This window comes from Burkholderia sp. GbtcB21 (assembly GCF_019091065.1).
In the GTDB taxonomy this organism is placed as follows: Bacteria; Pseudomonadota; Gammaproteobacteria; order Burkholderiales; family Burkholderiaceae; genus Burkholderia; species Burkholderia pyrrocinia_C.
The window spans coordinates 1-98,599 of record NZ_JAGXKA010000020.1 but is presented as its reverse complement, the minus strand read 5'-3'; the positions used below and the strand labels follow the sequence as shown (position 1 = coordinate 98,599).

The 98,599-nt window shown below is 68.4% G+C and carries 93 protein-coding genes; 47 read left to right on the top strand and 46 right to left on the bottom strand.

The window, feature by feature from the left end:
• Positions 1–159 precede the first annotated feature (159 nt).
• The 11 genes from flgK to flgB form a co-directional block, all read right to left on the bottom strand.
• Positions 160–2,091, bottom strand: a complete 1,932-nt coding sequence (gene flgK / locus KVT39_RS32140) for a flagellar hook-associated protein FlgK (protein ID WP_034179261.1) — start codon at positions 2,089–2,091, stop codon at positions 160–162.
• Between the two features lie 187 nt (positions 2,092–2,278).
• Positions 2,279–3,034, bottom strand: coding sequence for a flagellar brake protein (locus KVT39_RS32135; RefSeq protein WP_034179262.1), 756 nt, complete (start codon positions 3,032–3,034; stop codon positions 2,279–2,281).
• Between the two features lie 244 nt (positions 3,035–3,278).
• A complete protein-coding gene (gene flgJ, locus KVT39_RS32130; protein ID WP_034179263.1) occupies positions 3,279–4,277 on the bottom strand; it encodes a flagellar assembly peptidoglycan hydrolase FlgJ in 999 nt (332 codons plus the stop codon).
• Positions 4,278–5,456, bottom strand: coding sequence for a flagellar basal body P-ring protein FlgI (locus tag KVT39_RS32125; protein ID WP_217590965.1), 1,179 nt, complete (start codon positions 5,454–5,456; stop codon positions 4,278–4,280). It abuts the gene before it with no gap.
• Between the two features lie 5 nt (positions 5,457–5,461).
• Positions 5,462–6,151 carry a flagellar basal body L-ring protein FlgH gene (gene flgH, locus KVT39_RS32120; RefSeq protein ID WP_072437537.1) on the bottom strand — a complete coding sequence of 230 codons (690 nt, stop codon included), beginning with the start codon at positions 6,149–6,151 and terminating at the stop codon, positions 5,462–5,464.
• A 21-nt stretch (positions 6,152–6,172) separates the two neighbouring features.
• The gene (gene flgG, locus KVT39_RS32115) at positions 6,173–6,961 is read right to left on the bottom strand and encodes a flagellar basal-body rod protein FlgG (RefSeq protein WP_034179265.1); all 789 of its coding nucleotides are present in this window, start codon (positions 6,959–6,961) and stop codon (positions 6,173–6,175) included.
• Between the two features lie 34 nt (positions 6,962–6,995).
• Complete coding sequence (flgF, locus tag KVT39_RS32110; RefSeq protein WP_034179266.1) at positions 6,996–7,754, bottom strand: flagellar basal-body rod protein FlgF; 759 nt, start codon at positions 7,752–7,754, stop codon at positions 6,996–6,998.
• Between the two features lie 19 nt (positions 7,755–7,773).
• Positions 7,774–9,015 carry a flagellar hook protein FlgE gene (flgE, locus tag KVT39_RS32105; protein ID WP_034179267.1) on the bottom strand — a complete coding sequence of 414 codons (1,242 nt, stop codon included), beginning with the start codon at positions 9,013–9,015 and terminating at the stop codon, positions 7,774–7,776.
• Positions 9,016–9,042: 27 nt separating this feature from the next.
• Positions 9,043–9,783: a flagellar hook assembly protein FlgD gene (gene flgD, locus KVT39_RS32100; RefSeq protein ID WP_034179268.1), complete on the bottom strand. Its 741-nt coding sequence runs from the start codon at positions 9,781–9,783 to the stop codon at positions 9,043–9,045.
• A gap of 55 nt (positions 9,784–9,838) precedes the next feature.
• Positions 9,839–10,264 carry a flagellar basal body rod protein FlgC gene (gene flgC, locus KVT39_RS32095; RefSeq protein WP_006485701.1) on the bottom strand — a complete coding sequence of 142 codons (426 nt, stop codon included), beginning with the start codon at positions 10,262–10,264 and terminating at the stop codon, positions 9,839–9,841.
• Between the two features lie 42 nt (positions 10,265–10,306).
• Positions 10,307–10,795: a flagellar basal body rod protein FlgB gene (gene flgB, locus KVT39_RS32090; protein WP_217590964.1), complete on the bottom strand. Its 489-nt coding sequence runs from the start codon at positions 10,793–10,795 to the stop codon at positions 10,307–10,309.
• Positions 10,796–10,999: 204 nt separating this feature from the next.
• Between flgB and flgA the strand changes: the two genes are divergently transcribed.
• From flgA to KVT39_RS32075, 3 genes are all read left to right on the top strand, one after another.
• On the top strand, positions 11,000–12,331 hold the full coding sequence (gene flgA / locus KVT39_RS32085; RefSeq protein WP_217590963.1) for a flagellar basal body P-ring formation chaperone FlgA: 1,332 nt from the start codon (positions 11,000–11,002) through the stop codon (positions 12,329–12,331).
• Between the two features lie 118 nt (positions 12,332–12,449).
• Positions 12,450–12,779, top strand: coding sequence for a flagellar biosynthesis anti-sigma factor FlgM (gene flgM, locus KVT39_RS32080; RefSeq protein WP_034179271.1), 330 nt, complete (start codon positions 12,450–12,452; stop codon positions 12,777–12,779).
• Between the two features lie 77 nt (positions 12,780–12,856).
• Positions 12,857–13,297: a flagella synthesis protein FlgN gene (locus KVT39_RS32075; protein WP_034179272.1), complete on the top strand. Its 441-nt coding sequence runs from the start codon at positions 12,857–12,859 to the stop codon at positions 13,295–13,297.
• 49 nt (positions 13,298–13,346) lie between these two features.
• On the opposite strand, the gene KVT39_RS32070 is transcribed toward KVT39_RS32075, so the two are convergent.
• Positions 13,347–15,197, bottom strand: a complete 1,851-nt coding sequence (locus KVT39_RS32070) for a M24 family metallopeptidase (protein WP_217590962.1) — start codon at positions 15,195–15,197, stop codon at positions 13,347–13,349.
• 430 nt (positions 15,198–15,627) lie between these two features.
• On the opposite strand from KVT39_RS32070, the gene KVT39_RS32065 reads away from it, so the two are divergent.
• Positions 15,628–16,428 (top strand): helix-turn-helix domain-containing protein, encoded by an 801-nt coding sequence (locus KVT39_RS32065; protein ID WP_217590961.1) that lies wholly within the window; start codon positions 15,628–15,630, stop codon positions 16,426–16,428.
• A 51-nt stretch (positions 16,429–16,479) separates the two neighbouring features.
• On the opposite strand, the gene KVT39_RS32060 is transcribed toward KVT39_RS32065, so the two are convergent.
• From KVT39_RS32060 to KVT39_RS32045, 4 genes are all read right to left on the bottom strand, one after another.
• Positions 16,480–17,721 (bottom strand): multifunctional CCA addition/repair protein, encoded by a 1,242-nt coding sequence (locus tag KVT39_RS32060; protein ID WP_034179275.1) that lies wholly within the window; start codon positions 17,719–17,721, stop codon positions 16,480–16,482.
• Entirely contained in the window at positions 17,718–18,365 is a 648-nt protein-coding gene (locus KVT39_RS32055) for a glutathione S-transferase family protein (RefSeq protein ID WP_175749021.1), read from the bottom strand. The genes KVT39_RS32060 and KVT39_RS32055 overlap by 4 nt, the downstream gene beginning before the upstream one ends.
• A 64-nt stretch (positions 18,366–18,429) precedes the next feature.
• Positions 18,430–19,389 (bottom strand): complex I NDUFA9 subunit family protein, encoded by a 960-nt coding sequence (locus tag KVT39_RS32050; protein WP_105389535.1) that lies wholly within the window; start codon positions 19,387–19,389, stop codon positions 18,430–18,432.
• A gap of 348 nt (positions 19,390–19,737) precedes the next feature.
• Positions 19,738–21,690 (bottom strand): lytic transglycosylase domain-containing protein, encoded by a 1,953-nt coding sequence (locus KVT39_RS32045; RefSeq protein ID WP_034179278.1) that lies wholly within the window; start codon positions 21,688–21,690, stop codon positions 19,738–19,740.
• 8 nt (positions 21,691–21,698) lie between these two features.
• Between KVT39_RS32045 and KVT39_RS32040 the strand changes: the two genes are divergently transcribed.
• Positions 21,699–22,307, top strand: a complete 609-nt coding sequence (locus KVT39_RS32040) for a 5-formyltetrahydrofolate cyclo-ligase (RefSeq protein ID WP_217590960.1) — start codon at positions 21,699–21,701, stop codon at positions 22,305–22,307.
• Between the two features lie 86 nt (positions 22,308–22,393).
• Here the strand turns inward: KVT39_RS32040 and KVT39_RS32035 are convergent, their stop codons facing one another.
• On the bottom strand, positions 22,394–22,906 hold the full coding sequence (locus KVT39_RS32035) for a winged helix DNA-binding protein (protein ID WP_034179280.1): 513 nt from the start codon (positions 22,904–22,906) through the stop codon (positions 22,394–22,396).
• Between the two features lie 148 nt (positions 22,907–23,054).
• Between KVT39_RS32035 and pxpB the strand changes: the two genes are divergently transcribed.
• The 3 genes from pxpB to pxpA are packed head-to-tail and all read left to right on the top strand — an operon-like array spanning position 23,055 to position 25,595.
• Positions 23,055–23,711 carry a 5-oxoprolinase subunit PxpB gene (pxpB, locus tag KVT39_RS32030; RefSeq protein WP_175749024.1) on the top strand — a complete coding sequence of 219 codons (657 nt, stop codon included), beginning with the start codon at positions 23,055–23,057 and terminating at the stop codon, positions 23,709–23,711.
• Positions 23,708–24,775 carry a biotin-dependent carboxyltransferase family protein gene (locus KVT39_RS32025; protein ID WP_217590959.1) on the top strand — a complete coding sequence of 356 codons (1,068 nt, stop codon included), beginning with the start codon at positions 23,708–23,710 and terminating at the stop codon, positions 24,773–24,775. Before pxpB ends, KVT39_RS32025 begins: the two co-directional genes overlap by 4 nt.
• 55 nt (positions 24,776–24,830) lie before the next feature.
• Complete coding sequence (gene pxpA / locus KVT39_RS32020) at positions 24,831–25,595, top strand: 5-oxoprolinase subunit PxpA (protein WP_034179283.1); 765 nt, start codon at positions 24,831–24,833, stop codon at positions 25,593–25,595.
• 559 nt (positions 25,596–26,154) lie between these two features.
• Here pxpA and KVT39_RS32015 read toward each other — a convergent pair.
• The 10 genes from KVT39_RS32015 to KVT39_RS31970 all read right to left on the bottom strand — a co-directional run bounded on the left by KVT39_RS32015 (position 26,155) and on the right by KVT39_RS31970 (position 37,488).
• Positions 26,155–27,300, bottom strand: coding sequence for a TraB/GumN family protein (locus KVT39_RS32015; RefSeq protein WP_217590958.1), 1,146 nt, complete (start codon positions 27,298–27,300; stop codon positions 26,155–26,157).
• Positions 27,293–28,309 (bottom strand): peptide ABC transporter ATP-binding protein, encoded by a 1,017-nt coding sequence (locus tag KVT39_RS32010; RefSeq protein WP_034179285.1) that lies wholly within the window; start codon positions 28,307–28,309, stop codon positions 27,293–27,295. Before KVT39_RS32010 ends, KVT39_RS32015 begins: the two co-directional genes overlap by 8 nt.
• On the bottom strand, positions 28,306–29,304 hold the full coding sequence (locus KVT39_RS32005; RefSeq protein ID WP_034179454.1) for an ABC transporter ATP-binding protein: 999 nt from the start codon (positions 29,302–29,304) through the stop codon (positions 28,306–28,308). Before KVT39_RS32005 ends, KVT39_RS32010 begins: the two co-directional genes overlap by 4 nt.
• Before the next feature lie 2 nt (positions 29,305–29,306).
• Positions 29,307–30,224 (bottom strand): ABC transporter permease subunit, encoded by a 918-nt coding sequence (locus tag KVT39_RS32000; RefSeq protein ID WP_034179286.1) that lies wholly within the window; start codon positions 30,222–30,224, stop codon positions 29,307–29,309.
• A gap of 4 nt (positions 30,225–30,228) precedes the next feature.
• Complete coding sequence (locus KVT39_RS31995) at positions 30,229–31,239, bottom strand: ABC transporter permease subunit (protein WP_034179287.1); 1,011 nt, start codon at positions 31,237–31,239, stop codon at positions 30,229–30,231.
• Positions 31,240–31,357: 118 nt separating this feature from the next.
• On the bottom strand, positions 31,358–32,986 hold the full coding sequence (locus KVT39_RS31990; protein ID WP_034179288.1) for an ABC transporter substrate-binding protein: 1,629 nt from the start codon (positions 32,984–32,986) through the stop codon (positions 31,358–31,360).
• A 321-nt stretch (positions 32,987–33,307) separates the two neighbouring features.
• Positions 33,308–34,615, bottom strand: a complete 1,308-nt coding sequence (locus tag KVT39_RS31985) for an MFS transporter (protein WP_034179289.1) — start codon at positions 34,613–34,615, stop codon at positions 33,308–33,310.
• A 187-nt stretch (positions 34,616–34,802) separates the two neighbouring features.
• Positions 34,803–35,114, bottom strand: coding sequence for a high-potential iron-sulfur protein (locus KVT39_RS31980; protein WP_014895772.1), 312 nt, complete (start codon positions 35,112–35,114; stop codon positions 34,803–34,805).
• A gap of 138 nt (positions 35,115–35,252) precedes the next feature.
• Positions 35,253–36,362 carry an NAD(P)/FAD-dependent oxidoreductase gene (locus KVT39_RS31975; RefSeq protein WP_175749027.1) on the bottom strand — a complete coding sequence of 370 codons (1,110 nt, stop codon included), beginning with the start codon at positions 36,360–36,362 and terminating at the stop codon, positions 35,253–35,255.
• A gap of 145 nt (positions 36,363–36,507) precedes the next feature.
• Complete coding sequence (locus KVT39_RS31970) at positions 36,508–37,488, bottom strand: AAA family ATPase (protein ID WP_034179292.1); 981 nt, start codon at positions 37,486–37,488, stop codon at positions 36,508–36,510.
• A gap of 229 nt (positions 37,489–37,717) precedes the next feature.
• Between KVT39_RS31970 and KVT39_RS31965 the strand changes: the two genes are divergently transcribed.
• The 8 genes from KVT39_RS31965 to KVT39_RS31925 all read left to right on the top strand — a co-directional run bounded on the left by KVT39_RS31965 (position 37,718) and on the right by KVT39_RS31925 (position 45,848).
• Entirely contained in the window at positions 37,718–38,437 is a 720-nt protein-coding gene (locus KVT39_RS31965) for a nitroreductase (RefSeq protein WP_207921107.1), read from the top strand.
• Positions 38,438–38,583: 146 nt separating this feature from the next.
• Positions 38,584–39,072 carry a hypothetical protein gene (locus KVT39_RS31960; RefSeq protein ID WP_034179293.1) on the top strand — a complete coding sequence of 163 codons (489 nt, stop codon included), beginning with the start codon at positions 38,584–38,586 and terminating at the stop codon, positions 39,070–39,072.
• Between the two features lie 5 nt (positions 39,073–39,077).
• The gene (locus KVT39_RS31955; RefSeq protein WP_034179294.1) at positions 39,078–39,893 is read left to right on the top strand and encodes an endonuclease/exonuclease/phosphatase family protein; all 816 of its coding nucleotides are present in this window, start codon (positions 39,078–39,080) and stop codon (positions 39,891–39,893) included.
• A 342-nt stretch (positions 39,894–40,235) separates the two neighbouring features.
• Complete coding sequence (locus KVT39_RS31945) at positions 40,236–41,006, top strand: ferredoxin--NADP reductase (protein WP_034179295.1); 771 nt, start codon at positions 40,236–40,238, stop codon at positions 41,004–41,006.
• Between the two features lie 416 nt (positions 41,007–41,422).
• Positions 41,423–42,238, top strand: coding sequence for a quorum system sensor histidine kinase RqpS (rqpS, locus tag KVT39_RS31940; RefSeq protein WP_131947909.1), 816 nt, complete (start codon positions 41,423–41,425; stop codon positions 42,236–42,238).
• A gap of 7 nt (positions 42,239–42,245) precedes the next feature.
• Complete coding sequence (rqpR, locus tag KVT39_RS31935) at positions 42,246–42,902, top strand: response regulator transcription factor RqpR (protein WP_034179297.1); 657 nt, start codon at positions 42,246–42,248, stop codon at positions 42,900–42,902.
• 226 nt (positions 42,903–43,128) lie between these two features.
• Positions 43,129–44,535, top strand: a complete 1,407-nt coding sequence (locus tag KVT39_RS31930; RefSeq protein ID WP_034179298.1) for an amino acid permease — start codon at positions 43,129–43,131, stop codon at positions 44,533–44,535.
• Between the two features lie 287 nt (positions 44,536–44,822).
• Positions 44,823–45,848, top strand: a complete 1,026-nt coding sequence (locus KVT39_RS31925; RefSeq protein WP_034179299.1) for an XdhC family protein — start codon at positions 44,823–44,825, stop codon at positions 45,846–45,848.
• Between the two features lie 60 nt (positions 45,849–45,908).
• On the opposite strand, the gene KVT39_RS31920 is transcribed toward KVT39_RS31925, so the two are convergent.
• From KVT39_RS31920 to fliE, 6 genes are all read right to left on the bottom strand, one after another.
• Positions 45,909–46,643 (bottom strand): PepSY-associated TM helix domain-containing protein, encoded by a 735-nt coding sequence (locus tag KVT39_RS31920; protein WP_105389527.1) that lies wholly within the window; start codon positions 46,641–46,643, stop codon positions 45,909–45,911.
• Positions 46,644–46,912: 269 nt separating this feature from the next.
• Positions 46,913–47,230: an EscU/YscU/HrcU family type III secretion system export apparatus switch protein gene (locus KVT39_RS31915; RefSeq protein WP_217590957.1), complete on the bottom strand. Its 318-nt coding sequence runs from the start codon at positions 47,228–47,230 to the stop codon at positions 46,913–46,915.
• The gene (locus KVT39_RS31910; protein ID WP_217590956.1) at positions 47,227–48,588 is read right to left on the bottom strand and encodes a flagellar hook-length control protein FliK; all 1,362 of its coding nucleotides are present in this window, start codon (positions 48,586–48,588) and stop codon (positions 47,227–47,229) included. The genes KVT39_RS31915 and KVT39_RS31910 overlap by 4 nt, the downstream gene beginning before the upstream one ends.
• A 137-nt stretch (positions 48,589–48,725) precedes the next feature.
• A complete protein-coding gene (locus tag KVT39_RS31905; RefSeq protein ID WP_034179303.1) occupies positions 48,726–49,058 on the bottom strand; it encodes a flagellar protein FliT in 333 nt (110 codons plus the stop codon).
• Entirely contained in the window at positions 49,055–49,489 is a 435-nt protein-coding gene (fliS, locus tag KVT39_RS31900; protein WP_034179304.1) for a flagellar export chaperone FliS, read from the bottom strand. The genes KVT39_RS31905 and fliS overlap by 4 nt, the downstream gene beginning before the upstream one ends.
• 274 nt (positions 49,490–49,763) lie before the next feature.
• Entirely contained in the window at positions 49,764–50,108 is a 345-nt protein-coding gene (gene fliE, locus KVT39_RS31895) for a flagellar hook-basal body complex protein FliE (RefSeq protein ID WP_034179305.1), read from the bottom strand.
• Positions 50,109–50,358: 250 nt separating this feature from the next.
• On the opposite strand from fliE, the gene fliF reads away from it, so the two are divergent.
• The 6 genes from fliF to KVT39_RS31865 are packed head-to-tail and all read left to right on the top strand — an operon-like array spanning position 50,359 to position 57,208.
• Positions 50,359–52,125 (top strand): flagellar basal-body MS-ring/collar protein FliF, encoded by a 1,767-nt coding sequence (gene fliF, locus KVT39_RS31890; RefSeq protein WP_217590955.1) that lies wholly within the window; start codon positions 50,359–50,361, stop codon positions 52,123–52,125.
• Positions 52,115–53,110, top strand: a complete 996-nt coding sequence (gene fliG, locus KVT39_RS31885; RefSeq protein WP_034179307.1) for a flagellar motor switch protein FliG — start codon at positions 52,115–52,117, stop codon at positions 53,108–53,110. The genes fliF and fliG overlap by 11 nt, the downstream gene beginning before the upstream one ends.
• A complete protein-coding gene (gene fliH / locus KVT39_RS31880) occupies positions 53,103–53,786 on the top strand; it encodes a flagellar assembly protein FliH (protein WP_034179308.1) in 684 nt (227 codons plus the stop codon). The genes fliG and fliH overlap by 8 nt, the downstream gene beginning before the upstream one ends.
• Entirely contained in the window at positions 53,780–55,333 is a 1,554-nt protein-coding gene (gene fliI / locus KVT39_RS31875; RefSeq protein WP_217590954.1) for a flagellar protein export ATPase FliI, read from the top strand. The genes fliH and fliI overlap by 7 nt, the downstream gene beginning before the upstream one ends.
• A gap of 5 nt (positions 55,334–55,338) precedes the next feature.
• A complete protein-coding gene (gene fliJ, locus KVT39_RS31870) occupies positions 55,339–55,797 on the top strand; it encodes a flagellar export protein FliJ (protein WP_034179310.1) in 459 nt (152 codons plus the stop codon).
• A gap of 31 nt (positions 55,798–55,828) precedes the next feature.
• A complete protein-coding gene (locus tag KVT39_RS31865) occupies positions 55,829–57,208 on the top strand; it encodes a flagellar hook-length control protein FliK (RefSeq protein WP_175749033.1) in 1,380 nt (459 codons plus the stop codon).
• A gap of 155 nt (positions 57,209–57,363) precedes the next feature.
• Here the strand turns inward: KVT39_RS31865 and KVT39_RS31860 are convergent, their stop codons facing one another.
• Positions 57,364–59,004 carry a GMC family oxidoreductase gene (locus tag KVT39_RS31860; protein ID WP_217590953.1) on the bottom strand — a complete coding sequence of 547 codons (1,641 nt, stop codon included), beginning with the start codon at positions 59,002–59,004 and terminating at the stop codon, positions 57,364–57,366.
• 510 nt (positions 59,005–59,514) lie between these two features.
• On the opposite strand from KVT39_RS31860, the gene KVT39_RS31855 reads away from it, so the two are divergent.
• Together KVT39_RS31855 and KVT39_RS31850 are read left to right on the top strand one after the other, a co-directional pair.
• Entirely contained in the window at positions 59,515–59,979 is a 465-nt protein-coding gene (locus tag KVT39_RS31855; RefSeq protein WP_217590952.1) for a hypothetical protein, read from the top strand.
• A 39-nt stretch (positions 59,980–60,018) separates the two neighbouring features.
• Positions 60,019–61,461, top strand: a complete 1,443-nt coding sequence (locus tag KVT39_RS31850; protein WP_217590951.1) for a coniferyl aldehyde dehydrogenase — start codon at positions 60,019–60,021, stop codon at positions 61,459–61,461.
• Between the two features lie 72 nt (positions 61,462–61,533).
• Here the strand turns inward: KVT39_RS31850 and KVT39_RS31845 are convergent, their stop codons facing one another.
• Complete coding sequence (locus KVT39_RS31845; protein ID WP_081938356.1) at positions 61,534–62,556, bottom strand: serine/threonine protein kinase; 1,023 nt, start codon at positions 62,554–62,556, stop codon at positions 61,534–61,536.
• Positions 62,557–62,612: 56 nt separating this feature from the next.
• Positions 62,613–62,825, bottom strand: a complete 213-nt coding sequence (locus tag KVT39_RS31840; RefSeq protein WP_011353523.1) for a hypothetical protein — start codon at positions 62,823–62,825, stop codon at positions 62,613–62,615.
• Positions 62,826–63,639: 814 nt separating this feature from the next.
• Between KVT39_RS31840 and KVT39_RS31835 the strand changes: the two genes are divergently transcribed.
• Both KVT39_RS31835 and KVT39_RS31830 read left to right on the top strand, forming a co-directional pair.
• Complete coding sequence (locus tag KVT39_RS31835) at positions 63,640–64,521, top strand: DMT family transporter (protein ID WP_217590950.1); 882 nt, start codon at positions 63,640–63,642, stop codon at positions 64,519–64,521.
• A gap of 302 nt (positions 64,522–64,823) precedes the next feature.
• Positions 64,824–65,009 (top strand): hypothetical protein, encoded by a 186-nt coding sequence (locus KVT39_RS31830; protein ID WP_014895742.1) that lies wholly within the window; start codon positions 64,824–64,826, stop codon positions 65,007–65,009.
• A 107-nt stretch (positions 65,010–65,116) separates the two neighbouring features.
• Here the strand turns inward: KVT39_RS31830 and mgrA are convergent, their stop codons facing one another.
• Entirely contained in the window at positions 65,117–66,160 is a 1,044-nt protein-coding gene (mgrA, locus tag KVT39_RS31825) for an L-glyceraldehyde 3-phosphate reductase (RefSeq protein WP_217590949.1), read from the bottom strand.
• Positions 66,161–66,346: 186 nt separating this feature from the next.
• Here mgrA and KVT39_RS31820 point away from each other — a divergent pair, with 186 nt between their 5' ends.
• Entirely contained in the window at positions 66,347–66,553 is a 207-nt protein-coding gene (locus KVT39_RS31820) for a DUF3185 family protein (protein WP_034179318.1), read from the top strand.
• A gap of 144 nt (positions 66,554–66,697) precedes the next feature.
• On the opposite strand, the gene KVT39_RS31815 is transcribed toward KVT39_RS31820, so the two are convergent.
• Complete coding sequence (locus tag KVT39_RS31815) at positions 66,698–67,471, bottom strand: phytanoyl-CoA dioxygenase family protein (protein WP_034179319.1); 774 nt, start codon at positions 67,469–67,471, stop codon at positions 66,698–66,700.
• Positions 67,472–67,824: 353 nt separating this feature from the next.
• Between KVT39_RS31815 and KVT39_RS31810 the strand changes: the two genes are divergently transcribed.
• A complete protein-coding gene (locus KVT39_RS31810; RefSeq protein WP_034179320.1) occupies positions 67,825–68,166 on the top strand; it encodes a hypothetical protein in 342 nt (113 codons plus the stop codon).
• Between the two features lie 111 nt (positions 68,167–68,277).
• On the opposite strand, the gene metK is transcribed toward KVT39_RS31810, so the two are convergent.
• Complete coding sequence (gene metK, locus KVT39_RS31805) at positions 68,278–69,465, bottom strand: methionine adenosyltransferase (RefSeq protein WP_006482984.1); 1,188 nt, start codon at positions 69,463–69,465, stop codon at positions 68,278–68,280.
• 265 nt (positions 69,466–69,730) lie between these two features.
• Here metK and lpxL point away from each other — a divergent pair, with 265 nt between their 5' ends.
• Positions 69,731–70,615: a lauroyl acyltransferase LpxL gene (gene lpxL / locus KVT39_RS31800; protein WP_034179321.1), complete on the top strand. Its 885-nt coding sequence runs from the start codon at positions 69,731–69,733 to the stop codon at positions 70,613–70,615.
• 30 nt (positions 70,616–70,645) lie between these two features.
• Here lpxL and KVT39_RS31795 read toward each other — a convergent pair whose 3' ends face one another.
• Both KVT39_RS31795 and KVT39_RS31790 read right to left on the bottom strand, forming a co-directional pair.
• Positions 70,646–70,948: a HigA family addiction module antitoxin gene (locus KVT39_RS31795; RefSeq protein WP_105389518.1), complete on the bottom strand. Its 303-nt coding sequence runs from the start codon at positions 70,946–70,948 to the stop codon at positions 70,646–70,648.
• A gap of 13 nt (positions 70,949–70,961) precedes the next feature.
• A complete protein-coding gene (locus tag KVT39_RS31790) occupies positions 70,962–71,240 on the bottom strand; it encodes a type II toxin-antitoxin system RelE/ParE family toxin (RefSeq protein ID WP_034179323.1) in 279 nt (92 codons plus the stop codon).
• A gap of 417 nt (positions 71,241–71,657) precedes the next feature.
• On the opposite strand from KVT39_RS31790, the gene dapF reads away from it, so the two are divergent.
• The 8 genes from dapF (at position 71,658) to hslU (ending at position 79,829) form a co-directional block, all read left to right on the top strand.
• Positions 71,658–72,527: a diaminopimelate epimerase gene (dapF, locus tag KVT39_RS31785; protein ID WP_105389517.1), complete on the top strand. Its 870-nt coding sequence runs from the start codon at positions 71,658–71,660 to the stop codon at positions 72,525–72,527.
• Between the two features lie 37 nt (positions 72,528–72,564).
• Entirely contained in the window at positions 72,565–73,290 is a 726-nt protein-coding gene (locus KVT39_RS31780) for a DUF484 family protein (protein ID WP_072437587.1), read from the top strand.
• 11 nt (positions 73,291–73,301) lie between these two features.
• Positions 73,302–74,222 carry a tyrosine recombinase XerC gene (gene xerC, locus KVT39_RS31775; RefSeq protein ID WP_034179326.1) on the top strand — a complete coding sequence of 307 codons (921 nt, stop codon included), beginning with the start codon at positions 73,302–73,304 and terminating at the stop codon, positions 74,220–74,222.
• Between the two features lie 76 nt (positions 74,223–74,298).
• Positions 74,299–75,513 (top strand): class I SAM-dependent rRNA methyltransferase, encoded by a 1,215-nt coding sequence (locus KVT39_RS31770; protein WP_034179327.1) that lies wholly within the window; start codon positions 74,299–74,301, stop codon positions 75,511–75,513.
• A 193-nt stretch (positions 75,514–75,706) separates the two neighbouring features.
• Positions 75,707–76,780 carry a GTP-binding protein gene (locus KVT39_RS31765; protein ID WP_217590948.1) on the top strand — a complete coding sequence of 358 codons (1,074 nt, stop codon included), beginning with the start codon at positions 75,707–75,709 and terminating at the stop codon, positions 76,778–76,780.
• A 507-nt stretch (positions 76,781–77,287) separates the two neighbouring features.
• Positions 77,288–77,704: an RNA polymerase-binding protein DksA gene (gene dksA, locus KVT39_RS31760; RefSeq protein WP_006477498.1), complete on the top strand. Its 417-nt coding sequence runs from the start codon at positions 77,288–77,290 to the stop codon at positions 77,702–77,704.
• 234 nt (positions 77,705–77,938) lie between these two features.
• Positions 77,939–78,475, top strand: a complete 537-nt coding sequence (hslV, locus tag KVT39_RS31755; protein WP_006755256.1) for an ATP-dependent protease subunit HslV — start codon at positions 77,939–77,941, stop codon at positions 78,473–78,475.
• A gap of 10 nt (positions 78,476–78,485) precedes the next feature.
• Complete coding sequence (gene hslU, locus KVT39_RS31750; RefSeq protein WP_034179328.1) at positions 78,486–79,829, top strand: ATP-dependent protease ATPase subunit HslU; 1,344 nt, start codon at positions 78,486–78,488, stop codon at positions 79,827–79,829.
• A gap of 93 nt (positions 79,830–79,922) precedes the next feature.
• Here hslU and KVT39_RS31745 read toward each other — a convergent pair whose 3' ends face one another.
• Positions 79,923–81,992 carry a hypothetical protein gene (locus KVT39_RS31745; protein ID WP_217590947.1) on the bottom strand — a complete coding sequence of 690 codons (2,070 nt, stop codon included), beginning with the start codon at positions 81,990–81,992 and terminating at the stop codon, positions 79,923–79,925.
• 251 nt (positions 81,993–82,243) lie between these two features.
• On the opposite strand from KVT39_RS31745, the gene KVT39_RS31740 reads away from it, so the two are divergent.
• Entirely contained in the window at positions 82,244–83,362 is a 1,119-nt protein-coding gene (locus KVT39_RS31740) for a helix-turn-helix transcriptional regulator (RefSeq protein WP_131947194.1), read from the top strand.
• Between the two features lie 172 nt (positions 83,363–83,534).
• Here the strand turns inward: KVT39_RS31740 and KVT39_RS31735 are convergent, their stop codons facing one another.
• From KVT39_RS31735 to KVT39_RS31725, 3 genes are all read right to left on the bottom strand, one after another.
• Positions 83,535–84,077: a response regulator transcription factor gene (locus tag KVT39_RS31735; protein WP_011546464.1), complete on the bottom strand. Its 543-nt coding sequence runs from the start codon at positions 84,075–84,077 to the stop codon at positions 83,535–83,537.
• A 13-nt stretch (positions 84,078–84,090) separates the two neighbouring features.
• Positions 84,091–85,521, bottom strand: coding sequence for an ATP-binding protein (locus KVT39_RS31730; protein ID WP_175749041.1), 1,431 nt, complete (start codon positions 85,519–85,521; stop codon positions 84,091–84,093).
• A 91-nt stretch (positions 85,522–85,612) separates the two neighbouring features.
• Complete coding sequence (locus KVT39_RS31725; protein WP_034179332.1) at positions 85,613–85,837, bottom strand: cysteine-rich CWC family protein; 225 nt, start codon at positions 85,835–85,837, stop codon at positions 85,613–85,615.
• A 293-nt stretch (positions 85,838–86,130) separates the two neighbouring features.
• Here KVT39_RS31725 and argB point away from each other — a divergent pair, with 293 nt between their 5' ends.
• The 8 genes from argB to KVT39_RS31685 all read left to right on the top strand — a co-directional run bounded on the left by argB (position 86,131) and on the right by KVT39_RS31685 (position 96,189).
• Entirely contained in the window at positions 86,131–87,030 is a 900-nt protein-coding gene (gene argB / locus KVT39_RS31720) for an acetylglutamate kinase (RefSeq protein ID WP_006490510.1), read from the top strand.
• Positions 87,027–87,818, top strand: coding sequence for a pyrimidine 5'-nucleotidase (locus tag KVT39_RS31715; protein WP_034179333.1), 792 nt, complete (start codon positions 87,027–87,029; stop codon positions 87,816–87,818). The genes argB and KVT39_RS31715 overlap by 4 nt, the downstream gene beginning before the upstream one ends.
• A complete protein-coding gene (gene slmA, locus KVT39_RS31710) occupies positions 87,785–88,450 on the top strand; it encodes a nucleoid occlusion factor SlmA (protein ID WP_217590946.1) in 666 nt (221 codons plus the stop codon). Before KVT39_RS31715 ends, slmA begins: the two co-directional genes overlap by 34 nt.
• Before the next feature lie 230 nt (positions 88,451–88,680).
• Entirely contained in the window at positions 88,681–91,617 is a 2,937-nt protein-coding gene (locus KVT39_RS31705; protein ID WP_254640701.1) for an autotransporter outer membrane beta-barrel domain-containing protein, read from the top strand.
• Between the two features lie 261 nt (positions 91,618–91,878).
• Entirely contained in the window at positions 91,879–93,024 is a 1,146-nt protein-coding gene (locus KVT39_RS31700; RefSeq protein WP_217590944.1) for a homoserine O-acetyltransferase, read from the top strand.
• Positions 93,021–93,629, top strand: coding sequence for a methionine biosynthesis protein MetW (gene metW, locus KVT39_RS31695; RefSeq protein WP_034179337.1), 609 nt, complete (start codon positions 93,021–93,023; stop codon positions 93,627–93,629). The genes KVT39_RS31700 and metW overlap by 4 nt, the downstream gene beginning before the upstream one ends.
• 96 nt (positions 93,630–93,725) lie before the next feature.
• A complete protein-coding gene (locus tag KVT39_RS31690; RefSeq protein ID WP_105389508.1) occupies positions 93,726–95,147 on the top strand; it encodes an AmpG family muropeptide MFS transporter in 1,422 nt (473 codons plus the stop codon).
• A complete protein-coding gene (locus KVT39_RS31685) occupies positions 95,137–96,189 on the top strand; it encodes a M48 family metallopeptidase (protein ID WP_217590943.1) in 1,053 nt (350 codons plus the stop codon). The genes KVT39_RS31690 and KVT39_RS31685 overlap by 11 nt, the downstream gene beginning before the upstream one ends.
• Before the next feature lie 21 nt (positions 96,190–96,210).
• Here KVT39_RS31685 and KVT39_RS31680 read toward each other — a convergent pair whose 3' ends face one another.
• On the bottom strand, positions 96,211–97,179 hold the full coding sequence (locus KVT39_RS31680; RefSeq protein WP_217590942.1) for an AraC family transcriptional regulator: 969 nt from the start codon (positions 97,177–97,179) through the stop codon (positions 96,211–96,213).
• A gap of 229 nt (positions 97,180–97,408) precedes the next feature.
• Between KVT39_RS31680 and KVT39_RS31675 the strand changes: the two genes are divergently transcribed.
• A complete protein-coding gene (locus KVT39_RS31675) occupies positions 97,409–98,461 on the top strand; it encodes an NAD(P)-dependent alcohol dehydrogenase (RefSeq protein ID WP_217590941.1) in 1,053 nt (350 codons plus the stop codon).
• Positions 98,462–98,599 lie beyond the last annotated feature (138 nt).

Here is a 98,599-nt window from a genome sequence, read left to right as displayed (position 1 = left end):
CCCAAATTAAAAAATTCATGTCACGGGAATGCCCGAAATCGCCCGTATGGCGGCGTCGTTCCTCGCTTGTTGGGCGCGGCCAAACGGCGCTCCTCACTTCTTGCCCTACGCGCGATTTCGGGCATTCGCATGTGCGTTCCATACGCGAACAGCCCCTAATCAGTTGAACAGGCCGAGCACGGTCTGGAACAGCGTCGACGCGGTCTGGATCACCTTCGCGTTCGCCTGGTAGAGCTGCTGGTACTGCATCAGGTTGGCCGCTTCCTCGTTCTGGTTCACGCCCGACACCGACTGCTGCGCCTGCGTGATCTGGCCGACCAGCGCGGTCTGCGCGGCGCTCGACGACTTCAGCTGGCTCGTCGTATTGCCGATGCTGTTCACGTAGTTCGCGTATGCGCCCGTCAGCGTGGTCGAGCCGTTGCCGAACGATTTCGAGTTGACGAGCTTCGACAGCGCGAGCGCGTTGCTGCCGTCGTTCGTGCCGCCCGTGTTCGGCGCGACCGTGAACGTGTCGCCCACCGCCGGCGTGCCCGACACCGTCACCGTGACGCCTGCCGTCAGCGTGATCGGCGTGCCGGACTGGTACGGCTGCGCGCCGGTGGTCGTCGGCGGCACGGCCGTGTTGTCCGTGACCGTATAGGTCGGCGCGGCCGACGTCCCACCCATCGTGATCGTGTACTTGTGCGCGTTGGCCGCGGCCGCCGCGCTCGTGACCGACAACCCGCCGATCGTCCCGGTGCCCGTGTTCGTCGTGGTGGCCGACGGCACGTACGGCGCCGCCGCCGCGATCGCCGAGCCGTTCGACGTCGCGAGGCCGAAGCCGTTCAGCGCGCCGCGCGTCGGCTGCACGGTGAACTTGTCGCCGGCGCTCATCGAGCCCGACGTGAACGAGAAGTTCAGCCCGCCGATCGACGCCGGCATCGACGCCGACGAGCCGACCACCGTGCCGCTCGCGCGATCGGTCAGCGTGTAGTTCGTGCCGTCGTACGACAGCGTGTAGTCGCCCGTGGTCGGCTGCGACGCGTTCGCGAACGACACGGACAGCGCCGCATTGCCGGTGTTGCCCTGGTTCGCGTAGATGATCGGCGAGCCGGTCGCGAACAGGTTGCCGCCGACATTGCCCGACAGGTCGATGCCGAGCGCATTCTGCGCGTTGACCTGCGCGGCGAAGCTGGTCGCGATCGCGCCGAGCTGCGCCTGCGCGGGGTCGAGCGTCTGGCTGCGGAACGCGAGCAGGCCGCCGAGCGTGCCGCCCGACAGCGACGCGTCGGACAGGAACTGGTTCGGCCCCTGCGGGGTCGCGCCGGCGATCCCCTGCGACACGACGGTCAGCTCGCTCGGATCGGACGGCGACGTGACGGTCGCGAGCTGGTAGCTCTTGTCCGCGACGACGAGCGGCGTGCCGCCCGCGAGAAACACGCTGTAGCCGTCGCTGTTGCGCACGACCTGCACGCCCGCGAGGTTCGACAGGTTCGACACCGCGAGGTCGCGCTGGTCCATCAGCTGGTTCGGCGGCTGGCCCTGGCTGCTCGCGGACGCGATCTGCTGGTTCAGCTGCGCGATCTGCGCGGTGTACGCGTTGATCTGCGTGACGGTGCTCGTGAGCTGCGTGTTCACGCTCTGGCGCAGCGCGTCGTACTGCTGGCCGGCCGCCGTGATCTGGTTCGCGAGCGTCTGCGCGTTGCTCATCGCGGTCTGCCGCACCGACGAGTCGGACGCGCTGTTCGCGACGTTCTGCAGCCCCGTGAAGTAACTCGTGATCGCGGTCGAGATGCCGGCCGTCGGGCTGCCGACGTAGTTGTTCAACTGCGTGACGAGCGAATACCACGTCGACAGCGCGCCGCCCTGCGTCTGCGCGCCGTTCAGCTGGTCGCTCAGGTACTGGCTGTACTGCCGCTGCACGGTGACGGTGTTCACGCCCTGAGGCATGTAGCCGCTGCTCGTGTACTGGCCGCTCGCCTCGGCATAGACGGGTCGTTCGACCGAATAGCCCGGCGTCGCGGCGTTGCTGATGTTCTGGCCGGTCGTCGTGAGGCCCCAGAGCGCGGCATTCAGGCCGCTGACGCCGAGGTTCATGAGTGAGTTGGACATGCGCGATCCTGATGAGCCGGCCGCGCTGCGGCCGCCGGGTTGCGTAACTCCCGGTATAACGGCCGCGGATCGAAAAAATTGAGGAAAAAATGCACGCGCGACGCGCGGGTGCGCAGCGCCGGTCGGAGCGTCCGGCCGGCGGGGCCGGCGGCGGTGCGCGGGCGGCCCGTGCGGGCCGGCGGCCGCGTCAGGCCCGCACGAGCGAGCGGCGCTTCATCTCGAGCTGCGTGATCAGCCGCTGCAGCGTGTTCTCGGCGCTGCCCGGCAGCGACATGTAGCGGAAGCCGAGCTGGTAGCGCCGCGACCCGTTCGGCATCTGCGTCGAGCGCTGCGACACGAGCTGCAGGTCGAGCGACAGCTTGCCGTGGCCGGTCAGCTCGAGCTCGACGTCGGGCAGCAGCGTGCCGACCTCGAGCGCCTCGACGCGTTCGTCGGCCGTGCGCAGCCCCACGCCGCCGAGCGACAGGTTGTGCACCTCGAACAGGAAGCTCTCGCCGTCCGGCAGCTTGCCGCGGCACAGGAACGGATCGACGATCGGCGCGTCGACCCGGAAATATTCACGGCGCTGGATGCACGTCAGGACTTCGGGGAAATCGGCGACGAACGCGGGCAGCCCCTCGTAGCGCGTCTCGCGCGGCGTGCCCGTGGTGAATTCGACGCGCACGCCCTCCGGCGACGCCGCGAACGTGCAGTGCGACGCGCCGAGGATGCCGGCGTTCTGCTCGGACAGCGCACCCCAGTCGAACGTGAACGTCCGCGCGCCGACGTCGACCTCGAGCAGGCGCGTGACGAGCTGGCCGCCCGGATACTGGACGGTCAGGAAATCGCCGCGGTTCACGAGGTTGCGCAGCTGCACGCCGATTTCCAGCGGATTGCGGCGGGCATAGTCGGGCCCGGAGTGGCCTGCGTCCAGGCTGGGGTCCGTCGACATTTCGATATTCATGGCTAGCCGGTCTTTCTTGTCATGGGCGCACGGACAACCGGTGCGCAATAAAACCGGGCCAGAACAAGGCCCGGTCGCAGGTCTCTCACACTTAGCGGCAGTGCTGACCGAAAGTTTAGATCGATTTCCCGTTTTTTTTCGCGCAAACGTTGAAACCGCGCGCGGCGGTATGCCGGGCGCGGTCCTGAGAGGGTAATCGACGGTGGGCCGGAGCCTGTTATCGGCGGGCGCAGGCCCTGGCCCGTCAGCCGATCTGCTGCATGATCGAGATCAGCTTCTTCGCGTAGTTCGGGTCGGTCGCGTAACCGGCCTTCTGCATCCCGTGCGCGAAGCCTTCGACGCTGCGGCTCGCGCTCAGCACGCCCGAGTAGCGCGGATTGTTCTTCAGCAGGTTCGCGTAATCGGTCATCGCGTGCTCGTACGAGTCGTACGCGCGGAATTTCGCGACCACGCGGCGCGGCGTGCCGTTCACGTATTCGGTCGTCAGCGCCGACACCGTGCGGCCCGTCCAGCCCTTGTTCGCCTTGATGCCGAACACGTTGTAGCTGGTCGAGCCGTCGGCCGCGCGGATCTCGCGCTTGCCCCAGCCCGATTCGAGCGCGGCCTGGCCGACGATGAAGCGCGCCGGGATGCCGGTCGACGCACTGGCCGCCTGCGCGGGAGCCGCGAGCCGGTCGACGAACGCGTCGGCGTCCGGCGCGCCGCTCGCGCCCTTCAGCGGCGGCGTCAGCGCACTGCCGGCCGAGTAGCCGCGCGCGCCGGCGAGCCCGCCGTTGTTCCCGGCCGCGTTCGCGTACGCGCGCGCCATCGCGTTCATCGCGGCGAGGCTGCCTTCGTTGCCGGCCGTGCCGAGACCGCCCGCGCCCAAGCCGGCCGCGCCCATCCCGCCCGCGCCGACGCCGGCCGTGTCGCTGCCCGCGCCCTGCCCCGCATTGCGCAGCAGCTGCTTCATCAGCGCGTCGGCGACGCCGATCCCGCGCGTCGACATCTGCTGCGCGAGCTGCTGGTCGAGCATCGACGTGTACATCTTCGACGTATGCGAATCGAACAGCCCGCCGTCGGGCGACGCGTCGCGCATGCTCTTGAGCATCATCTGCGTGAACATCGCATCGAACTGGCCCGCGACGGCCTTCGCACCGGCCTGCGGCGACTGCTTCGCCTGCGCGCGCAGCGCGTCGAAACCCTGCACGTCGAGCGCGAAGCGCTGCGTGAGGTCGTTCGCGTTAGGAAGATTCGCTGCCATTTAGATGACCTCCAGGTCGGCGCGCAGCGCGCCGGCCGCCTTCATCGCCTGCAGGATCGACATCAGGTCCGCCGGCGTCGCGCCGAGCGTGTTCAGCGCCTTCACGACGTCGGCGAGGTTCGCGCCGGCCGTCACCATCTTCAGCGCGCCGTTGTCCTGCTTGAGCTGGATCTGCGACTGCTGCGCCACCACCGTCTGCCCGTTCGAGAACGGCCCCGGCTGCGACACGACCGGCTGCGTGTTGACGACGACCGACAGGTTGCCGTGCGCGACCGCGCAGCTCTGCAGCGTGACCATCTGGTTCATCACGATCGAGCCGGTGCGCGCGTTCAGGATCACCTTCGCGGCGGCCTTGTCCGGGCTCACGTCGAGGTTCTGCAGCCGCGCCATGAACGCGACCTGCTGCGCCGAGTCGGCCGGCGCCGCGAGCTGGATCGTGCGGCCGTCGAGCGCCGTCGCGGTGCCCGGGCCGAAGCTCGAATTGACCGCGGACACGATCCGCTGCGCGGTGCCGTAGTCCATGTCGTTCAGCTGCAATTGCAGCACGCCGTTCATCTGCGCGATCGCGTTCGGCACCGAACGCTCGACGATCGCGCCGCCGACGATCCGGCCGGCCGCGAGCTGGTTCACCTGCACGCGGCTGCCGTTCGCGCTGGCGCCCGCGCCGCCGACCGCCATGTTGCCCTGCGCGAGTGCGTACACCTGCCCGTCCGCGCCCTTCAGCGGCGTGAGCAGCAGCGTGCCGCCGCGCAGGCTCTTGGCGTTGCCGAGCGACGACACGGTCACGTCGAGCGCCTCGCCGGGCCGCGCGAACGGCGGCAGCGTGGCGGTCACCATCACGGCCGCGACGTTCTTCAACTGCATGTTGTTCAGCGACGACGAACCGCCGTTGGCCGAGCCGTTGTTGATCGAGATGCCGAGGTTCGCGAGCATGTTCGCGAGCGTCTGCGTCGTGAACGGCGTCTGCATCGTCTGGTCGCCCGTGCCGTCGAGGCCGACGACGAGGCCATAGCCGATCAGCGGGTTGTCGCGCACGCCCTGGATCTGCGCGAGATCCTTCAGGCGTTCCGCGTGCGCGGGCGCCGCGCCGAACACGCAGGCCGCGGCCGCGAACGCGACGACGAGCCGCGCGAACGCTCGTGCGCGGGACGACAGGCGGTTGAACAGGGGCTTGTGCATCGTCATCACCACGGCGCGATGTTGAGGAAGAAGCGCTGCAGCCAGCCCATCGTCTCGGCTTCGTTGATGTAGCCCTTCGCCGAGTATTCGATCCGCGCGTCGGCGACCTGCGTCGAGTAGACCGAGTTCGCGCCCGAGATCGTGTTCGGGTTGACGATGCCCGAGAAGCGCACGAATTCGTTGCCCTGGTTGATCAGCATCTGCTTCTCGCCGCTGACGACGAGGTTGCCGTTCGGCAGCACGTTGGTGACGGTCACCGTGATCGTGCCGTTGAACGTGTTCGCCGCGCTCGCGCCGCCCGTCGCCGCGAACTTGTTGTTGCCGGCCGCCGACAGGTTCGCCTTCGCGAACAGCCCGCCGAGGAAGCCGGCCGTCGGCACGTCGAAACCGGTGTTGCCCTGCCGGTTCGTGTTCGCGCCCGACGATTTCGTCGCGTTGATGTTTTCCGCGATCACGATCGTCAGGATGTCGCCGGTGTTGCGCGGCCGCTGATCCTCGAAAAGCGGCCGCCCCGCGTAGCCGGGGTTGTAGATCGAGCCGGGCGCCTGCATCGACATCGGCGCTGGCGGCTGCGCCGTCATCGGCTGCTGGATGATCGGATCGCGCGGGATCTGCGCGCAACCGGCGAGCGCCGCCACCGCGACCGCGCACGCGGCGCGGACGGTGGCTGACGGGAGGAGGCGAACCTGCTTCATGGCGACGACGGGGTGTTCCGGTTAGCTCTTCATCTGCGTGACGGTCTGCAGCATCTGGTCGGACGTGGTCACGGCCTTGCTGTTGATCTCGTAGGCACGCTGCGTCTGGATCATGTTGACGAGCTCCTGCACGACGTTCACGTTCGACGCTTCGACATAACCCTGGTTGAGCACGCCCGCGCCGTTCAGCCCCGGCTGCGACACGTTGGGCGCGCCCGACGACGTCGTCTCGGAGAACAGGTTCTCGCCGCGCGCCTCGAGGCCGGTCGGGTTGATGAAGGTCGCGATCTGCAGCGAGCCGATCTGCACCGCGTTGCCCGAGCCCGGCTGCGTGACCGACACGACGCCGTCCTTGCCGATCGTCAGCGACTGCGCGTTCTGCGGCACGGTGATCGCCGGCAGGATCTGGTAGCCGCTCGACGTGACGAGCTGGCCCTGCGCGTTGGTCTGGAACGAGCCGTCGCGCGTGTACGCATTGGTGCCGTCCGGCATCAGCACCTGGAAGAAGCCCGCGCCGTTGATCGCGACGTCCTTCGAGTTGCCGGTCTGCGTGAGGCCGCCCTGCGTGTACAGGCGCTCGGTCGCGACCTGCTGCACGCCGGTGCCGAGCTGCAGGCCCGACGGCAGCTCGGTCTGCTGCGTCGAGTTCGCGCCGGGCTGGCGGATCGTCTGGTAAAGCAGATCCTCGAACACCGCGCGCGACGCCTTGAAGCCGTTCGTGCTGGTGTTCGCGAGGTTGTTCGAAATCACGTCCATCTGCGCCTGCTGCGCATTCATGCCGGTGGCGGCGATGTAGAGCGAACGGTTCACTTGTCGATTCTCCTGCGTGGGCTGGCGCGGGCGCTCAGCTGAAGTTGAGCAGCTGGTTTGCCGTCTGCTCGTTCTGGTCGGCCGTCTGGATCAGCTTCGACTGAAGCTGGAACGCGCGCGCGTTGTCGATCATCGCGACCATCGCGGACACCGGGTTGACGTTGCTGCCTTCGATCGAATTCGGCGTGACGACCACGTTCGTGTCGGCGTCGGCCGGATTGCCGTCGGCGGTGCGGAACAGCCCGTCGTTGCCGCGCGTGAGCGTGGCCGGATCGGGATTGACGAGCTTCATCTGGTCGACGATCGCGACCGCCGTCGGCGGGTCGCCCGGCATCAGCGCGGACACGGTGCCGTCCTTGCCGATCGTCACTTCCGCGTTCGGCGGCACCGAGATCGGGCCGCCGTTGCCGATCACCGGCAGGTTGCTCGCGTTGACGAGCTGGCCGTTCTGGTCGACGTGCAGGTTGCCGGCGCGCGTGTACGCCTCGCTGCCGTCAGCCGTCTGCACGGACAGCCAGCCGGCGCCCTGCACGGCGACGTCGAGCGGATTGCCGGTGCGCGTGATCGGACCCGGCGCGTAATCCGCGCCGGGCGTCGACGCGAGCACGTAGGTGCGCGTCGTCGTCGGGTCGATGTTGCTGCCGTCGCCGAAATTCATCGGCACCGCGCGATACGTCGCGAGCTGCGCGCGAAAGCCCGTCGTCGATGCGTTCGCGAGGTTGTTCGCGACGATCGCCTGCTGGTCGAGCGACTGCGACGCGCCCGTCATCGCCGTGTAGATCAGTCGGTCCATGGCTGCCGGTTATCCGCGCTTACAGGTTGATGAGCGTCTGGTCGACGGTCTGCTGCGTCTTGATCGTCTGCGCGTTCGCCTGGTAGTTGCGCTGCGCGGTGATCAGGTTGACGAGCTGCGACGTGAGGTCGACGTTCGAGTTCTCGAGCGCGCTGCCCTGCAGCGTGCCGTGGTTCGTGCTGCCCGGCGCGGAGATCTGCGGCACGCCCGATGCGGAGGACTCCGCATACTGGTTGCCGCCGAGGTTGACCAGCCCGTTCGGGTTGTTGAAGTTCGCGAGCGCGATCAGGCCGAGCACGGCGGTCTGGCCGTTCGAGTAGTTGCCGGTCAGCTTGCCGTCGGCGCCGATCGAGTAGGTCGTCAGCGTGCCGCTCGCGTAGCCGTCCTGCGCGAGGTTGTTCACGCCGTCCTTGCCGCCGTACTGCGTCGTGCCGGTCAGGTCGAGCGTGAGGCTCTGCGGCGTCACCGAGCCGTCGGTGTTCGGCACCGTGAACTGGAACTGGCCGAGCGACGCGGTCGGCCCGCCTGCGGCCGGCAGCGTCGTGCTCTGGATCGCGCCCGACGAATTGAACGTGACCGTGCCGAGATCGGTCGTGGCGCCGCCCTGGACGCCCGCGTACGCTTCCCACGTGCCGGCCGCCGACTTCACGAAGTACATGTTGACCGCCTGCGAACCGCCGAGCGAGTCGTACACCTGGATCGACGTCGAGTAGTTGTAGGTCGTGGTGTCGGTCGCGTTGAACGGCGTCTTGGCCGGCACCGTGTCCTGCGAGTTCAGGTTGAACTGGCCGGTGATCTTGGTCGTCGCGGTCGGCGCGATGTTGGACGTCGGCGCCTGCAGCGGCACGGTCTGCGCGGTGTTGATCACGCCGCCCGAGCCGGCCGCGTAACCCATCAGGTTGCGGCCCTGCGAGTCGACGATGAAGCCGTTCTTGTCGCGCTGGAACGTACCGTCGCGCGAGTACGTCGTCACGCCGTTGTTCGACATCTGGAAGAAGCCGTTGCCGTTGATCGCGACGTCGAGCGACGAGTTCGTCGTATTGATCGTGCCCTGGCCGAACTGCTGCTGCACCGACGCGAGCGTCGTGCCGATGCCGATCTGCGTGTTGACCGACGTCGCGACCGAGTTCGCGTACATGTCGGCGAACTGCGCGGTGCTCGACTTGAAGCCGACCGTGTTCGCGTTCGCGATGTTGTTGCCGATCACGTCGAGCGCGTTCGATGCGCCGGCGAGGCCGCTCAGACCCTGTTGATAACCCATTTCGGTCTCCGTTTCGGGAAAGCTGAATCAGTTGGACGTAGTGCCGCCGGACGACGACGTGTTCGGGAAAATCGACGCGACCTGGGTGAGCCCCACCGTCGTGCCGTTCGACAGCACGAGCCCCGCCGTGCCGTCAGCCTGCTTGATCACGCTCTGCACCTGCGCGGCCGCGAGCGTCGTGGCCGCCTGCGGCGTGCCGGCGCTGTTGGTGTACGACGCGCTGATCGTGTACTTGCCGTCCGGCAGCGCATTGCCCGCCGCGTCGGTCGGCGTCCAGTTGAACGGCACGGTGCCGGCCGACTGCGCGCCCGCGTTGATCGTGTTCACGACGGCGCCCGCCGAGTTCTTCACGGTGATCGTCAGGTTCGACACCGAGCTCGCCAGCGACACGCCGAACGGCGACGCCGCGCCGCTCTTCACCGCGACGGCGTTGCCCGGCGCGAGCACGTTCGAGCCGATCAGCAGCGCGGCCTGCGTCTGCTGGCCGGCCGTGAGCTGCGTCGACAGCGACGTGAGCGACGTGTTCAGTTGCGCGATGCCGCTCACCGTGTTGATCTGCGCGAGCTGCGACGTCATCTGCGAGCTGTCGACCGGGCTCGTCGGATCCTGGTTCTGCAGCTGCGTGACGAGCAGCTTCAGGAACGTCGCCTGCAGGTCGCTCGCCGACGTGCCGTTGGTCGACGACACTTTGTTGGTGTTCATCGTGTCGGTCGGCAGGGTCGACACGTTCGTGCCGTTGCCGCCGATCGTCGTGCTGGAGGAAGTCATCCTGGGTGGCCTTCTATCGGAACTGTCGGGTCTGTAAGGTCGGTCGGCGCGCGGCTCACGAGCCGATCGTCAGCGTCTTGAGCATCAGCGTCTTCGCGGTGTTCAGCGTCTCGACGTTGGCCTGGTACGAGCGCGACGCCGAGATCATGTTCACCATCTCCTGCACCGGGTCGACGTTCGGCATCTGCACGTAGCCGTTCGCGTCGGCGGCCGGGTTCGCCGGGTCGTAGGTCGACTTCATCGGCGACGGGTCGTCCATCACCTTCGTCACGCGCACGCCGCCCACGCCCTGGCCGGACGCGGTGCGCGCGCCGCCCATCGGGTCGGTCGCGAACACGACCTGCTTGGCCTTGTACGGCTTGCCGTCGGGGCCGGTGGCGCTGTCGGCGTTCGCGAGGTTCGACGCGGTGACGTTCAGGCGCTGCGATTGCGCGGACAGCGCCGAACCGGCGACGCCGAAGATGTTCATCAACGAAGGCATGGAGGCTCCTTGTGCTTGTGCGCGGGTTCGGAAGCGGCGCGCTTACGAGTTCGTCGAGATCGCGGCGATCATGGCCTTGATCTGCTGGGTCATCACGGTCATCCCGGTTTCGTAGTGCAGCGCGTTGTTCGCGAACTGCACGCGTTCGACGTCGAGATCGACCGTGTTGCCGTCGAGCGACGGCTGCAGCGGCATCCGGTACTGCGCGCGGCCGTAGTCGTCGGCCGGGCCGCCCGTCGGGATCAGCTTCGACGTACCGGCCATGTGGCCCGCCGCCGTCGACACCATCGACATGCCGCTCGTCACGCCGGCCGGCTGCGTCATCGGCAGTTGCGCGGCGTTGCTCGGCGCGAGGCCGCCGTTGGTCTGCTTCAGCGAGCGCGCGAGCGTCGACGCGAAATCGACGTCGCGGGCCTGGTAGCCGGGCGTGTCGGCGTTCGCGATGTTCGACGACAGCAGTTCCTGCCGATAGGCGCGCACGTCGAGCGCCTGTCGGCCGAACGCGAATTCCGCATCGAGTTTGTCCAGCATGTGTGCGTCTCTCCGTATGAAGCGCTGCACGCCCCTCGCGCCGGATGGCGACCCGAGAGGCTTTTTTCCATGACAGCGATGGTAGGCGTCGCACGCAACCGGCAATCGGGCGAATAACGCGGCAAAGCCCCCCTCTATTCATCGTTTGCGCGGCGGCCCCGCTCCCTAGAATGCAAATCGGATCAACGGATCGAGGACACGGCTATGACCGGCAGCGCACTTCGCGGCAGGAACGGGCGGCTCACGCACGTCCGGCGTGCGTTTGCGCTCGCCGCGGCGCTGTGGATCGCCGCCCCGGCCGTGTATGCGGACGACGGGATGATCGTGATTCCCGGACGCGGCGAGACGGCCGAAACCGCGCTCGCGCACGCCAATGCGGCGAGCGGCGGGCAGTTCGGCGGGAATGCGGGGACGGGTTCGGGCGCAGGCATGGCGCCGGACGCGGGGCGCGCGGCGGCAGCTGCTGTCGGTGTGGGTGGTGCTGTCGGCGCTGTCGGCGCTGTCGGCGCTGTCGGCGCGGGTGGTACTGCCGGCGCGGCCGGTGCTGCCACCGCCGGCTACGCGGCGCAGCCGGCCGGCACGATGGTCGTGACGAACGTTCCGCCGCCGGCCCCTGCACCGGCCCCCACGCCGATCCCCGTCTACGCAGCCGCTCGCGCGAACGCCGCCTACGGCGCGCCGCGCGCCGCCGATCCCAACGCCATCGCGACGGTCGTCGCCGGTACGGCCGAGCCTGCGTCGAATCCCGCGCGGCCGGCGCCGCGGGCAATCGCCGCGCGCATGGCGGCGGCCCGCGCCGCGTCAGCCGCGCCGGCGCCGCGTGCGCCGATGGCTTCCGCCAACCCGGCCCAGGCGGCCCAAGCGGCCCAGGCGGCCCAGGCGGCCCCCGCAGCCCAGCCCGCGACGCCGCCCGGCCAGCAGGACCCCGACTCGATCCGGCGCGCGGCCCTCGCGTTCCTGCAGCAGCAGATCGCGGGCCTGCCCGGCAAGACCACCGCGACGGTCACGACCGCATTTCCGCGCGGTCTCGCCGCGTGCACGACGCTCGAGCCGTTCCTGCCGACCGGCGCACGCCTGTGGGGCCGCACGACGGTCGGCGTGCGCTGCGCGGGCGAACGGCCGTGGACCGTCTACCTGCAGGCGAAGGTCGCCGTGCAGGCCACCTATTACGTCGCCGCGCGCCAGATCGCGCCCGGCGAGCCGCTGGGCGCGGCCGACCTGGTCGCCCGCGACGGCGACCTGACGGTGCTGCCGCTCGCGGTGATCACCGATCCGGCGCAGGCGGTCGGCTCGACCGCGCTCGCGCGCATCTCGGCCGGGCTGCCGCTGCGGCAGGACATGCTGAAGAGCGCGGCGTCGGTGTCGGCCGGCCAGACGGTGCGGGTCGTCGCGGCCGGCCCCGGTTTCACGATTTCGGCCGAGGGCAGCGTGCTCGCGAATGCGGCGCCCGGCCAGTCGGTGCGGGTGCGGATGGCGGCGGGCCAGATCGTCACGGCAATCGTCAAGGACGCCGGCACCGTGGAAATTCCGCTGTAGGGACGGATCCCGCCGCAAGATTGCAAAGAATTGTTTATTCGGAGAATTTCGGGCTCACGATGCTAAAGTTCGGGCCGACCCGGCCGTTATCTGGGTCAAACCGTACAGGAAACCCATCGTGAAGATCGATTCCACTCCGAAACCGAGCCCCCTCGCGCCGTCCGGCAACGGCGCGGCCCGTGCACAATCCGGCGCGGCCCAGTCGTCCGCGCAGGCGGCCGACGCAGGATCGACCGGCGGCGACGCGACCGTGAACCTGTCGGGTCTGTCCGGCCAGTTGCGCTCGGCATCCGCGTCCGGCAACGCCGATATCGACACGGGCCTGGTCCAGTCGATCAAGGAAGCGCTGAACAACGGCACGCTGACGATCGACGCGAACAAGATTGCCGACGGCGTATTGAACACCGCCCGCGAACTGCTGCAACAGCAGCGCCCGCAGGGCAGCTGAGCCGGCCGCCTCGCGGCCGGTCCCCCCGGTTTGCCGGCGCGCCGCACCCCGCGCTCCGGCGCGACGAGCATGACGCGATGAGAGAAGAGCTGCTGGCCACGGTCAACGACGAACACGCGACGGTCGAGGCGTTCGCGTCCCTGCTCGCCTACGAGGAAAAAGCGCTGACGACGGCGGAGCCGCTCGAGATGCTGCCCGGGATCGTCGAGAAGAAGAGCGAGCTGATCGACCGGCTCGCGCAGCTCGAACGCACGCGCGACACGCAGCTGTCCGCGCTCGGCTTTGCATCGGGCAAGAAAGGGATGGACCAGGCCGCCGAGCGCGATGCTCGCCTCGCCGGCCGCTGGCAGTTGCTGCAGCAGGCCGCCGAACGCGCGCGCCGGGCCAACGCGAACAACGGGATGCTGATCCGGATCCGGATGGACTACAACGAGCGCGCGCTCGCGGTGCTGCGCTCGGCGCCCGCACCGGCCGGCGTCTACGGCCCCGACGGGCGCGTGTCGGCGCTGACGCGCTGACGTCGCGCCGCGCGGCCGCCCGACGGCCGCGCGCCTGCCTTGCCTTTCCTTACAACAGCGGACACGCGGTGACCTGCGTGCCGCGCTCCACGCACAGCCGCTCGTAGTCGCGCAGGTACGCGCGCTCGTCGTCGTCCAGCAGGTCGAGATCGATCAGGTCCCAGTCGTAGCCGACCGTCACGATGTTCTCGAACGTCACCGTATCCGGCTGCGCTTCGTCCGGCCGGATGATCACGATGTTCTCGATCCGCACGCCGCCCTTGCCCGGCACGTAGATGCCCGGCTCGAGCGAAATCACCGCATTCGGCACCAGCCCGTATTTCGCGCCCGGCGCGAAACGCACGCCGCCTTCGTGCACGTGGATCCCGACGCCGTGCCCGGTGCCGTGGCCGTAATCGTGGCCGTGATCGCGGCACACCTGCCGCACGAGCGCATCGACGTCGCCGCCAGTCGCCGAGGCCGGGAAGCGCGTGACGAGCCCCTTGATGCAGGCCTTCAGCGCGACCGTGTAGATCTCGCGCTGCCACGGCTGCGCGACCGTATCCGCGCGCGTGCGGCGCAGCACGACGCGCGTGCAGTCCGTCGCGAAGCCGGCTTCGTAGTACGCACCGCTGTCGAGCAGCACGAGTTCGCCTTCCGTCAGCTCGACGTCGGCGCTCGCCGCCGTGTAGTGCGCGAACGCGCTGTTCGCGCCGTTCGCCGCGATCGACGGAAACGTCAGCGCGACCGCCGAGCGCGCGCCGTACGCGTCGTTGATCGTGCGCGCCAGGTCGTATTCGGTGTGGCGTGCGCCCGGCTCGCCGGTCTTCGCCCAGCGCATCGTCTCGGCGATCGCCGCGGAGCTGCGCGCGAACGCGTCGCGGAACCGGTCGAGCACCGCCGGCGTCTTCGCGGCCCGCATCGCCTCGACCGGATTGAAGTCGGCATGCCGCGCGTGCGGCCACACGCGGCTCACCGCGTCGACGAGCGCGCAGTTCACCGATTCGAAGCCGTAGCACACGTGATCGACCGCGAACTGCGCGAGAAAGCGCTCGAGCGCCGCGACGTCGCGCCGGATCACGTGCAGCGCCGGATACGACTCGAGCGCGACTTCGCAGCGGTCGCAGCCTTCCGGCAGGAACAGCGCGACCTCCCCGCCGACCGCGAACAGGAAGCCGAGATGCGACGACGCATTCGGGATGTGATAGCCGCGGCTGTTCAGCAAATACGCGAGATCGTCCGACGCGCAGGTGAAGAACGCGGCCTTGCCGTCGGCCGCGCCGGTATGCGCGGCGAGCTTGCGGTTCAGCGTGTCGAGGTTCTGCGCGACGCTCAGGCCCGTCATCGATTCCGGCAGCTCGAAGATCGGCCGCTCGACGACCCAGCCCGGCAGCGCGATCGCGCGGTCGATCTCGCGATCGGCGAGGCTCGTCCAGTCGAGCACCGCGGCCTGCGTCTGCTCGAGCAACCGGTCGCGCTGCGCGACGCTGATCCGCAACCCGTCGTAGCCGACCCGCGCGAGCCGGCTCGCATGCGCGACCAGCCAGTCGGCCATCGCCTGCCAGATCGTCAGGTTCATCCCGAGCTTCTCGATGCGCACGCGCGCCGGATCGCACTGCTGCTCGGCCTGCAGGTGATAACGGCCGTCGACGAACAGCACGAACGGCGGCACGCCGAGCGCCCGCGCGGTCTCCGCGCTCAGGAAGATCCCGCAGCCGGCCGAGCCGTCGAAGCCCGACAGCGCGTAGCGCGGGTTATTGCTGCGCGGCAGGTACTCGGTGACGTATTCGTCCTGCGACGTGACCACCACCGCGTCGAGCCGCGCGGCGTCGAGCAGGCGCGACAGGCCGGCCTGCGTGTCGGCGACGGACGCGTCGTACGGGGGAAGGCCGGAGAAGCTGTATTTCAGTCGATCGATCATCGGATGCCCACGTTATCCATGGTTGTCGGCGGCCGGCGGCGTGACGCGGCGGGGCGCATGCCTGAAGCAGGCTTGTCGCGGCACGGCGCCGATGGTCGGGCGACGCGCGGCACTGCACGCCGCCGGGCCGCTGTGCAGTGCCAGCGGCAGGTCCGCGGAAATTTTTGTCTCACTTAACTTTGTTTGATGCGCGCGACAGAATCTAGAGCACGCTGAAATTGAGGTCAAGCCAAAATTTTCGTAGGACTAAAATCGGCGGCACGGTTCCGCACGCAGGCGCAGCGTGGCCTCGCCCGGCGACACCGCGCGGTACAATGCGCCGGCATCGTCGTCCCGACGGCCGTGCTTCGTGCGATGCGCGGAAAGCAACGTCCCGGCGACTGCACCACCCCTCCGCTCGCCTCCCGACTCGTTGCCACGAAAGAGATTCATGGATTCAGACATCATGCGTATCGGCCAGCGCATTCGCCGCCTGCGCCGGGAAGCGAAGAAGACGCTGCTGGAAGTCGCGACCGAAGCGAAGCTGTCGGTCGGGTTCCTGTCGCAGGTCGAGCGCCATCTCACGGGCATCTCGCTGTCGTCGCTCGTCAATGTCGCGAAGGCGCTGGACGTGCCGCTCGGCGCGCTGATCGACCAGCCGCGCCAGGCGCAGCCCGATTCGCACGAAGGCAGCCGCAAGCCGTACGCGGTCGACAGCGCGTCGCAGTGGTACGAACGGCTGTCCACCACGTTCGACGGCAGCCAGATCAACGCAGTCAAGGTGCAGATGATGGAAGGCTACCGCTCGGAATGGGTGTCGCACGGCGGCGACGAATTCGTCTACGTGCTGACCGGCCGCATCTGCTATACGGTAGGCAAGAAGGATTACCCGCTGGCGCCCGGCGACTCGCTGCACTTCGACGCGCGCAAGCGGCATCGCGTCGCCAACGTGGGCGACGGGCCCGCCGAACTGATCGTGGTCGGCACGCTGCCGCTGTTCGACGACAGTTGCGCCGAATTCGTGTCCGCGACGATGGAAATCAGGCAGCCCGAGCCCGGCGTGCGCATTGCGCCGGGCGAGCCGCGCGCGAGCCGCCGCGAGCCGGCGCCGAAACGCGGCCGCGACGCCGATCCGGCACGGCCGGCCGGCGCGGCGGAAAAGAAGGCTGCGGCCAAGCCGCGCGCATCGGTCGGCAAACGTCCGGCCGCCGCAACCCCGGCGCGCAAGGCAGCCGCGCGCAAGAAGCCGTAACGGCTGGCGGCCGCGCGCCGCCCACCGCCCGCCGCCGTCATACCTGCCGCCTTATTCGCCGATCGCGAGCGCCTGCGCGACGGCCTGGATCCGCGCGCGATGCACGGCATCCTTGATCTTCTCCGCCTCGTTGCCGATGCCGCGCGCGATCGCGCCGGCATCGACACTGCGCGCGGCCGCGAGCGCCACGCGCAGCCGCTCGGCCTGCGGATACGGCTGCGCGTCGAGCCCGAGCCGCCCGCGCGCATCCGATTCGCAGGCCTGCAGCATCTCGGCGAAACGCGCCGGCTTGCGCAGCGCGTCGCTGCGCTCGAACAGCCGTACCAGCGCGGCCGCGCCCATCTCCATCACGCGATGCAGGTTGCCGTGCTCGCGCGCGACCACGAGCGCCAGATCGCGGCAATCGTTCGGCACGCGCAGCCGCTCGCACAACGGCTTGAGCAGGTCGACGCTGCGGCCCTCGTGGCCGACGTGGCGCGGCAGCACGTCCGCCGGCGTCGTCGCCTTGCCGAGATCGTGCGTGAGCGCCGCGAAGCGCACCGGCAGCGAATAGCCCTGCTTCGCCGCGTAGTCGACGACCATCATCACGTGCACGCCCGTATCGACTTCCGGGTGATAGTCGGCGCGCTGCGGCACGCCCCACAGCGCATCGACCTCGGGCAGGACGCGCGCGAGCGCGCCGCAGTCGCGCAGCACCGCGAACATCCGCGACGGCTTCGCCTCCATCAGCCCGCGCGCGATTTCCTGCCACACGCGCTCGGGCACCAACGCGTCGGCCTCGCCTGCGTCGACCATCCGCCGCATCAGCGCGAGCGTTTCGTCGGCGACCGTGAAATCCGCGAACCGCGCGGCGAAGCGCGCAATCCGCAGGATCCGCACCGGATCCTCGACGAACGCGTCGCTCACGTGCCGGAACACGCGCGCGCGCAGGTCGGCCTGCCCGTCGAACGGGTCGATCACGGGCCCGACCAGCGCGCCCTCCGGGCTCACCTCGCGCGCCATCGCGTTGATCGTCAGGTCGCGCCGCGCGAGATCCTCGTCGAGCGTCACGTCCGGCGCGTAATGGAACTGGAAGCCGTGATAGCCGGCCGCCGTCTTGCGCTCGGTGCGCGCCAGCGCGTATTCCTCCTGCGTGTGCGGATGCAGGAACACCGGAAAATCCTTGCCGACCGGCCGGAAGCCCTGCGCGGCCATCTGCTCGGGCGTCGCGCCCACCACCACGTAGTCGCGGTCCTGCACGGGCACGCCGAGCAATTCGTCGCGGATCGCACCGCCTACTGCGTAGATGTTCATGGCTGCGGCTCGTATTCGGCGATCACGTTGGTCTCGCGGCGCGCCGCGTCGATCCACCGCTGCACCGCCGGCAGCGCCGTCACGCGCGCCGCGTAGCCGGCCGCGTCCGGCGACAGGCCCGGCTCGTACGTGTTGAAGCGCATCACGACGGGCGCATACATCGCATCGGCGATCCCGAACTCGCCGAACAGGAACGGCCCGCCCGACGCCTCGAGGCACGCGCTCCACAGCGCGTCGATGCGCGCGACATCGGCGAGCGCGTCGGGCGTCGCGCCGCGCCCCGGCATCGACGCGCGCACGTTCATGCCCATCTGCGTGCGCAGCGCCGCGAAGCCCGAATGCATCTCGGCCGCGATGCAGCGTGCATGCGCGCGTTCGAGCGGATCGGCCGGCCACATCGGGAACTGCGGATAGCGCTCGGCGAGCGTCTCGGCGATCGCGAGCGAATCCCAGATCGCGACGCCGTGGTCGTCGATCAGGCACGGCACCTTGCCGGACGGCGAATACTCGAGGATGCGCGCGGCCGTGTCGTCGCGGCGCAGCTCGACCGCGATCTCGTCGAACGGGATGCCGAAATGCACGAGCAGCAGCCACGGGCGCATCGACCACGACGAGTAGTTCTTGTCTCCAATGACGAGTTTCATGACGGTGTTCCGGAAAACGCGAAGGTGGAAAGGAAGAGGCTGAACGACGGCATCCCGGCCGCGCCTAGCGGCGCGAGCGGAACCAGTCGAACCGCGACCGCTCCGCGGCCTTGCCGAGATACGCGGGCGCAATGCTTTCGAGACTCGCGGGCGAGATCCCGAGTTCCGGCGCGAGCGGCCCCGACAGCACGTTCGGCACCGACATCGACGCGAGATTGTCGCGCGTGAGTACCGGTTCGCCGGGCAGGCACTCGAACACGCTTGCCTGCAGCCGCGCGAGCGCGTCGGGCAGCCGCACGATGCGTGCCTGCCGGCCGACCAGTGTGCCGCAATAGCGCACCAGCTGCTCGAGCGTATAGACGGTCGGGCCGCCGAGCTCGTAGGTCTTGCCGTGCGCGGCCGCGAGATCGAGCGTGTTGACGAACGCGCGCACGACATCGCCGACGAACACCGGCTGGAAGCGCGCGTCGGGCATCGCGAGCGGCAGCACGGGCACCGTGCGCTGCAGGTTCGCGAACGTATTGAGGAATGAGTCGCCGGGGCCGAACACGACCGACGGGCGGAAGATCGTCAGCTCGAGCGAATCGGTCGCCGCGATCGCATGCAGCGCCGCTTCGCCGTCGCCCTTCGAGCGCTGGTACATGCTCGCGCCGTGCGAATCGGCGCCGAGCGCGCTCATGTGCAGCAGGCGCCGCACGCCGACCTCGGTGCACGCGCTCGCGAGCGCGGCCGGCAGCGCGACGTGCGCGCGCTCGAAGCCGGGCCCGTACGGCGTGCCGCGGCCGCCGTGCAGCACGCCGACCAGATTGATCGCCGCGTGCGCGCCGGCGACGAAGCGCGCGAGCGTGCGCGTGTCGAGCGCTTCGAGCTCGACGATCTCGACCGGCAGCATCTGCAGATGGCGCGCGTGGTCGCGCCGCCGCGTGCCGATCCGTACCTGCTTGCCGGCGTCGATCAGCGCATTGACGAGCCGGCTGCCGATGAAGCCGGTGCCGCCCAGCAGCGCGACGGTCTGACGATCCATGTTCGACACTCCTAGGGCCTGTTCACGCTAATAACGGACTTTCGCTGGCCGCCAGAAGGGCCGAGCGCAAGGACTGCGACGAAGCGAATACTCGACGTATTCGCAAGGAGCATGACGCAGCGATCGGCCCTTCTGGCGGCCAGCCCCATTCATGACTTTTTCCCGGTCAGGGGAACGTGCCTTGCCGGCCGCATTGCGGCGTCGCGCGTCGCTTGTCCGGCTCGGTCAAACGGCGCCTCCTTGCTTCTTGCACCGCAGCCGGCAAGGCACGTTCGCAAGTCCGTTATTAGCGTGAACAGGCCCTTAAGAACACTGCCGCGTCTCGCGCGGCAGTGTGAAGATTGCGGATCAGGGCGAGATCATGCCTAGACGTTTCTTCAACGACTGCGGTTTGCCCTCGAAGAGCGCCGCGTAGTAGACGGTATTCGACAGCACGTTCTTCACGTAGTCGCGCGTCTCGTTGAACGGAATCGTCTCTGCGAAGATCGCGCCTTCGACCGGCTGCGTCAACACCTGGCGCCACTGGCGCGGCCGGCCCGGGCCCGCGTTGTAGCCGGCGGTGGCCAGCACCGGCGAGCTGTCGAAGTTGTTGTAGATGTCCGCCAGATACCAGGTGCCGAGCTGGATGTTGGTATCGATGTCGTGCATCTGCGCGCGCGTGATCGTGCCCATGCCGAGCTTCTTCGCGACGAGCTGGGCGGTGGCCGGCATCAGCTGCATCAGGCCGCCCGCACCCACCGACGAACGCGCGCTCGTGATGAAGCGCGACTCCTGGCGGATCAGCCCGTACGCCCATTCGATGTCGAGGCCCGTCGACTGCGCATAGCGCTCGACGATGTTGCGGTACGGCGACGGGTAGCGCAGCGTGAAGTCGTGCTCGGCCTTCGTGCGGTCGGCCGTGTTGACCGTGCGGTCGAGCAGCTCGACGCGCTTGCCGTACTCGGCGGCCGCGAGCAGCTGGCGATCGGTCATCCCGCGCAGCGGCCAGTTCCATTCGCGGTTGCCTTCGAGGCGCAGGTTCAGCGCGTAGAAGCGCTGCGCGAGCGCGAAGCCCGGAATCTTGCCCATCGCGTCGATCTCGGCGTCGCTCACCTTCGTGCGCGGCGGGACCGTCGTGCGCTGGCCGAGCTCTTCGCCGGCGAGCTGCCCGTAGAAGTTGAACTGGCCCGCGACCTGCTCGAATTCCTGGTTCGCCTGCAGCGTGTCGCCGCTCTGCTTGAGCGCGCGCGCATGCCAGTAGATCCACGCCGGATCGCTGCGCAGCGACGGCGGCATCTGCTCGATCGACCAGCGCACCATCGGCCAGTTGCCGGCGAGCAGCGCGGCGCGCGTGCGCCATTCGTAGCCCGGGTTCGACAGCGGCGCGTTCGCGGATTTCGCGTACCAGACCGACGCGAGCGGCGAGCGCTTGATCGCGCCCTGGTAACCGATCGCGCCCCATGCGATCGCCTGCTCCTGTTTCGTGAGCGAGCCGGCGACCGACGTCAGCATCCCGGCGGCCGCGTCCGGATCGTTGCGCGCCATGCGGCCGAGCGCGATCAGCGCGAGCTGGTGCGACGTCGCGTCGGGGCCGACGCCGCGCGCGAGGAACAGCGGCGGCGCGCTCGTCGCCTGGTCGAAGGCGACCGGGCGCGGGCCGAGCGCGTCGACGATCTTGCCGCCGAGCGTCGTGTAGTTCTGCTCGTACGCGAGGCGCGCCTGCTGCCACACGTCGTCGCTCGTGAACTGCTGGTTGACCGTGAGCGCGGTGATCAGGTCGACGCAAGCGTCGCCGTAATTCTTCGGCTCGACGAGCAGCGCGCGCGCCGCATCGGCGACGTTCTCGCCGCGCGCCGCGCGCGATTCGAGCGCGTAGCACCTGACCTGCGTGTCGTCGTCGAGCACGAAGCGCTTGTATTGATCGTCGAAGCTGCGCCAGTCGTGGCGCGCGCCGAGCACGAGCAGGTAGTCGTTGCGCAGGCGGTCGGCGATCGCCTGGCCGTCGTAGCGCTGCAGGAACGACTGCACCGGCGCGTCCGGCGCGTCGACGCGCGCACGGCCCGTCGAATCGAACAGCTGCGGCTTGATCTGGAAATACTCGACGTAGGACGGGACCGGATAGTTCGGGATCATCGACGCAAGCTGCGCGGCTTTCGCGGCGTCGTTGCGGCGTGCGGCTTCGCGAAGCTGCACGAAGATCTGGTCATCCCCGGCGACCGTGTCGTCGCCCGGCGCGGCGCACGCGGCCGTGCCCGCGACCAGCGCGGCCGCCGAAAGCGTCAGCGCGACCGCGCGATATACTCGGAAAAGGCTGTTCGACATCGTTTTGAATGGAGCACGAATTGAGCGAAAGCATAGCACGCCACCCTGTGCCGAACCCGAAGGCTGCACTGCGCAAAACGCTGTCCGGCGCGCGTCGCGACGCCGCGTCGCAGCCCGCCGCGAACGCCGCGCTCGACGCGCGGCTGCGCACGCTGCTCGACCGGCTCGCGCCGCGCACGGTCGGGTTCTACTGGCCGCTGCCGGGCGAATTCGATGCGCGCGATGCGGTGCTCTCATGGTGTGCGGCAGGCACCGGCCGGCGCGCCGCGCTGCCCGTGATCGGCGAGCGGCACACGCCGCTCGCGTTCCATGCGTGGGACGCACACACGCCGATGCGCGAAGGTCATCACCGGATTCCGGAACCGGCGGCGGGAATCGTCGTCGTGCCCGACCTGCTGCTGATTCCCTGCGTGGGATTCGATCCGCAGCGCTACCGGCTCGGCTACGGCGGCGGCTACTACGATCGCACGCTCGCCGCGTGGCCGGGCGACACGCTGCCGGTGACGGTCGGCATCGCGTATGAAGCGTGCCGCGTCGACGCGCTGCCGGCCGAAGCGCACGATCTCGCGCTGCGCTGGATCGTGACCGACGGCGCGCTCTACCCGGCCGCCGGATGACGCGGCGCGCGGCGCCACGGCCGTCGCCGCACGCCCGTCAGCGCAACGCCGCGCGCAACACTTTCCGCAATCGTTTACAGCGACGTTTACAACGACGCCGCCGCGCGCGCGGCCGTGTCGTACAGGCCCGATGCGTGGCGCAGCAACTGCGCCGCGTCGCCGATCTGCTCGTTGGTGAGCCCGCTGTCCTTCAGCGTCTCGATCAGGCAGTGCTCGCGCACCTCGCGATACTTCAGGCACAGGTCGCGGCCCGCGTCGGTCGCGAAGAAGAACACTTCCTTGCCGTTTTTCTCGCTCTTCACGTAGCCGCGCGCGATCAGTTTTTTCAGCGCATAGGTCGCGACGTGCGTATCCTCGATATTGAGCACGAAGCAGATGTCGGCGAGCTTCTTCTTGCGTTCGCGATGGCTCACGTGATGCAGCAGCGACACCTCGACCGCCGTCATGTCCTTCGCGCCGGCCGCCGACATGCAGCGCACCATCCAGCGGTTGAACGCGTTGCCGGCCATGATGAGCCCGTATTCGAGCTCCGACAGCTCCGCGCTCGAGTCGGAAACGAGGTGTTCGGATGACACGATCTTGGTCGGAGAACGCTTCATGGAAAGGCGGCGCAAGCAGGATGTCAGGGTGTGCCGAGTGTACGTCAGAAGCCCCTGTATACGGGCTAGGCGAAAACGCTTATTGGTAAGTTGTCGATATTTTGTTGACAATGTGCGCTAACATTGCCGTCCGAACCGTGCCAGTCCGATGACGCAACCCCGTTTTTATCCGCTCGGCGATGCCGCCCTCGTCTGCGAGGTGCCGCCGCCCGCCACGCTCGATTGCCAGCGCCGCGTCTGGGCCGTTGCCGAGACCGCGCGCGCGTGGCCCGACGTGATCGACGTCGTGCCGGGCATGAACAACCTGACCATCGTGTTCGACCCGCTCGCCGCGACGGCCGAGTCGCTCACGCCGGCGCTGCGCGACGCGTGGGAGACCGCCGACGTCGAGCACGCGGACGGCCGCGACGTCGAGATCCCGGTCGAGTACGGCGGTGCCGCCGGCCCCGATCTGGCGGCCGTCGCCGCGCACACGGGCCTGTCGGCCGACGAGGTCGTCGCGCGCCACGCGGCCGGCGAATACGTCGTGTTCTTCATCGGCTTCCAGCCGGGTTTCGCGTATCTCGGCGGCCTCGACGCGTCGCTGCATACGCCGCGCCGCGCTGCGCCGCGCCTCGAGGTGCCGGCCGGCTCGGTCGGCATCGGCGGCGCGCAGACGGGCATCTACCCGGCCACGTCGCCCGGCGGCTGGCAGCTGATCGGCCGCACGTCGCAGGTGCTGTTCGATCCGACGCGGCCGCAGCCGACGCTGCTGCTGCCCGGCGACCGCGTGCGCTTCACCATTGCAGGAGTCGACGCACGATGACCCAGAGCAACGCACCGGGCACCATCGAGGTGGTGCGGGCCGGCCCGCTGTCGACCGTGCAGGATCTCGGGCGGCGCGGCGCGCGCCATCTCGGCGTCGCGCAGGGCGGCGCGCTCGACGGCCTCGCGCTCGAGGTCGGCAACCGGCTCGTCGGCAACCGCCCCGACGCGGCGGCCGTCGAGATCACGATCGGCCCGACCGCATTCCGCTTCACGCGCGCCACCCGCATCGCGATCACCGGCACCGAGTTCGGCGCGACGCTCGACGGCCGGCGCGTGCATTCGTGGTGGAGCCTGCCGGTCGAAGCCGGGCAGATGCTCGTGCTGCCGGCCGCGAAACGCGGGATGCGCGGCTACCTGTGCATCGCGGGCGGCATCGACGTGCTGCCGATGCTCGGCTCGCGCAGCACCGATCTCGCGTCGCGCTTCGGCGGCCTCGGCGGCCGCACGCTGCGCGACGGCGATCGGCTCCCGGTCGGCGTGCCGCCGGCCGGCGCGGGCTGCCTCGCGGCCGACGCGCCCGAATTCGGCGTGAAGGCGCCCGCGTGGTGCGCGTTCGGGCGCGTCGACGAGCCGCCGCGCCGCCACCGCCCCGCGCATGCGCCGTGGGCGATGCCCGTGCGCGTGCTGCCGGGCCCCGACTACGCGTCGTTCGCGGCCGATTCGCAGCAGGCGTTCTGGGACGACGAATGGCTCGTCACCGCGAACAGCAACCGGATGGGCTATCGCCTCGCCGGCGCCGAGCTCGTGCGCGAGCGGCCGGCCGAGCTGCTGTCGCACGCGGTGCTGCCCGGCACGATCCAGGTGCCGCCGAACGGCCAGCCGATCGTGCTGATGCACGACGCGCAGACCACCGGCGGCTATCCGAAGATCGGCACGGTGATCCGCGCCGACCTGTGGAAGCTCGCACAGGCGCGGCTCAACCTGCCGATCCGCTTCGTGCGCACGACACCCGACGCGGCACGTGCCGCCCTCGCCGCGGAACGCGCGTATCTGCGGCAGATCGACATCGCGATCGACATGCGCGAGGAAGCGCGCCGCCGCGCCCAATCGCGCGCGGCGTGACAATGGCGGAAGCGGTACGGAAGACGCGCCACGCAATCAGTGGACGAGGAACATCATGGAAATCGATCTGAATGCCGATCTCGGCGAAGGATGCGGATCGGACGAGGCGCTGCTCGACCTCGTCACGTCGGCGAACATCGCATGCGGCTGGCACGCGGGCGGCGCCAATGCGATGCGCGACTGCGTGCGCTGGTCCGTGCAGAAAGGCGTGTCGATCGGCGCGCACCCGAGCTTTCACGATCCGGAGAATTTCGGCCGCAAGGAAATGCAGCTGCCGGCCGGCGACATCTACGCCGGCGTGCTGTACCAGCTCGGCGCGCTGTCGGCGATCGCGCAGGCCGAAGGCGGCCGCATCGCGCATGTGAAGCCGCACGGCGCGCTGTACAACCAGGCCGCGCGCGACCCGATGATCGCCGATGCGGTGGTGTCCGCGATCCACGATTTCGATCCGTCGCTCGCGGTGTTCGGGCTCGCGAACAGCGTGTTCGTCGCGGCCGCGCGGCAGGCGGGGCTCGCCGCGGTGGAGGAAGTGTTCGCCGATCGCGGCTACCGCGCCGACGGCTCGCTCGTGCCGCGCAGCCAGCCCGGCGCGCTGATCGACGACGAAGAGGCAGTGCTCGCGCGCACGCTCGACATGGTGCGCAACCGGCACGTGCGTGCATTGAGCGGCGAATGGGTGCCGCTGAACGCGCAGACCGTCTGCCTGCACGGCGACGGGCCGCATGCGCTGGCGTTCGCGAAGCGGATCCGCGCGGCGCTCGAGGCGGCGGGTGTCGACGTCGTGGCACCTGGCGCGCTACAGGCCGACGAAGGCGCGTGACGCGTATCCGTCGCGTGACACGTGCATTGCACGCATCCGTCGCCCAAAAGAAAAAAGCGCCCTCGTGGCGCTTTTACGTTGGCGCAATCGCCGCGGCTTCGCCGTCTGTCGATTCGCCCCCCGAAACCGTCTTTCGACGGTGACCGGAAAAACATTCCGGATTAAAAAACGTCCGCCATCGCCCGATCACTGCATTCCCCGGTCAGACGACGGAACGTTGCTTATCTGCAAGTCGGCCCGCATGCATTTGTTGTGTCCGACGATGATTGGCCCCGCCGTGCATGCAGACACTCCGCGGCCGGCACGCGCTTCACGTGCCGGCAACGCTAACCCCGCGCTTTATTTCTGCTACCCCGTAGAACTTATCTATTCTTTTCATTTTTTCAACTTGTGGGGTGAAGAATAGATATTGGCAGAACAGGATGTCAATCGTTTCAAACGCTATTTTCCGACGATTCAAGGGTTTTCCTTATCGATTGCCGCGGCCGCACCGGCGCCTCGCGACGTGCGCGCGATGGCAATCAAACAGGGGAAGATCGGTGCATGCCGCCGGGCGCGATCAGTTCGCGTCGACCCGGTATCCTTGCTGGCGCAACAATTCGAGCACGCCGCGCGAGCCGCCCAGATGCAGCGCGCCGATCGCGACGAACAGCGGCCGGTTCGGCGCGGCGATTGCCGTCATCCGTGCAACGAAGCGCCGGTTGCGCTCGTACAGGATCTTGTTGTCGATCGACGCCGACAACGCCTTCGAACGCGCGAGCCGCTCGCTCTTCGCGACGGCCCACGCCGAGATCGCGTCGGCGTCGCCAATTCGCCACAGCCGGTGCAGCGCCTTGATGTCGTCCGCGTTCTGCGCGGGTGTCTGCACCATGTCCTGCGCGAGCATCTCGCGCTGCTCGGCCAGCGTCAGCCCGGTGAACGCGCGCATCTGTTCGGCGAGCGTCTCGAGCCCGATCACGCGGCCGCCCTTCTTCTTCAGGAACACGTTCTGCAGTTGCGCCTCGGTGCCGTATTCGGTCTGCAGGCCGGCCGACAGCGAATCGTAGGTCTCGACGACGAGCGCTGCGAGCCACGGCCGCATCTTGCGGATCTCGGCGAGCGCGGCCGGGTTGCCGCGCAGGCGCGCCGCGAGCCGCTGCCATAGCGGCTCGGGCAGCAGGCGCTGCAGGCACGGGTAGCGGCACACGCCGTACTTCGACACGTCGTCCTGCGATTCGAGCAGGTCGTCGGGCGACAGTTCGAGCGCGAGCGTCGGCGACGCGGCGAGCGCCGCGAGGATGCGCGGCCGGAACGGCTGCGCGCTCGGGTAGTCGGACGGGTCGCCCGTGTGCAGCGTGCCGAGCACGTAGAGCGTGACCTTGCCCCTGGTCGCGACGTAGAACGGCATGCGCGCGGGCTGCACGCGCACCGCGCCGCTCGCGACCGTGCCGTTCGACACGGCAGGCGCGTGAAAGCCCGGCAGGCTCATGCCGGGCGGCGGGACTTGCGACGGATGAATCGGCGAAGTGGCCGGCGCGCGCCCTTCGGCGCGCGCGGCCTCGACGGGAACCGCGAGGCTGGCTGCCACGCACGCGCCGGCCAGCGCCGCGCCCGTAACGGTGCGCACGCTCCAGCGCCGCGCGCAGCGGTACGCGCGCATCACGCACGCGCTGCTTGCCCCCGAACGGCGCGCGCCGGACACGCGCGCCGCCAACGCTTCAGGCATTCGCCTCCCCTACCTCCTCGGCGCGATGGCAGGCCACGCGCCGTCCGTCGACCTCGCGCAGCTGCGGCTCCTCGACACGGCAGCGCTCGACCGCATACGGGCAGCGCTGGTGGAACGCGCAGCCCGACGGCGGATTGAGCGGCGACGGCAGTTCGCCCTGCAGCTTGATCTGCACGCGGCGGTCTTCCTCGAAGATCGCCGGCGTCGCCGACATCAGCGCGCGCGTGTACGGATGGCGCGGCCGCGCATAGATCGTCTCCTTGTCGCCGAGCTCGGCCACGCTGCCGAAGTACATCACCATCACGTCGTCCGCGACATGCTCGACCACCGACAGGTTGTGCGAGATGAACACGTAGCTCGTCTTGAACTGCTCCTGCAGATCCATGAACAGGTTCAGGATCTGCGCCTGGATCGACACGTCGAGCGCGGACACCGGCTCGTCGGCGACGACGATCCGCGGATCGAGGATCATCGCGCGCGCGATCGCGACACGCTGCCGCTGGCCGCCCGAGAACATGTGCGGATAACGCTTCGCGTGCTCGGGCCGCAGGCCGACCGTGCGCATGATCTGCGCGATGCGCTGCGCGCGCTCGGCGGCCGTCAGGTTCGCGTTGATCTCGAGCGGCTCGGAGAGCGTCTGCTCGACGGTCTTGCGCGGGTTGAGCGACGCGAACGGGTTCTGGAACACCATCTGCACGCGGCGGCGCAGGTCGGCGACCCGGTGGCGGTCCGCGCCCGCGACGTCCTTGCCGTCGATCGACAGGTGGCCGGACGTCGGCGTCTCGATCATCGTCAGCTGCCGCGCGAGCGTCGACTTCCCGCAACCGGATTCGCCGACGACGGCGAGCGTCTTGCCGCGCTTCAGCGAAAACGACACGCCGTTGAGCGCCTTCACCGTACCCTGGCCGAACATGCCGCGCTTCACCGTGTAGTGTTTCGCGAGCTGGTCGGCGACCAGTACGACGTCGTCGTCGTGCGGCGTGGCGCGCGTTTCGTGGACTGCGTTCATCGTGCGCCTCCCGTCAGGTCGAGGTTGGAAACATGGAGCGGCTTGATGCAGCGTGCGCGCATCGCATCGTTGCCGGACACCAGCGTGTCGAGCGCCGGCCGCGCCTTGCGGCAATCGTCGACCACGTACTTGCAGCGCGGCGCGAACAGGCACCCGGACGGGCGATCATCGCGGCCCGGCACCATGCCGGGCAATGCGGCAAGGCGACGCGCCCCCTTATTGTGCTCGGGAATCGCCGCGAGCAGCGCTTCGGTGTACGGATGATGCGGCGTGCGGAAGATCTCGGGCACGCTGTTGGTCTCGATGATCTCGCCCGCGTACATCACCGCGACGCGCTGCGCGACCTCCGACACCACGGCCAGGTCGTGCGAGATCAGCACGAGCGCCATCCCGCGCTCCTTCTGCAGCTTCACCAGCAGATCCATGATCTGCGCCTGGATCGTCACGTCGAGCGCGGTGGTCGGCTCGTCGGCGATCAGCAGCTTCGGGTTGCACGCGACGGCCATCGCGATCATCACGCGCTGGTTCATCCCGCCCGACATCTGGTGCGGGAACGACGCGATGCGGTTCTTCGCATCGGGAATGCCGACCTGGTCGAGCAGTTCGAGCGCGCGCCGGTGCAGCGCGTCGCCGCGCAGGCCTTCGTGCAGCTTCAGCACCTCCTTGATCTGGTAGCCGACCGTATAGCTCGGGTTCAGGCTCGTCAGCGCGTCCTGGAACACCATCGCGATGTCCTTGCCGACGATCTTGCGGCGCGCCTTCGCCGACGCCTTCAGCAGGTCGACGCCGTTGAACGTGACCTCGTCGGCCGTCACCTTGCCCGGCGCGTCGATCAGGCCCATCAGCGCCATCATCGTCACGCTCTTGCCCGAGCCCGATTCGCCGACGACGCCCACCACCTCGCCCGGCGCGATCGACATGTTGATCCGGTCGACGGCGGGCAGGCCGTTGAAGTTCACCGCGAGATTGCGGATGGTCAGAAGATCTTGGCTCATGTTCATGCCATCCGCTTCAGTTTGGGATCGAGCGCGTCGCGCAGCCCGTCGCCGAGCAGGTTGATCGCGAGCACCGAAATCAGGATCGACAGGCCCGGCATCGTCACGATCCACCATGCGTTGTCGATGTAGTCGCGCGCGGATGCGAGCATCGCGCCCCACTCGGCGGTCGGCGGCTGCACGCCGAGGCCGAGGAAGCCGAGCGCGGCCGCGTCGAGGATCGCCGACGAGAAGCCCAGCGTCGCCTGCACGATCAGCGGCGCCGTGCAGTTCGGCAGCACCTGCGAGAACATCAGGCGCAGCGTGCCGGCACCGGCCACGCGCGACGCCGTCACGTATTCCTTCTGCAGTTCGCCGAGCGCCGACGCGCGCGTGAGGCGCACGTAGGCCGGCAGTGCGACGATCGCGATCGCGAACATCGTGTTGGTGAGGCCCGGGCCGATGATCGCGACGACCGCGACCGCGAGCAGCAGCGACGGCAGCGCGAGCAGCACGTCCATGATGCGCATCACGGGCGTGTCGGCCCACTTCTGGAAGAACGCGGCGACGAGCCCGAGCACGATGCCGGGGATCAGCGCGAGCACGACCGACACGAAGCCGATCCAGAACGACATCCGCGCGCCGAACATCAGCCGCGAAAGAATGTCGCGGCCGGCTTCGTCGGTGCCGAGGATGAATTTCCAGTTGCCGCCGTCGAGCCATGCGGGCGGGATCTTCACGTAGTCGCGGTATTGCTCGACCGGGCTGTGCGGCGCGATCAGCGGCGCAAGCAGCGCGACCAGGATCAGCGCGATCACGACGATGCCGGCGCCGACGGCGCCGCGGTTGCGCGAGAAGTTGGCCCAGAACTCGCGCAGCGCGAGCGCACGGCCGCCGGCCGGCGCGGATTCGCTCGGCAGGGTGTTTTGCAGATTGCTCATGGAATTACCTCGTGTGGCGGATGCGCGGATTCAGCACGCCGTACAGCAGGTCGACGACCAGGTTCACGACGATCACGAGCGTCGCGATCAGCAGGATGCCGCCCTGGACGACCGGATAGTCGCGGCGGCCGATCGCATCGATCAGCCACTTGCCGACACCGGGCCACGAAAAGAGCGTCTCGGTCAGCACGGCGCCCGCGAGCAGCGTGCCGATCTGCAGGCCGATCACGGTGACGACCGGGATCAGCGCGTTGCGCAGCGCATGCACGACCACCACGCGCACGGGCGACAGCCCCTTCGCGCGTGCGGTGCGGATGTAGTCCTCGCGCAGCACTTCAAGCATCGACGAGCGCGTCATCCGCGCGATCACCGCGAGCGGGATCGTGCCGAGCACGATCGCGGGCAGGATCAGGTGGCTGACCGCCGACTTGAACGAGCCTTCGTCCGGCGCGAGCAGCGCGTCGATCAGCATGAAGCCCGTCGGGTGCGGAAAGTCGTATTCGACGGCGATGCGCCCCGACACGGGCGTCCAGCCGAGGTACGACGAAAACACCATGATGAGGATCAGCCCCCACCAGAAGATCGGCATCGAGTAGCCGGTGAGCGCGGTGCCCATCACGCCGTGGTCGATGACCGAACCGCGCCGCAGCGCGGCGATCACGCCGGCCGGCAGGCCGACGGCGAGCGCGAACACGAGCGCGCACAGCGACAGCTCGACGGTCGCCGGGAAGCGCGCGAAGAACTCGCCCGCGACACTGGTGTTGGTGATGATCGACGTGCCGAGATCGCCGTGCAGCGCACGGCCGATGTAGTGGACGTACTGCAAGGGCAGCGGCTGGTCGAGCCCGAGGCGTTTCATCGCCTCCGCGTGCATGGCGGGATCGACGCCGCGCTCGCCCATCATCACTTCGATGGGGTCGCCCGGTATCAGGTGAATCAGCGCGAACGCGAGGATGGTGATGCCGATGAAGGTCGGGATCACCATGCCCACGCGGCGCAACACGAATCGGAGCATGATGCTTCTCGTATTTTCTTGTGGGAAATGTGCGACCGGCGACGGGGGGCTTTTGGCCTCCCGCCGCCGGATGATTTCAAGCCGGTCTTCTCAACGACGACAGCTTACGCCGGTCGTATTACTTCACGCCGACGCCGTCGAAGCGCGCATAGCCGAGCGGCTCGATGCGCATGTCGACCACGTTCTTGCGCACCGGCTGGTAGACCGTCGAGTTCGCGATCGGCGAGAACGGCAGCTGTTGCGCGAAGATCTGCTGAGCCTGCGTGTAGAGCTTCGTGCGCGCGTCCTGGCCCGTCGTCGTGCGGCCCTTCTGGACCAGCTCGTCGAACGGCTTGTAGCACCAGTGCGAGAAGTTGTTGCCCTTGATCGCCTCGCAGCCGAGCAGCGTGCCGAGCCAGTTGTCCGGATCGCCGTTGTCGCCGGTCCAGCCGATCAGCATCGTGTCCTGCTCGCCGCCGTGCGCGCGCTTGATGTACTCGCCCCATTCGTACGTGACGATCTTCGCCTTCACGCCGATCTTCGCCCAGTCGGCCTGGATCATCTCGGCCATCAGGCGGGCGTTCGGGTTGTACGCGCGCTGCACGGGCATCGCCCACAGCGTGATCTCGAAACCGTTCGCATAGCCGGCCTTCGCGAGCAGCGCCTTCGCCTTCGCGGTGTCGTACGCGGCCATCTTCAGGTTCTTGTCGTACGACCATTGGGTCGGCGGCATCGGCGCGCTGGCCGCCTGGCCCGCACCCTGGTAGACGGATTCGAGGATCGCCTTCTTGTTGATCGCCATGTCGAGCGCCTGACGCACTTCGAGCTTGTCGACCGGCTTGTGCTCGACGTTGTACGCGAGATAGCCGAGGTTGAAGCCCGCCTGCGACGGCATGTCGACGTTCGAGTCGGCCTTCAGCGTCGCGATGTCGGCCGGGCGCGGATAGCTCATCACCTGGCATTCGTTGCGCTTGATCTTCTGCACGCGCACGCCCGGGTCCGGCGTGATCGAGAAGATCAGCTTCGACAGCTTCACTTCGCCCTTCTTCCAGTAATCAGGATTGCCGTCGAATCGGATCGTCGCGTCCTTCGTGTAGCTGCGGAAGATGAACGGGCCCGTGCCGACCGGCTTCTGGTTGATGTCGGCGGCCTTGCCGGCCTTCATCAGCTGGTCGCCGTATTCGGCCGACAGGATCGACGCGAATTCCATCGCCATGTTCTGGATGAACGGCGCGTTCGGCTCGGACAGCGTGAACTTCACGGTGTACGGATCGACCTTCTCGACCTTCGTGATCAGCTTGTCGAGGCCCATGTCGGTGAAGTACGGGAACGACACCGGATACGCCTTGCGGAACGGCTGGTTCGGGTCGAGCATGCGCTGGAACGAGAACAGCACGTCGTCCGCGTTGAATTCGCGCGTCGGCTTGAAGAAGTCGGTCGTGTGGAACTTCACGCCGTGGCGCAGGTGGAACGTGTACACCTTGCCGTCGGACGACACGTCCCACTTCTCGGCGAGGCCCGGCTCGACCTTGGTGCCGCCGCGCTCGAATTCGACGAGGCGGTTGTAGACGGTGAACGTGGCGGCGGTGAAATCGACGCCGGTCGTAAATTGCGCGGAATCAAAACCCGCCGGGCTGCCTTCTGAGCAGTAGACGAGCGTTTTGTTCGGGATCTGTGCGAATGCAGAGCCCGCGACGCCGAGCGATGCCGCTGCCACGCCTGCAATGGCGGTAACACGCAGGGTGTGCAACAGACGGTTGTATTCCATGTTTCCTCCAGGTCTCCAGATCGGAACCGGTCCCGCCAGGGTCCGGCGTACGCGGATATTACTTGAGCTAGCGATTCTGCAACAAGCTGGAGAAAAAACTCTTCTAGACGCGCCCGCACGGGTTTTTGCCGATGTCTTGCTCCGGTAAAAAATGCGAAAACGCGCGCGAGCGACAGTTCCGTTCATTCCGCGCATGTTTCGTTCGACAACTAAACAATTCGGGCGCGAATGCGAAGGTTCGGCGCGCGGTCTCCCGTGTCTGACCGCACATCATTGCGTTTTGCGAAACGATTCGATGACGGTCTTCTCCCTGTCACGTCGTCACGCCGGCGCGTCGAGGTCGGCGCTGCGCGCGGGCACGAACGCGACCGCGACGATCGACAGCGCGAGCCCGGCCATCACGTAGTAGGTCGGCGCCAGCGGCGTACCCGTGACCTTGATCAGCCACGTGACGATGAACTGCCCGAAGCCGCCGAACAGCATCACCGCGACGTTGTACGCGATCGACAGCCCGGTCGAGCGCACGTTGGCCGGGAACAGCTCGGCGATCATCGCGCCGAACGGCCCGTAATAGCCTGCGAGCGTCACCGACAGCACGGCCTGCACCGCGATCAGCCGCCCGATGCTCGGCGCCGCGTCGAGCCACGCGAACAGCGGATACATCAGCACGAGCGTCAGCGCGAGCGACCACAGCGACAGCCCCTTGCGGCCGATGCGGTCCGACCACGCGCCCGCGACCGGCGACAGCACCATCAGCAGCAGGTTGCCGACGATCACCGCGTAGAACGATTCCGAGTACGGCAGCTTCAGCTGCTTCACCGCGAAGGTCGGCAGATAGCTGATCAGCACGTAGATCGTCACCGTCAGCGCGATCACCGAGCCGAGCCCGCACAGCACCTCGCGCGGGTGGCGCGTGAACACTTCGCCGAGCGTCGCGCGGCGCGCGCTCTGCTGCGCATGCAGGAATGCTTCGGAATCGGCGAGATGGCGGCGGATGTAGAAGCCGATCGGGCCGATCACGAGCCCGAGGACGAACGGCACGCGCCAGCCCCAGCTGTGCAGCGCGTCGTGCGACAGCCCGCGCGTGACGGCCGCGCCGACGAGCGCGCCGATCAGCAGCGCGGCCGCCTGGCTCGCCATCTGCCAGCTGCCGTAGAAACCGCGTTTCGAGAACGGCGCGGCCTCGATCAGCAGCGCCGTCGCGCTGCCGAATTCGCCGCCCGCGGAGAAGCCCTGCAGCAGGCGGCCGAGCACGATCAGGATCGGGGCGCCGATGCCGATCGCCGCATAGGGCGGCGCGATCGCGAGCAGGAAGATGCCGAACGTCATCAGCAGGATCACGAGCGACAGCGCGGCCTTGCGGCCGGCACGGTCCGCGTACAGCCCGAATACGATGCCGCCGATCGGGCGCATGAAGAACGCGACGCCGAACGTCGCGGTGGTCAGCAGCAGCGACGAGTATTCGCTGGAGGTCGGGAAGAACAGCTCGGCGATCACGACCGTCATGAAACCGAACACCGTGAAGTCGTACCACTCGAGCGCGTTGCCGATCACGGCGGCCACGACCGCGCGCCGATTCAGCGCACGCTCGGGCCGGATCGTTTTCGTTGAATTCGCAATCGTCGCCATGCGTGCCTCATCCTCGTGAATTCGCCGTGTCGGGCGGCGCGGCGCAGTGTGCCGCGCCGCGCTGGTTTGCAGCGAGTGTAGAAAGCGACGGAACCGTTTTCAAGCAATAAAAACGCCCGCCGTCTTTCGACGGCGGGCGTTTTGCGGTTTTCGCCACATTGCGGCATCGCACGATGCCGCACGGGCCTCAACCCATCTTCGAGAATGCGCTGCACCAGCCCTTCGCCGACACCTGCTTGCCGGGGAAGGCGCCGCAGGGGCCCGAAGCGGAACCCTTCTTGCCCTGGTACAGCATGCAGGCCGCGCAATCCTGGCCCGCTGCGTATTTCGGGTACTTCGTCTTGTCGACCTTCGTGGCATCGGCCTTGTAGCCGAGCGCCACCGCGGTCGGATCGGTTTCCGACAGCATCGGCGCATCGGCCAGCGCTTCACGCGACAGCGCCAGCGCGGACACGACGCCAACGCTCGAAATCAGGAAACTCCGACGGGATGTTTTCATGGGGACTCGCTCCAACGTTATCGGTTTGAAAGCTGTTCTGGCGACAGCCGTTCGACAGAATAACCGCCAAGCGAATAAATGTGCGCGCCGAAATGCCGGAGATAAGGGATTTCACACGGCGCGACGCGCACGGGCGCGTCAGCCGTATGCGGCCATGTCGCCGACACGCTGCGCGAGCGCGAGCGACGCGGTGAGCCCCGGCGACTCGATGCCGAACAGGTTCACGAGCCCGCGCACGCCGTGCTGCGCGGCGCCCTGCACGATGAAATCGGCCGGCGGCTCGCCGGGCCCCGCGACCTTCGGCCGAATGCCCGCGTACGCCGGCTGCAGCGCACCGTCGGGCAGGCCCGGCCAGAACGCGCGGATCGACGTGTAGAACGCGGGGGCGCGCGCCGGATCGACTTCGTAGCGCAGCGAATCGACCCATTCGACGTCCGGCCCGAAGCGTGCCTGCCCGGCGAGGTCGAACGTCAGGTGTACGCCGAGCCCCGCGCGGTCGGGCATCGGGTAGACGAGATGCGAGAACGGCGCACGGCCCGACAGGCTGAAATAATTGCCGCGCGCGAGATAGAGCGGCGGCACCCAGTGCGGGTCGAGGCCGCGCGTGCGGCGCGCCAGCGCCTGCGCACCGAGGCCCGCGCTGTTGATCACGCAGGCGGCCTCGATCTCGGCGGGCGTGTCGCCGCCCGTGCGCACGACGAAGCGCCCGCCGCGCAACACGTCGATCGACTCGACCGGGGATTTCAGCGCGCACACGGCGCCGTCACGTTCCGCGGCGCCGAGCAGCGCGAGCATCAGCTGGTGGCTGTCGACGATGCCGGTGGACGGCGAAAACAGCGCTTCCACGCATTCGAGCGCGGGCTCGAGCGTCTGCGCCTCGACGCGCGTGAGCGGCAGCAGGTCGAGCACGCCGTTTTCGGCGGCACGCGCGGCGATCGCCTTCAACTGCTTCACCTGCGCGACGCTCGTCGCGACCAGCAGCTTGCCCGTGCGCCGATACGGCACGTGATGCGTGTCGCAGAATTCGTACAGCAGATCGCGACCGCGCACGCACGACATCGCCTTCAGCGAACCGCGCGGATAGTAGAGCCCCGCGTGGATCACTTCGCTGTTGCGCGAGCTCGTGCCCGTGCCGATCGCGTCGGCGGCCTCGAGCACGAGCGTCTCGCGCCCGCGCGCGGCCAGTTCGCGTGCAATCGCAAGGCCGACGACGCCCGCGCCGATCACCACACAATCCATCTGCTCCATGACGTTTCGCGCTGCTAACGCGTCGAGGGGAGAGAAGAGAATTGTACGTCCCGGTTCGCAAGCCTGCCGAAAGCATGTGTGCCGCGTCGCGACGACACTGCGCACGATTCGGCGCGCACACCTCGGCCGTGCGCGCGCCGCCGGTTCAGAAGCCGATCGGCCTGCGCTTCGCGGCCCCCTCGTCGGCACGGATGTCGTGCGGCCCGATCGCGTCGCGACCGTCGAGCCGCGCGGCGCCGAAGGCATGCAGCAGCGCGCGGCGCATCGTGCGCGGCGGCGTCGCGGCCAGCACGTCGAGCGCGTCGTCGCCGAGCGTGTCGGGGAAGCGCCGACCCCATGCGTGCGACGTGCGGATCTCGTCGTAGATCGTCTGCGCGATCCGGCGCGCACCGGCCGCATCGGGCGGCGCGATCTCGTACACGTTCATCCGGTTGAGCAGCGGCTCCGGAATCGCCTGCGCTTCGTTCGCGGTCGCGACCCAGATCACGTTGCCCGCATCAATCGGCACTTCCGCGAATTCGTCGACGAACGCGCGCGCGGTGTCGTGCTCGAGCAACGCATACAGCGCGCCGAGCGGATCGTATTGCGCATCGCTGCCGGCCTTGTCGATCTCGTCGACCGCGATCACCGGGTTCGCATAGCTGCCGTTCACGAGCGCGTCGAACACCTTGCCGGGTTTCGCGTTCTTCCATTGCGACGACGCACCCGACAGGATCCAGCCGGCCGTCAGCGAACTCATCGGCACGTAGTGGTATGCGGTGCCGAGCAGTTGCGCGAGCGCCTTCGCGAAATGCGTCTTGCCGATGCCGGGCGGCCCGAGCAGCAGGATCGGCATCAGTTCGAGCCGGTCGTCCGTTTCGAGGCACAGCGCGACCTGCTTGCGCACGTCGTCGAGCGGCTCGGTGAAATTCGGCAGCGCGTCGCCGAGCGCGTCGAACGACGGCATCCGGTTCGGCTTCACGCAAAAGCGCAGATTCCCCGTCTTGAGCATCCTTTCGTAGGTGGCGCGCAATGCGTCGCTCGCGCTCTCGTTCAGGTCGCTCAGCGCCGTCTCGACCTGCTCGAGGTCGTACACCGTGCTGAAGGACGCCACCGCCAGTTCCTGTTTCACCATCGCCGTCGTCATACCAACCTCGCTGCCGCTTGCTGTCACACCACCATCAGACCCTTACGATTTCAGTGTAGCGGGCCCGTATCCGCGCGCAAGCAAGCAGCCGTGCGAGTCTGCTGCTAACACCCGGCGTGCGCTGCACGGCTGCACGGCGCGGCGTATGATCGTCGGTTCACCCACCCGCCTCAAGGCTTCGCCGGCGGCGCCCGCGCGGCGCGTCGCGCCCCGTCCCGAAGGTATGCCGATGTCCGCCCCCACCGCTTTCCCGCGCATCGACGCCGATGCGATCGCCGCCGTCGACGCGGCGCTCACGTCGCGCCGCGCGATCCGCGCGTTCCTGCCGACGCCCGTGCCGCGCGACACGCTCGAGGCGATCCTCGAAGCCGCGAGCCGCGCGCCGTCCGGCACCAACATCCAGCCGTGGCGCGTGTACGTTGCGACAGGCGCCACGCGCGATGCGCTCGCCGCCGCGCTGACCGCGGCCCACGACGATCCCGCGCGCGACGAGAAATACGTCGCCGAGTACGACTACTACCCGCGCGAATGGGTGTCGCCGTATCTCGACCGGCGCCGCAAGGTCGGCTGGGACCTGTACGGGCTGTTGAACATCGGCCGCGACGAGAAGGCGCGCATGCACGCGCAGCACGCGCGCAATTTCCGCTTCTTCGATGCGCCGGTCGCATTGTTCTTCACGCTCGATCGCGTGATGTCGTACGGCGCGTGGCTCGATTGCGGGATGTTCCTGCAGGGCGTGATGACGGCCGCGCGCGCACGCGGGCTCGATACCTGCCCGCAGGCCGCGTTCGTGCCGTTTCACCGGATCGTCGCCGAACATCTCGGCATTCCCGCCAACGAACAATTCGTCTGCGGCATGTCGCTCGGCCATGCGGACCCCGACGCGATCGAGAACCGCCTCGTCACCGAACGCGCGCCCGTCGCCGAATTCGCACGCTTTTTCGCTTGAAAATGCATGACGCGCACCTACCTTTCGGACAGGACCATATTGCGCGGCGAACCTGTCGCGGCGCGTCCTGTCACATCACGATCGAAATCGATCGGGCGTAAGATGTGCGTCCGTTCCCCGCTATTCCGCGTTTCCGGAGACGTTTCATGCTGAAACACGGCCTGGCCGTCCTGCTCGCGAGCCTCGCGCTCGCCGCCCATGCGCAGAGCCCCGCACCGGCCTCCGTCGCGTGGGAGATCCAGGTAGTGCGCGACGGTCAGACGATCGACACGTTCCAGCAGCGCACCACCGTGGGTCAGACCCGCACCGATACCCATCGCTATCCGTCCGCCGTGCCGGTCGGCTGCGGCAATGCCGCGCGCGTCGTGCCGACCGAGCGCTCGCGCTCGGTGACGGTGGCGCCGCTCACCGTCGACACCGGCGCGAACACGGTGTCGCTCGCGCTCGACGTGCAGGAAACGCTCGACGACGAAAACGCGACGCGCGGCGATCCGTGCGTGCCCGCGTCGCCGCGACAGATCGTCGCGAGCCACCCCGGCCTGTCGGTCGGCAGCGACGCGTGGACCGACTGGACGCTCGTCGAGCAACGTCCGCACCTCGTGTACCGCGTGCGCGCGCACGTCGCGAAGGACTGAGCGTCATGTCCGCAGACGCCCTGTCCCTGCCGTTCGCCGAACCGCACGCCGCCCCCGACGAAATCACCGCGGTCAGCTGGAACCTGCACAAGGGCCGCTCGCCGCTCGGCTTCACCGCATGGAACGCGATGCGCAACTGGATGCAGTCGACGCACGCCGACGTGTATTTCCTGCAGGAAGCGATGGCGCGCCGCATGCCGCGCCCCGTGCTCGCGCCCGGCTTCGGCGCGCCGATGGACGACGAGGTCGACGACGTATGGCACTGCCAGGCCACCGAGATCGCTCATGCGCTCGACTGGCAGATCGCGCTCGGGCCGAACGTGTTCAAGCCGTCGTGGCGGCACGGCAACGCGATCCTGTCGCCGCATCCGCTCGATCTCGGCGGCCGCTGGGACATCTCCGCGCACCGCTTCGAACGGCGCGGGCTGCTCGTCGCGCGCGCGACGCTCGCGGGTGCGCGCCCGGTCACGCTGCTGTGCGCGCACCTCGCGCTCACGCGCGCCGCGCGGCTGCGCCAGATGCACTGGATCGCGCACTGGATCGTGCGCAACGCGGGCGACGGCCCGCTGATGCTCGCCGGCGACTTCAACGACTGGCGCAACGATTCGGTCGCGCTGTTCGGCGAGATCGGGATGTCCGAGGTCGCGACGCTGCTCGGCGAATCGGGCCGCACCTTCCCCGCGTTCTCGCCGGCGCTCGCGCTCGACAAGATGTTCGTGCGCGGCCTGACGCCGCTCGAATGGCGCGCGCCGTCCGGCGAGGCCGCGTGGCTGTCGGACCACCTGCCGTACATCGCGCGCCTGCGCCTCGATCCGCAATAACGACACGATCGCAATCCGCCGCCAGCGCGGCTGCCGGCGCGTGCGGTGCCCGCTCGGCACGCTGTGCGGCGTGGCGCTCGTCGGCTTCGGCGCGAAACCCGCGGCCGTTCGACGAAAGTCAGTTGAAAGAATTCGTTGCGCCAAATCCGCGCAGCCACGCGGGTCAAGCCCGCGATCAGCGCCAACAGGGTAAAATAACCAGTTCGTCAATCGTCTGTCATCGAGAAGGCGCGTGTCCGACGCGCCGGCCGGCCGATCCTCGATCGGGCCGTCGCACTCGGTTTTTTTGCCCGTTTTTGGGCCCGTTACACGCGTTCGCCACGCGCGTCCGTTTTCAAAGCCATGAGCAAATACGACACCGCCACCGTCCAATCCGTCCACCACTGGACCGACACGCTTTTCAGCTTCACCTGCACCCGTGAGGCGAGCCTGCGCTTCAACAACGGCGAATTCACGATGGTCGGCCTCGAGGTCGATGGCAAGCCGCTCGCGCGCGCCTACTCGATCGTCAGCCCGAACTACGAAGAGCACCTCGAATTCTTCAGCATCAAGGTCCAGAACGGCCCGCTGACGTCGCGCCTGCAGCACCTGAAGGTGGGCGACACGGTATTGATCGGCAAGAAGCCGACGGGCACGCTGGTCGCCGACAACCTGCTGCCGGGCAAGACGCTGTGGATGCTGTCGACGGGCACGGGCCTCGCGCCGTTCATGTCGATCATCCGCGATCCGGACATCTACGACCGCTTCGACAAGGTGATCCTCACGCACACGTGCCGCCTGAAGGGCGAACTCGCGTACATGGACTACATCAAGCACGACCTGCCGGGCCACGAGTACCTGGGCGACATCATCAAGGAAAAGCTCGTCTACTACCCGACGGTCACGCGCGAAGCATTCGACAACGAAGGCCGGATCACCGACCTGATCGCGACGGGCAAGCTGTTCACGGATCTCGACGTCCCGCCGTTCTCGCCGGAAAACGACCGCGTGATGCTGTGCGGCAGCACCGCGATGCTGAAGGACACGACCGACCTGCTGAAGCAGGCCGGCCTCGTCGAAGGCAAGAACAGCGCGCCGGGCCACTACGTGATCGAGCGCGCATTCGTGGACTGATCCGCCCCGAAATTTGTGCCGCATCAAAAAACCGGAGCAAAAGCTCCGGTTTTTTTTCGTCCCCACTTGGCGAATTCGTAACAAACTGGGACCATCTCATCTCAAATAGTTACATTTGGATACGTCATCGCCCGGTGCTTGGGTGTCAGTGTTTTTCCTACAACAGCTTCATCCGGATTGTTCACATTTACCCTTAAATGTCCGCCCGACATGACTTTTACGGAATTTTTGAGATATTATTCGGCGCTCGTGGTCGCCGTTCGGACGGGTGTTGAAGGGTCGGATGCGAACGTTACAAAATGTAACTTTTGTTACCTCGGCATGGAGCGATTCCCTGGCGGCGACCGTCATCGAAACGACAGTCGTTCCACGCAGCCAGCCGGTGTCTGAACCGCTTTCTGACAGCAGGGAGAGTCATGGATACGTCGCTTAACGCGCCCCTGGGCGCCCACGCCCCGTTCCCGTCGCGGCAGCTCGTACAGGGCTGCGCCGCTACTCCGCCCATTGCCGAAGCCGCGTCGAAACGCAACGCCTCCGCTGCGCGCATCGCCGCGCTGTCCGCCCAGCTGCTTGCCGCCGACGAAGCCGCGCGCCGCCATCTGGCCGGCGAGCTGCACGACGGGCTCGGCGCCGAACTCACCGCCGCGCGTTTCGCGCTCGCAAACGTTCAAACGTGGCTGCCGGCCGATGCGCCGGACGGCTGCGTGCGCGCGCTGGAGCTTGCCCAGCAGGCGCTCGACGCCGCGACCGACGCGAATCGCCGGCTGATCGACGAACGCGACACGCCGACGCTCGACGCGGGCGTGGTCGGCGCGCTGTCGTCGTGGGTCGACAGCCATGCGACGCGCACGGGCCTGCGCACCAGCTTCGTGTGCGCGGCCGACGCGCGCCTGACGAAGATCGCCGGCGCCAGCGCGCTCGCGGTGTTCCGCGTCGCACAGGAAGCGCTGTCGAACGTCGCGAAACACGCACGGGCGAAGTCGGTCGACGTGCGGATCGTCACCGACGGCTCGCACCTGTCGCTGATCGTCGCCGACGATGGCACCGGTTTCGCCCGGGGCCGCCGCACCGGCTACGGCCTCGCCGGCATGCGCGCACGCTGCGAAGCGTTCGGCGGCAGCTTCGAGACGGCCACGCCGGAAACCGGCCACGGCACGCGCGTCACCGCGCGCTTCGCGTGGGATTCGCTGCTCGCGACGCCCGTCGCGGCACGCCGCGCGTCGCGTTCGTGAGGTCGTCATGAGCCTGAACATCCTGCTCGTGGACGATCACGCGATCGTCCGGCAAGGGGTCCGCCAGTTGCTGATCGACCGCGGCATCGCGCGCGACGTCACCGAGGCCGAGACCGGCGGCGACGCGATGGCGGCCGTCGACCGGCAGGAATTCGACGTGATCCTGCTCGACATCTCGCTGCCGGACACGAACGGCATCGAGGTGCTCAAGCGCCTCAAGCGCAAGCTGTCGCGCACGCCGGTGCTGATGTTCTCGATGTACCGCGAGGACCAGTACGCGGTGCGCGCGCTGAAGGCCGGCGCCGCCGGCTACCTGTCGAAGACGGTCAACGCCGCGCAGATGATCGGCGCGATCCAGCAGGTCGCGGCCGGCCGCAAGTACGTGAGCCCCGCGATGGCCGAGGCGCTCGCCGAATACGTGTCGTTCGAGAACGAGCCGCTGCCGCACGAGAAGCTGTCCGACCGCGAATACCAGACGCTCTGCATGCTCGCGTCGGGCAAGCGGCTCACCGACATCGCGAACACGCTGTCGCTGTCCGTGAAGACGGTGAGCGTGTACCGGTCGCGGCTGCTCGAGAAGATGCGGCTGTCGAACAACGCGGAGCTCACGTTCTACGTGATGAGCAACCGGCTCGTCGACATGTCGCCCACGGCCGGCGCCTGATTCAACGGATTCGCCCGATACATCGGATTCGTACGATTCAACGGCGCGGCGCACGCCGGGTCGCGCTCGACCGCCGCCCGTTTTCGCGCGCAAGCGCTTGTTTTATCGGACGATTCCGCGCCGCGCCGCTGCGCCGCAGCGGGCCTTGTCCGCCAAATCGGCTAAAATTGCGGGTTTTCACTCAGTCAGCGCCGCCGCGCTCGCGCGCGCTGGCAATTCATCCGCAATGTCCCTCTTCCGCAAGAAAAACGTCGATCGCATGATCGCCGGCGCGCACGCCGCCGGGCTCAAGAAAGCGCTCGGCGCGATCGACCTCACCTTCCTCGGCATCGGCGCGATCATCGGCACCGGCATCTTCGTGCTGACCGGCACCGGCGCCGTGCAGGCCGGCCCGGCACTGATGCTGTCGTTCGTGATCGCCGCGATCGCATGCGGCCTCGCGGCGCTGTCGTACGCGGAATTCGCGTCGACGATCCCCGTCGCCGGCTCGATCTACACGTATTCGTACGCGACGCTCGGCGAGCTCGCCGCATGGATCATCGGCTGGGACCTGATGCTCGAGTACGGCCTCGCGGCGTCGGCCGTGTCGGTCGGCTGGTCGGGCTACCTGCAGTCGCTGCTGCAGGGCTTCGGGCTGTCGCTGCCGACCGTGCTGACGGCGGCACCCGGCGCGGTGCCGGGCGTCGTCACGTGGTTCAACCTGCCCGCGTTCCTCGTGATGCTCGTGATCACGACGCTGCTGTCGATCGGCATCCGCGAATCGACCCGCATCAACAACATCATGGTGTTCATCAAGGTGTCGGTCGTGCTGCTCGTGATCGCGGTCGGCCTGTTCCACGTGACGCCCGCGAACTGGAAGCCGTTCATGCCGCACGGCTGGAACGGCGTGTTCGGCGCTGCGGCCGTGATGTTCTTCGCGTTCATCGGCTTCGACGCGGTGTCGTCGGCGGCCGAGGAAGTGAAGAACCCGAAACGCGACCTGCCGATCGGCATCATCGCGTCGCTCGCGGTGTGCGCGGTGCTGTACGTGACGGTCGCCGCGGTCGCGACCGGCATCGTGCCGTCGGCCCAGTACGCGAACATCTCGCACCCGATCTCGTACGCGCTGCAGGCCGCCGGCGAGAAGTGGGTCGCAGGCTTCATCGACCTTGGCGCCGTGCTCGGCATGCTGACCGTGATCCTCGTGATGAGCTACGGCCAGACCCGCGTGATCTTCGCGATGTCGCGCGACGGGCTGCTGCCGGCGACGCTGTCGCGCGTGCATCCGCGCTACGCGACGCCGTTCCTGACGACCTGGCTCGTCGGCCTGTTCTTCGGGCTGATCGCCGCGCTCGTGCCGCTCAACGTGCTCGCCGAGCTGATCAACATCGGCACGCTCGCGGCGTTCTCGATGGTGTCGATCGCGGTGCTCGTGCTGCGCCGCACGCACCCCGACCTGCCGCGCGCGTTCCGCTGCCCGGGCGTGCCCGTGGTGCCGATCCTCGCGGTCGCGTCGTGCCTGTTCCTGATGCTGAACCTGCAGCCCGTCACGTGGGCCGCGTTCGGCATCTGGCTCGTGATCGGCCTCGTGATCTACTTCCTGTACTCGCGTCACCACTCGAAGCTCGCGCACGGTCACCACGACGCGCACTGACCTCCGCCGCTGCGCGCGCACGCCGCGCGCAGCGGTGCGACACCGCGCCGGGCCGTAACCGGCCTCGTGCGGCACGCCCCTTCCCCGCCGCATCAGCCGCCGCCGGACACGCGCCGCCGTGCCCTTCCCGCGCGCGATCGTGTCCGATCGTCGCGATCTCTTGCCCGATCCTCCGGATTTGCCCGCACGATTTGCACGCTGCCTGCACACGCGCGCCGGGCGGTTCATAATCCCGCCATCGAACGACGGCCCGGACCGGCGGGCCGCCCGGCAACAGGAAAAAGATGATGGAAAGCGTCGATCTCGATGTACTGAAATCAAGCGCGCGCTGGCTCGAAGAAGGGCGCCGCGTGCTGCTCGTGACGGTCGTGAAGACGTGGGGCTCGTCGCCGCGCCCCGAAGGCGCGATGCTGGCGGTGCGCGAGGACGGGCTCGTGGTCGGGTCCGTGTCCGGCGGCTGCATCGAGGACGACCTGATCGCCCGTGTGCACGCAAGCGGGATCGCGGCCGACGCGCGCCCGGAAGCGCTCAAGTACGGCGTGACGGCCGAGGAAGCGCACCGCTTCGGGCTGCCGTGCGGCGGCACGATCCAGCTCGTGCTCGAGCCGCTCACGCGCGACAGCGGGATTGCCGCGCTGTGCGCTGAAGTCGAGGCCGGCCGCCTCGTCACGCGCACGATGACGCTCGCGACCGGCCGCGCGTCGCTGTCGCCCGCACAGGCGGCCGACGGGCTCGCGTTCGACGGCGAACGGCTCGTGACGATCCACGGGCCGCGCTACCGGATGCTCGTGATCGGCGCGGGCCAGTTGTCGCGCTATCTGTGCCAGATCGCGGTCGGGCTCGACTATCAGGTGACGGTGTGCGATCCGCGCGAGGAATACACGGATGCGTGGGACGTGCCGGGCACGCGCGTCGTGCGCACGATGCCCGACGATACGGTGCTCGACATGAAACTCGATGCGCGTTCGGCCGTGATCGCGCTCACGCACGATCCGAAGCTCGACGATCTCGCGCTGATGGAGGCGCTGAAGACGCCCGCGTTCTACGTCGGCGCGCTCGGCTCGCGGCGCAACAACGCGGCGCGGCGCGAGCGGCTGCGCGAGTTCGACCTGAACGAAGCGGAACTGGGCCGGTTGCACGGGCCGGCCGGCATCTACATCGGCAGCCGGACGCCGCCGGAAATCGCGATCTCGATCCTCGCCGAGATCACCGCCGCGAAGAACAACGTGTCGCTGCCGACGATCCTGCAGGTCGAGGGCGCAAAGGCCGCGCGAGAAATCGCGGCGAACAGCGGCGCGGCCTGCGGCCTCTGATCCGCACTGGCTAGCCGGACGAAGCGGCTCGCGCCGGCGGCAGGCCGGCGCGAGCGCCGATCAGGTCAGGCCGGCCGCGAGCGCCGCGGCGACCGAACCGACCACCAGCACGACGCCGACCGTGCGGCGCTTGTTCAGCTCGGTCCACAACAGCACGCCCGTCAGCGACAGCAGGATCAGCGAGCCCGCGATCGTGTCCATCAGCAGCACCCAGCCGAGGTTCATCCCGACGCCGCGATGCAGGTTGTTCAGCGTCGTCAGGAACGTGTTGTCCGTGCGCTTCACCGACACATAGCCATTGCCGACCCAGTATTCGGCCTGCAGGTTCCGGTGCGGGCCGAACAGGCCGAACTGCCAGTGCTCGGGCTGCATCACGCGCTGGTCGCCCCATGCGACGGCCTGCGCGGGATCCTTGCGGATGCGGCCGGGCCGGCCGTCGAAATGCAGTTCCTGCTGCAGCCATTTCGTCATCGCGGCGGGCGTCTTCGGCACCGGATCGGGCAGCGCGATCTGCATCTGCTCGACCTGCGGCTCGCCGGTCGAAATCTTCAGCGGCGGCGCGCGGTGGTTCAGCACCACGCCCGTCACGCCGAACAGCAGCCCGAGCACCGCACCCCACAGCCCGACCCAGCCGTGCACCTTGCGCAGCCACTTGATGAAGGTCGCGCGACGCGAGCGCTGGCGGCGCGCGGCCAGTTCGTCGTCGGTCAGCGGGCGGGCCGCCGGATGCAGCACGGTGACGCCCGCGCGCGGCATACCCGCCTTGGGAGAGTCGATCGTTTCGGGCGCGTTCACGCGAAAGTATCCATTCGTTCAAAACAACGGGCGGCGCGCAGGGATCGCACGCCGCCCGGGCAACATGAAAATGAGAATGGATATCATTACATAAATCGAATTCCGGCTCAATCGGTCCGGCTGCGCTGCGGCGCGCTCGACGAGCGAAGAAACGCCGACGAAGCGAACACGTTGCATCGAAATATCGCTCGATAGGCGACCAATGCCGGCCGAATGACCCCGCAAGGCCGAGACAGCGTTTCGTAAGAAGCGGCGCGATGGCGCGCCGTTCAGCGCAGCGGCGGCAGCGGAAAGCGCGGTGCGGCGGCGTCCGGCCCGGGTTCGGTGCGATCGAGCGCGTACAGCCACGCGAGCAGGTCCGCGACGACCTGGTAGAGCTGCGGCGGAATCCGGTCGTCGAGGTCGACCTGCATCAGCAGCGACACCATCTCCGGCGCGGTATGCACGTACAGCCCCGCATCGTGCGCACGCGCGACGATCATCTCCGCGAGCACGCCGTAGCCCTTCGCGACCACGCGCGGCGCGGCATCGCCGCCTTTCGGGTCGTAGACGAGCGCGGCCGCGCGCTTGCGGGACGACATGCTCATTGCGGCACCTCGTCGTCGGCGCCCGGTACGCGCGTGCCCGGCCCGGCCGCCGCACCGCGCGCATACGCGGCGGCCGCCGCCTGTGCGGCAAACAGGTCGAAGCCGTCCGGCCCGTCGTCGACCGCGCGGATCGACAGCCCGCCCACCCGCAGCCCCGATCCCTCGAGCCGCTGCCGCAGCGCGGCCTCGTGCCGCGTGAGGCGGTCGGCGCCCGTCTGGTTCGCACGCAGCCGCGCGACGAGCTGCGCGCCGTTCAGCACCAGCTCCGCGTCGACCGTACCGAGCGACGGCAACGTCAGCGTCAGGCGCGTGCGCCATGCAATGCCGTCGCCCGCGTCGTCGCCGCCGCGCGGTGCGCGGCTGCCCGGATCGTCGGGTTCGATCGTCCAGTCGAGCCGCGCGCCGGGCCACGCCTCACCGGTCCAGCGGAACTGGTCGGTCGCGAGCGCGTCGAGCTGTTGCCTGACGAGCGGCACCGCGGCCGGGTGCACGGGAGCGAGCGGCTGCGCCTGCGGGTCGGACGACGCGGCGGCCAGCCCGGCACGCGCCGGCGTCCAGCGCGGGTCGGCATGCGCGCCGAGCGGATCGGCGGTATCGGGCGGCAACGACGCGCCCTGCCGGGCGGCCGCCGGCAACGCCTGCGCGGCGTCGCGAGCGGGGGCGCCGCCCTGGGCCGGCGCGCCCGCTTGCGCAGTCGCCCGCGCGGTCGCCGGCAGCGGCGGGCGCTGCGCGAGCAGTTCGTCGAGCACGTCGGTCGAGCCGGGCTGCGCGGCATCCGGGTCGGCCGGCGCAAGCGTGGCCGTCAGGCGCGCCTGCGGCTCGCGCATCAGCGCCGCGAGCGGACGCTGGCCGGCCAGCCACTGCGCCAGATGGGATTCGTAGAAGAGGCCGCTCTCGCTCACCGCTTGGGCGAGCGCCGCACGCAACGCCGCGACCGGCAGCGGCGCGGCCGTTTCGCGCGCCGCCGCGGCGGACGACGCCGCAGCGGAAGAAGGCGTGGAAGCCGCCGCCGCCGCCGGATCGGACACGGCCGGCGCACGCGCCGGCACGGCCGTATCGGTCAGCAGCACGGCGGGATCGGCCAGCAGCGGTGCGCGCCCGGCGATCGCGGGCGTCGCGTCGCCGCCCGCGCGCGAGATCGCGTCGAGCACGCGCCCGACGTCGGACAGCGCGGTCTGCGTGGAGGCTTGCGGCGCGACGGGCGGGCCGCCGGCCGGAGGCGAGGACGACGCGCCGGTGCCCGGCGTGCCGACCTGCGCGGTCGCGCCGCCGCTGGCGGGCGCCGATACGGTGCCGGTCAGCAGGCTGTCGAGGCGGCTCGCCAGCAGCGCGGCCGCAACGGAATCGATACCGGTCATGATCGGAGCCTGCTCACCTCAGCCACATCGTTGCGAATCCGGGAGCGGCACGCCGGTGCCGCCCGCGGGAACAGCGCGCGTGCCGCGTGCGGTAACGGGCACGGGCGCCCCGCGCCCGTCTCCCCGAAAAGCGGGCCCTACCCGCGCGCGCGGTAGAGATCGGTCAATACCTTGGTCGAGCGCCGCGCCTCGAACAGCGCGGACAGCCGCGCGACGTCCGGGCTCGCGAGATCGCGGATCGCGGCATCGTCGGCCAGGATGCGGCGAATCAGGTCCAGCTTGCGGCCGAGATCCGATTCGTCGAGCGCGACGCCCGGATCGGCTTCCTTCAGCCCGTCGACGAGCTGCATGAATTCGACCTGCAACCCCGGCAACGCGGCCCAGTCGGCGTCGCGCGCGGCGCACAGCATCCGGCCCGACACGGCTGCGAGCGCCTCGTAACGCGCGAAGTATTCGGCCTTGAGATTCATCGTGCTGCTTCCACTGCCTGTTGCGCGGCCATCCGCGCGACTTCCGGGGCGATGCCCGTCCATGCTTCCTCGAGCGTTGCGAGCAGTCCGTCGACCTCGACCAGCATCGCGTCGCTCGCCTGCGCGTTCGCTTCCAGCAGGCGCCGGCCGATATACGCATACAGCGCGTCGAGCCGGCCCGCGATCTCGCCGCCCGCGTCGCGGTTCAGCGACGCCTGCAGGCCGCTCTCGACGATCCGGATCGCCTTGCCGATCGCTTCGCCGCGCGCGGACACGTTGCCCTGCTGCAGGTGCATGCGCGCCAGCGCGATCGCCTGCCGCGCGCCCTGGTACAGCATCGCGATCAGCCGGTGCGGGGAGGCGCCCATCACCCCTGTCTCGACGCCGACACGCGCGTAGGCACTGGCTCCAGCGTGTCCTGGGGAAAACATGCGCTTCTCCTTGTCATGCCTTGGCTATACGGGAGCCGCCGCCGTGCATCGCACGACGCGGCCTTCTCCGGAGTTATCGGAAGGGATTTGAAAAGCTTTAGGCGCGCGGGGCCGCGGCCGGGCGCTGGATGCCGGCCCGCCGGCCCCGCCCGGCAAGGCTGGTTGGCCGTCGCCGGGTGGCCGTCGCGGGGATGCCCTTCGCCGGTTGGCCGTCCCCGGGTGCCCGTCGTCGGATGGCCGCCCCCGGGATGCCCGTCGCCGGATGGCCGCCCCGTCACACCGACATCTGCATGATGTCGTTGTAAGCGCTCACCAACTTGTTGCGGACCTGAAGCCCGAACTGGAAGCCGACGTTGGCTTTCTGCATGTCGACCATCACGTCGTTCAGCGACACGTTCGGCGCGCCGACCTCGAACGCCTGCGCCTCGCCGAGCGCGTGCTGCTGGTCGCCGCTGATCTTGTCGAGCGACGCCTTCATCGCGCTCGCGAACGTGCCGGCCGTCGCCGCGCCCGAGCCGGCAAGCGCCGCCGTCGGGCTCGCGACGCCGCCGGACGCCTGCGCGGCCATCGACTGCATCTGTTGCAACACCGAACCGATTCCGCTGACGTTCGCAGTCATGCTGTCCCCAGACATAAGAGAAGAGACCCGGACGCACCGGGCGTTTCCGCCAGCGCCGCACCACGCGCACCATGCCGGATCGCGAAAAAGGATAGCAGCGCGCCGCGCGGCAAAGCCGAGAAAGTACGGGGGAAACCCCGCTCTTTTCGGTCGATCGGAGTACGGCCCGGATCACGATAATCGCATCGTGTCATTGTCCGCCCGCTCGCCCGAGCGAGCTCAGTCGTCCCGCTCCGGAGAAACTCGACGCATGGATTCGCAGGCCAACTCGCTGATCAACCCCGACGCCCGCGCGGGCCTCGCCAGCCCGGCGCCCGGCGCCGCCGCGGCCGCCGCGTTGCCGGGCGCGGGCGTCGCCGGCGCGGACTTCGGGCTCGGCGGCTTCGCGGAACGCATTCCCGGCATCTCGCGGATGAAGGGCAACCCGAAGCTGCCGTTCCTGATCGCCGCGGCGCTCGCGATCGCCGCGATTACCGCGCTCGTGCTGTGGAGCCGGACGCCCGACTACCGCGTGCTGTACAGCAACCTGTCGGACCGCGACGGCGGCGCGATCATTACCGCGCTCCAGCAGGCAAACGTTCCCTACAAGTTCGCCGATGCCGGCGGCGCGATCCTCGTGCCGTCGAGCCAGGTGCATGAAACGCGCCTGAAGCTCGCCGCGATGGGGCTGCCGAAGGGCGGCTCGGTCGGCTTCGAGCTGATGGACAACCAGAAATTCGGCATCAGCCAGTTCGCCGAACAGATCAACTACCAGCGCGCGCTCGAAGGCGAGCTGCAGCGCACGATCGAATCGATCAACGCCGTGCGCGGCGCGCGCGTGCATCTCGCGATCCCGAAACCGTCGGTATTCGTGCGCGACAAGGAAGCGCCGAGCGCGTCGGTGTTCGTCGACCTCTACCCGGGCCGCGTGCTCGACGAGGGCCAGGTCCAGGCGATCACGCGGATGGTGTCGTCCGGCGTGCCCGACATGCCCGCGAAGAACGTGACGATCGTCGACCAGGACGGCAACCTGCTGACCCAGTCGGCGTCGGCGTCCGGCCTCGACGCGAGCCAGCTCAAGTACGTGCAGCAGGTCGAGCACAACACGCAAAAGCGCATCGACGCGATCCTCGCGCCGATCTTCGGCGCCGGCAACGCGCGCTCGCAGGTCAGCGCGGACCTCGATTTCTCGAAGATCGAGCAGACGTCGGAAAGCTACGGCCCGAACGGCGTGCCGCAGCAGGCCGCGATCCGCAGCCAGCAGACCAGCAGCGCGACCGAACTCGCGCAGGGCGGCGCGTCGGGCGTGCCGGGCGCGCTGTCGAACACGCCGCCGCAGCCGGCTTCCGCGCCGGTCGTCGCCGGCAACGGCCAGAACGCGCCGCAGACGACGCCGGTCAGCGACCGCAAGGACCAGACGACCAACTACGAGCTCGACAAGACGATCCGCCATCTCGAACAGCCGATGGGCAGCGTGAAGCGGCTGTCGGTCGCGGTCGTCGTCAACTACCAGCCGATCGCCGACGCGAAGGGCCACGTGACGATGCAGCCGCTGCCGCCCGCGAAGCTCGCGCAGGTCGAGCAGCTCGTGAAGGACGCGATGGGCTACGACGAGAAGCGCGGCGACTCGGTGAACGTCGTAAACAGCGCGTTCTCGACCGCGAGCGATCCGTACGCCGACCTGCCGTGGTGGCGCCAGCCCGACATGATCGCGATGGCGAAGGAAGCCGCGAAGTGGCTCGGCATCGCGGCGGCCGCGGCGGCGCTCTACTTCATGTTCGTGCGCCCGGCAATGCGCCGCGCGTTCCCGCCGCCCGAGCCGGCCGTGCCGGCGCTCGCGGCGCCGGAAGATCCGGTCGTGCTCGACGGCCTGCCGGCGCCGGTCAAGGCCGACGACGAACCCGACTCGCTGCTGCTCGGCTTCGAATCCGAGAAGAACCGCTACGAACGCAACCTCGACTACGCGCGCACGATCGCCCGCCAGGATCCGAAGATCGTCGCCACCGTCGTGAAGAACTGGGTGTCCGATGAACGCTGAAGGCTTGACCAAGAGCGCGCTGCTGCTGATGTCGATCGGCGAGGAAGAGGCCGCTGAGGTATTCAAGTTCCTCGCGCCGCGCGAGGTGCAGAAGATCGGCGCCGCGATGGCCGCGCTGAAGAACGTCACGCGCGAGCAGGTCGAGAGCGTGCTGCAGGACTTCGTGAAGGAAGCCGAGGAACACACCGCGCTGTCGCTCGATTCGAGCGAATACATCCGCTCGGTGCTGACCAAGGCGCTCGGCGAGGACAAGGCCGGCGTGCTGATCGACCGCATCCTGCAGGGCAGCGACACGAGCGGCATCGAGGGCCTGAAGTGGATGGACTCGGGCGCGGTGGCCGAACTGATCAAGAACGAGCATCCGCAAATCATCGCGACGATCCTCGTGCACCTCGACCGCGACCAGGCGTCCGAGATCGCGTCGTGCTTCACCGAGCGGCTGCGCAACGACGTGCTGCTGCGGATCGCGACGCTCGACGGCATCCAGCCGGCCGCGCTGCGCGAGCTCGACGACGTGCTGACCGGCCTGCTGTCCGGCAGCGACAACCTGAAGCGCAGCCCGATGGGCGGCATCCGCACCGCGGCCGAGATCCTGAACTTCATGACGAGCGTGCATGAGGAAGGCGTGCTCGAAAGCGTGCGCCAGTACGACGCCGATCTCGCGCAGAAGATCGTCGACCAGATGTTCGTGTTCGAGAACCTGCTCGACCTCGAGGATCGCGCGATCCAGATGGTGCTGAAGGAAGTCGAGTCGGAAACGCTGATCATCGCGCTGAAGGGCGCGCCGCCCGCGCTGCGCCAGAAGTTCCTCGCGAACATGTCGCAGCGCGCGGCCGAACTGCTCGCCGAGGATCTCGACGCGCGCGGCCCGGTGCGCGTGTCCGACGTCGAGACGCAGCAGCGCCGCATCCTGCAGATCGTGCGCAACCTCGCCGAGAGCGGCCAGATCGTGATCGGCGGCAAGGCGGAAGACGCGTATGTCTGATTCGGCGAGCGATCGCGCGGGCACCCTCACCGCCTACCAGCGGTGGGAGATGGCGTCGTTCGACCCGCCGCCGCCCCCGCCGCCGCCCGACGACGCGGCAGCGGCCGCCGCCGCGCTCGCCGAGGAACTGCAGCGCGTGCGCGATGCCGCGCACGCCGAAGGCCATGCGGCCGGCCACGTTGAAGGCCAGGCGCTCGGCTACCGGGCCGGTTTCGAGCAGGGCCGCGAACAGGGTTTCGAGGCCGGCCAGGCCGCTGCGCGCGAACAGGCCGCGCAGCTCACAGCGCTCGCCGCGTCGTTCCGCGAGGCCGTGTCGAGCGCCGAGCACGACCTCGCCTCCGACATCGCACAACTCGCGCTCGACATCGCGCAGCAGGTCGTGCGCCAGCACGTGAAGCACGACCCGGCAGCGCTCGTCGCGGCCGTGCGCGACGTGCTCGCGGCCGAACCCGCGCTGTCCGGCGCGCCGCATCTCGCGGTGAATCCGGCCGACCTGCCCGTCGTCGAAGCCTATCTGCAGGACGATCTCGATACGCTCGGCTGGAACGTGCGCACCGATGCGTCGATCGAGCGCGGCGGCTGCCGCGCGCACGCCGCGACCGGCGAGGTCGACGCGACGCTGCCCACGCGCTGGCAGCGCGTCGCCGCCGCGATCGGCAAGGTGAGCACGTGGTGACGCGGTCGCCCGAATCGCTCGCGCATGACGGCATGACGCCGCTCGAGCGCGAACTCGCGCTCGCGTCGTTCGGCCCCGCTGGCGCGCACGACACCGCACACGACACGAAACCGCATGCGACCGCTTCAACGGCCGCCGCATACGACGCCGCGCCGCGCGCGCCGCACAATCCGCATCTCGCGCACTGGCGCACGCACCTGAACGGGCTCGCCGCGCGCAGCCACCGCGCGCTGCCGCTGCGGCCTTGCGGGCGCCTCACGCGCGCGGCGGGCCTCGTGCTCGAGGCGATCGGGCTGCGCCTGTCGGTCGGCGCCGAATGCACGATCGAATTGCCGCCCGGCAGCACGCTGCCGCACGCGGAAGCGGAAGTCGTCGGCTTTGCCGGCGACCGCCTGTTCCTGATGCCGACCACCGACGTCGCCGGCGTGCTGCCCGGCGCGCGCGTGTGGCCGCTCGAAAGCGCGCCCGTCGCCGATCCGCTCGCGGGCGCGAAGCGGCTGCCGGTCGGCTGGGAGATGCTCGGGCGCGTCGTCGACGCGTCGGGCCGCCCGCTCGACGGCCTCGGGCCGCTCGCATCGAAGGTCGATGCGCCGCTGTCGGCGCCGTCGATCAACCCGCTCGAACGCGAACCGATCCACCACGTGCTGGACGTCGGCGTGCGCGCGATCAACGCGCTGCTCACCGTCGGCCGCGGGCAGCGAATGGGCCTGTTCGCGGGCTCCGGCGTCGGCAAGTCGGTGCTGCTCGGCACGATGGCGCGCTATACGAGCGCGGAAGTGATCGTGATCGGGCTGATCGGCGAACGCGGCCGCGAAGTGAAGGAATTCATCGAACAGATCCTCGGCGAGGACGGGCTCGCGCGCTCGGTCGTCGTCGCGGCGCCGGCCGACGTGTCGCCGCTGCTGCGGATGCAGGGCGCGGCCTACGCGACGTCGCTCGCCGAATATTTCCGCGACCAGGGCAAGCACGTGCTGCTGCTGATGGATTCGCTGACGCGCTACGCGATGGCGCAGCGCGAGATCGCGCTGGCGATCGGCGAGCCGCCCGCGACCAAGGGCTATCCGCCGTCGGTGTTCGCGAAGCTGCCCGCGCTCGTCGAGCGCACCGGCAACGGGCCGGAGGGCGGCGGCTCGATCACCGCGTTCTACACGGTGCTGACCGAAGGCGACGACCAGCAGGACCCGATCGCCGATTCGGCGCGCGCGATCCTCGACGGCCACATCGTGCTGTCGCGCACGCTCGCCGAGGCCGGCCACTATCCGGCAATCGACATCGAGGCGTCGATCAGCCGCGCGATGACCGCGCTGATCGACGAAACGCATCTCGACCACGTGCGGCAGTTCAAGCAGATGCTGTCGCGCTACCAGCGCAATCGCGACCTGATCGCGGTCGGCGCGTACGCACCCGGACGCGACGCGCAGCTCGACCGCGCAATCGCGCTCTATCCGCGCATCGAGGCGTTCCTGCAGCAGGGCTTTCGCGAATGCGCGCCGTTCGCGTCGAGCCTCGCCGGGCTCGATGCGCTGTTCGACGCTTACGGAGGCTGATCACGATGGCTCACGGCTTTCCCCTTCAACTGCTGCTCGACCGCGCGCAGGAAGACCTCGACACGGCCGCGAAGCAGCTCGGCACCGCGCAGCGCGACCGCACCGCGGCTACCGAGCAGCTCGACGCGCTGCTGCGCTATCGCGACGAATACCACGCGCGTTTCTCGCAATCCGCGCAGCACGGGATGCCGGCCGGCAACTGGCGCAATTTCCAGGCATTCATCGACACGCTCGACGCCGCGATCGCGCAGCAGCGCAACGTGCTCGCCGCGGCCGAAGTCCGCATCGACGAGGCACGCCCGAACTGGCAACAGAAGAAACGCACCGTCGGCTCATATGAAATCCTGCAGGCGCGCGGCGTCGCGCAGGAAGCACGGCTCGACGCCCGGCGCGAACAGCGCGACGCCGACGAACACGCCGCGAAGATCCTGCGCATGCGGGCCGATGCGGCCCGCTCGTCGTAACCGACCACCGCATTCGAACGAGAGAACCGCCATGCCTCCCCTGCCCCTGCTCGGCGTGCTGATCGACACCGCCGGCGCCGCACTCAAAGCCGCCCGCGGCGCGGGTTCGTCCGGCACCGCCGCCGGCAACGATGCCGCGACCGCCACGACCGCCGTGCCGTTCGCGCAGACGCTGAAGCAAAGCGTCGCCACGCGGCGCGACGCGGCGAATCCCGCCACGCCGGATGCGTCGACGACGCAGGCTTCATCGAAGCCGGCCGCCGGCACGAAGCCGTCCGGCACCGACGACGACCAGTCGACCGACGCCGCGAACGCCACCACCAACCCCGACGCCGGCGCACTCGCGGCCGCCGCGGCCGTGCAGGCACAACTGCAGGCGCGCACGGACAACGCGACGCCGGCCGATGCCGCTACCGCCGCCGCCGCTACCGTCACCACGGCCGCCGCTACCGCGCAAAAGACGGCCGTGTCCGGCCAGCCCGATGCGACGGCCACGCTGGCGGACCACGCGGCCGGGGATGCGGCCGCCCAGCCGGCCACGCCGGCGTCGACCCGCGACGCGCTGCAAGCGGCGCTCGCCAAGCTGACCGGCGGCTCGGGCGCAATCGCGACGCCCGCGAGCGGCACGACGGCTTCGACATCGGCACCGGCATCGTCTGCATCTTCTGCATCGACCGCCGCCGCACCGCTGACGCCGAAGGTGCCGACGTTCGACCGCACGCTCGCCGACGCGAAAGGGGCGCTCGCCACGCAGCAGACGCCGACGCAGGCCACCGCGCAGGCGCTGCAGGCCGACGCGAACGTGCAGTCCGGCGCGCAGCATGCGCTCGCCGCCGCCAGCGAAGCAACGGACCCGGCCGCCAGCGCGACGCTCGCGGCCGGTGCAACCGCTGCGGCCGCGGCGCAGGCGAACCTGCAGTTGTCGCCCGCCGCGAGCGCGATCGCCGCCGCCAACACGCACGTGCTCGCGCCGCACGTCGGCACCGCCGACTGGACGGACGCGCTGAGCCAGAAGGTCGTGTTCCTGTCGAACGCGCACCAGCAGAGCGCCGAGCTGACGCTCAACCCGCCCGATCTCGGGCCGCTGCAGGTCGTGCTGCGCGTTGCGGACAACCACGCGCACGCGCTGTTCGTGTCGCAGCACGCGCAGGTGCGCGACGCGGTCGAAGCCGCGCTGCCGAAGCTGCGTGAAGCGATGGAAGCGGGCGGGCTCGGGCTCGGCAGCGCGACCGTCAGCGACGGCGGCTTCGCGTCGCAGCAGCAGAACCCGCAACAGACCTTCGCCGGCGGCCAGTCGCCGCGGCGCGGGCACGGCGGATCGTCAGCCGTCGATGCACCCACCGACGCTGCGCAATCCGCACCGGCCGCCGCGAGCGTGAGCCGCGCCGGCCTCGTCGATACGTTTGCATAGGGCCTGTTCCCGCTAATAACGGGCTTGCGAGCGTGCGTTGCCGGTCGTCCCCCAGGGGACTTCCTTCGGGTGTATGCAAGAGGTGAGGAGCACCGTTTGGCCGTACCAAACGCACCGACGGAAGTCCCCTTGCCACCGCGCGGCCCGGTGCACGCTCAGCGGCCGTGCACCGCGGCAGCCGCCTCGCCGCGCGACACACCGCCCTTGCGCGCGGCGACGATGAAGTCCGCCGCGCGTTCGCCGATCATCACCGACGGCGCATTCGTGTTCCCGCCGACCAGCGTCGGCATCACCGACGCATCCACCACGCGCAGCCCTTCGACGCCGCGCACGCGCAGTTGCGGATCGACGACCGCGCGCGCATCGGAGCCCATCCGGCACGTGCCGACCGGGTGATAGATCGTGTCGGCATGCGCGACGATCGTCGCGCGCAGCTCGGCTTCGCTCTGGTCCGCCCGCGTGTAAAGCTCGCGCCCGCCCTGCGACGCGAGCGGCGCCTGCGACAGGATGCGGCGCATCGCCTGCGCGCCGCGCACGAGCAGGTCGAGATCGCGCGGATCGCTGAAGAAACGCGGATCGATCAGCGGCGCGTCGCGCGCATCGCCGCTCGCGAGCGCCACCGTGCCGCGGCTGAACGGCCGCAGCGCGCACACGTGCAGCGAATAGCCGAAGCCCCAGTGCATCTTGCGGTTGTGGTCGTCGACGAGCGCCGTGCAGAAATGCAGCTGCAGGTCGGGACGCTCGAGCGACGGATCGCTCTTGATGAAGCCGCCGGCCTCCGCGACATTGCTCGTCATCATCCCCGTGCGGCTCGAGAAATAGCGCGCGAGCGCCGGCGTCATCTTCGCGATCCCGCGCAGGCACACGCCGACCAGTTCAGACGAATTCACGCGTGTGTTGATGATGAAGTCGATGTGGTCGATCAGGTTCGTGCCGACGTCCGGCGCATCCTGCACGACCGCGATCCCGTGCCGGCGCAATTGCTCGGCCGGGCCGATCCCCGAGCACATCAGCAGTTGCGGCGAATTGAACGCACCGGCCGACAGGATCACTTCCGCGCGCGCGCCGAGCGTCTCGACGCGGCCGTTGCGCGATATCGCGACGCCGACCGCGCGCTTGCCGTCGAAGCCGACGCGCAGCACCGTCGCATCGGTGATCACGTGCAGGTTCGGCCGGTTGCGACCATAGATGTACGCACGCGCGACGCTGCAGCGCGAGCCGTCGCGATGCGTGACCTGATAAAAGCCGACGCCTTCCTGCGTCGCGCCGTTGAAGTCGTCGTTCAGCGGATAGCCGGCCGCGTGCGCGGCCTGGATGAATCGTTCGGAGAACGGATTGCGAAAGCGCAGATCCGACACCGACAGCGGGCCGTCCGCGCCGTGCCACGCATCGGCGCCGCGCTCGTTGCCTTCCGCGCGGCGGAAATACGGCAGCACGTCCTGCCAGCCCCAGCCCGTTGCGCCGAGCTGCGCCCACTCGTCGTAGTCGCCCGGGTGGCCGCGCGTATAGATCATCGCGTTGATCGCGCTCGAGCCGCCCATCCCGCGCCCGCGCGGCTGGTAGCCGCGCCGCCCGCCGAGGCCCGGCTGCGGCACCGTCTCGTAGCCGTAGTTCGTGCCAAGCTTGAACGGCACCAGCGCCGCGATGCCGACCGGCATGTTGACGAGCAGGTTGCGCTCCGTATGCGAGCCGGCCTCGATCAGCGCGATCGTCGCATCGGGGCAGGCATCGGCGAGACGGCCTGCCAGGCTCGAACCGCCCGAACCGCCGCCGACGATGATGTAGTCGTATTGCATGTCACGTCTCCGTCGTGTCATGGAAGGCGCCCGGCATCGCCGCGCGACCGTGTCCCCTCTTACAGGGTCTGTTTGCATATGGAACGCACATGCGAATGCCCGAAATCGCTCGTAGGGCAAGAAGTGAGGAGCGCCGTTTGGCCGAGCCAAACAAGCGACGAGCGACGCCGCCATACGGGCGATTTCGGGCATTCCCGTGACATGAACTCTTTAATTTGGGGTTGCCCCGAGAAGGGTCGCTCGCCACGTTGCGCTCCTTGCGAATACGTCAGTATTCGCGGCGTCGCGCGCCTCGCGAGCGGCCCTTCTCGGGGCAACGCATGTGCGTTCCATATGCAAACAGACCCTGGTGTTCGGGCATTGTAGGAATCGCCGTCGCACACGCGGCGCGCGGATTCAAGAGCGATTCCTCTAAACGCCCGCGTGAACTAAATTTAAGATGTATCGATTCGCTTCGCGCGACACGCCGGCCACGAGAAGCCGATCCGTCGCGAAACGGGAGAGACGACGATGCAGCGCCAGGTTCTGCAGGCCGTGTGTCGACCGGGTTGTCCGGATGCACCGCACGCGGCCCGCATTTCATTTCAAACGGCTGCCGGCGCGCAGAAGTACAGCGTCGTGCGCGCAGCCGATCGAAATCGAACGGCACGCGTGGTCGCCGACCGTTTGGACGGCTGTCTGCCGCAGCGGCGCGATGCGCTGCAACCCGTATTGGCGTGCGCGTTGCGCTGCCCCGCTTCGCTGCACCGGCAAGCGCTCGCGCTGCGGCGTCGCATGCCCGGCAGCAGTCGTATCGCGCGGCACGCGAACACGCCGCGGCGCGGTTTTCGGATGCGGATACCGTCGCGCGGATGCGACGCCCGCCGCGCGCTGCAACCGATTTTCGAGCATGCGTCGCGTCAGGCCCCGCGCCGCGCGACGCGCACCACCCCGATCCGCGTCGCCGCGCTCGCCGAGCGCTCGCGTGCGGCGTGACGGCTGGCCGACAAGCCAGGCTCAACTGGAGGAGACAACATGAAGAACGACCTGCCCGAACTGGCCCCGCAAGCACTGTCGCCGGCCGATGCGCTGACGTCGCTGCTGCGCGACCAGCGCGCGGCCTACCTGCGCGCACCGTACCCGGCATGGGAGACGCGCGTGCAGCACCTGCGCGCGCTGCGCACGATGCTGATCGACAACGCGGACGCGCTCGCCGAAGCGATCAGCGCCGATTTCGGCCATCGCGCGAAGCAGGAAGTGCTGCTGTCGGAAATCTGGATGGCGAAGGAAGAGATCGACGACGCGCTCAAGCACGGCAAGCGCTGGATGAAGCCGATCCGCAAGCCGATGAACAAGTGGCTGCGCCCGGCGCGCGCGAAGGTGATTCCGCAGCCGCTCGGCGTGGTCGGCATCGTCGTGCCGTGGAACTACCCGGTGCTGCTCTCGGCCGGCCCGCTGATCTGCGCGCTCGCGGCCGGCAACCGCGCGATCGTCAAGATGTCCGAACTGACGCCGCGCACGTCGGCGCTGTTCGAGCAACTGATCGCGAAGACCTTCACGCGCGACCACGTCGCGATCGTGAACGGCGATGCGGAGGTCGGCGCCGCGTTCAGCGGGCTGCCGTTCGATCATCTGCTGTTCACCGGCTCGACGCAGGTCGGCCGCCACGTCATGCGCGCGGCCGCCGACAATCTCACGCCCGTCACGCTCGAACTCGGCGGCAAGTCGCCGGCGATCGTCGGACCGAATGCGCGCTTCGACGCGGCCGTCGACGCGATCGTCGCGGGCAAGACGCTGAACGCGGGCCAGACCTGCATCGCACCCGACTACGTATTGCTGCCGCGCGGCATGGAAGCCGCGTTCATCGAGCGCGCGCGAGCACGATTCGCGAAGATGTATCCCGACCTGTCGACCAACGGCGACTACACGACGATCGTGTCGCCGCGCCATTACGCGCGGCTGCAGCAACTCGCGAGCGATGCGCAGGCGGCCGGCGCGCAACTGCACCCGCTGTCCGACGCGCAGTCCGACCCCGCGTCGCGCCGCTTCGTGCCGTGCGCGGTCACGCAGGTGCCGGCCGCGTCACAACTGATGCAGGAGGAAATCTTCGGGCCGCTGCTGCCGCTCGTGCCGTACGAGCGGCTCGACGAGGCGATTGCATACGTGAATGCGCGCCCGCGTCCGCTCGCGCTCTACCTGTTCGACGAGGACGGCGGCACGATCGACCGCGTGATGCACGAAACGATCTCGGGTGGCGTGTCGGTCAACGAAACGCTGATGCACATTGCGTGCGGCAGCCTGCCGTTCGGCGGCGTCGGTGCGAGCGGCATGGGTGCGTACCACGGCTACGACGGCTTCGTGACGTTCTCGAAGATGAAGCCCGTGCTCACGCAGCCGCGCCTGAACGCGCGCAACCTGCTCGCGCCGCCGTACGGCAAGCGCTTCGCCGCGCTGATCAAGCTGATGCTGAAGTTCTGAACCGGACGGGCCGCGCGCATCGCGCCGCGGCCCGCGCAAGCCTGCCGCGCGGCACCTGTGCCGCGCGCGCCGTCACACGGGCCAGAGCGGCCCTTCCTGCATCGCGCCGATCTGCTCGCGCAGTTCGAGCACGCGCGCTTCCCAGTAACGATGCGTGTTGAACCACGGAAACGCGGCCGGGAACGCGGGATCGTCCCAGCGCCGTGCGAGCCATGCCGCGTAGTGGATCAGCCGCAGCGTGCGCAGCGCTTCGACGAGATGCAGCTCGCGCGGCTCGAATTCGCAGAAATCCTCGTAGCCGGCCAGCAGGTCCGCCAGCGCGCGCGACGCGCCTTCGCGATCACCCGGCAGCAGCAGCCACAGATCCTGGATCGCGGGCGCCATCCGGCTGTCGTCGAAATCGACGAAATGCGGGCCGCCATCGGTCCACAGCACGTTGCTCGGATGACAGTCGCCGTGCGTGCGCAGCAGGCGGATCTCGCCCGCACGTTCGAACGCGGCCTCGACACCTTCGAGCGCGAGCGTGACCGCCGTCTCGTACGCGGGTCGTACGTCATCCGGAATGAAATCGTGCGCGAGCAGGTAGTCGCGCGGCTCGTAGCCGAACGTATCGATATCGAGCACGGGACGCGCGACATACGGCTGCGTCGCGCCGACCGCATGAATCCGGCCGATGAAGCGGCCGAGCCATTCGAGCGTGTCGCTGCGATCGAGATCGGGTGCGCGGCCGCCGCGCCGCTCGAAGATCGAGAAACGGAAGCCGTCGAACGCGTGCAGCGTGCGGCCGTCGAACGTGCGCGCAGGCACCGCCGGAATCTCGCGCTCGGCGAGTTCGGCGACGAACGCGTGCTCTTCGAGGATCGCATCGTCCGACCAGCGCGCCGGGCGGTAGAACTTCGCGACGACCGGCGGGCCGTCTTCGATGCCGACCTGGTAGACGCGGTTTTCGTAGCTGTTGAGGGCGAGCAGGCGCCCGTCGGTGCGCAGGCCGGCCGGCATCAGCACGCTGTCGAGCGCGTCGAGCACGCACTCGGGCGTGAGGCCGGCGAACGGCGGGCCGGCGGGAGAAGCGGGAGCGGAAGTGGCGTCTGTCATGCCCCGCATTGTGCCGCCAGCCGGGCCGAAAGACGAGCGTCCGGTGCGGTGTTCGCTTAGTGGAGCGCCGCGCCGGCCGGCAGCACGGATTCGCCGGTGTCGATCAGATCCTCGAGAAAGAACGGCTCGGTGTTGAGTTCTTTCGACTCACCCGGCACGCCCGCGTACCAGGTCACCATGGCCATGTCGCCCAGGACGCGCTGGACGATGCCGCGCGCGCCCTTCGGCACCGCGATATGGGTAGTGCAGACAATCGACCCGACATGCATGATGGTTCCCCACTCTTGAATCTTGAAACCCGGCCCGCTGGCGAGCCGGCAAATGCGCGATCCGCGCCGCTCTCGACGGAGCGTTGCGCGTAATCCCATTGTTCACGGTTTATCGAAGCGCGAAAAGAAGAAGAAGCAGGCGAAGTGCCGCGAATTCGTCAAATGTCTCCAATCAACCACTGCGCCGCGCGTGCGCTTGCACGGGCGGACACCCCCATCATACCCTGTCGAATGTGACTGCCCGCCGAATCCGCCCGGCGCCGCGGCGCACCCGCGATCGACGCAATGCGCACATCGTTTGCCGCGTGCCGGGCCGCCAGGAGATTTCGCGTGACCGAGCCTGCGGCGCCACGCCGCTTGCCTCGCACGCTACAGCCTCCTTCCCCCGTCTCGAACACGGCTCGCGCAGCCACCGCACACAAGCGTCGCCCGGCATCACCTCAACGCGTCTTTCGCCATGCGGGACCGCCGAACAGTTGTTGCGCCGGATGCCGGCCTTGCAGTACCTTTGACGTTCATTCGCGTTCAACCGCATTCCGACACGATGCATCCGCTCTCGTCCGCCCTCGCAAAATCCCGGCCGCAGTTCGACTCGCGGCCGCAGGCGTGCGCGCATCCGTCGGTCCTCCCGCCTCCTGTCGCACCGCCGCTCGTCGGCGCCGCGCCGCCCCCTCCGGCGGCACGCGCCGGCTGACCAGCCGGCTTCCGTTTCGTCTTTCATTCGCCCGTCAGCTTCCGTTCGTGCGTCGTGACGCACGACTCCCTGCTGCACGCGCGGATGGAACGTTCCGATCCGTTCGACAGGTGGATTCACATGGTTTCGTTCAAACGCGCGCTTGCCGCGCATGGAGCGACGTCGCTCTTCGTGCTGCTGTGGAGCAGCGGCGCGATCTTCGCCGAACTCGGTCTGCGTCACGCATCCGCGTTCGTCTTTCTCACCGCGCGTTTCGCGCTCGCGTCGCTCGTGCTGCTCGCACTGGTCTTCATGCGCAAACGCTGGCTGCCGCCGCGCGGCGAGCGGCGCATGGCCGCGCTGACCGGCTTGCTGATGATGGGCGGCTATTCGATCTTCTATCTGCTCGCGCTCGAGCGCGGGATCGCGCCGGGTGTGCTCGCAACGATCCTCGGCGTGCAGCCAATCCTCACGCTGGCGATCATCGAGCGGCGCTGGCAGCCCATGCGCGTCGCGGGGCTCGCGCTGTCGCTGGCCGGCCTCACGCTCGTCGTATGCCGCGGCGTGGGCGATGCCGGCCTGCCGCTCGCGGGCATCGCGTGCGCGCTCACGGCACTCGTCGCGCTGACCGTCGGCTCGCTGCTGCAAAAGCGCGTACGCGCGGCGCCCGCCGACGTGCTGCCGCTGCAGAATGCGATCGGCCTCGCGCTGTGCGTGGCGATCGTGCCGTTCCGGCCGATTTCGTTCGACATGAGCTGGGCGTTCGTCGTGCCGCTCCTGTGGCTCGGCATCGTGATTTCGGTGATCGCGCAACTGCTGTTCTACCGGTTGATGCAGCGCGGCGATCTCGTCAACGTGACGAGCCTGTTCTATCTCGTGCCCGTCGTCACCACGCTGATGGATGCCGTGTGGCTCGGCAACCGGCCCGAACCGCTCGCGCTCGCCGGCATGGGCGCGATCATCGCGGGGCTCGCGCTCGTGTTCCGCGCGCCGGCCGCACGCACGCAACCCGACCGCACGTAAGCGGACAGGCCGCCGCGCCCGCAAGTGCGGCGGCCTGCATCGGACACATACGACAATTCCGCGCAAATCGAAAGGAACGGGAAAGATGCGTGCAAGGCGTTCGTCGAACTTGCGGGAAAAATGTGCGACTCGCGAGGCTTTCCGCTGATTTTTAATGGTTCGGATAGCGAAAACATCATCGGGTTGCCTATACTCGAATTGACCGTCCCGCTCGCAATCGGGTCGGACCAATACTAGAAACACCCGGCATGGGGCCGAAGTAAGTGCTGAAGCGCTGACTCCGGCCGACACTGGAGACACGCATGACCACCTATTTCACGATCGGCGACTTCATCCTGTTGATCCCGATGGCGCTGGCCGGAGCGCTATTTCTCGGCGCGGTGCCGTGCGCAACCGAATTCCGCCACAACCTGCTGCGCGTGCTGGGCGTCATCCTCGGCGTCGGCGTCGCGGTATTGCTGGTCGAAGGTCTGCCTGCGCTGCTCTAGCCTCCCCCCGTGCCTGACGCGCATCGCTGCGCCGCAACGATGCGACGTGCTGCCTGCAAGCCGGTGATACCGGCATGCGATGTTTCGCATGCCGTATCGACTGCCGGTCAGATCGCCTGATCGGTGGACGGCTTTTCCCACAGATTGATGCCGCCTTCCGTCGCGTAACGATCGATCTCCGCGAGTTCCTCCGCCGAGAATTCGAGGTTCTTCAACGCGCCGACGTTTTCACGCACCTGCTCGGCACGGCTCGCGCCGATCAGCGCGGACGTCACGCGGCCATTGCGCAGCACCCATGCAAGCGCCATCTGCGCGAGGCTCTGGCCGCGCCGCTCGGCGATCGCGTTGAGCTTGCGCACATGCTCGAGGTTGTCCGCGCTCAGGTGATCCTGCTTCAGCGAGCCGCCGCCCGGCTTGTTCACGCGCGCATCGGCCGGCACGCCGTTCAGGTACTTCGACGTGAGCAGCCCCTGCGCAAGCGGCGTGAACGCGATGCTGCCCGCGCCGACGTCGTCGAGCGTGCCGAGCAGGTCGCTCTCGATCCAGCGGTTCAGCATGTTGTACGAAGGCTGGTGGATCAGCAGCGGCACCTTGTACTGCGCGAGCAACTCGGCCATCTCGCGCGTCTTCGCCGCCGAATACGACGAAATGCCGATGTAGAGCGCCTTGCCCTGCTGCACGGCCGACGCGAGCGCGCCCGCCGTTTCCTCGAGCGGCGTGTGCGCGTCGAAGCGGTGCGAATAGAAGATGTCGACGTAGTCGAGCCCCATCCGCTGCAGGCTCTGGTCGAGACTCGCGAGCACGTACTTGCGAGACCCGCCGCCGCTGCCGTACGGCCCCGGCCACATGTCCCAGCCGGCCTTCGTCGAGATCAGCAGCTCGTCGCGATACGGCAGGAAATCCTCCTTCAGCAGCCGGCCGAAGTTGGTTTCGGCGCTGCCGTACGGCGGCCCGTAGTTGTTCGCGAGATCGAAGTGGTTGATGCCGAGGTCGAACGCGGTGCGCAGGATCTCGCGCTGCGTCGAGATCGGCGTCGAGTCGCCGAAGTTGTGCCACAGGCCGAGCGACAGGGCAGGCAGTTTGAGCCCGGATTTGCCGCAGGTGCGGTATTGCATGTCCGCATAACGTTCGGAAGCTGCTTCGTAGGCCATGAGTATTTCCCGTCAGGACGTCGGAGGGAGGGGCGCGCGCCGGCCGCGCACAGGGCGCGACGGCGGCGAAGAAAAACGCACGACGGCTATGGTAACGAAGGCGGCCGATGCGCGCACGGCGATGGACGCAACCGCGGTCGTCGCCTACACTGCGGCGTCTCGAATCACCGTTTCAGCGAGGTTGGTATGTCCCGCGTCATCTCGGTTGCGCTGCTCGTCGGCGGCGTCGTGCTGCTGTATTTCGGCGGCCAGTCGTTCCATTCGATCAACGACAACATGTCGCGCCTCTTCACCGGCTCGCCCGCCACGAAGACGATCCTGCTGATCGTGGGCGGCGCCGTCGCTTCGTTCGTCGGCCTGATCGGCCTCGCGATGCCGGGCGGCAAGCGCTGATCGCGCAGCCGCGCGAACGGCCCGCGTCACCCTGATCGGGCCGCGCAAAACGAAACGGGCGGCCAGGCCGCCCGTTGCTTCATTCGCCCGCGATGCGCCGCATCGCGTGATCGTCGCGGCCTCGCCGCGCCGACCGATCCGCACCTAGAACTGCACTTCCGGCTTCGCCGCCGAGCGCGTGCCGGGCACCGGCCGGTTGCTCGCGCCGTGATACGTGTACACGAGCGAGAACTTCACCTGGTCGGAACGGTTCTGCCCGGCCGAATGCAGCGTGTTGCTGTGGAAGAACACGACGTCGCCCGCCTGGAGCGACGGGCACGTGGCCGCGTCGATCATCTTCCGGTTCTCCGGCAGGTCGCTGCGGAAGAACTTCGCATCGTCGAACGCTTCAGGCCCGAATTCGGCCGTATGCGAACCCGGCACGAGCCACAACGCGCCGTTCTCGTTCGTTTCCGGCCCCAGCGCGAGCCATACCGACACCATGTCCGAACGCTCGAACGCCCAGTAGCGGAAGTCGCGATGCCAGCCCGTCAGGCTGCCGTACGCGGGGTGCTTGGTCATCATGCAGTTGTGATGTGCGCGCGACAGCACGGGCTCTTCGCCGAAATACTCGCGCATCCACGCGCCGATTTCGGGTGCGACCGCGCGCTCGGCGAATGCCGGATCGCGCGAGTACGCATCGAGCAGCCGCCGCACCGTATGCCCGCCCGGCGCATGCTTCGACTCGGGTGCGCCCGGGTAGCGCAGGTCCGCCTCGAATTCGATCGGCTCGGCAGCCTCCTGCAACTGCCGCTCTGCGATCCGTTTAAGCGCCGCGCACTGCTGCTCGCCGACGAGGCCACGCGCGACGACGAACCCGCGTTCGCGCAATTCCGCGACTTGCGCGCGGATCGATTCCGACTGCAATGGAGACGACATGGGATGCCAGACGTTTATTGTGTGAATGTGACGATTGTAAATCGGCGCCGGATGCCGCGAACAGCGCCATTGTCGTACGCAGGGGCATGCCAATCGCCGATTTGATCTGGCGCAAGGGAACTGTGCGGCGCGGCGTTGGCCTCACCGACAGGCGGTATGCGGCACACGCCTTGCGGCACAAGGGTTTATCGCGACTTTTGCCGGTCATGAATCCCCTGTAGCCTGACGCGGCCTGTCAATTCTGGCGGGCGCGGCGCGCAGCGGCTTTCGATATGATCCGTTGCGCAATCCGAGGCCGTTCATACCAGTGCGCTCTTCAAGGGCGCCATCCATACAAGCGAAGCATCGTTCACATGCCATTCCGTCTGACTTCCCGTCTCAGCCGCGCTGCGAAGCGCGTCGCGCCGTCCGCTCCTGCCCGCCCGCTGCGCCATCACCGCGCACGCACGCAGGCGCTGGCCGAGCGCGCGCCCGCGCACAGCCGGCTCGACGGCATCCGTGCGTGGTTCCACGCGTTTTTCTCGATGATGAGTGCGCAGACGTTCGCACGCCGTGCCGGCCTGCGCTCGCTGCTGCAAAAGCCGTCGTCGCTGCGCGCGCTCGCGCTGCGCCGCGCGCTCGGCCCGCAGCGGCGCGTCAACCGGCCGCGCCGCCTCGCGGCCAGCAACGGCTGGTTCGGGTTCGGTGCGCGCTGAAGCAGCGCCGGCGGGCACTGCCCGCCATGATCGCCGCCGTTGTGCCGGCGATCGGAATCCATAAAAAAACCCCCGGCATTGCCGGGGTTTTTTGTTTCGGGCGAACGACGCTTACGCGACGCGTGCCGTCGGCTCCACGCCGGCCGCTTCGGCCAGTGCGAGCGCCTTGTCGGTCGCTTCCCACGAGAATTCCGGCTCTTCGCGGCCGAAGTGGCCGTAAGCAGCGGTCTTCTCGTAGATCGGGCGCAGCAGGTCGAGCATCTTGATGATGCCCTTCGGACGCAGGTCGAAGTGCTCGCGCACGAGCTTCGTGATCACCGCATCCGACACGCGGCCCGTGCCGAACGTGTTGACCATCACCGAGGTCGGCTCGGCAACGCCGATCGCGTACGACACCTGGATCAGCGCGCGCGACGCGAGGCCGGCGGCGACGATGTTCTTCGCGACGTAGCGGCCTGCATACGCAGCCGAACGGTCGACCTTCGACGGATCCTTGCCCGAGAACGCGCCGCCGCCGTGCGGTGCGGCACCGCCGTACGTATCGACGATGATCTTGCGGCCCGTCAGGCCGCAGTCGCCCTGCGGGCCGCCGATCACGAACCGGCCGGTCGGGTTCACGAGGAACTTGATGTCGCCCTTGATCAGGTCGGCCGGCAGCGTCGGCTTGATGATTTCCTCGATCACGGCTTCGCGCAGCGCGGGCAGCTCGATGTCCGGTGCGTGCTGCGTCGACAGCACGACGGTGTCGATCGAATCGGGCTTGCCGTCGACGTAGCGGACCGTCACCTGCGACTTCGCGTCCGGACGCAGCCACTGCAGGCGGCCGTCGCGGCGCAGGCTGGCCTGGCGCTCGACGAGACGGTGCGACAGGTAGATCGGCAGCGGCATCAGTTCCGGCGTTTCGTCGCACGCATAACCGAACATCAGGCCTTGGTCGCCCGCGCCCTGGTCGAGGTTGTCGTCGTGTGCACGATCGACGCCCTGGGCGATGTCCGGCGACTGCTTGTCGTACGCGACGAGCACCGCGCAACCCTTGTAGTCGATGCCGTAGTCGGTGTTGTCGTAGCCGATGCGCTTGATCGTGTCGCGCGCGATCTGGATGTAATCGATGTTGGCCGTGGTGGTGATTTCACCGGCCAGCACGACGAGACCCGTGTTGCACAGCGTTTCCGCCGCAACGCGCGAATATTTGTCCTGCTCGAGGATGGCGTCGAGAATCGCGTCCGAGATTTGGTCCGCGACTTTGTCCGGATGGCCTTCGGAGACGGATTCGGACGTGAAGAGATAATCGTTTGCCACTTTTTCAGGCTCCTGTGTGGTTACGGTTGGTTTCACGTAGCCAGCTTCGTTGGGCCTGAAGCGGCGACGCTTTAGCGGATTACCAGGACCGGGCAGCGCGCTTCGCGCCAGCCGGCTTCGCCCCGCAAGTTGTCAGTTAACTCGGCGAAGCCCGTATTATAGCGGCTTTCCTGAATTGTCACAGAGCGCTGCCCGTGCTGTTTCTTCCACTGTCTTACCACCCTGCTCGCAACGCGCCGGCCATCCGGCCCCACGGAGGTGCCGCATGCTAGGCCGCCTCGGCACGCATCTCGCCATCGGCTTCCTGAAGCTGCTCGCCCTGTTGCCGTACGGCCTGACCGCGCGGCTCGGCGACGGTCTCGGCTGGCTGCTGTACCAGATCCCCAGCCGGCGAAAACGCATCGTACACACCAACCTGAAACTCTGCTTCCCGGACTGGAGCGACGAACGGCGCGAGGAAGTGGCCGGCCTGCATTTCCGCCATGCGATCCGCAGCTACGTCGAGCGCAGCGTGCAATGGTTCGGCTCCGCGAAGAAGCTCGAGAAGCTGATCCAGGTCGACAGCGCGGTCGACCTCACCGATCCCGACCTGCCGCCGACGCTGTTCCTCGGCCTGCACTTCGTCGGCATCGAAGCCGGTTCGATCTGGCTCAACCGGTCGCTGCAGCGCCGCTGCGGATCGCTTTACCAGCCGTTCTCGAACGCGGTGCTCGAGGAAGAAGCGAAGAAGGCGCGCGGGCGCTTCGACGCCGAGATGGTCGGCCGCGCGGACAGCGCGCGCGTCGTGCTGCGCTGGCTGCGCGACCGCAAGCCCGTGATGCTCGGCGCCGACATGGACTACGGGCTGCGCAACTCGACGTTCGTTCCGTTCTTCGGCGTGCCGGCCTGCACGCTGACGGCCGTCGGCCGGCTCGCGAAGACGGGCCGCGCGCAGGTCGTGCCGTTCATCGGCGAGGTGCTGCCGAACTACAAGGGCTACCGGCTGAAGGTATTCAAGCCGTGGGATCGGTACCCGACCGGCGACGACGATCTCGACGCGCGGCGGATGAACGAATTCCTCGAGGAACAGATCCCGCTGATGCCCGAGCAGTACTACTGGGTCCACAAGCGCTTCAAGACGCGCCCGCCCGGCGAGCCGGGCCTGTACTGACCCTGCCGGGCGAAACCCGCGGGCGCGCCGTCATGCGCGCGCCTGCGCTCTCGCCACCTTCGGCGCGCCTTTCGCGCGCGCCTGCCAGAGATCGAACGCAGCCTGCTGTGCGAGCCATAGATCCGCACGGCCGCCGCTGTCCTCGCCCAGCCACGCTTCGAGACGCAGCGCCATTTCCGGCGAGATGCCGGCATGGCCGTGCAGGATCCGCGACAGCGCCGCGCGCGTCACGCCGAGTTGCGCAGCGGCCTCGGTGACGGTCAGGCCGAGCGCCGGCAGCACGTCATCGCGCAGCGCTTCGCCCGGATGGGGCGGATTGAAGATGCGTGTCATGGCTTAAATCACCTCAGTGGTAATCCTGGTAATTGACCAGGACGACATCGGAGCCGTCGAACCTGAACGTCAGGCGCCAGTTACCGCTCACGCTCACCGCGTAGTAACCGTCCAGCCCGCCGGCAAGGCCATGGAAGCGCCAGCCCGGCACGTTCATGTCGAACGGCCGGCTCGCCACGTCGAGACGGGCAAGCTGGCGCCGCAGTCTTGGAGCATGGTCCGGCAGGATGCCCGCCTTGCTCCCGTTCATGAAAAACGCTTCCAGCCCCTTGTGCTGCCATGACTTGATCATGGACCTCCCACACTCAAGTCGCGATGTCGACAGCATGGCCTACAGACGTATAGCCACACTATACGAATCGCTTGATCACCTTGTCAATTTGACCCGTACGAAAACGCTCATCCGGGTCGTCCCGTGCTTTCACCGTGCATCGGGCACGCATCGCCAAGCCTCGCCTGCGCTGCGACAACGCCCGCCACACCGCGTCAATTTGTCCCCTCGCCACTGATGCGACCAGTCGACCGATCGACAGATACCGCCCGTCCCGTCTCCACTGGCGACGCGAAACGCCCGCCCGCGCGGGACGCCCCTGTCGGCTGCATGTATCATTTACGGCTGAGATCAGCACGACGAACGAGGCCGCCCGGCATGGCCGCGGGCCGTTCGCGTCGTGCTGGCCGCCTTGTTCGCCATGGAATCCCGGACCCAGTGAAACTCTCGTTCACCAAGATGCACGGCGCGGGCAACGACTTCGTCGTGCTCGACGGCTATTCGCGCGCGTTGCCGCCGCTCACCGAAGCGCAGGTGCGCGCGCTCGCCAACCGGCACTTCGGCATCGGCGCCGATCAGTTGCTGCTCGTCGAAAAACCGACCGTCGAAGGCGCGGATTTCAAGTACCGGATCTTCAACTGCGACGGCGGCGAGGTCGAACACTGCGGCAACGGCGCGCGCTGCTTCGTGAAATTCGTCAGCGACCGCGGCCTGACCGACCAGCGCAGCGTGCGCGTGCAGGTCATGAAGGGCCTGATCACGCTGACGCTGCAGGACAACGGCGAAGTCGTCGTCGACATGGGTGCGCCCGTGTTCGCGCCGGCACAGGTGCCGTTCGATGCGTCGGGCCTCGACGGCCGCACCGAAGGCCGCGACACGCTGTGGCCGCTCGACGTCGGCGGCGCGACGCGCTGGATCTCGACGGTGTCGATGGGCAATCCGCATGCGGTGCAGGTCGTCGACGATGCCGAAGCGTATCCCGTGCTGGAAGAAGGCCCGCTGATCGAGCGCCACGCGCGCTTCCCGCAGCGCGTGAACGCCGGCTTCATGCAGATCGTGTCGCGCAATGAAGTGAAGCTGCGCGTGTACGAACGCGGCGCGGGCGAGACGCTCGCGTGCGGCACGGGTGCGTGCGCGGCGGTCGCGGCCGGCATCCGGCGCGGCCTGCTCGATTCGCCGGTGACCGTGCACACGCACGGCGGCACGCTGACGATCGGCTGGGACGGCGCGCGCGACGAAACCGCCGCGCTGATGATGGCCGGGCCCGCCACGACCGTGTTCGAAGGCGAGATCGACCTGAACGCCTGACCCTGCAACGTCCTTGATAATTGAACGCTCCAGCCACATGAACGATCGCGAAGTCGCCGACTACCTGCTCGCCAATCCCGAATTCTTCGCGCAGCACGCCGAACTGCTCGCGACGATCCGTCTCGCGAACCCGCACGGCAAGGCCGCGATCTCGCTGCAGGAGCGGCAGATGGAGATGCTGCGCGACAAGAACAAGCATCTCGAGCGCCGCCTAGCCGAGCTCGTGCGGTACGGCCACGAGAACGACAGCCTGTCCGCGAAGTTCAGCCGCTGGACCGCGCGCGTGATCGCGGAACGCGATCCGTACGCGCTGCCGCGCACGATCGCCGACGGCATCGCCGACGTGTTCGACGTGCCGCAAACCGCACTGCGCGTATGGGACGTCGCCGACACCTACGCGCAGGCCGACTTCGCGCGCCAGGTCGGCGAGGAAGTGCGCCTGTTCACGAACGGCCTGTCGACGCCGTACTGCGGCGCGAACACGGGCTTCGAGGCCGCGCAGTGGCTCGCGCCCGCGGTAGCCGCCTCGGCCGCGAATGCGGCGGAAGGCGCCGAAGCCGCGCCGGCCGGCGACGGCTCGGCCGCATCGGTCGCGCTGCTCGCGCTGCGCGCGCCGCTCGCCGGCACCGACGCGCCCGCGTTCGGCCTGCTGGTGCTCGGCTCGCCCGACCCGCGCCGCTTCCACGACGGGATGGCCACCGACTTCCTCGCGCAGATCGCGACGCTCGCGAGCGCGGCGCTCACGCGCCTGCTGCCGCACTGACCGCGCACGCGATGACAGACGATCCGGTCGCCGCCTACCTGTCGAACCTGAAGCACATCAGGCAGCTGTCGGAACATACGCTGCGCGCGTACACGCACGAACTCGACGAACTGAAGAAGCTCGCGGCCGGCCGCCCGCTCGACACGCTGACGGCCGTCGACATGCGCGGCGCGGTCGCGCGCGCGCACGCGGGCGGGCTGTCCGCGCGGTCGATCTCGCACCGCCTGTCGGCATGGCGCGCGTTCTACCGCTGGCTCGCGCAGCGCATCGAGATGCCCGCGAACCCGGTTGCCGCGGTGCGCGCGCCGAAGCGGCCGAAAACGCTGCCGAAGGCGCTGTCGGTCGACGACGCGTCGGCACTGATGGACGCGCCGCTCTCCGGCACGACCGAGAGCATCCGCGATCACGCGATCCTCGAGCTGTTCTATTCGTCGGGGCTGCGCCTGGCCGAGCTGATCGGGCTCGACGTCATGTACACGCAGGCTGACGGCTACCGCTCGGCCGGCTGGCTCGATCTCGCCGAAGCCGAAGTCACCGTGCGCGGCAAGGGCAACAAGGAGCGCAAGGTGCCGGTCGGCCGCAAGGCGATCGATGCGCTGAATGCGTGGCTCGCGGTGCGCGGCGAATTCGTGAAGCACGACCCGCATCCGCTGTTCGTGTCCGTGCGCGGCAACCGGATGTCGCCCGGGGTCGTGCGCGAGCGCGTGAAGCGCGCGGCGCTCGCCGCGGGCATTCCCGCCAACGTCCACCCTCACGTGCTGCGCCACTCGTTCGCGACCCACGTGCTGCAGTCGAGCGGCGACCTGCGCGCGGTGCAGGAACTGCTCGGCCACGCGAGCGTCGCCGCGACGCAGGTCTATACGTCGCTCGACTTCCAGCATCTCGCGAAGATTTACGACAGCGCGCATCCGCGCGCGAAGAAGCGCGACTGACGCGCGTCCCGTGTTACCCGCCGCGCGCGGCGACCGGCAACGGTCGGCGTCGGGCGCGGCCCATTTCGATCCCATCATGCAAACCGTCACACTCAAGCCGTCCAAGGAAAAATCGCTGCTGCGCCGCCATCCGTGGATCTACGCCAATGCGATCGACCGCGTCGACGGCAAGCCCGCGCCCGGCGCAACCGTGATCGTGCGCTCGCACGACGGCCGCTTCCTCGCGCGCGGTGCGTACAGCCCTCAGTCGCAGATCCGCGTGCGCGTGTGGAGCTTCGACGAGAACGAGCCGATCGACCACGCGTTCTTCAAGCGCCGCGTGCAGCGCGCGGTCGCGCACCGCACGACGATGGTGTCCGGCACGGGCGCGGTGCGGCTCGTGTTCGGCGAGGCCGACGGGCTGCCGGGGCTGATCGTCGACTACTACGTCGCGGACACCGCGGAAGCCGGCGCGGCGCCGCGCGGCCAGCTCGTCTGCCAGTTCATGGCCGCGGGCGTCGAAGCGTGGAAGGATGCGATCGTCGCGGCGCTCACCGGCGCGACGGGCTGCCCGAACGTGTACGAGCGCTCGGACGTGTCGATCCGCGACAAGGAAGGGCTCGAACAGACGACCGGCGTGCTGGCCGGCGATGCGCCGCCCGCGACGCTGATCGCGAACGAAAACGGCGTGCGCTATCACGTCGACGTGCCGAACGGCCACAAGACGGGCTTCTACGTCGACCAGCGCGACAACCGCGCGCTCGTCGCGCAGTACGCGGCCGACCGCGACGTGCTGAACTGCTTCTGCTACACGGGCGGCTTCTCGCTCGCGGCACTCAAGGGCGGCGCGAAACGCGTCGTGTCGATCGACTCGTCGGGCGATGCGCTCGCGCTCGCGCAGCAGAACGTCGTCGCCAACGGCTTCGATGCCGAACGCGCGACCTGGCTCGACGCGGATGCATTCAAGACGCTGCGCCGCCTCGTCGACGAAGGCGAGCGTTTCGACCTGATCGTACTCGATCCGCCGAAGTTCGCGCCGACCCGAGACAGCGTCGATCGCGCGGCGCGCGCGTACAAGGACATCAACCTGAGCGGCTTCAAGCTGCTGCGCCCGGGCGGCCTGCTGTTCACGTACTCGTGCTCGGGCGCGATCGACATGGACCTGTTCCAGAAGATCGTCGCGGGCGCGGCAGCCGACGCGAAGGTCGACGCGCGCATCCTGAAGCGGCTCGGCGCGGGCGTCGATCACCCGCTGCTCGCCGCGTTCCCGGAAGGCGAATATCTGAAGGGCCTGCTGTTGCAAATCGTCTGATCGCCCCGATCTTGGCGGACACCCTGGTCCGCCGGCCCCGCCTGGCGGGCCAGCGCTTTCGCCTGTCGTCCGGACGACGGGCGGGGGCTTGACAGGTATGTTTCAATGGATGGTTGTGCGCCCCGGCTCGCAGCGCGAGGGCGCGACGCACATCCTGGTTTTGACCCCGATTCACGAACCACAGGCGACCGACATGGCCACTCCCGTCACCATCCTTACCGGCTTTCTCGGCAGCGGCAAGACGACGCTGCTCAAGCGCATCCTGAACGAACAGCACGGCATGAAGATCGCCGTGATCGAGAACGAGTTCGGCGAAGAGAACATCGACAACGAAATCCTCGTGCAGGATTCGAACGAGCAGATCATCCAGATGAGCAACGGCTGCATCTGCTGCACGATCCGCGGCGACCTCGCACGCGCGCTCGGCGATCTGGCCGCGAAGAAGCGCGAAGGCAAGCTCGACTTCGACCGCATCGTGATCGAGACGACCGGCCTCGCGAACCCGGGCCCCGTCGCGCAAACCTTCTTCATCGACAGCGAAATCGCCGACGATTTCCTGCTCGACGCGGTCATCACGCTCGTCGACGCGAAACACGCGGACGCGCAACTCGACGAACACGAAGTCGTGCAGCGCCAGGTCGGTTTCGCCGACCGCCTGTTCATCACGAAGTCGGACCTCGTCGACGACCAGACCGTCGCCGATCTCAAGCACCGCCTGATGCACATGAACCCGAGGGCCGCGATCAAGGTCGTGAATTTCGGCGAAGCCGACATCAAGGAAATCTTCGACCTGCGCGGTTTCAACCTGAACGCGAAGCTCGAGATCGACCCCGACTTCCTCGCCGAGGACGATCACGCGCACCATCACCACGATCACGACCATGATCATGATCACGCCGATTGCGACCACGATCACGGCCAATGCGCGCACGATCACGGCCACCACCATCACCACCACGCGCACCATGACGACAAGATCAAGTCGTTCGTGTACCGCAACGACCGCCCGTTCGATCCGAACAAGCTGGAAGACTTCCTCGGCGGCATCCTGCAGATCTACGGCGAGCGGATGCTGCGCTACAAGGGCGTGCTGTTCATGAAGGGCGTCGACCGCAAGGTCGTGTTCCAGGGCGTACACCAGATGATGGGCAGCGACCTCGCCGCCAAGTGGCTGCCGGCCGAAAAGAAGACCAACAAGATGGTCTTCATCGGCGTCGACCTGCCGCAGGACCTGATCACCGACGGCCTCGACGCCTGCCTCGCCTGACGCGCGCGGGCGCCGCATTTGCGGCCCTTTTTGGCCCTTTGCGCCCCGCCCGCGCCGCCGCTTTCGCGGCGGCCCCGGCGGCGGCGTGCGGGCAGGGTTTCGCCGTCATCGCTTTTTCGCGATTTGCGCGTTATATTTTCTAGATATTGGCGCAGCCGACGGGGATCGACCCGATACGGCGCCCGCTTGCGATTCAGTTACAATACGTGCCCGCTGGAGTACGGCAACAAACAGGCCCGGTTCTTGCTGAACCAGTTTTCCGGGCATCGCAACCGCGCCGGATCGCCAATCCGCCACCCGGCCGCGGCCGATGCGATCTGCCGCGCAGCACACCGGTTCGCCGCGCGCGCAAATCCGCGCCAGGCCTATCCTGGTATTTGAGAACCGGTTTTCCAGAGGCTTTCGGCCCCGCGGCGGCAAATCGCAAATGATTGCAAGCGCGGTTGCGGGTAATCCCAAAGTGCAGGCAATATCTCTTGATTTGCCGCACATTGAAGAAGCAAGCAGATGACGAAGAAACTCTTGACCGAAGCCGAAATCCTGAAGATGAGCGACAAGGATTACATGAATGAGGATCAGCTCGCCTTCTTCAAAAATCGGCTCGAACAGTTGCAGGCGGACATCCTCAAGAATGCAGGCCAGACGACCGAGAACCTGCGCGAGACGGTGATCGTCCCCGATCCCGCCGATCGCGCGACGATCGAGGAAGAGCACGCGCTCGAGCTGCGCACGCGCGATCGCGAACGCAAGCTCCTCAAGAAGGTTCAGCAGTCGCTCGCCCGCATCGATTCCGGCGATTACGGCTGGTGCGAGGAAACCGGCGAGCCGATCGGCATTCCGCGCCTGCTCGCGCGTCCGACGGCCACGCTGTCGCTCGAGGCGCAGGAGCGCCGCGAGTTGCGCCAGAAGCTGTTCGGCGACTGATCGAGCGGCGTTCCGCTCCGACACGCTGCTTCCCGAAAGCGCGCGGCCTGCCGCGCGCTTTTTGTTTTTCCGGCACCGGTTCCCCACCGGCCGATTTGCCCCCCGCCTCTTGATATCCCCGCGCCCGCCCTAAAATGAAACGGACGCGCGCCGGGCCGCTCCCCGGCGCACTGCGATTCACGCGGCGGCGCCTCGCGCCGCCCGACTCTTCCCCGTTTTTCTCAAGGAACGCAGATGGAGCAATTTCACGGCACGACCATCGTTTCGGTCCGGCGCGGCGACAAGGTCGCGCTCGGCGGCGACGGCCAGGTAACCCTCGGCAACATCGTCATGAAGGGTGGCGCGCGGAAAGTGCGGCGGATCTACAACAACCAGGTTCTGGTCGGATTCGCGGGCGGCACCGCCGATGCGTTCTCGCTGCTCGACCGCTTCGAGGCGAAGCTCGAGAAGCACCAGGGCAACCTGACCCGTGCGGCCGTCGAGCTCGCGAAGGACTGGCGCACCGACCGGATGCTGCGCCGCCTCGAGGCGATGCTGATCACGGCCGATGCGACCACCACGCTCGTGATCACCGGCAACGGCGACGTGCTCGACCCCGAAGGCGGCATCTGCGCGATCGGCTCGGGCGGCGCGTATGCGCAGGCCGCGGCCCGCGCGCTCGCCGAGAACACCGAGCTGTCGCCGCGCGAGATCGTCGAGAAGTCGCTCGGGATCGCCGGCGACATGTGCATCTACACGAACCACAACCGCATCATCGAAACGATCGAGTAAGGACCGCCCCATGAGCACCATGACCCCTGCCGAGATCGTCTCGGAACTCGACAAGCACATCATCGGCCAGAACAAGGCAAAGAAGGCCGTCGCGGTCGCGCTGCGCAACCGCTGGCGCCGCCAGCAGGTCGCCGATCCGCTGCGCACGGAAATCACGCCGAAGAACATCCTGATGATCGGGCCGACGGGCGTCGGCAAGACCGAAATCGCGCGCCGCCTCGCGAAGCTCGCCGATGCGCCGTTCATCAAGATCGAGGCGACCAAGTTCACCGAAGTCGGCTACGTCGGCCGCGACGTCGACAGCATCGTGCGCGACCTGATCGAGATCTCGGTCAAGCAGACGCGCGAATCCGAGATGCGCAAGGTGCGCAGCAAGGCGACCGACCAGGCGGAAGACCGCATCCTCGACATCCTGCTGCCGCAACCGCGCGCGGTGGGCTTCGGCGGCAATGCCGAGCACGCGAACGACGACAACAACGCGACGCGCCAGACGTTCCGCAAGCGCCTGCGCGAAGGCCAGCTCGACGACAAGGAAGTCGAGCTCGACCTCGAGCAGCCGTCGGTCGGCATGGACATCATGGCGCCGCCCGGGATGGAAGAGATGACCGAGCAGATCCGCTCGATGTTCTCGAACCTCGGCAGCGGCAAGAAACAGCGCCGCAAGGTGAAGATCAAGGAAGCGCTGAAGCTGCTGACCGACGAGGAAGCGGCGAAGATGCTCAACGACGAGGAAGTGAAGACGAAGGCCGTGCAGAACGTCGAGCAGAACGGCATCGTGTTCCTCGACGAGATCGACAAGATCACGTCGCGCAACAACGAAGGCAGCGGCGGCGAAGTGTCGCGCCAGGGCGTGCAGCGCGACCTGCTGCCGCTCGTCGAAGGCACGACGATCAACACGAAGTACGGGATGGTGAAGACCGATCACATCCTGTTCATCGCGAGCGGTGCGTTCCACCTCGCGAAGCCGAGCGACCTGATTCCGGAACTGCAGGGCCGCTTCCCGATCCGCGTCGAGCTCGAATCGCTGTCGGTGGAAGACTTCGAGGCGATCCTCGATGCGACCGACGCGAGCCTCGTCAAGCAGTACCAGGCGCTGCTCGCGACCGAGGACGTGCAGCTCGAATTCGCCCGGGACGGCATCCGCCGCCTCGCGGAAATCGCGTATTCGGTCAACGAGAAGACCGAGAACATCGGCGCGCGCCGGCTGTACACGGTGATCGAGAAACTGCTCGAGGAAGTGTCGTTCTCGGCCGGCAATCACGCCGGCGAGTGCGTGACGATCGACGCGACGTATGTCGACCGGGCGCTCGGCGAAGTAGCGCAGGACGAGGATCTGTCGCGCTACGTGCTGTAACACGGCACCCGGCATCCGACGAAAAACGGGCGGCTCCGCTGGAGTCGCCCGTTTTTTTTGGAGCGGGCGCGGCAGCCCGTCGACGCCGGCCCGTCAGCGGTCGTACTCGACCGACACCGTAAACTGCATGTCGAACGAATCCGACCAGCTCAGATTCGCGAACGAAAAATCGGTACCGCCCGTCCAGCCGGCCACCGACGGAAACGCCACGCCCTGATCGCCCGGCACGTTGAGCGTCACCGCGGTGCCCGGCTGCGCGGGCGCGGCGTGCGCGATCCCGTTGACGAAGACCGCCGAAGCCTGCCCCGCCGGTGTCGCGCGAATCTGCACGTTGCCGCGCTTGACGAACGGCAGCCCCGCTTTCGAGGTCCAGCCGAGCGGGAAGGTCGCGCCACCCGCGAACGTGCTGGCCGTGCCCGGCGTCAGCATGTCGCGCGTCGACTGCGCGGGGTCGTGCCATTGATACTGGCGCAGCGCGTCGGGCAACGGCGACGGAGTCCGCAGCCGGACCGTATAGCTCTTCGCCGGCGCGGCCGTGCTGCCGTTCTGGTAGAGGTCGACCGTATAGGCGCTGAACGGCTTGATGTCGGCCAGCTCCGCTGCGCTCAATTGCGGCTTCGACCACGCCGTGTTGTTGCGCGGCGCGTCGCCGGGCCACGTGAACACGCCCTGGTTCGCCGGGTCCTGCGCGACGCCGGCCAGCCGATAGTTGTTGCGGCATTGGCCGCTCTTCGCGAGCGCGGCGAGCTGGGCCGGCGTCTGCCCGCCGGCGATCTGCGCGCGGATATTGAGCGTGTCGCACGTGCCGCTCGACGGCTGGAGGAACACGCCGTTGCGCAAGCCCGGGCCCTTGACGATCGCGAAATCCACGGCCTTGCCGGCAGCATCGACGATTCCGACCTGCAGGTTCAGCGAGTCGACGAACGCGTTGGTGCCGGTCGACGGATTGGCCGGATTCAGCCAGTCCCACTTCTGCGCGTTCGCATTCACCTTGCTCAGCACCGCGCGCTGGTTGCCGATCACGCGCCAGCCGGTGTCGCCGCTCGCGCGGGCGCCTTCCTTCACCGCCAGCTGCACATGCTGCTGCATGCCGTCGCGGATGCCGTCCGTGCGCGTCCACGACAGCTTGACCCACATCGTGTCGCCGGCGATCACGCGAATCACTTCCGGCAGGCTGAAGCTCGCATTGTTCATCGCGTCGTCAGCCACGATGCCCGGCGCCGTCCCGAACTCCTGTTGCACCGACATCCCGTTGTTGAGGTAGGCCGGGTGCACGCCGGCATTCAACGCGCCGGGCGCGACGTCGTCGACGACGAGCTGGCTGCAGGCCGGCACGCCGCCGCCGAGACGCGCGGCGGCGGTGGTGCCGGCGAAGCAGTGGTTGAACGCGGCCTGCAGCGACGCGAGATCGCTGGCGCTCGGCAGGTTCGACAGCGGCACGCCGTCGATGGTCGCGACGGCCGGCAGGCTGGCCTTGTCGCCGGCTTGCGGTGCGACGCCGGGCGCGAGCTGAAGCTGTGCGGGCGTATCGCTCGACGTGCCCGCCACCGAGCTGATCTGCACGCCGCCGTCCGGCAGCACGTTGACCTTCAACTGGTCGAGCAGCCGGTCGAGCCCGGGCGCGCCGGCGGTCAGCGGCCCGGCGATCAGGTCGGCGCCGGTGTTGCCGGTCGCGGCCAGCACGTCGGCCAGCGCGGCGGAGTAGGCCTGCACGGTACCGGCGACGGCCTGCGCCGTCACCTTGCTCTGCAGCAGTCCGGTGTTGCCCAGCAATTTCGTGGGATTGTCGCCGACGATCGTGGCGGCGATCGCATTCGTGAGCGGCGTGATGTTGATCGTCTGCGTGCCCGCGGTGGCGCTGAGCGAGATCAGCGTCGCCTGCGAATCGGCGACATTGCCGACGGCCGACAGCGCGAAGGGCGCGGTCATGCCGGTCACCGTGCAATGGAACGCACCGGTGGTCGCGTCGGCCGGACAGTCGGCCGATTTGCCCGTCGCGTCGACGAGCGTGACGATCGCGCCCTGCATCGCGGCACCCGCCGCCGCGACGCCGCTGACCGTCTGCGCGGCCGGCGGCGGCGAGCCGCCGGACGACGAATCGCTGCCCCCGCAAGCAGTCAGGACCAGTGCGGCGATACCGAGTACGACAGGTGTGCGTTTCATTGTTTTTCCCCGAGGACCTTCTGGTTATTGCGTGACATACGCGTCGCGCACGCACGCTGAATGGCGGGGATTCTCGCAAAACCGATTTTCCGGATCATCATCCAGGTAGATGAAAATCGCGATCGCGCATACCCCAGTTCGCAAAGGACCTGTGATAGCCTGACCAAACATTCGGGGTTCGAAGCAAATCATCAGACCAAAGACCGATGCGCCGCGATTGCCACGCGAGCCAACGGGAGCGGGGAAGAACAATGCAAAGGGACCACCTCATCGGCGACCTCTATGAGGCCGCGCTGCGCCCGGACGGCTTTCTCGAAGTCTTTCATCAGGTATCCGAATCACTCGGCGCAAACGTTTTTCACATGTTCAGCTGGGACTCCGCGCGCAATGCGCCGCAGTTCTCGATCTACTCCCCGCGCGCGGAACTGGAAAGTGTCGTCGCGCTCTACGACCAGTACTACGGCGCACTCGATCCGCGCCGCAGCTTTGTCGAGCAGGCACCGCTCGGGCAATTCGTCTGCTGTCAGGATCACCTCACCGAGCAGGATGTCGCGCGCAGCGAATTCTTCCAGGACTACCAGATTCCGTCAGGCATTCGTTATCTGATGGGCGTCCGCCTGGCGCGCCCGGGCGGCGACGACATCCTGCTCGGGCTGCTGAGGGCTTGCGGCCGCCCGCCTTACTCGCCCGAGGAACGCACGGCGCTGTCGGGCATGGCCGGGCATCTGCAACGCGCGATCAACCTCTGGCAGGATGCGAACGTGCTGCACCGCGACGCCGCGCTCGGCGCCGAACTGATGGAAGAGCTGGGTCTGGCCGTGTTCGCGCTGGACCGGCATGCGCGCGTCGTCTTCGTCAATCGGGCGGCGGAATCGATGTTGCGCGCGACGACCTGCCTCAAGCTCGAGCATGGGCACCTGAGTGCTGCGAGCGCGCCGCACAACGATGCGCTGAAGGCCGCGCTGGCACGCGTCGCGAAGACCCGCAACGGCGAGAGCCTCGCGCTGGCGGGCTCACTGGACGGCACCCACGAAATCTTTCTCGGCATCGCCGCGCTGGCCGGGCCGGCGCTCCATGCCGCGTTCGGCGGCGCGACGCTGCTCGTGACGGCCAGACGGCGAAGCGCCGCGCCGCTCGTCGTCGCGCAACAACTGCGGCAGGCGTTCGGCCTGTCGAGTGCCGAAGCCGCGGTGGCGGAGGCGTTGATCGGCGGCAAAACGCCCGAGGAATGTGCGGCGAGCGCCCGGGTGTCGCTCGCCACCATCCGCACCCAGTTGCGCGCGATCTACGAGAAAACGCATTCGCGAAACCAGGCCGAGGCGGTGGGAAGAATGCTGTGGGTGCTTCCGCAGCGCCCACGCGAAAACTGATGCAACGAATCGGCAAGTGTCGCGCACCCGGCCGCCGGTGCGCTCCCGCGGTGATCCTCGCAGCGAACCGCTGCCGCCTGCGTCCGAAGCGACGGCTGCGGCAGCGGGCGCGCGGCCCGACGCCTGCGCCCTCGCGCGAACGGCCTGCCGCGCGAAACCGCGCGCGCCGGACTTACTGCCGCACCGGCTTCTTCGCGAGCTTGCGCTGCAGCGTGCGGCGGTGCATGTTCAGCGCGCGCGCGGTCGCCGAGATGTTGTTGTTGTTCTCCGCGAGCACGCGCTGGATGTGCTCCCATTCGAGCCGGTCGACCGACAGCACGACCGGGTTCTCGAGCGCCTCGTCGGCCTGCACTTCGGTCGCGTTGGTCTGCAGCGCGGCCAGGATCGATTCGACGTTCGCGGGCTTCGCGAGATAGTTGTCGGCGCCTTCCTTCACCGCCTGCACGGCGGTCGCGATGCTCGCATAGCCGGTCAGCACCAGAATCCGCGCATCGGGCTGCAGGTCGCACAGCGGCGCGATCAGGCTCAGGCCCGAATCCTCGCCGAGATGCAGGTCGACGGTGATGAACTGGAACTTGCCGCCCGCGGCGAGCCTGAGCGCCGTCTCCTTGTCGTGCGCCTGCTGGACCGCATAACCGCGGCGCTCGAGGCCGCGCGCGAGCGTGCCCGCGAACACCTCGTTGTCGTCGATCACCAGGAAATTGTTCTCGCTCATGTGGTTTCTCCGTCTACGTGTTGGTTGAGGCGGCCAGCGCCGCGACGCGCACGACCGGCAGGCGCAGCACGGCCCGCGTGCCGCGTCCGGCGGTTGCGCCGGCCGCGCGGCTGTCCGGCGTGCCGGCCGTTCGTTCTGCCATGCGTTCGCCCGCGCGTTGACTCGCGCGTTGGCCCGATACGGCAGCGGCCTGGCCATTCGCCGCACCGCCGGCCCGCCCGTTGCCGCCCGTCGCGCGCGGCGTGACATCGGACAGTTCGATCGCGCCGCCGAGCCGCGCGGCCGCACTGAACGCGAGATACAGGCCGACCCCGTGCCCGCCCTGCGTGCTGTCGACCGGCATCGCGCCGAGCGATTCGCGCAGCGCGGCCGGAATGCCGGGCCCGTCGTCGCATACCTCGAATTCGATCTCGTCGGCCGCGCGGTCGTGCGCGACCTTCGCGGCCAGCGTCACGCGCTGCGGGCTCGCGCGCGCGGCGTTGTCGAGCAGGATCGTCAGGATCTGGCCGGCCGCGACCGTGTCGTCGAGCGCGACGCCCGCCGGACGCGCGCCGAGCAGCTCGAACTGCACGTGCGGATGCCGCAGGCGCCAGTGCTCGACGAACGTGTCGAGCCAGTCGTCCACCGGCTGGCGGCTCGCGGGCGCGCTCGCGCGGCTGCGCAGGCGCGCGAGCGCCGACGTGCAGAGCGTCATCTGTTCCTCGAGCACCTTCAGGTCGGCCTCGTAGCGGGCCAGCCCCGGATCGGCGCGCGCCGCGTCGCGCAATTCCTCGGCGAGCATCGCGATCGTCGACAGCGGCGTGCCCATCTCGTGCGCGACGGTGGCGGCCTGCACGCCGAGCGCGACCGCCCGCTCGTCGCGCAGCAGGTGCTGCTGCGCTTCGCCGAGCGCCGCATCGCGCTGGCGCAGCGCATTCGACATGCGCGCGACGAACCACGCGATCAGCCCGACGCTGACCATGAAGTTCGCCCACATCCCGGTGCGGTAGTAGTCGAACAGGTTCGCGGGATTGTCCATGTTGAGCGGCACCGAATCGAAGCCGAGCGCCGCGTAGCACGCGACCGCGAACGCCGCGAGCCAGATCATCAGGTGCCACGGCAGCACGGCCGCCGCGATCGCGAGCGACGGCAGGTACAGCGACACGAACGGGTTGGTCGTGCCGCCCGACAGGAACAGCAGCGCGGACAGCGCGCCGAGGTCGACCCACAGCTGGCCGAGCAGCTCGAAATTGGTTTCCGGCCGCGCGCGCAGCACGCGCACCCAGGTCAGCGCGTTGAAAACGATTTCGAGCGCGATGACCATCAGCATCGCCGGCAGCGGCAGATGCACGCCGAAATAGGTCTGCACGACGCCGATCGTCACGAGCTGGCCGACGATCGCAAGATTGCGGAGCCAGAACAGGTGACTGAGGTTGACGCGCCCGGTGGTGGTGATTCGTTGCATCCGGGCAGTTTACCCGTTTAGCGGGCGGCGCCTCCAGCGGGGCCGGATCGGAGCGGGCGACCGGGGCGCCCCGCATGCCCGGCCGGCGCCGTCAGCCGGCCGCGCCGGCCATGCGCCGCGCGATCTCGTCGGCCAGGCACTCGGGGCACCGGCAGCGTACGCCGGCCGCGGGCTGCGTGCCGCCGGGCAGCGCCGGCATCGACGCGCACCAGCAGTCGAACGGCTGCGTGTGCGCGCCGCAGTCGAAGCCGCGCCCGCAGTGCGGGCAGCGCGCGCGGCGCGGGGCAGAACGGGCGTCGGCGGCGGAATCGGTCATGGCGCAATCGCGAAAGCGGGCGTGAAGTCGCCCCACGCGACAAGCATAGCGCGGCGCACGGATTTTGCGCGCCGGCCGCCCGGCCGAGGTGCGTCGCGAGCGCACGCGAACCTGCCCGCCGCCGCCGTCCGCGCATCGTCGCCCGCATCGCGCAGCGCCATAGCCGGCGGGCCGCCGCGTGCGGTGTCGGAGCCGCGCCGCCAGCGCTCCGGCCCACCCAAAAACCGATGCTGCGCTGCGCCACTCCTGTACAATTCGCCGTGTTTCAACCGTTCCCAGCCTGAGCCGCCGCCATGTCCGAGCCCATCGACCTCTCGCAGATCGCCCCCACGCTGAAAGCAGAAATCCTCGCCGAGGCACTGCCGTACATCCGCCGCTACCACGGCAAGACCGTGGTCATCAAATACGGCGGCAACGCGATGACGGAAGAGCGGCTCAAGCAAGGCTTCGCGCGCGACGTGATCCTGCTGAAACTGGTCGGCATCAATCCGGTGATCGTCCACGGCGGCGGTCCGCAGATCGATCATGCGCTGAAGAAGATCGGCAAGGCCGGCACCTTCATCCAGGGCATGCGCGTCACCGACGAAGAGACGATGGAAGTCGTCGAATGGGTGCTGGGCGGCGAAGTGCAGCAGGACATCGTGATGCTGATCAACCACTTCGGCGGCCACGCGGTGGGCCTGACGGGCAAGGACGGCGGCCTGATCCACGCACGCAAGCTGCTGATGCCGGACCGCGACAACCCGGGCCAGTACATCGACATCGGCCAGGTCGGCGAAGTCGAGGCGATCAACCCGGCAGTCGTGAAGGCGCTGCAGGACGACGCGTTCATCCCGGTGATCTCGCCGATCGGCTTCGGCGAAGACGGCCTGTCGTACAACATCAACGCGGACCTCGTCGCGGGCAAGCTCGCCACGGTGCTGAACGCCGAGAAGCTGCTGATGATGACCAACATCCCCGGCGTGATGGACAAGGACGGCAACCTGCTGACCGATTTGTCCGCGCGCGAGATCGACGCGCTGTTCGAGGACGGCACGATCTCCGGCGGCATGCTGCCGAAGATCTCGTCGGCGCTCGACGCGGCGAAGAGCGGCGTGAAGTCGGTGCACATCGTCGACGGCCGGATCGAACACTCGGTGCTGCTGGAAATCCTGACCGAGCAGCCGTTCGGCACGATGATCCGCTCGCATTGAGCGCGCGCCGCAAGACCGCCAGCCCCGACCTGCCGGCGCCGCTGCGGCGCCGGCGCATCTCGCGCAGCCGGCCGCGCGCTGGCGCGCCCGTCTGGCTGTTCGATCTCGACAACACGCTGCACCACGCATCGCACGCGATCTTTCCCGAGATCAACCGCGCGATGACGCAATACATCATCGACACACTCAACGTCGAACGCGCCGAAGCCGACCGCCTGCGCACCGGCTACACGCAGCGCTACGGCGCCGCGCTCCTCGGCCTCACGCGCCATCATCCGATCGATCCGCACGACTTCCTGCGCGCGGTCCACACGTTCACCAACCTTCCCGCCATGGTGCGCGCCGAGCGCGGCCTTGCGCGCATCGTCGCCGCACTGCCGGGCCGCAAGTTCGTGCTGACCAACGCGCCGGAGAACTACGCGCGCGCGGTGCTGCGCGAACTGCGCATCGAACGGCTGTTCGAGCGCGTGATCGCGATCGAGCATATGCGCGACCGCCGCACGTGGCGCGCGAAGCCCGACCACACGATGCTGCGCCGGACGCTGCGCGCCGCGCATGCTCGCTTTTCGGATGCGATCCTCGTCGAGGATACGCGCGACCACCTGAAGCGCTACAAGCGTCTCGGCATCGGCACGGTATGGATCACCGGCCACCTGCCCGGCCATTTGCCGGGCACCGGGCGCCCGCATTATGTCGACCAGCGGATTCGTTCGTTAAAATCGCTGCGACTGGGCACACGATCGGGGCGACAGAAATGCAGCCGACTTACCCGCAGGACCAAGCCGTAACGGAAGGCCAGGCCACACCCGCCCGCCCGCGCCCGAAGCCGGGCGAGCGCCGCGTGATGATCCTGCAGACGCTCGCGACGATGCTCGAGGCACCGAAGCGCGAGAAGATCACGACGGCCGCGCTCGCGGCCCGGCTCGAGGTGTCGGAAGCCGCGCTGTACCGCCATTTCCCGAGCAAGGCGAAGATGTACGAAGGGCTGATCGAGTTCATCGAGCAGTCGCTGTTCGGCCTCGTCAACCAGATCGTCGCGAAGGAGCCGAACGGCGTGCAGCAGGCGCGCACGATCGCGCTGACGATGCTCAATTTCGCCGCGAAGAACCCGGGGATGACGCGCGTGCTGACGGGCGAGGCGCTGGTCGGCGAGGACGAGCGGCTCACCGAGCGCGTGAACCAGTTGCTCGACCGCATCGAAGCGACCGTCAAGCAGTGCCTGCGGGTCGCGCGCACCGAAGCAAATGCGCCGCCGGACGGCGCGGCGCCGTTCGCGCTGCCGGCCGATTACGATCCGGCCGCCCGCGCGAGCCTGCTCGTCAGCTACGTGATCGGCAGATGGCACCGCTTTGCGAAGGGCGGGTTCCAGAAGCCGCCCGGCGAGCAGGCCGACGCGCATTTGCGGCTGATCCTGCAGTAGCGCCGCGCCGGCCCCTGTCCGGCAACGCACACCGGTTTCGCGCATTCGACGCCGGACGGTGCGGCCGCTCCGCCCCGTCGGCTCGCACCTTCCCGCCTGCTTCTGCCGGCAGCGAATGCCCCCCGCGAATTCGAACTCGTCCAATTTCACACCGCCGTCTCACGAGTTAAATTTATCTACCATAGATAAATTCAGGTGAAATGGTGAATCGCAGATTCCGACATTCCCGGATGAGGGCAGCCCGACGCCTCGCCCATTCGGCATTGCTTGCGGGGGCGGCAATACCATGGCCGTCGGCCGCGCAGGTGACCAACGGCGGGCCGCAACAGGCTGACGGCGTCGCGCTTGAAATCGCACCGGGCGAATATTCGACGACACAACCGGGCAAGGCCGTGCTTTCCGCCGTCAATGGCGGCACGCTGGTGACGACCGACAAGACGCGCGTGTTCTCCACCGCCTATTTCGCGGCGGGCGCGGCCGCGCTAGGCGCCGGCTCGAGCGTCACGCTGAACGATACTGAAATCCGCACCCGCGGCACCTCCAGTGCCGGCATCGACATCCGATACGGCGGCAGCGCGAGCGCGGAACGCATCTCGATCGATACCGACGGCGATTATTCGCACGGTGCGTCCGTCTACAGCGCCGACAGCCGGCTCCGCATCGCCGACAGCGTCATCGTCACGCGGGGCAAGGAGGCGTATGGCATCCTGGCGAACTACGTGCCGGGCGGCGTCATCGACGTCGCCGACACGCTGATTCGCACCAGCGGCCTGTATGCCCATGGCGTGGCCATCAGCTACGACGGCGTCCGTGCGACGCTGAATCGCACGGGTATCCGGACCGATGGCGACTACGCGTCGGCGCTGTACCTGCCGAACGCGTCCGCGGTCTCATTCGCCGACAGCCGCCTCGAAACCGCTGGCGATTACGCGCTCGGCGTGGACACCCGCGAAGGGCGCGTCGAACTCGCGCGCACGCAAGTCGTCACGCATGGCCGCAACGCACACGGGCTGTATGCGTCGAAGGAATATACCGACACCCCGACCATCGACGCGATCGATACGCAGGTGACAACCACCGGCGCCCGTTCGGTCGGCGCACTGGCCCGGCTCGGCGGCCGGGTCACGATGACACGCGGCGGCATCGTGACGACCGGCGAGCGCGCGCGCGGTGCGATGTCCGCCGGCACGGGGTCGGTTGCGTCGCTCGTCGACGCAACCGTCGAGACGCACGGCAACGAGGCCGCAGCGCTCCATGCAAGCGCCGGCGGCAGCATCGACCTGCTGCGCACCGATGCCCGCGCGACCGGCGACGCCGCACCTGCCGCGAGCGTCCACGGCGGCAGGCTGACGGCCGACGGCGGCTCGCTCTTCAGCGAACGGCATGCGGCCATCGACGCGTCCGACGCCGAGGTCACGCTGCAGAACGGCGCCCGCGCCGCCAGCGGCACCGGCACGCTGCTGTCGGTCCGGGCCCAGTCGGGCGCGCCCGTGCGCCTGACGCTCGGCACCGGCGCGCAAGCGGCGGGCGACATCGTGAACCAGCCGACCGACGACGGCAGCCCGACCTCCGCCGTGACCGACGTCGCGCTGTCCGGTGCGTCGACATGGCGCGGCGCAACGGACGCCGTCCGCACGCTGTCGCTCGATACCGACAGCCGCTGGATCGTCACCGCCGATTCGTCGGTCGGATCCGTCGCGCTGAACGACTCGACGATCGCATTCGCAGCGCCGGACGCCGGCACGCCGCCCGCGCCGCGCACGCTCGTCGTCAACGGCGACTACGCGGCCCGCAACGGCAAGCTGGTCATCCATACCGCGCTGCGCGACGACGCGTCGCCCACCGACCGGCTCGTGATCGACGGCGGCCACGCGTCCGGCCATACCGGGGTCGTCGTGAAGCGCACGAGCGGCGAAGGCGCGCAGACGACGGTCGGCATCCCGATCGTCGAAACCCGCAACGGCGGCACCACCGATGCCGCGGCCTTCGCGCTCGACGCGGCATCGGACGGCTACCGGCAGGGCTTCGGCACGCTGTCCGCCGGCGGCTACGACTACATGCTCAAGCGCGGCGGGAACGGCGGTCGGCCGGACGACTGGCATCTGGTCTCCGCCGCGAAACCCGAACCGCCTTCGCCACCCGGCCTCGTCGACCCCGATCCGCCGGTCCAGCCGGAAATCGAGCCGCCGCCGCAGCGCGCCGCCGCACCGGAGCCCGACGCGTATCTGGCGAACGCCGACGCGGCGGCCACGATGGCGATCCATACGTTGCACCAGCGCGAAGACAGCTCGCTGCGCGCGACGGAGGCGGCACCGCGCGCGCTCGACGGCGCCGTCTGGCTGCGCGCCGAGGGGCAGTTCATGTCGATGTCGGGCGGTGCGCGCAGCGTATCGGGCAACGGCCGCCTGATTCATGCGGGCGCCGACCTGTTCCGGTTCGACGACGGCCGCGGCGGCAGCGTACGCATCGGCGCGATGGGCCTGTACGGCAGCCAGACGAACTGGTCGACGCGGCCGCTGTGGAACCCGATCGAACAGCGCATGACGAACGCCACCGCGCGCGGCAGCGTATCGGGCTATAACGCGGGGCTGTACGGCACCTGGTACGGCAACCGCGACACCCTGTCGGGCCCGTACGTCGATGCGTGGGTCATGTATGGCGCGTATGCGAACCACGTCGGCGGCAGCCTCGCCGGCGATTCCTATCGCTCGCGCACCGTCACGGGTTCGCTCGAGGCCGGCCATTCGTTCCTGTTCCACCGCAGCGGCGACACGCGCTTCTTCGTCGAACCCGAAGCGCAGCTCGTCGTGACGGACTACCGCGCGGCCGCGCACGCCGCGCCGGGCGGCCGGCTCGACACGCAGCGCTCGACCGACGTGCTGACCCGCGTCGGCGTGCGCGTGCACGGCGTGACGGCAATGTCGTCCGGCCGCGAGCTTCGGCCGTTCATCGAAGCGAACTGGTGGCACGGCCCGGGGTCGCGCTCGCTGGCGCTCGACGGCAACGCGTTCTCGTTCAGCGTCCCGCGCGATCGCGTGGCACTCCGGATCGGCGCCACCGGACAGATCGCCAGGCGCTTCGCCGTCTCGGCCAGCATCGGCGTGGAAGGCAACCTGTCCGACTACTCGGTGGTCAAGGGGCAACTCGCGGCGAAATACCGCTGGTGACGCAGCCGCCGGCGGCGGGCGGGGGAAATTCGCGCGATCCGGATTTCCGCTATACTTTGCCGACCTGCCGCCCCCTCGGCGGCAGGTCGGAAGCGCGCCGATTTGCTGACTCGATTGCGGGCGCGCGAACCGGCCGGAGCCTTGATTTTGTCTTTGCCCCGGCGGTTCACTACAAATGCGGCTAAAGAGGTCGTCAGCCGCGCATCTCCGACTCCGCGCATCGCCGACACCATTTAGCCGCCCAGTCATAAGGCGGAACGAATGGAATCGATCGGCATCGTCGCTCCACAGACCATGCACTTCGCCGAACCGCTGCGCTTGCAAAGCGGCAGCACGATCGGCAACTATCAACTCGTCGTCGAGACGTACGGCGAACTCAACGCCGCGCGCTCGAACGCGGTGCTCGTCTGCCACGCGCTCAACGCGTCGCATCACGTCGCCGGCGTCTATGCGGACGATCCGCGCAGCACCGGCTGGTGGGACAACATGGTCGGCCCCGGCAAGCCGCTCGACACCAACCGCTTCTTCGTGATCGGCGTGAACAACCTCGGCTCGTGTTTCGGCTCGACCGGCCCGATGAGCATCGATCCGTCGACCGGCAAGCCGTACGGCGCGCGCTATCCGGTCGTCACCGTCGAGGACTGGGTGCACGCGCAGGCGCGCGTCGCCGACGCGTTCGGCATCGAGCGCTTCGCCGCGGTGATGGGCGGCAGCCTCGGCGGGATGCAGGCGCTCGCATGGAGCCTGATGTATCCGGAGCGCGTCGCGCACTGCATCGACATCGCGTCGACGCCGAAGCTGTCCGCGCAGAACATCGCGTTCAACGAGGTCGCGCGCTCGGCGATCCTGTCCGACCCCGACTTCCACGGCGGCGACTACTACGCGCACGGCGTGAAGCCGAAGCGCGGCCTGCGCGTCGCGCGGATGATCGGCCACATCACGTATCTCTCCGACGACGACATGGCCGAGAAATTCGGCCGCGCGCTGCGCCGCGCCGACGGCGCGCTCGACGCGTACAACTTCAGCTTCGACGTCGAATTCGAGGTCGAGTCGTACCTGCGCTACCAGGGCGACAAGTTCGCCGACTACTTCGACGCGAACACCTACCTGCTGATCACGCGCGCGCTCGACTATTTCGATCCGGCGAAGGCGTTCGACGGCAACCTGACGGCCGCGCTCGCGCACACGCAGGCGAAATACCTGATCGCGAGCTTCTCGACCGACTGGCGTTTCGCGCCCGCGCGTTCGCGCGAGATCGTGAAGGCACTGCTCGACAACAAGCGCACGGTCAGCTACGCGGAGATCGACGCGCCGCACGGCCACGACGCGTTCCTGCTCGACGACGCGCGCTATCACAACCTGATCCGCGCGTATTACGAACGAATCGCCAACGAGGTGGGAGCATGAACCAGCAAGCGCTGAATTCCCTGTCCGCGCGCGCGGACTTCCGCACGATCGCACGCTGGGTCGAGCCGCGCTCGACCGTGCTCGACCTCGGCTGCGGCGACGGCTCGCTGCTCGCGCTGCTGATGGAGGAGCTGGACGTCACCGGCTACGGCATCGAACTGAACGACGCGGGCGTGCTCGCGAGCGCGAAGAACGGCATCAACGTGATCCAGCAGAATCTCGAGGACGGCCTGCGCCTGTTCGAGGACCACAGCTTCGACATCGCGATCCTGTCGCAAACCCTGCAGACGATCCACCAGACGGCCGCGATCCTGCGCGAAACGGCGCGCGTCGGCCGCGAATGCATCGTGTCGTTCCCGAACTTCGGCTACTGGCCGCACCGGCTGTCGGTGCTGCACGGCCGGATGCCCGTGTCGAAATCGCTGCCGTACCAGTGGCACAACACGCCGAACGTGCGCGTGCTGACGATCAAGGATTTCGAGGCGCTCGCGCCCGAAGTCGGCGTCACGATCCTCGACCGCGTCGTGCTGCACGAAGGCCAGCCGATTCGATGGGGAGCGAACTGGCGTGGTAGTCTTGCTGTCTACCGCGTCAAGCGCAGCTGAGCCGGGGGGCCGTTGACGGACGCCGGGCCCGGCCCGCGCTGCTCCCGCCACCGCGCGCTGCCGCCGCAATCAGTCAACGCTACCCAGTTCCAGTCCATGTCGAAAACGCCACACGAGGCGCCCGCACTCACCGCTCACGAGGATCACCCCGGCTGGCGAGCCTATCTGAACACGCACATGCTGATCTGCGTGTTCCTGGGCTTCACGTCGGGCCTGCCCCTGTTCACGCTCGTCTACCTCGTGCAGGCATGGCTGCGCTCCGAGGGCGTGAACCTGAAGGAAATCGGCCTGTTCGCGCTGATCCAGTTCCCGTATACGTGGAAGTTCCTGTGGGCGCCGCTGATGGACCGCTACCTGCCGCGCCTGCCCGGCTGGCAGCCGGGCCGCCGGCGCGGCTGGATGCTGCTCACGCAGGTGCTGGTCGCGGGCGCGATCGCCACGCTCGGCTTCGTGTCGCCGCGCGACTCGATCTGGACGGTCGCCGCGCTCACGACGCTCGTCGCGTTCTTCGGCGCGAGTTCCGACATCGTGATCGACGCGTACCGCCGCGAACTGCTGCGCGACACCGAGCAGGGCCTCGGCAACGCGGTGCACGTGAACGCGTACAAGCTCGCCGCGCTGATCCCCGGCTCGCTGGCGCTGATCCTGTCCGATCACATGCCGTGGGACGTCGTGTTCGCGATCACCGGCGCGTTCATGCTGCCTGGCATCCTGATGACGCTCGTCGTGCGCGAGCCCGAAGTGGTCGGCGCACCACCGCGCAACCTGCGCGACGCGATCGTGCTGCCGTTCCGCGAATTCATCCAGCGCGACGGCTGGACCGGCGCGCTGCTCGTCATCGCGTTCATCTTCCTGTTCAAGATCGGCGACACGATGGCCACCACGCTGTCGACGTCGTTCTTCCTCGACATCGGCTTCACGCGCACCGAGATCGGCATCGTCGCGAAAACCACCGCGCTCGTCGCGAGCGTCGCCGGCGGCATCATCGGCGGCGTCTGGCTCGTGAAGATCGGCATCGGCCGCGGGCTGTGGATCTTCGGCGCGCTGCAGATGGTGTCGACGCTCGGCTTCGCGTGGCTCGCGCAGCTCGGCCCCGGTTCGCCCGTGCTCGCGGTGCTCTACGACTTCACCGTTTCGACGAGCCATGCGATCGCGTCGGCGCTGTCGGTGTTCGGCATTGCCGTCGCGCCGCAATTCAGCCCGATGACGGTCGCGCTCGCGATCGTCTACGGCGTCGAAACCTTCACGACGGGCCTGACGATGGCCGCGTTCGTCGCGTATATCGCCAGCACGACCGACCCGCGCTACACGGCCACGCAGTTCGCGCTGTTCACGAGCCTCGCATCGGTGCCGCGCACGCTCGCATCGGCCGCGAGCGGCTTCATCGTCGCGAAGATCGGCTGGTTCGACTACTTCATCGTGTGCACCGCGCTCGCGATTCCCGGCATGCTGCTGCTGTTCAGGATCGCGCCGTGGAACGGTGCCGCCCGCAACGGCGAGGCCAGCCGTGCTCAGTAAGCGCCTGCACCGCGTCGCGCGCGTTGCGGCTTCGCTGAGCGTCGGTTCCGCGGCACTCGCCGCGGGGTTCGCGCACGCAGCCGACACCGGCGCGGCCGCGGCAGGCTCCGCGCCGGCCGCTGCGCAGGCAACGCCATCCACGCCGGCAACTTCGGCCGCGCCCGTCGCGCCGTCCGCCGCCGAAGCCGCGCAGCCGACCGGCGGCGCCGTGTCGACGAAGGCGTATACGCCGACGCCGCAGCAGGTCCGCTACGGCAACGAGATCGCGTTCCGCACGCTGCTTCCGTCACCGCTGCTCGAGCAGCTCACCGGGAACGAATACGCGCAGATCGTGCAGGCGGCCGCCGACAGCAACCGCCTGCTGCCCGCGACCCAGCCGCGCGTGAAGCGCCTGCGCGCGATCGTCGCGAAGCTCGCGCCGTATTCGGTGAAGTGGAACGATCGCGTGAAGAACTGGGCGTGGGACGTCAACGCGATCCGCTCGCGCGACATCCGCCTGACCTGCCTGCCGGGCGGCAAGGTGCTCGTGTACGGCGGCTTGCTCGACCGCATCCGCCTGAACGACGACGAGTTCGGCGTGCTGCTCGCGCACGGCATCGCGCACGCGCTGCGCGAACACGCGCGCAGCAACTTCAGCGCGACCTCGCAGACGTCGCTGCGCGCGGCCACGCTGCCGCCGCTGTTCGGCGTCGGCGATCCGCTGCCGCAGGCACTGAACCTCGGCGAGCGCCTGCAGGCGCTCCACTACGACCCGACCGACGAGACCGAAGCCGACGTGATCGGCGGCGACATCGCCGCCCGCGCGGGCTTCGATCCGCGCGCGGCGATCACGCTGTGGGACAAGCTCGCGGTCGCGACACGCGCGAACAAGGCGTCGGGCTTCATCTACACGCACCCGTACAGCACGGCCCGGCGCCAGGATCTGCTGAACCGCCTGCCGGACCTGATGCCGCTATACGCAAAGGCGATCGGCAAACGCGTCGACACGCTGCCCGACTACGCGGGCATCAGCGCGCAACGGCGCAAGGTCGCGCGGCGCTGAGCGGCACGCGAAGCCGATCGTTTATGCGCCGACGTCCGCCGCGGCCGGCTTGGCCGACGCCGCGCCTGCCGGACGGCTGCCGCTCTCGCGCATCCAGCGCACCTCGTCACCCGGGCTGCGGCCGAACAGCCGCTTGAACTCGCGGCTGAACTGCGACGCGCTCGCATAACCGACGCGCGCAGCGGCCGTGCCGGCGCCGACTCCGTCCTGCACCATCATCAGCCGTGCCTGGTGCAGCCGCGCGGCTTTCACGTACTGCATCGGCGACGTCGCCGTCACGTGCTTGAACTGCGCGTGGAACACCGCGAGGCTCATTCCGGCCTCGCGCGCGAGCGTCTCGACGTCGAGGTCGGCCTTCAGGTCGACGTGGATGCGCCGCAGCGCCTTCGCGATGCGGCCGAAATGATGCTGCTGCACGAGCGCCGCGCGGATCGCGTCGCCCTGCGCGCCCGTTAGCACGCGATACGCGATCTCGCGCATGATCGCCGGCCCCAGCACGCGCGTGTCGTGCGGCGACACAAGCGTTTCGAGCAGCCGCACCACCGCGTCGGCCAGCGGTGCGTCGAGCGGCGTCGAATAGACGCCGAGCGGCTCGCTGGCGGCCGCGCCGAGTGTCTCGTCGAGCAGGATCGCGAGTTCGGCGATCACCGCGAGATCGACGCGGATCGAGATCGCGAGAAACGGCTCCTCCATGCTCGCGAAGGTCTCGCATTCGAACGGCAGCGGCACCGACAGCACGAGATACTGCTGCGCGTCGTAGACGAACGAGCGGTCGCCGAGATAGCCGAGCTTGCGCCCCTGGCACACGACGATGATGCTCGGTTCGTACAGCACGGGCATGCGCGGCACGGGACGGCTCACGCGGATGAAGCGCACGCCGTCGAGCGCCGCGAGCGTGTCGCCCTCGTCTGGAGCCAGGCGCGTGTGCAGTTCGATCATGCGGCGCCGCACGCGCTCGCCCGTGTCGGCGAAAAGGGGCTGGAAGCTCATCGGCGTGGTCCTGTCCGGCAAGAGAATCTGGCTCGAAATGTAGCACCTTGAATGTGTTTTGACGGCCGTTCGCGTGCAATTCGAGAGGAATAGGCAAATCTTCCAGACCTTCGTGTATTTCGCCGCGGCGCCGTGCTCCTTACGATGACGTCCTGCCTCGCCGCATCGCCACATGGTGCGACGGCAGTCTGTTTCGCCGGATGTCTTTCCCGGACAAGGAGCCCCCTGCATGAGCACCACCTACGCTTACGCGGCGACCGATTCGCAATCGCCGCTCGCCCCGTTCGAATTCCAGCGTCGCGCGCTGCGCGATCTCGACGTCCAGATCGACGTCCTCTACTGCGGCGTCTGCCACTCGGACCTGCACCAGGCCCGCAACGAATGGCGCAACACGATCTACCCGGTCGTGCCGGGCCATGAGATCGTCGGCCGCGTGACCGCGACCGGCCCGCAGGTATCGCGCTTCAAGGTCGGCGAGCTGGTCGGCGTCGGCTGCCTCGTCGATTCGTGCCGCACCTGCGCGAGCTGCGCCGACGGCCTCGAGCAGTATTGCGAGAACGGCTTCGTCGGCACCTACAACGGCCAGGATCGCGTGACGGGCGACGTCACGTACGGCGGCTATTCGACGCAGCTCGTCGTCGACGAGGCGTTCGTACTGCGCGTGCCGGAGACGCTCGACCCGGCCGGCGCCGCGCCGCTGCTGTGCGCGGGGATCACGACCTACTCGCCGCTGCGGCAGTGGAACGTCGGCCCCGGCAAGAAGGTCGGCATCGTCGGCCTCGGCGGGCTCGGCCACATGGGCGTGAAACTGGCGCGTGCGATGGGCGCGCACGTCGTGCTGTTCACGACGTCGCCGTCGAAGATCGACGACGGCAAGCGCGTCGGCGCGCACGAAGTCGTGATCTCGAAGGACGAAGCGCAGATGAACGCGCACCTGAACAGCTTCGACTTCATCCTGAACACGGTCGCCGCGCAGCACGACCTGAACCCGTTCCTGAACCTGCTGAAGCGCGACGGCACGATGACGCTGGTCGGCGCGCCGGAGCACGACCATCCGTCGCCGCAGGTGTTCAACCTGATCTTCAAGCGCCGCCGCCTCGCGGGCTCGCTGATCGGCGGGATCGCGGAAACGCAGGAAATGCTCGACTTCTGCGCGCAGCACGGGATCACGTCGGATATCGAAACGATTCCGATGCAGCAGATCAACACGGCCTACGAGCGGATGCTGAAGAGCGACGTGAAGTATCGGTTCGTGATCGACATGGCGTCGATCAAGCAGTGAGCGTCGCCGGGCGGCATGCACGATCGCCGCACCGGAGCAGAAACGAAACGGGCCGCATGTTTGAGCTGACCCCGTAAAGTTGGACGGGTAAATTAGGCCGCCAAGGGCTGAGTTCTGTACTGCACGGGACTCAGCCCT

Bases quoted from the DNA above. Each gene is read 5' to 3' on its own strand.
- flgK (WP_034179261.1), bottom strand. From the start codon at position 2,091: ATGTCCAACTCACTCATGAACCTCGGCGTCAGCGGCCTGAATGCCGCG.
- KVT39_RS32135 (WP_034179262.1), bottom strand. From the start codon at position 3,034: ATGAATATCGAAATGTCGACGGACCCCAGCCTGGACGCAGGCCACTCC.
- flgJ (WP_034179263.1), bottom strand. From the start codon at position 4,277: ATGGCAGCGAATCTTCCTAACGCGAACGACCTCACGCAGCGCTTCGCG.
- KVT39_RS32125 (WP_217590965.1), bottom strand. From the start codon at position 5,456: ATGCACAAGCCCCTGTTCAACCGCCTGTCGTCCCGCGCACGAGCGTTC.
- flgH (WP_072437537.1), bottom strand. From the start codon at position 6,151: ATGAAGCAGGTTCGCCTCCTCCCGTCAGCCACCGTCCGCGCCGCGTGC.
- flgF (WP_034179266.1), bottom strand. From the start codon at position 7,754: ATGGACCGACTGATCTACACGGCGATGACGGGCGCGTCGCAGTCGCTC.
- flgE (WP_034179267.1), bottom strand. From the start codon at position 9,015: ATGGGTTATCAACAGGGTCTGAGCGGCCTCGCCGGCGCATCGAACGCG.
- flgD (WP_034179268.1), bottom strand. From the start codon at position 9,783: ATGACTTCCTCCAGCACGACGATCGGCGGCAACGGCACGAACGTGTCG.
- flgC (WP_006485701.1), bottom strand. From the start codon at position 10,264: ATGCCTTCGTTGATGAACATCTTCGGCGTCGCCGGTTCGGCGCTGTCC.
- flgB (WP_217590964.1), bottom strand. From the start codon at position 10,795: ATGCTGGACAAACTCGATGCGGAATTCGCGTTCGGCCGACAGGCGCTC.
- flgA (WP_217590963.1), top strand. From the start codon at position 11,000: ATGACCGGCAGCGCACTTCGCGGCAGGAACGGGCGGCTCACGCACGTC.
- KVT39_RS32075 (WP_034179272.1), top strand. From the start codon at position 12,857: ATGAGAGAAGAGCTGCTGGCCACGGTCAACGACGAACACGCGACGGTC.
- KVT39_RS32070 (WP_217590962.1), bottom strand. From the start codon at position 15,197: ATGATCGATCGACTGAAATACAGCTTCTCCGGCCTTCCCCCGTACGAC.
- KVT39_RS32065 (WP_217590961.1), top strand. From the start codon at position 15,628: ATGGATTCAGACATCATGCGTATCGGCCAGCGCATTCGCCGCCTGCGC.
- KVT39_RS32060 (WP_034179275.1), bottom strand. From the start codon at position 17,721: ATGAACATCTACGCAGTAGGCGGTGCGATCCGCGACGAATTGCTCGGC.
- KVT39_RS32055 (WP_175749021.1), bottom strand. From the start codon at position 18,365: ATGAAACTCGTCATTGGAGACAAGAACTACTCGTCGTGGTCGATGCGC.
- KVT39_RS32050 (WP_105389535.1), bottom strand. From the start codon at position 19,389: ATGGATCGTCAGACCGTCGCGCTGCTGGGCGGCACCGGCTTCATCGGC.
- KVT39_RS32045 (WP_034179278.1), bottom strand. From the start codon at position 21,690: ATGTCGAACAGCCTTTTCCGAGTATATCGCGCGGTCGCGCTGACGCTT.
- KVT39_RS32040 (WP_217590960.1), top strand. From the start codon at position 21,699: ATGGAGCACGAATTGAGCGAAAGCATAGCACGCCACCCTGTGCCGAAC.
- KVT39_RS32035 (WP_034179280.1), bottom strand. From the start codon at position 22,906: ATGAAGCGTTCTCCGACCAAGATCGTGTCATCCGAACACCTCGTTTCC.
- pxpB (WP_175749024.1), top strand. From the start codon at position 23,055: ATGACGCAACCCCGTTTTTATCCGCTCGGCGATGCCGCCCTCGTCTGC.
- KVT39_RS32025 (WP_217590959.1), top strand. From the start codon at position 23,708: ATGACCCAGAGCAACGCACCGGGCACCATCGAGGTGGTGCGGGCCGGC.
- pxpA (WP_034179283.1), top strand. From the start codon at position 24,831: ATGGAAATCGATCTGAATGCCGATCTCGGCGAAGGATGCGGATCGGAC.
- KVT39_RS32015 (WP_217590958.1), bottom strand. From the start codon at position 27,300: ATGCCTGAAGCGTTGGCGGCGCGCGTGTCCGGCGCGCGCCGTTCGGGG.
- KVT39_RS32010 (WP_034179285.1), bottom strand. From the start codon at position 28,309: ATGAACGCAGTCCACGAAACGCGCGCCACGCCGCACGACGACGACGTC.
- KVT39_RS32005 (WP_034179454.1), bottom strand. From the start codon at position 29,304: ATGAGCCAAGATCTTCTGACCATCCGCAATCTCGCGGTGAACTTCAAC.
- KVT39_RS32000 (WP_034179286.1), bottom strand. From the start codon at position 30,224: ATGAGCAATCTGCAAAACACCCTGCCGAGCGAATCCGCGCCGGCCGGC.
- KVT39_RS31995 (WP_034179287.1), bottom strand. From the start codon at position 31,239: ATGCTCCGATTCGTGTTGCGCCGCGTGGGCATGGTGATCCCGACCTTC.
- KVT39_RS31990 (WP_034179288.1), bottom strand. From the start codon at position 32,986: ATGGAATACAACCGTCTGTTGCACACCCTGCGTGTTACCGCCATTGCA.
- KVT39_RS31985 (WP_034179289.1), bottom strand. From the start codon at position 34,615: ATGGCGACGATTGCGAATTCAACGAAAACGATCCGGCCCGAGCGTGCG.
- KVT39_RS31980 (WP_014895772.1), bottom strand. From the start codon at position 35,114: ATGAAAACATCCCGTCGGAGTTTCCTGATTTCGAGCGTTGGCGTCGTG.
- KVT39_RS31975 (WP_175749027.1), bottom strand. From the start codon at position 36,362: ATGGAGCAGATGGATTGTGTGGTGATCGGCGCGGGCGTCGTCGGCCTT.
- KVT39_RS31970 (WP_034179292.1), bottom strand. From the start codon at position 37,488: ATGACGACGGCGATGGTGAAACAGGAACTGGCGGTGGCGTCCTTCAGC.
- KVT39_RS31965 (WP_207921107.1), top strand. From the start codon at position 37,718: ATGTCCGCCCCCACCGCTTTCCCGCGCATCGACGCCGATGCGATCGCC.
- KVT39_RS31960 (WP_034179293.1), top strand. From the start codon at position 38,584: ATGCTGAAACACGGCCTGGCCGTCCTGCTCGCGAGCCTCGCGCTCGCC.
- KVT39_RS31955 (WP_034179294.1), top strand. From the start codon at position 39,078: ATGTCCGCAGACGCCCTGTCCCTGCCGTTCGCCGAACCGCACGCCGCC.
- KVT39_RS31945 (WP_034179295.1), top strand. From the start codon at position 40,236: ATGAGCAAATACGACACCGCCACCGTCCAATCCGTCCACCACTGGACC.
- rqpS (WP_131947909.1), top strand. From the start codon at position 41,423: ATGGATACGTCGCTTAACGCGCCCCTGGGCGCCCACGCCCCGTTCCCG.
- rqpR (WP_034179297.1), top strand. From the start codon at position 42,246: ATGAGCCTGAACATCCTGCTCGTGGACGATCACGCGATCGTCCGGCAA.
- KVT39_RS31930 (WP_034179298.1), top strand. From the start codon at position 43,129: ATGTCCCTCTTCCGCAAGAAAAACGTCGATCGCATGATCGCCGGCGCG.
- KVT39_RS31925 (WP_034179299.1), top strand. From the start codon at position 44,823: ATGGAAAGCGTCGATCTCGATGTACTGAAATCAAGCGCGCGCTGGCTC.
- KVT39_RS31915 (WP_217590957.1), bottom strand. From the start codon at position 47,230: ATGAGCATGTCGTCCCGCAAGCGCGCGGCCGCGCTCGTCTACGACCCG.
- KVT39_RS31910 (WP_217590956.1), bottom strand. From the start codon at position 48,588: ATGACCGGTATCGATTCCGTTGCGGCCGCGCTGCTGGCGAGCCGCCTC.
- KVT39_RS31905 (WP_034179303.1), bottom strand. From the start codon at position 49,058: ATGAATCTCAAGGCCGAATACTTCGCGCGTTACGAGGCGCTCGCAGCC.
- fliS (WP_034179304.1), bottom strand. From the start codon at position 49,489: ATGTTTTCCCCAGGACACGCTGGAGCCAGTGCCTACGCGCGTGTCGGC.
- fliE (WP_034179305.1), bottom strand. From the start codon at position 50,108: ATGACTGCGAACGTCAGCGGAATCGGTTCGGTGTTGCAACAGATGCAG.
- fliF (WP_217590955.1), top strand. From the start codon at position 50,359: ATGGATTCGCAGGCCAACTCGCTGATCAACCCCGACGCCCGCGCGGGC.
- fliG (WP_034179307.1), top strand. From the start codon at position 52,115: ATGAACGCTGAAGGCTTGACCAAGAGCGCGCTGCTGCTGATGTCGATC.
- fliH (WP_034179308.1), top strand. From the start codon at position 53,103: ATGTCTGATTCGGCGAGCGATCGCGCGGGCACCCTCACCGCCTACCAG.
- fliJ (WP_034179310.1), top strand. From the start codon at position 55,339: ATGGCTCACGGCTTTCCCCTTCAACTGCTGCTCGACCGCGCGCAGGAA.
- KVT39_RS31865 (WP_175749033.1), top strand. From the start codon at position 55,829: ATGCCTCCCCTGCCCCTGCTCGGCGTGCTGATCGACACCGCCGGCGCC.
- KVT39_RS31860 (WP_217590953.1), bottom strand. From the start codon at position 59,004: ATGCAATACGACTACATCATCGTCGGCGGCGGTTCGGGCGGTTCGAGC.
- KVT39_RS31855 (WP_217590952.1), top strand. From the start codon at position 59,515: ATGCAGCGCCAGGTTCTGCAGGCCGTGTGTCGACCGGGTTGTCCGGAT.
- KVT39_RS31850 (WP_217590951.1), top strand. From the start codon at position 60,019: ATGAAGAACGACCTGCCCGAACTGGCCCCGCAAGCACTGTCGCCGGCC.
- KVT39_RS31845 (WP_081938356.1), bottom strand. From the start codon at position 62,556: ATGACAGACGCCACTTCCGCTCCCGCTTCTCCCGCCGGCCCGCCGTTC.
- KVT39_RS31840 (WP_011353523.1), bottom strand. From the start codon at position 62,825: ATGCATGTCGGGTCGATTGTCTGCACTACCCATATCGCGGTGCCGAAG.
- KVT39_RS31835 (WP_217590950.1), top strand. From the start codon at position 63,640: ATGGTTTCGTTCAAACGCGCGCTTGCCGCGCATGGAGCGACGTCGCTC.
- KVT39_RS31830 (WP_014895742.1), top strand. From the start codon at position 64,824: ATGACCACCTATTTCACGATCGGCGACTTCATCCTGTTGATCCCGATG.
- mgrA (WP_217590949.1), bottom strand. From the start codon at position 66,160: ATGGCCTACGAAGCAGCTTCCGAACGTTATGCGGACATGCAATACCGC.
- KVT39_RS31820 (WP_034179318.1), top strand. From the start codon at position 66,347: ATGTCCCGCGTCATCTCGGTTGCGCTGCTCGTCGGCGGCGTCGTGCTG.
- KVT39_RS31815 (WP_034179319.1), bottom strand. From the start codon at position 67,471: ATGTCGTCTCCATTGCAGTCGGAATCGATCCGCGCGCAAGTCGCGGAA.
- KVT39_RS31810 (WP_034179320.1), top strand. From the start codon at position 67,825: ATGCCATTCCGTCTGACTTCCCGTCTCAGCCGCGCTGCGAAGCGCGTC.
- lpxL (WP_034179321.1), top strand. From the start codon at position 69,731: ATGCTAGGCCGCCTCGGCACGCATCTCGCCATCGGCTTCCTGAAGCTG.
- KVT39_RS31795 (WP_105389518.1), bottom strand. From the start codon at position 70,948: ATGACACGCATCTTCAATCCGCCCCATCCGGGCGAAGCGCTGCGCGAT.
- KVT39_RS31790 (WP_034179323.1), bottom strand. From the start codon at position 71,240: ATGATCAAGTCATGGCAGCACAAGGGGCTGGAAGCGTTTTTCATGAAC.
- KVT39_RS31780 (WP_072437587.1), top strand. From the start codon at position 72,565: ATGAACGATCGCGAAGTCGCCGACTACCTGCTCGCCAATCCCGAATTC.
- xerC (WP_034179326.1), top strand. From the start codon at position 73,302: ATGACAGACGATCCGGTCGCCGCCTACCTGTCGAACCTGAAGCACATC.
- KVT39_RS31770 (WP_034179327.1), top strand. From the start codon at position 74,299: ATGCAAACCGTCACACTCAAGCCGTCCAAGGAAAAATCGCTGCTGCGC.
- KVT39_RS31765 (WP_217590948.1), top strand. From the start codon at position 75,707: ATGGCCACTCCCGTCACCATCCTTACCGGCTTTCTCGGCAGCGGCAAG.
- dksA (WP_006477498.1), top strand. From the start codon at position 77,288: ATGACGAAGAAACTCTTGACCGAAGCCGAAATCCTGAAGATGAGCGAC.
- hslV (WP_006755256.1), top strand. From the start codon at position 77,939: ATGGAGCAATTTCACGGCACGACCATCGTTTCGGTCCGGCGCGGCGAC.
- hslU (WP_034179328.1), top strand. From the start codon at position 78,486: ATGAGCACCATGACCCCTGCCGAGATCGTCTCGGAACTCGACAAGCAC.
- KVT39_RS31745 (WP_217590947.1), bottom strand. From the start codon at position 81,992: ATGAAACGCACACCTGTCGTACTCGGTATCGCCGCACTGGTCCTGACT.
- KVT39_RS31740 (WP_131947194.1), top strand. From the start codon at position 82,244: ATGCAAAGGGACCACCTCATCGGCGACCTCTATGAGGCCGCGCTGCGC.
- KVT39_RS31735 (WP_011546464.1), bottom strand. From the start codon at position 84,077: ATGAGCGAGAACAATTTCCTGGTGATCGACGACAACGAGGTGTTCGCG.
- KVT39_RS31730 (WP_175749041.1), bottom strand. From the start codon at position 85,521: ATGCAACGAATCACCACCACCGGGCGCGTCAACCTCAGTCACCTGTTC.
- KVT39_RS31725 (WP_034179332.1), bottom strand. From the start codon at position 85,837: ATGACCGATTCCGCCGCCGACGCCCGTTCTGCCCCGCGCCGCGCGCGC.
- argB (WP_006490510.1), top strand. From the start codon at position 86,131: ATGTCCGAGCCCATCGACCTCTCGCAGATCGCCCCCACGCTGAAAGCA.
- slmA (WP_217590946.1), top strand. From the start codon at position 87,785: ATGCAGCCGACTTACCCGCAGGACCAAGCCGTAACGGAAGGCCAGGCC.
- KVT39_RS31705 (WP_254640701.1), top strand. From the start codon at position 88,681: ATGAGGGCAGCCCGACGCCTCGCCCATTCGGCATTGCTTGCGGGGGCG.
- KVT39_RS31700 (WP_217590944.1), top strand. From the start codon at position 91,879: ATGGAATCGATCGGCATCGTCGCTCCACAGACCATGCACTTCGCCGAA.
- metW (WP_034179337.1), top strand. From the start codon at position 93,021: ATGAACCAGCAAGCGCTGAATTCCCTGTCCGCGCGCGCGGACTTCCGC.
- KVT39_RS31690 (WP_105389508.1), top strand. From the start codon at position 93,726: ATGTCGAAAACGCCACACGAGGCGCCCGCACTCACCGCTCACGAGGAT.
- KVT39_RS31680 (WP_217590942.1), bottom strand. From the start codon at position 97,179: ATGAGCTTCCAGCCCCTTTTCGCCGACACGGGCGAGCGCGTGCGGCGC.
- KVT39_RS31675 (WP_217590941.1), top strand. From the start codon at position 97,409: ATGAGCACCACCTACGCTTACGCGGCGACCGATTCGCAATCGCCGCTC.